95 protein-coding genes and 1 pseudogene (2 of these 96 running past the window's edge) are annotated in these 115,343 nt (G+C 57.5%); 54 read left to right on the plus strand and 42 right to left on the minus strand.

The features are described from left to right. On the plus strand, positions 1–475 hold the 3' end of the coding sequence (locus ACHQGU_RS12520; RefSeq protein ID WP_395495237.1) for a short-chain fatty acyl-CoA regulator family protein. It extends 944 nt beyond the left edge of the window; 475 of the gene's 1,419 nt are visible here — the last part of the coding sequence; its start codon lies off the left edge, out of view; the stop codon is at positions 473–475. A 98-nt stretch (positions 476–573) separates the two neighbouring features. On the opposite strand, the gene ACHQGU_RS12525 is transcribed toward ACHQGU_RS12520, so the two are convergent. Both ACHQGU_RS12525 and ACHQGU_RS12530 read right to left on the minus strand, forming a co-directional pair. Then, positions 574–2,094, minus strand: a complete 1,521-nt coding sequence (locus ACHQGU_RS12525) for an adenosine deaminase (protein WP_395495238.1) — start codon at positions 2,092–2,094, stop codon at positions 574–576. 268 nt (positions 2,095–2,362) lie between these two features. Continuing rightward, positions 2,363–3,487, minus strand: a complete 1,125-nt coding sequence (locus ACHQGU_RS12530; RefSeq protein ID WP_395495239.1) for an alpha/beta fold hydrolase — start codon at positions 3,485–3,487, stop codon at positions 2,363–2,365. Between the two features lie 158 nt (positions 3,488–3,645). On the opposite strand from ACHQGU_RS12530, the gene ACHQGU_RS12535 reads away from it, so the two are divergent. Both ACHQGU_RS12535 and ACHQGU_RS12540 read left to right on the plus strand, forming a co-directional pair. Continuing rightward, positions 3,646–3,861: a zinc-finger domain-containing protein gene (locus tag ACHQGU_RS12535; RefSeq protein ID WP_062247480.1), complete on the plus strand. Its 216-nt coding sequence runs from the start codon at positions 3,646–3,648 to the stop codon at positions 3,859–3,861. A 187-nt stretch (positions 3,862–4,048) separates the two neighbouring features. After that, positions 4,049–4,600, plus strand: a complete 552-nt coding sequence (locus ACHQGU_RS12540; protein ID WP_395495240.1) for a thioredoxin family protein — start codon at positions 4,049–4,051, stop codon at positions 4,598–4,600. 7 nt (positions 4,601–4,607) lie between these two features. Here the strand turns inward: ACHQGU_RS12540 and ACHQGU_RS12545 are convergent, their stop codons facing one another. Then, on the minus strand, positions 4,608–5,708 hold the full coding sequence (locus tag ACHQGU_RS12545; protein WP_395495241.1) for a glycosyltransferase family 61 protein: 1,101 nt from the start codon (positions 5,706–5,708) through the stop codon (positions 4,608–4,610). 298 nt (positions 5,709–6,006) lie between these two features. Here ACHQGU_RS12545 and ACHQGU_RS12550 point away from each other — a divergent pair, with 298 nt between their 5' ends. Then, a complete protein-coding gene (locus ACHQGU_RS12550) occupies positions 6,007–8,148 on the plus strand; it encodes a protein-disulfide reductase DsbD family protein (RefSeq protein WP_395496438.1) in 2,142 nt (713 codons plus the stop codon). Between the two features lie 107 nt (positions 8,149–8,255). On the opposite strand, the gene ACHQGU_RS12555 is transcribed toward ACHQGU_RS12550, so the two are convergent. Together ACHQGU_RS12555 and ACHQGU_RS12560 are read right to left on the minus strand one after the other, a co-directional pair. Then, positions 8,256–10,145, minus strand: coding sequence for a Hint domain-containing protein (locus tag ACHQGU_RS12555; RefSeq protein WP_395495242.1), 1,890 nt, complete (start codon positions 10,143–10,145; stop codon positions 8,256–8,258). A 403-nt stretch (positions 10,146–10,548) separates the two neighbouring features. Continuing rightward, complete coding sequence (locus ACHQGU_RS12560; protein ID WP_395495243.1) at positions 10,549–11,676, minus strand: DUF3034 family protein; 1,128 nt, start codon at positions 11,674–11,676, stop codon at positions 10,549–10,551. Positions 11,677–12,207: 531 nt separating this feature from the next. Between ACHQGU_RS12560 and polA the strand changes: the two genes are divergently transcribed. From polA to ACHQGU_RS12580, 4 genes are read left to right on the plus strand one after another with little or no spacing between them, the layout of a single operon-like run. Continuing rightward, positions 12,208–15,036: a DNA polymerase I gene (gene polA / locus ACHQGU_RS12565; RefSeq protein ID WP_395495244.1), complete on the plus strand. Its 2,829-nt coding sequence runs from the start codon at positions 12,208–12,210 to the stop codon at positions 15,034–15,036. 3 nt (positions 15,037–15,039) lie between these two features. Continuing rightward, positions 15,040–15,654, plus strand: a complete 615-nt coding sequence (locus ACHQGU_RS12570; RefSeq protein WP_215754481.1) for an SCO family protein — start codon at positions 15,040–15,042, stop codon at positions 15,652–15,654. A 28-nt stretch (positions 15,655–15,682) separates the two neighbouring features. Then, positions 15,683–16,627, plus strand: coding sequence for a glycosyltransferase family 2 protein (locus ACHQGU_RS12575; RefSeq protein WP_279183956.1), 945 nt, complete (start codon positions 15,683–15,685; stop codon positions 16,625–16,627). A 12-nt stretch (positions 16,628–16,639) separates the two neighbouring features. Then, positions 16,640–17,773, plus strand: coding sequence for an acyl-CoA dehydrogenase family protein (locus tag ACHQGU_RS12580; protein ID WP_395495245.1), 1,134 nt, complete (start codon positions 16,640–16,642; stop codon positions 17,771–17,773). Between the two features lie 118 nt (positions 17,774–17,891). Here the strand turns inward: ACHQGU_RS12580 and ACHQGU_RS12585 are convergent, their stop codons facing one another. Beyond that, positions 17,892–20,510, minus strand: a complete 2,619-nt coding sequence (locus ACHQGU_RS12585) for a TonB-dependent receptor plug domain-containing protein (RefSeq protein WP_395495246.1) — start codon at positions 20,508–20,510, stop codon at positions 17,892–17,894. 208 nt (positions 20,511–20,718) lie between these two features. Between ACHQGU_RS12585 and ACHQGU_RS12590 the strand changes: the two genes are divergently transcribed. The 9 genes from ACHQGU_RS12590 to ACHQGU_RS12630 all read left to right on the plus strand — a co-directional run bounded on the left by ACHQGU_RS12590 (position 20,719) and on the right by ACHQGU_RS12630 (position 33,534). After that, positions 20,719–21,828, plus strand: coding sequence for a pyridoxal phosphate-dependent aminotransferase (locus tag ACHQGU_RS12590; protein WP_395495247.1), 1,110 nt, complete (start codon positions 20,719–20,721; stop codon positions 21,826–21,828). A gap of 105 nt (positions 21,829–21,933) precedes the next feature. Continuing rightward, positions 21,934–23,658 carry an ABC transporter substrate-binding protein gene (locus tag ACHQGU_RS12595; protein WP_395495248.1) on the plus strand — a complete coding sequence of 575 codons (1,725 nt, stop codon included), beginning with the start codon at positions 21,934–21,936 and terminating at the stop codon, positions 23,656–23,658. After that, positions 23,655–24,656, plus strand: coding sequence for an ABC transporter permease (locus ACHQGU_RS12600; protein WP_395495249.1), 1,002 nt, complete (start codon positions 23,655–23,657; stop codon positions 24,654–24,656). The genes ACHQGU_RS12595 and ACHQGU_RS12600 overlap by 4 nt, the downstream gene beginning before the upstream one ends. Positions 24,657–24,669: 13 nt before the next feature. After that, on the plus strand, positions 24,670–25,644 hold the full coding sequence (locus tag ACHQGU_RS12605) for an ABC transporter permease (RefSeq protein ID WP_395495250.1): 975 nt from the start codon (positions 24,670–24,672) through the stop codon (positions 25,642–25,644). Continuing rightward, the gene (locus ACHQGU_RS12610) at positions 25,634–26,806 is read left to right on the plus strand and encodes an ABC transporter ATP-binding protein (protein ID WP_395495251.1); all 1,173 of its coding nucleotides are present in this window, start codon (positions 25,634–25,636) and stop codon (positions 26,804–26,806) included. Before ACHQGU_RS12605 ends, ACHQGU_RS12610 begins: the two co-directional genes overlap by 11 nt. After that, entirely contained in the window at positions 26,806–27,867 is a 1,062-nt protein-coding gene (locus ACHQGU_RS12615; RefSeq protein ID WP_395495252.1) for an ABC transporter ATP-binding protein, read from the plus strand. Before ACHQGU_RS12610 ends, ACHQGU_RS12615 begins: the two co-directional genes overlap by 1 nt. Before the next feature lie 68 nt (positions 27,868–27,935). Beyond that, positions 27,936–28,703 (plus strand): lysophospholipid acyltransferase family protein, encoded by a 768-nt coding sequence (locus ACHQGU_RS12620; protein ID WP_395495253.1) that lies wholly within the window; start codon positions 27,936–27,938, stop codon positions 28,701–28,703. Between the two features lie 111 nt (positions 28,704–28,814). Next, positions 28,815–30,233, plus strand: a complete 1,419-nt coding sequence (locus tag ACHQGU_RS12625) for an FAD-binding oxidoreductase (RefSeq protein WP_395495254.1) — start codon at positions 28,815–28,817, stop codon at positions 30,231–30,233. 271 nt (positions 30,234–30,504) lie between these two features. Further along, complete coding sequence (locus ACHQGU_RS12630; protein WP_395495255.1) at positions 30,505–33,534, plus strand: glycosyltransferase; 3,030 nt, start codon at positions 30,505–30,507, stop codon at positions 33,532–33,534. A gap of 38 nt (positions 33,535–33,572) precedes the next feature. On the opposite strand, the gene ACHQGU_RS12635 is transcribed toward ACHQGU_RS12630, so the two are convergent. After that, positions 33,573–34,175: a histidine phosphatase family protein gene (locus ACHQGU_RS12635; protein WP_062142142.1), complete on the minus strand. Its 603-nt coding sequence runs from the start codon at positions 34,173–34,175 to the stop codon at positions 33,573–33,575. A gap of 5 nt (positions 34,176–34,180) precedes the next feature. Further along, positions 34,181–35,113 (minus strand): ribose-phosphate pyrophosphokinase, encoded by a 933-nt coding sequence (locus ACHQGU_RS12640; RefSeq protein ID WP_062142141.1) that lies wholly within the window; start codon positions 35,111–35,113, stop codon positions 34,181–34,183. Between the two features lie 217 nt (positions 35,114–35,330). Between ACHQGU_RS12640 and ACHQGU_RS12645 the strand changes: the two genes are divergently transcribed. From ACHQGU_RS12645 to ACHQGU_RS12675, 7 genes are all read left to right on the plus strand, one after another. Beyond that, complete coding sequence (locus ACHQGU_RS12645; protein ID WP_395495256.1) at positions 35,331–36,197, plus strand: ABC transporter permease; 867 nt, start codon at positions 35,331–35,333, stop codon at positions 36,195–36,197. 3 nt (positions 36,198–36,200) lie between these two features. Beyond that, on the plus strand, positions 36,201–37,025 hold the full coding sequence (locus ACHQGU_RS12650) for an ABC transporter ATP-binding protein (RefSeq protein ID WP_395495257.1): 825 nt from the start codon (positions 36,201–36,203) through the stop codon (positions 37,023–37,025). Positions 37,026–37,177: 152 nt separating this feature from the next. Next, positions 37,178–38,674: an MATE family efflux transporter gene (locus ACHQGU_RS12655; protein WP_062249208.1), complete on the plus strand. Its 1,497-nt coding sequence runs from the start codon at positions 37,178–37,180 to the stop codon at positions 38,672–38,674. Continuing rightward, complete coding sequence (locus ACHQGU_RS12660; protein WP_395495258.1) at positions 38,655–38,867, plus strand: hypothetical protein; 213 nt, start codon at positions 38,655–38,657, stop codon at positions 38,865–38,867. Before ACHQGU_RS12655 ends, ACHQGU_RS12660 begins: the two co-directional genes overlap by 20 nt. 98 nt (positions 38,868–38,965) lie before the next feature. Continuing rightward, the gene (locus ACHQGU_RS12665; protein ID WP_395495259.1) at positions 38,966–39,544 is read left to right on the plus strand and encodes a YqaA family protein; all 579 of its coding nucleotides are present in this window, start codon (positions 38,966–38,968) and stop codon (positions 39,542–39,544) included. Positions 39,545–39,658: 114 nt separating this feature from the next. Continuing rightward, a complete protein-coding gene (locus tag ACHQGU_RS12670) occupies positions 39,659–40,663 on the plus strand; it encodes an SDR family oxidoreductase (protein ID WP_395495260.1) in 1,005 nt (334 codons plus the stop codon). 177 nt (positions 40,664–40,840) lie between these two features. Further along, entirely contained in the window at positions 40,841–41,701 is an 861-nt protein-coding gene (locus tag ACHQGU_RS12675) for a YbaY family lipoprotein (RefSeq protein ID WP_395495261.1), read from the plus strand. A 66-nt stretch (positions 41,702–41,767) separates the two neighbouring features. Here ACHQGU_RS12675 and ACHQGU_RS12680 read toward each other — a convergent pair whose 3' ends face one another. The 3 genes from ACHQGU_RS12680 to ACHQGU_RS12690 all read right to left on the minus strand — a co-directional run bounded on the left by ACHQGU_RS12680 (position 41,768) and on the right by ACHQGU_RS12690 (position 45,006). Then, positions 41,768–42,163: a hypothetical protein gene (locus tag ACHQGU_RS12680; protein ID WP_395495262.1), complete on the minus strand. Its 396-nt coding sequence runs from the start codon at positions 42,161–42,163 to the stop codon at positions 41,768–41,770. 75 nt (positions 42,164–42,238) lie between these two features. Next, complete coding sequence (locus ACHQGU_RS12685; RefSeq protein ID WP_395496439.1) at positions 42,239–43,126, minus strand: 4-(cytidine 5'-diphospho)-2-C-methyl-D-erythritol kinase; 888 nt, start codon at positions 43,124–43,126, stop codon at positions 42,239–42,241. Positions 43,127–43,137: 11 nt separating this feature from the next. Then, the gene (locus tag ACHQGU_RS12690; RefSeq protein WP_395495263.1) at positions 43,138–45,006 is read right to left on the minus strand and encodes a tetratricopeptide repeat protein; all 1,869 of its coding nucleotides are present in this window, start codon (positions 45,004–45,006) and stop codon (positions 43,138–43,140) included. A 143-nt stretch (positions 45,007–45,149) separates the two neighbouring features. Here ACHQGU_RS12690 and ACHQGU_RS12695 point away from each other — a divergent pair, with 143 nt between their 5' ends. Continuing rightward, entirely contained in the window at positions 45,150–46,046 is an 897-nt protein-coding gene (locus tag ACHQGU_RS12695; RefSeq protein ID WP_395495264.1) for a uracil-DNA glycosylase family protein, read from the plus strand. A 210-nt stretch (positions 46,047–46,256) separates the two neighbouring features. Next, positions 46,257–48,203 carry a transglycosylase SLT domain-containing protein gene (locus ACHQGU_RS12700; RefSeq protein WP_395495265.1) on the plus strand — a complete coding sequence of 649 codons (1,947 nt, stop codon included), beginning with the start codon at positions 46,257–46,259 and terminating at the stop codon, positions 48,201–48,203. 22 nt (positions 48,204–48,225) lie between these two features. Here ACHQGU_RS12700 and ACHQGU_RS12705 read toward each other — a convergent pair whose 3' ends face one another. Together ACHQGU_RS12705 and ACHQGU_RS12710 are read right to left on the minus strand one after the other, a co-directional pair. Further along, complete coding sequence (locus tag ACHQGU_RS12705) at positions 48,226–49,311, minus strand: putative zinc-binding metallopeptidase (RefSeq protein ID WP_062142134.1); 1,086 nt, start codon at positions 49,309–49,311, stop codon at positions 48,226–48,228. 50 nt (positions 49,312–49,361) lie between these two features. After that, a complete protein-coding gene (locus ACHQGU_RS12710; protein ID WP_279184812.1) occupies positions 49,362–50,381 on the minus strand; it encodes a transglutaminase family protein in 1,020 nt (339 codons plus the stop codon). A 293-nt stretch (positions 50,382–50,674) separates the two neighbouring features. Here ACHQGU_RS12710 and ACHQGU_RS12715 point away from each other — a divergent pair, with 293 nt between their 5' ends. Together ACHQGU_RS12715 and ACHQGU_RS12720 are read left to right on the plus strand one after the other, a co-directional pair. After that, a complete protein-coding gene (locus tag ACHQGU_RS12715) occupies positions 50,675–52,147 on the plus strand; it encodes a circularly permuted type 2 ATP-grasp protein (RefSeq protein WP_279184813.1) in 1,473 nt (490 codons plus the stop codon). Then, on the plus strand, positions 52,129–53,175 hold the full coding sequence (locus ACHQGU_RS12720) for an alpha-E domain-containing protein (protein ID WP_395495266.1): 1,047 nt from the start codon (positions 52,129–52,131) through the stop codon (positions 53,173–53,175). The genes ACHQGU_RS12715 and ACHQGU_RS12720 overlap by 19 nt, the downstream gene beginning before the upstream one ends. A gap of 89 nt (positions 53,176–53,264) precedes the next feature. Here the strand turns inward: ACHQGU_RS12720 and ACHQGU_RS12725 are convergent, their stop codons facing one another. Together ACHQGU_RS12725 and hpnH are read right to left on the minus strand one after the other, a co-directional pair. Continuing rightward, entirely contained in the window at positions 53,265–54,563 is a 1,299-nt protein-coding gene (locus ACHQGU_RS12725) for a hemolysin family protein (protein ID WP_062142131.1), read from the minus strand. A gap of 265 nt (positions 54,564–54,828) precedes the next feature. Continuing rightward, complete coding sequence (hpnH, locus tag ACHQGU_RS12730) at positions 54,829–56,043, minus strand: adenosyl-hopene transferase HpnH (RefSeq protein ID WP_395495267.1); 1,215 nt, start codon at positions 56,041–56,043, stop codon at positions 54,829–54,831. 407 nt (positions 56,044–56,450) lie between these two features. On the opposite strand from hpnH, the gene dxs reads away from it, so the two are divergent. The 10 genes from dxs (at position 56,451) to ACHQGU_RS12780 (ending at position 68,604) form a co-directional block, all read left to right on the plus strand. Continuing rightward, positions 56,451–58,478 (plus strand): 1-deoxy-D-xylulose-5-phosphate synthase, encoded by a 2,028-nt coding sequence (gene dxs, locus ACHQGU_RS12735; protein WP_395495268.1) that lies wholly within the window; start codon positions 56,451–56,453, stop codon positions 58,476–58,478. 2 nt (positions 58,479–58,480) lie between these two features. Further along, positions 58,481–59,134: an ABC transporter substrate-binding protein gene (locus tag ACHQGU_RS12740; protein ID WP_062141954.1), complete on the plus strand. Its 654-nt coding sequence runs from the start codon at positions 58,481–58,483 to the stop codon at positions 59,132–59,134. A gap of 73 nt (positions 59,135–59,207) precedes the next feature. Further along, positions 59,208–60,377 carry a bacteriohopanetetrol glucosamine biosynthesis glycosyltransferase HpnI gene (hpnI, locus tag ACHQGU_RS12745; protein WP_062141955.1) on the plus strand — a complete coding sequence of 390 codons (1,170 nt, stop codon included), beginning with the start codon at positions 59,208–59,210 and terminating at the stop codon, positions 60,375–60,377. Between the two features lie 91 nt (positions 60,378–60,468). Beyond that, positions 60,469–61,893 (plus strand): hopanoid biosynthesis associated radical SAM protein HpnJ, encoded by a 1,425-nt coding sequence (gene hpnJ, locus ACHQGU_RS12750; RefSeq protein ID WP_043550193.1) that lies wholly within the window; start codon positions 60,469–60,471, stop codon positions 61,891–61,893. 58 nt (positions 61,894–61,951) lie between these two features. Beyond that, positions 61,952–62,803, plus strand: a complete 852-nt coding sequence (gene hpnK, locus ACHQGU_RS12755) for a hopanoid biosynthesis-associated protein HpnK (protein ID WP_395495269.1) — start codon at positions 61,952–61,954, stop codon at positions 62,801–62,803. 506 nt (positions 62,804–63,309) lie between these two features. Next, positions 63,310–65,031, plus strand: coding sequence for a carbohydrate porin (locus tag ACHQGU_RS12760; protein WP_395495270.1), 1,722 nt, complete (start codon positions 63,310–63,312; stop codon positions 65,029–65,031). A 160-nt stretch (positions 65,032–65,191) separates the two neighbouring features. Further along, on the plus strand, positions 65,192–65,470 hold the full coding sequence (locus tag ACHQGU_RS12765; RefSeq protein ID WP_395495271.1) for a hypothetical protein: 279 nt from the start codon (positions 65,192–65,194) through the stop codon (positions 65,468–65,470). Continuing rightward, positions 65,461–66,015: a dCTP deaminase gene (gene dcd, locus ACHQGU_RS12770; protein ID WP_043550190.1), complete on the plus strand. Its 555-nt coding sequence runs from the start codon at positions 65,461–65,463 to the stop codon at positions 66,013–66,015. The genes ACHQGU_RS12765 and dcd overlap by 10 nt, the downstream gene beginning before the upstream one ends. Positions 66,016–66,019: 4 nt before the next feature. Next, positions 66,020–67,282 carry a UDP-N-acetylglucosamine 1-carboxyvinyltransferase gene (gene murA / locus ACHQGU_RS12775; RefSeq protein ID WP_062141957.1) on the plus strand — a complete coding sequence of 421 codons (1,263 nt, stop codon included), beginning with the start codon at positions 66,020–66,022 and terminating at the stop codon, positions 67,280–67,282. A gap of 251 nt (positions 67,283–67,533) precedes the next feature. Then, positions 67,534–68,604 carry a hypothetical protein gene (locus ACHQGU_RS12780; RefSeq protein ID WP_062248449.1) on the plus strand — a complete coding sequence of 357 codons (1,071 nt, stop codon included), beginning with the start codon at positions 67,534–67,536 and terminating at the stop codon, positions 68,602–68,604. 94 nt (positions 68,605–68,698) lie between these two features. Here the strand turns inward: ACHQGU_RS12780 and ACHQGU_RS12785 are convergent, their stop codons facing one another. The 6 genes from ACHQGU_RS12785 to budA form a co-directional block, all read right to left on the minus strand. After that, a complete protein-coding gene (locus ACHQGU_RS12785; protein ID WP_061506107.1) occupies positions 68,699–69,286 on the minus strand; it encodes an LUD domain-containing protein in 588 nt (195 codons plus the stop codon). Beyond that, positions 69,286–70,695 (minus strand): lactate utilization protein B, encoded by a 1,410-nt coding sequence (locus ACHQGU_RS12790; protein ID WP_395495272.1) that lies wholly within the window; start codon positions 70,693–70,695, stop codon positions 69,286–69,288. Before ACHQGU_RS12790 ends, ACHQGU_RS12785 begins: the two co-directional genes overlap by 1 nt. Further along, positions 70,692–71,435: a (Fe-S)-binding protein gene (locus ACHQGU_RS12795; RefSeq protein ID WP_043550183.1), complete on the minus strand. Its 744-nt coding sequence runs from the start codon at positions 71,433–71,435 to the stop codon at positions 70,692–70,694. The genes ACHQGU_RS12790 and ACHQGU_RS12795 overlap by 4 nt, the downstream gene beginning before the upstream one ends. A 27-nt stretch (positions 71,436–71,462) precedes the next feature. Further along, positions 71,463–73,160 (minus strand): thiamine pyrophosphate-binding protein, encoded by a 1,698-nt coding sequence (locus ACHQGU_RS12800; RefSeq protein ID WP_395495273.1) that lies wholly within the window; start codon positions 73,158–73,160, stop codon positions 71,463–71,465. 278 nt (positions 73,161–73,438) lie between these two features. Further along, on the minus strand, positions 73,439–75,127 hold the full coding sequence (alsS, locus tag ACHQGU_RS12805) for an acetolactate synthase AlsS (RefSeq protein ID WP_062141962.1): 1,689 nt from the start codon (positions 75,125–75,127) through the stop codon (positions 73,439–73,441). Positions 75,128–75,184: 57 nt separating this feature from the next. Next, a complete protein-coding gene (gene budA, locus ACHQGU_RS12810) occupies positions 75,185–75,967 on the minus strand; it encodes an acetolactate decarboxylase (protein ID WP_062141963.1) in 783 nt (260 codons plus the stop codon). 117 nt (positions 75,968–76,084) lie between these two features. On the opposite strand from budA, the gene ACHQGU_RS12815 reads away from it, so the two are divergent. After that, a complete protein-coding gene (locus tag ACHQGU_RS12815) occupies positions 76,085–77,020 on the plus strand; it encodes a LysR family transcriptional regulator (protein WP_062274845.1) in 936 nt (311 codons plus the stop codon). Positions 77,021–77,063: 43 nt separating this feature from the next. On the opposite strand, the gene ACHQGU_RS12820 is transcribed toward ACHQGU_RS12815, so the two are convergent. The 5 genes from ACHQGU_RS12820 to ACHQGU_RS12840 form a co-directional block, all read right to left on the minus strand. Beyond that, positions 77,064–79,259: a beta-N-acetylhexosaminidase gene (locus ACHQGU_RS12820; protein WP_395495274.1), complete on the minus strand. Its 2,196-nt coding sequence runs from the start codon at positions 79,257–79,259 to the stop codon at positions 77,064–77,066. Between the two features lie 65 nt (positions 79,260–79,324). Further along, a complete protein-coding gene (gene nagB, locus ACHQGU_RS12825; RefSeq protein ID WP_395495275.1) occupies positions 79,325–80,119 on the minus strand; it encodes a glucosamine-6-phosphate deaminase in 795 nt (264 codons plus the stop codon). A gap of 6 nt (positions 80,120–80,125) precedes the next feature. Continuing rightward, a complete protein-coding gene (gene gluP, locus ACHQGU_RS12830; protein ID WP_395495276.1) occupies positions 80,126–81,427 on the minus strand; it encodes a glucose/galactose MFS transporter in 1,302 nt (433 codons plus the stop codon). An 89-nt stretch (positions 81,428–81,516) separates the two neighbouring features. Continuing rightward, on the minus strand, positions 81,517–83,943 hold the full coding sequence (locus tag ACHQGU_RS12835) for a TonB-dependent receptor (RefSeq protein WP_395495277.1): 2,427 nt from the start codon (positions 83,941–83,943) through the stop codon (positions 81,517–81,519). A 197-nt stretch (positions 83,944–84,140) separates the two neighbouring features. Continuing rightward, entirely contained in the window at positions 84,141–85,280 is a 1,140-nt protein-coding gene (locus ACHQGU_RS12840; protein ID WP_395495278.1) for an ROK family protein, read from the minus strand. Positions 85,281–85,463: 183 nt separating this feature from the next. On the opposite strand from ACHQGU_RS12840, the gene ACHQGU_RS12845 reads away from it, so the two are divergent. The 5 genes from ACHQGU_RS12845 to ACHQGU_RS12865 are packed head-to-tail and all read left to right on the plus strand — an operon-like array spanning position 85,464 to position 90,826. Beyond that, positions 85,464–86,390, plus strand: coding sequence for an ROK family protein (locus ACHQGU_RS12845; protein ID WP_395495279.1), 927 nt, complete (start codon positions 85,464–85,466; stop codon positions 86,388–86,390). Further along, positions 86,377–87,108 carry a copper homeostasis protein CutC gene (locus tag ACHQGU_RS12850; RefSeq protein ID WP_395495280.1) on the plus strand — a complete coding sequence of 244 codons (732 nt, stop codon included), beginning with the start codon at positions 86,377–86,379 and terminating at the stop codon, positions 87,106–87,108. Before ACHQGU_RS12845 ends, ACHQGU_RS12850 begins: the two co-directional genes overlap by 14 nt. Beyond that, positions 87,105–88,592 (plus strand): sodium:solute symporter, encoded by a 1,488-nt coding sequence (locus ACHQGU_RS12855; RefSeq protein WP_395495281.1) that lies wholly within the window; start codon positions 87,105–87,107, stop codon positions 88,590–88,592. The genes ACHQGU_RS12850 and ACHQGU_RS12855 overlap by 4 nt, the downstream gene beginning before the upstream one ends. After that, complete coding sequence (locus ACHQGU_RS12860) at positions 88,589–89,893, plus strand: exo-beta-N-acetylmuramidase NamZ domain-containing protein (protein ID WP_395495282.1); 1,305 nt, start codon at positions 88,589–88,591, stop codon at positions 89,891–89,893. Before ACHQGU_RS12855 ends, ACHQGU_RS12860 begins: the two co-directional genes overlap by 4 nt. A gap of 18 nt (positions 89,894–89,911) precedes the next feature. After that, positions 89,912–90,826: an N-acetylmuramic acid 6-phosphate etherase gene (locus tag ACHQGU_RS12865; RefSeq protein ID WP_395495283.1), complete on the plus strand. Its 915-nt coding sequence runs from the start codon at positions 89,912–89,914 to the stop codon at positions 90,824–90,826. 24 nt (positions 90,827–90,850) lie between these two features. Here ACHQGU_RS12865 and ACHQGU_RS12870 read toward each other — a convergent pair whose 3' ends face one another. The 7 genes from ACHQGU_RS12870 to ACHQGU_RS12900 form a co-directional block, all read right to left on the minus strand. Beyond that, complete coding sequence (locus ACHQGU_RS12870) at positions 90,851–91,306, minus strand: 23S rRNA (pseudouridine(1915)-N(3))-methyltransferase RlmH (RefSeq protein WP_061491445.1); 456 nt, start codon at positions 91,304–91,306, stop codon at positions 90,851–90,853. A gap of 86 nt (positions 91,307–91,392) precedes the next feature. Further along, positions 91,393–91,845, minus strand: a complete 453-nt coding sequence (gene rsfS, locus ACHQGU_RS12875; protein WP_043550215.1) for a ribosome silencing factor — start codon at positions 91,843–91,845, stop codon at positions 91,393–91,395. Between the two features lie 89 nt (positions 91,846–91,934). Then, positions 91,935–92,597: a nicotinate-nucleotide adenylyltransferase gene (locus tag ACHQGU_RS12880; protein ID WP_395495284.1), complete on the minus strand. Its 663-nt coding sequence runs from the start codon at positions 92,595–92,597 to the stop codon at positions 91,935–91,937. An 8-nt stretch (positions 92,598–92,605) separates the two neighbouring features. After that, positions 92,606–93,835, minus strand: coding sequence for a glutamate-5-semialdehyde dehydrogenase (locus ACHQGU_RS12885; protein WP_395496440.1), 1,230 nt, complete (start codon positions 93,833–93,835; stop codon positions 92,606–92,608). 124 nt (positions 93,836–93,959) lie between these two features. Beyond that, positions 93,960–95,054, minus strand: a complete 1,095-nt coding sequence (ychF, locus tag ACHQGU_RS12890) for a redox-regulated ATPase YchF (RefSeq protein WP_395495285.1) — start codon at positions 95,052–95,054, stop codon at positions 93,960–93,962. Beyond that, the gene (gene pth / locus ACHQGU_RS12895) at positions 95,054–95,635 is read right to left on the minus strand and encodes an aminoacyl-tRNA hydrolase (RefSeq protein WP_395495286.1); all 582 of its coding nucleotides are present in this window, start codon (positions 95,633–95,635) and stop codon (positions 95,054–95,056) included. The genes ychF and pth overlap by 1 nt, the downstream gene beginning before the upstream one ends. An 84-nt stretch (positions 95,636–95,719) precedes the next feature. Continuing rightward, positions 95,720–96,370, minus strand: a complete 651-nt coding sequence (locus ACHQGU_RS12900) for a 50S ribosomal protein L25/general stress protein Ctc (RefSeq protein WP_252353949.1) — start codon at positions 96,368–96,370, stop codon at positions 95,720–95,722. Between the two features lie 169 nt (positions 96,371–96,539). Between ACHQGU_RS12900 and ACHQGU_RS12905 the strand changes: the two genes are divergently transcribed. The 5 genes from ACHQGU_RS12905 to shc all read left to right on the plus strand — a co-directional run bounded on the left by ACHQGU_RS12905 (position 96,540) and on the right by shc (position 103,279). Beyond that, positions 96,540–97,598, plus strand: a complete 1,059-nt coding sequence (locus tag ACHQGU_RS12905) for a threonine aldolase family protein (protein ID WP_395495287.1) — start codon at positions 96,540–96,542, stop codon at positions 97,596–97,598. A gap of 71 nt (positions 97,599–97,669) precedes the next feature. Beyond that, positions 97,670–99,466, plus strand: coding sequence for an aspartate--tRNA ligase (aspS, locus tag ACHQGU_RS12910; RefSeq protein ID WP_395495288.1), 1,797 nt, complete (start codon positions 97,670–97,672; stop codon positions 99,464–99,466). A gap of 64 nt (positions 99,467–99,530) precedes the next feature. Continuing rightward, on the plus strand, positions 99,531–100,445 hold the full coding sequence (locus ACHQGU_RS12915) for an EipB family protein (protein ID WP_395495289.1): 915 nt from the start codon (positions 99,531–99,533) through the stop codon (positions 100,443–100,445). A 142-nt stretch (positions 100,446–100,587) separates the two neighbouring features. Further along, a complete protein-coding gene (locus ACHQGU_RS12920; protein WP_062248417.1) occupies positions 100,588–101,154 on the plus strand; it encodes a TetR/AcrR family transcriptional regulator in 567 nt (188 codons plus the stop codon). A 43-nt stretch (positions 101,155–101,197) separates the two neighbouring features. Continuing rightward, positions 101,198–103,279, plus strand: coding sequence for a squalene--hopene cyclase (gene shc / locus ACHQGU_RS12925; protein ID WP_395495290.1), 2,082 nt, complete (start codon positions 101,198–101,200; stop codon positions 103,277–103,279). A gap of 75 nt (positions 103,280–103,354) precedes the next feature. Here the strand turns inward: shc and ACHQGU_RS12930 are convergent, their stop codons facing one another. From ACHQGU_RS12930 to ACHQGU_RS12950, 5 genes are all read right to left on the minus strand, one after another. After that, positions 103,355–103,906 carry a hypothetical protein gene (locus ACHQGU_RS12930; RefSeq protein WP_395495291.1) on the minus strand — a complete coding sequence of 184 codons (552 nt, stop codon included), beginning with the start codon at positions 103,904–103,906 and terminating at the stop codon, positions 103,355–103,357. Between the two features lie 22 nt (positions 103,907–103,928). Continuing rightward, positions 103,929–105,206, minus strand: coding sequence for an aminopeptidase (locus ACHQGU_RS12935; protein WP_395495292.1), 1,278 nt, complete (start codon positions 105,204–105,206; stop codon positions 103,929–103,931). Further along, positions 105,203–105,346 (minus strand): hypothetical protein, encoded by a 144-nt coding sequence (locus ACHQGU_RS12940; RefSeq protein WP_395495293.1) that lies wholly within the window; start codon positions 105,344–105,346, stop codon positions 105,203–105,205. The genes ACHQGU_RS12935 and ACHQGU_RS12940 overlap by 4 nt, the downstream gene beginning before the upstream one ends. Before the next feature lie 10 nt (positions 105,347–105,356). Continuing rightward, on the minus strand, positions 105,357–105,911 hold the full coding sequence (locus ACHQGU_RS12945) for a DUF1643 domain-containing protein (protein ID WP_395495294.1): 555 nt from the start codon (positions 105,909–105,911) through the stop codon (positions 105,357–105,359). A 288-nt stretch (positions 105,912–106,199) separates the two neighbouring features. Continuing rightward, positions 106,200–106,331 carry a hypothetical protein gene (locus ACHQGU_RS12950; RefSeq protein ID WP_264820949.1) on the minus strand — a complete coding sequence of 44 codons (132 nt, stop codon included), beginning with the start codon at positions 106,329–106,331 and terminating at the stop codon, positions 106,200–106,202. A 477-nt stretch (positions 106,332–106,808) separates the two neighbouring features. Here ACHQGU_RS12950 and ACHQGU_RS12955 point away from each other — a divergent pair, with 477 nt between their 5' ends. Then, positions 106,809–107,744, plus strand: coding sequence for a LysR substrate-binding domain-containing protein (locus ACHQGU_RS12955; protein WP_395496441.1), 936 nt, complete (start codon positions 106,809–106,811; stop codon positions 107,742–107,744). 147 nt (positions 107,745–107,891) lie between these two features. Next, the gene (gabT, locus tag ACHQGU_RS12960) at positions 107,892–109,178 is read left to right on the plus strand and encodes a 4-aminobutyrate--2-oxoglutarate transaminase (RefSeq protein WP_395495295.1); all 1,287 of its coding nucleotides are present in this window, start codon (positions 107,892–107,894) and stop codon (positions 109,176–109,178) included. Positions 109,179–109,284: 106 nt separating this feature from the next. On the opposite strand, the gene ACHQGU_RS12965 is transcribed toward gabT, so the two are convergent. Beyond that, positions 109,285–109,794 (minus strand): RcnB family protein, encoded by a 510-nt coding sequence (locus ACHQGU_RS12965; protein WP_395495296.1) that lies wholly within the window; start codon positions 109,792–109,794, stop codon positions 109,285–109,287. Between the two features lie 187 nt (positions 109,795–109,981). On the opposite strand from ACHQGU_RS12965, the gene ACHQGU_RS12970 reads away from it, so the two are divergent. Continuing rightward, complete coding sequence (locus tag ACHQGU_RS12970) at positions 109,982–110,383, plus strand: hypothetical protein (protein WP_156470017.1); 402 nt, start codon at positions 109,982–109,984, stop codon at positions 110,381–110,383. Between the two features lie 51 nt (positions 110,384–110,434). On the opposite strand, the gene ACHQGU_RS12975 is transcribed toward ACHQGU_RS12970, so the two are convergent. Then, positions 110,435–110,758 (minus strand): hypothetical protein, encoded by a 324-nt coding sequence (locus ACHQGU_RS12975; protein ID WP_062141987.1) that lies wholly within the window; start codon positions 110,756–110,758, stop codon positions 110,435–110,437. Positions 110,759–111,109: 351 nt separating this feature from the next. Here ACHQGU_RS12975 and ACHQGU_RS12980 point away from each other — a divergent pair, with 351 nt between their 5' ends. Further along, the gene (locus ACHQGU_RS12980; RefSeq protein ID WP_167347324.1) at positions 111,110–111,688 is read left to right on the plus strand and encodes an acyl-homoserine-lactone synthase; all 579 of its coding nucleotides are present in this window, start codon (positions 111,110–111,112) and stop codon (positions 111,686–111,688) included. Between the two features lie 63 nt (positions 111,689–111,751). Further along, a complete protein-coding gene (locus ACHQGU_RS12985; protein WP_062272121.1) occupies positions 111,752–112,492 on the plus strand; it encodes a LuxR family transcriptional regulator in 741 nt (246 codons plus the stop codon). 55 nt (positions 112,493–112,547) lie between these two features. Here ACHQGU_RS12985 and ACHQGU_RS12990 read toward each other — a convergent pair. Both ACHQGU_RS12990 and ACHQGU_RS12995 read right to left on the minus strand, forming a co-directional pair. After that, a pseudogene (locus tag ACHQGU_RS12990) lies at positions 112,548–113,448 on the minus strand (IS5 family transposase); the annotation flags it as partial. Beyond that, on the minus strand, positions 113,438–115,343 hold the 3' portion of the coding sequence (locus ACHQGU_RS12995) for a hypothetical protein (protein ID WP_395495297.1). It continues 17 nt past the right edge of the window; the window shows 1,906 of its 1,923 coding nt (coding positions 18–1,923); the start codon falls outside the window, past its right edge; the stop codon is at positions 113,438–113,440. The pseudogene ACHQGU_RS12990 and the gene ACHQGU_RS12995, both read right to left, overlap by 11 nt.

The following is a 115,343-nucleotide window of genomic DNA, read 5'->3' on the forward strand; positions in this document are numbered from 1 at the left end:
CGCAGAAGGAATTCCTTTCTATTTCCTCAAATTGGACATTGCAGGAAATATTCTCAAAAGTTTTTCTGCTAATCGTTTTTCTCAAGCCCGGTTTGGTGGCCCATGTCCTTTATGGAACGTCTTTCGGGCCTTTGCGACACCCGGCCAGATTCAGGTCCAACTTTCCCAAACAACGGATGATGCTATCTATCTGAATGTGGCCCGTACCGTCGGTCATGAAGGATCAAGCTATGCAGATCGTCCACGGCAAATCGCTATGGTTCTGGGTTGTTCAATAGCGGATGCCACTAAGACCGTGTATGCAGCAGGCCTTAATCTGGAAGACCACACTATGGTTGTTCCCATTGGCCCCGGATGCCGGGCCTGCCTGCGCGACCAGTGCAGGCATCGTTCTCTCCCGGTATCAGGACGCATGCTGGATACGGGTAGTCACGCGCGCGGTGTTGTTCCCTACCGGGCATTGCCTGAAGGATAACGTGTCAGGTAAACGAAAGGTCCGTTATGGGGGAAGCTGTACCGCACCATGACCCATTTATAGAGGTATTCATGATGCGGTATTGGCGCTTAGGGCTTTTACTCAGCAAGCAACGGATTATGGGCAACGGCGGTTTCAAACCGGGTGAAGTTCTGCTCAAGATCAAGCTGGGTTCGGGCTTTTTCGCTTTGTGCTGTGAAGTCCTGACAGGTTTTGCTTGTTATGTCCTGACAGGCTGATACCAGATGCCCGTCCGCCCAGAGGCTTTCTCCCGGTATGAAAGAATAGATCAGGCCATTCCGGGAGAGCTCTTTCATTTCCTGATAGCTCAGCGGCCATGTTGTCGCGGCGCGCAGATATTCCTGTGTCAGGTTTCCTCGGGATACGCCCTCATCATCGGTAGACAGCGCAACAGGCACACCGGCCCGTCTATACAGTGCGAAGGGATGGGATTTACCCTTAACATTCAGAATAACGTCATTACTCGTCAGGTTGATTTCAACCATGACCTTTTTCTGAGCCATCTCTGCTAGCAGCCCTGTGGCATCCTGTTCCCACGCAATATCAATGCCGTGCCCGATACGGCGTGCGTTCGCAACTTCCACTGCGGAGCGAATGTGATGGGCCAGCCCTTCTGGCGGAACAAGACCAGGGGTGAGCTCACCCGCATGCAGGCTCAGTTTTACATCAGGATATTGAGCGTTGAGCGCCTGAAACATGCGCATATGCTGGTCATAATCCCGCATGGCTATCACGTTATCTTCCGGAGCAACGATATTCACTCCGACAAAACGCGCATCCGCCCGCACAACCTCATACCCTGCATAAAGCTGAGCAAACACGACAGAAGGCTGAAAAGTGCGTACCGTCTGATATAAATAGCGCACTTTTACGCCACAACCCGGATGCGCCTGAGGGGTGCCGCACTGTAAAACATGTTGGGCCTGCTGCTCCATTTCATCGGTCTCATGCCGAACGTCTGTCACAAGTTTGGGCAGCAAAGGCTTGAGCGCCTGTTCTGCCTGCGCGTAGTCTTCGCCCTTGAGGGGATGCGTCATCCCGGCAGCAATCATTCCGCCCAGACCAGGCGAGATCATCAGTTCAACATACTGCACATGGTCTTGCGCTGCCCGGTCTTTTACTTCTGCCAGACTGTCTCCTGCATGTTTTTGCGTGATGGGGAAAAAGCGACTGAAAGTTGCAAAGAAATGGTCATGCCCTGAGCGGTCATGCGCTGTGGGCACGAAATCACGCATGGAAAGGGCATCAATCATGTTATTTTCCGCATCCGGGTTACCAGCCAAAGCCGCCGCCGGCATTTCCCCTTTATCATGCCCCGTGCAGGCATGAGACAAAATCTGCCCATGATCCAACGCCACACATTCGCCATCCTGCGCAGCCCATTTCAAATAGCTTTCCGCATAAATGGCCCCCACCATGTGGTTATGAAGATCGGCCCCTTTGGGGAATTGACGCAGAAAGAGCGCAAGACGAGCCGGGTCTGATTGCAGTGTTGTAAAAATATGTGCCGTTTTCTGCTCATCTGTCGTTTGCGCCAGGCAAATATGAGCAGAAACCGGCAGAACTGCGCAGGCAAGAAGTAAAGAGCGGAAAAGCATGAAGCACCATTGATGAAAAAATTGACAGGTTTGAGAAAGAGGCCAGAAAAGCCCGATAGAGCGTTCTTAGAGTATAATGATAAAATTGCCTCTTGTCGCAACCGTAACTAATGCCACAGTCATTTTTCTGCGTTGCCAGTCGCTTCGTACCAGAGCCATTTACACCATCTACACAAAGAGGTTCAACAGGCGGCTTCATACGCCTCCAAAATCCGAGTTTTTTTGGATGACCGAATTGAAGCACTTGTAAAGGGGTTTTGAAAATAGCTCATGGCCCTTCTTGCTGCATGAGCCGATCCAGCGTTGAGGGCAGAATGGGCAGCGGTGCATCCTGTTTTTCAGCACCGGACTCCCCTACTCCGGTCGCCAGCCATGCGGCAACGGCACTGTCTCCACCAGACGGAAGCCAGTGTTCCGGCGTGTTTATCCAGCTCAGCATATCCTGCATCACACGGGCGCCCTGCCGATCGCGCAAGAGCAGATGGTGCCCACCGGGGATAAGATCCAGCCGGGTTCCTTCAGGCATGTTTTTCCAGACGGGTACCATAGCAGTGGGCGGGACAAGCTGGTCATGGTCACCATAAATACACAACACAGATCCATGCAGACGTGGGGCTGCTGTTGCAGCCTGCTTCATCAAAGTCACAAGGCCTTGCAGGGCTTTCAGTCGCGTTGCGCGCAGAGTCAGCGGATCATAATACAGACGGGCCAGCGCCATTATGTTGTCACTGGCGACAACATGCACGGGGAGTTCCCTACCGGTAACAAGAGAGTCTGGAAACAGGCGTGCCAGAACACGCAATGGTAAATCTGTCGCCCAGCCAAAATTCCACACAGCCGGAGCAAGCAGGATCGTGCCTGCCACATGCGGGGCATCCGGCTGCGCCATCAGTTGCATCAGCACAGCACCCCCCATACTTTCCCCCACCAGATAAAGGGGCGTCTGGGGATAAGCCTGCTGAAGCTGTGCGGCTTCCTCCCGAACATCCTCCACCATCCGTGTGGTTCCGGCCCAGCCGCCCCGCTGGGGAGCCTGCCCGAACCCCCGTTGATCGGGCGCTATAACCGTGACCCCATGAGCAGCGAAAAACGGTGCTGAGGCCTCCCATGCATCCCGGCTGTCATTAAACCCATGCAGGGCCAGCAGAATGGCGTGCGGCTGCGCAGAAGCCAGCCAGAGACAAGCCGGGATTTTCGCCCCATCAGAAAGCGTAAAAATCTTTTGTGGCGGCACCAGCAGCCCAAGCTGTGCAAAACGCGCCGGCGGCTTTGGCACAGGAGGCATTGTGGTGCTGCATGCTGGAAGCGCCAGCATGCCACAGGCTGCCAGCCACGACCGCCCTGCCTTTTGGACCGCAGGAAACAGTGATCTGTTCAGCACCGACCGCAGCATTCTGCTCACGCGGATGGGAAGGAAGAAAGCATGGAAAAGCACATTTCAACCCGCTATCATTCCTCACAGATCCGCGCCAGTCAGGACTGATCCGGACTGTAAGCATGACGCACCTTTGCGGACACTGCGTCCTGCGTCACCCTTAAGGATATGCCTGCATGCTTCTTCAAATTGCCAACCCTGTTCCCCGCCCCCAGCTGGGGCATGTTGAGACGATTGTGGTCGATCATCGTAAAGTAGCGTGTGATGGTGGTCTGGGCGCGCTCGGGCACCCGCGTGTGTGGCTGGCTATTGGCGGGCATCAGACTGTTTGCCCCTACTGCTCCCGCCTGTTTGTTTTGCAGCCCGGTGCATCAGACGCGGGCCAGCATTAAAGAGCAACCACCGCGCTTTCTATTCCACCGTTAATTTATGTGGATTTAATTTTGCACGTATTTAATTGACATTTATCCTGTCCGCTCACTAGATAGGCTTCAGCACATTCGCAGCCTGACGGGCTGTGTGTCGCGCGTCTTCTGGCCGGAAAAGCGGCTTATAGATATTCAGCAAGGATCATTCTGCATGCGTTCTACCGCTTTTTTCCGCACTCTGCTGCTGGCAACCGCTCTGACTGCCCCGGCAGTTATTGGCATGGGGCAGTCTGCTGCGGCACAAAGCACGGTCTCCGGCGCTGCAACCGTGCCTGTGCCTCAGATTGGCACGGCACCGATTACAGCAGTCGCACATCCTTATGCAGAACCGGATGGCGCGCAGGCCGCGGTCGATGCCGCCTTTGCAGAAGCCCGCAAGACAGGCCGAAAAGTGCTAATTGATTTTGGGGCCAACTGGTGCCCGGACTGTCGCGTTCTGGCAGGGGTTCTGACGCACCCGGCTGTCAGCCCATGGGTTGATCAGACCTTTTCCGTCGTGTCCGTCAATGTCGACCATTTCAACAAGAACATGGACATCGCCAAAAAATTTGGCATTACCATTAAGGCCATTCCGGTCGCTCTGATCGTCACACCGGACGGTAAAGTGCTGAACGGCGATGAAACACTGGCTCTGGGCGATGCCCGCCGCATGTCTGGTCAGGCTGTGGTGGACAAACTGGCGGCGTGGGCCCAACGCTCCTAAGCGGTAATCAGACAGGCGGCAGATACTGCTCAATCTGGTCCAGTTCACGCAAAACTGAGGCAATATCCAGAGGCTGTTCAGACTGAGCGATATGGTCGTCATCCTGCTGGCCTGTGGGCATGAGTTTACCCCAATAGGGTAGCCCTGCCTGCATGCCCATCAGAAGATTGCATGGGTTCTGATGATGTTCAGCAACCAGTTCAAACATCACAGTTCCCGGCTGGCACCAGACACAATTGGCCATTCCAGACCCCAGCTGCCCCATAATCAATCTGGCGCGTTTGAAAGTCTGAATTTGTTCAGCCGCCGTCAACTTTTCTGCCCGAACACACAAAAAGCCCCGCGCCTGCAAAGCCGCTGTCAGCTCGGCTTCATTCGGAATTCTGCGGTTACTGGCAGGACCGCGCTCAATGAAAATACGCAGGTCTCTGGGACCGGTTGTGGGCTGCGTGGCAGCCAGACTCTCATACGCCGCCCGGGACAGGGGCGAGACCGAAAAATCAGCCGCTCCGCGCACATAATCCGCATAAAGCACCCGGCGGAACGCATATTGCTTACCATGCTCTGTCGGGATGCCTTTTTGGGCCTCAAATCCGGACAGGGCCAGCGTATCAACCTGCCAGGGACGCATGCTGGCAGGCAGCATGAGCCGGGCCTCCTGATGCCCGGTAATACGTAAAGCATGCAGGGTGGGCAGCGTATGGGAGAGCCAATGGTAATAATTGCTGTTCCAGTGGTCACAACACACGGCCGCAGGGGCAGCGTGGTCCGGTACCGTCACCAGATCGTCCGGCCGCACTGTCAGCGCCGCAACGGCAGCAGGGTCCTGCACATAGGCTGTTTCAAGCAACGGTTTCCCATCCTTGAGAAACACCATCAGGGAACGATCCAGCACAACATCCCGCAGTTCATACAGGCACAGAGTTGCCGGCTCGGAAACCCAGCCCTGGAACACAGAGGTTTTCCCCGCCCCCAGAACGCCTCCACTCACCAGAGACACAGGTACCGCCGGAACAGTTTCCAAAACCGTCACACTGCTGGCAACGTCTTTCAGGCTCACAGGGTCCGTGTCGGCTGTCCGCCTGAAGAATTTTCTGAAAAAGCCCATTGGTCCCTACTCTTCCTTCTGCCTGTTCGTCGTGCGTGATCACATTTTCTGTGCGCTTTACCGTATTCTGGTCCGGCTCCGGACACAAACTCCCGCAGTCCTGTTGCAGTGCTGCATTCTACCCCGCCAACGGACCATGCTATGGTGCGTTACCGTCCTGTCCTGTTGCTCTTTTTATCTGAGATCCTGCATGCCCCGTTTGTATTCTCCCCCTCCGGTTGTTTCTGCCACAGCCGCCACCCGCTCCCCGCGTGCCCTGACGCACCGCATGGTGCGCTGCCTGTGGGGGCTCGCCCTGATGTTTGCGGTGGGGGCCACCCTGAGTGGGGCCGATCTGGCAAGCGGATGGCAGCAGGCAAATGCAGCAGAAAGCGCGCCGGTTTCCACCACCGGCCACAGCGTTGCCACGCTGATCACGGATACAGACACCACAGACGGAAAGACGCCGCTGCATGTTGCCCTTCGGCTGAAATTACAGGACGGCTGGCACACTTACTGGCGCAACCCCGGTGATGCCGGAGAAGCACCTGACGTGACCGTGACGGCAGACGGTGCCTTCAGCGGGAAAGCCTCTCCTATTGTATGGCCAACGCCGCATCGCATCCCCGATGCCTCGCTGATGTCCTATGCTTATACGGGCGACGTTGTACTGCCCATGGAGTTGCCTCTCCATCCGGCGGGCGCTCAGGCGTCCGGGCCAACAACACTCAAGGCCCACGCAACCTGGCTGGTGTGTGAAAATGTCTGCGTGCCGGAAGAAGCTGATCTGGCCGTGACTTTACAACCCGGCCCGGCTCATCCCTCCGCAGAGGCGCCCCTGTTTGCCGCCACGGCAGAGGCCACACCTGTTCCGTCCCCTTATGCGGCCACCGTCTCGGCAGATGGCGTATTGACCATAAAGGGTTCCGATCTTTCGGCCCGTTCCGTGCAGGATGCATGGTTCATGCCAGATCAGCCGGGGCTGATTGATCAGGCTGCCGCGCAGAAGTTTACGGTGCAGGATGGGAATGTCGCCCTGACCCTGAAGCGCTTGCCGGAATTTGCAGCGACGCAGCCGCTCAGTGGCTTGCTGGTGCTGAAAGATGCAGCGGGAAGTGAGCGTGCCTTATCCCTCACGGCCAAACCTGTTCCTGCTCTGGCGGGTGCGCCGTCAGCAAGCGCACAGAACGCGACCTCTTCCCCACTCACCAGCACACTGACGCAGGCCGGATTTTTGCAACAGGTGGTGTTTGCCTTTCTGGGCGGCGTGATCCTGAATCTGATGCCATGCGTCTTCCCCATTCTGGCCATGAAGGCTCTTTCTCTGGCACGACTGGGCAAAGCGGAACGCCGCACGCAGGTCACAAGTGCCGCCTGTTACAGTCTCGGTGTCATGATGACGTTTCTTGCACTTGGCGGCGTGATGATGGGCCTGCGCGTGGCTGGCGCTGCGGCAGATTGGGGCTTTCAGTTTCAGTCCCCCCTGTTTGTCACGCTGGTGACCTGGCTGCTGTTTGCCATGGCGCTTAACTTGCTGGGAGTGTTTGAATTCATGCCTGTCTCGGCAGGCAGTTCCCTGACGAGTCATGCCCATGGCCACTGGCATGATGTCGTCACGGGTATTCTGGCGGTGGTAGTTGCCACGCCCTGCACGGCCCCGTTCATGGGTGTCGCCATTGCCGGGGCCCTCTCCGGTCCGCCTGCCATGGGGCTGATTGTTTTTGCCGCCATGGGGCTGGGCCTTGCCGCCCCCTATCTGCTGCTGACCACCGTGCCAGGACTGGCCGCGCGCCTGCCAAAACCCGGCGCATGGATGCAGTATCTTCGCCAGTTTCTGGCCTTCCCGCTGCTGGGCTCCTGCGTGTGGCTGCTATGGGTGGCATCATTAGAAGGTGGCGCGTCCGTTGTGCTGCTGCTGGCGACAGGGCTGGTGCTGCTTGGCTTTGCTGCGTGGATTTATGGCGTGGCGCAGGTGCGGCTTATTCAGCAAGGTCATACGCGCACCAGCACCGCTTTGCATGGGCTGGCTCTGCTGGGGTTGTTGGGAGCGCTGGCGCTGGTTCCGGCCCTTCGTCACCAGAGTGCCGCACCGACTACCGGCGGCAGCCTGACCTCCGGGCTACCCAAAGGAACGGAACCCTTTTCTGAAGCGCGACTGAAAGAACTCCACGCGGCAGGAAAACCCGTTTTTGTGGATATGACCGCAGCATGGTGCATCACCTGTCTGGTCAATGAGCGGGTGGCACTGGATATTCCCAGCACGCAGGCAGCGTTTGCAGCCCATGGTGTTACGGTGTTGCGGGGAGACTGGACCAATCATGATCCTACCATCAGCGCGTTTCTGAAAGCACATGGGCGAGACGGCGTGCCGTTCTACCTCTATGTGCCCGCCAACGGGCCGGAGATTGTGCTGCCACAAATCCTGACACCGGGACTGGTTGCAAGCACGGTCGCACAATAGCGTCGTTATCCGGGACGGAAAGCTCCGCCCGGAACGCCTGCCAAACACACGTTATCAGGCCCCCATCAAGAATGGGGGCCTGACCAAAAAGCCTTCTCTCTGAAAAATCAGGCTGACTGTGACAAACGAACGTCTGCCTGGGGGTAGCTCAGCAGATAAGGGCCGCCTGCCCGCACCTCCAGAAGCAGAAGGCCCATCCTGCCCTGCGTCATATGTTCACACAACGGCAGGGCAGCATTGCCATTTGTCCAGGCGCATGCTTCGCCTTCTGCACCATACCATCCGTCCAGCGTTTCAGTCTGCACATGAGAGGTTATCTCGTAGCTCTGGCTGTCTGAAACAAAGACGATTTTAGCAACCAGCACCCCAAGATAACGACGGTCATCCACAAAGGGACCAATCACATCTGAAGGCCGGCTGGCACGGGAGACCACACGCACGGACTTTGTATGCGGTGGCAGCATGAAGCTGTAATGCGTGCCATCATACCGCAGTGGGCGCACAGTTCTCCCTGCCTCAATCACCAGATGTAAATCCGGATCACCTGTCTGCTCAGCCATTTCAGACACCGGCTGCCCCTTAGCCAGTGTTTTTGCGCGCTGCTCCAGTTGGCGGAACAACGGCTCCACAACGGCCCGATCCACACAAAGCGGAGCGGCTGCATCTTTTTCCCAGGTGCGGGAAATGCCATAGAGACGCGTCACCTTACCGGTCTGCTGGAAAGACGGTCCGGAGCGGGTATCAAGATAGCTTTCCGTCAGCACATTATCGGCCATGATGACAGAATGCTGCTCCGTTTCCACGTGATAATACGTGTAGGACGTGATGGACTTGTCATAGAAAACAGAGCTTCCGTTGACCAGCATCCGCACGGGCACAAAGTTTCCCTCAAAGAACAGGCAATGTTCTGGCGTAATCAGCAGATCCTTAGACGGAACGCCTTCTGCAATGGCATTCTGGCACACGCGCACCGGGTAACCCGCCCTATCGTCCGGCAGCGCGCTGTTCACCATAACAAACTGCCGTCCTGCCCAGATAACAGGCCGCGTTACAGTCTGCCCTTCGACATGAGCGACAAGAACATCCCCAACCTGGATATCTTCTACAGCCACGGCCCCCTTGCTCGTCTCAATCATAGCCCCTGCAAGGAAGCAGGCGCCCGTATCACTCTGCTCACCAAACAGAATATAGCCGTCTCGATAAAGAGCTGTGGGAATTGCATTGCCATTCGTGTTCGTAACGAAGTTTTTCAGAGTGACAAGTGTGGTTGTATTCCCATTGACCGTCCCCTGAATAAGCAGATCATTCCCGCTTATGCTGGTTGATAGCGTATTCGAGCTATAATCAGTATAAGACTGAATTTTGATCTGATCCCCGTAGACGAAATTCTGTACATGCAGATCCAGATTGGACAAGCTGGAAAGAGACGTATTTTCAATCTTCAGAAGGCCGCCGGGGGTATTATGAAAGTCAATTTTTGCAGTCCCACTGATGTCATCAATGAGATTGTAAAAATAGACAGACCCGCCCCTGATGTTGATCTTGGGCGACATCAGGTTTGAGCATTCCAGACCAGCAACAAAAACGCCGCCGCTGTTTACGTTATAAACCCCCTCAAACCCTGTGAAAACATGGTTCACCACCAGCTTACCATTGGTGATATTGTAAACACCCGTACGACCGTTAAAGTCGTTACTGATCGAGAGTGTTCCGTTATTGATATTGATTGTGCCGCCAGCAGCATCCTGCAGGATACCAGCAGTATCTGAGTCGTCTCTTACAACCTGAACCGTTGCGCCCTCAGTAATATTGACGGTGCCCGCATTCAGATTGAGATAGCCTTTGATGGTGAGGGTGGCCCCGTTATTGACATTCAGAATGTCACCATTTGTGCCCTGCCCTTCCGTGGCATCGGCAGGGGGAGCCACCCAGCTTAGGTTACCATTGCCAGCCCAACTTCCCATGGACTGATCTGTCGTAATGTTCGTGATAGACATTTTGATATCTTTCTTGTTTGGAAAATATCAATTTCCTGCATGCGGGCTCGACAGCGCTCTTCCATAAAGGAAGTCCTGTGGAAGGAGGGAAGACGTAAAGATATATGCAGAATGTTGATATTATCTCTTTATTTTGGACATCAATCCCCTACCGTAGATGAACTGAAAAGAATACATCAATAAATGTAAAATTCTCGTGAATTTGTTTGTTTTTATATTACTAAAAACATAGATATTTGATACTTCTTTACAGTATTTTCTGTACTCAATATTTCAAAATCACAATGAAGTAGTGTGGAGCTTCTGGCGCCAAAGCAGTTTCAACAGGCATAGCGCCTACGCTTTACGCATGCATCAAATATTTTTTCTAAACATCAAAAAACCTCATATCTATAAACACTTTTTAAAAACCAGTTTGAAGAGAAACATAAGCCCCGGTCTGATTTCGGTAGGTCGCAATGGTTCCAAGAGAGACGTACGCTGCTGTAATGTTCAGATGCTTATTCACAAAATAGCTGGCATACACATCAAACCAGTTACTTTCAGGCGTAAAATTCTGGTTACGTGGTTTGGTCCGATATTCCACCCCAACAACCAGCCCGGGAATGAAGGATGGCAAATAACCAAGTGAGCCTTCAAACTGCGGATAGTAATTGTCGTTCCGATCACCACCAAAGCCGAGAATGCCCCACTGGTTGCCTTTCGTCAGGCGCATGGTGGTATCGACCAGCAGGCCGAGTTTGGGAAACAGTTTGGTGGCGGCAATATAAACGTCTGCGCCATCGGTATGCTTGGAGCCCACGGCGTGAATGACCTTTGCATCCCCATCATGCTTGTACATGGCCCCCACAGCGACCTGCGGCAAAAGGGTTTTGTCCAGCACATGGCCAAACAGGCGGACCTTGATACCCCCCGTATCCAGATCGAACTGATAACCGTGGCCAATACCCAGCTTGCGCCCTGTCGAGCCAGTGCGGAAGAAGTTATGGGCGTAGGAAATTTCCACGCGGTCATAAAATCCCATAACGGCGCCAACATTCTGGTCCGTATAGTTAGTCAGGCTGACATAGCTGTAATGGAAAGCCATCCCCATGCTTTTCTTGCTGCCATAGCCCCCAATCGTGGCCCAGCTGGCAATACCGCCGCCGCTTGAACCTTCCAGAGAACTCAGGCCACTGGTGCCCAGCGTGCGCTGACCGTCAAAAATCTTGTCAAACGTGAGTCCGGCATCCGGTTCATCAGGGGCTTCTCCAGACGCCCCCTGCACTGCACCCGCGCTGGAAGACGTCGCCTGCGCCCTCCCCGGCGCAAGTGTGACACGCGGGGTGCTGCCCGGGGCTGCGCCCGCAGACGAGACTGTGGAAGACCGCGTTTGCGCTCCGGCATTCTGGGCAGACACAACAAGTGCTGAAGCGGCTAGTGCGGGGGCGAACACCTCACGCAAGGTCTTCAGTCTGAGCAGAAATGCTGCGGCTCGTTTCTGCAGAATGGGCAGGAGCTGTTTGGCTCGTTGCGTACGCTGAAAACCCATGTGACCAACCCTGTTTCTCAGCATAGTGCTCCCCTGAATGCTGCTGCCCTGACATCTCTGACCATCGAGACACTCCACACTGGTCTTGAAATGCCTTATGAAAATTTCAAATTTTTGCGATGATTTTCGAAAACCTTTTTTTGGGTCTGCTATTCCGTTCTTCACCGCCCCGTACGGCAACGGACATGCTGGCTATGCATTTTCTGACAAACCCTAAAATCATCCCGCCTTTACAGGACGGTATCCCTGTCTATATTCGTACGGATATAGATATGTAAACAGAACAAGGCCGCTCTTTTCGTGCTGATTTCAGACTATAAGTTATTCATACTCTGCATATTTCAGACGGGTCAGGTCTGATGTCCGAGGAGCACAAGACTCGCCGGGATCAGACTAAAGAGGTGACACAACACGCCACTCGTCTTGCAGGCCCCTTCCCCACCCCTGTATGCTAGACAGACAGAGAAGGGGCGCATATGCCCAGACCTTCCATCCGTCTCACCTTTTCCGGCCCTGTCCTGCAAGAGTTTCATGACCAACACAGATACACCCCACCTGGTACTGGTAGATGGCAGCGGTTTTATTTTCCGCGCCTTTCATGCCCTGCCTCCCATGACCAGCCCGGACGGGGTGCCCGTAAACGCGGTTTACGGGTTTACAAACATGCTGGCCCGCCTGCTGCGCGAGCATGTGGGCACACATCTGGCAGTCATTTTTGATGCAGGACGGCAAACATTCCGGACGGAAATTTACCCACAATATAAAGCGCACCGGCCCGAACCGCCGGAAGATCTGCGCCCCCAGTTTTCCCTGATCCGCGATGCCACGCGGGCCTTCAACGTGCCCGCCATTGAACTGGCCGGATGGGAAGCGGATGACCTGATTGCCTCCTACGCCACCGCCGTACGGAAGACAGGGGGCACGTGTACCATTGTCTCATCCGACAAGGATCTGATGCAGCTGATTGGCCCCGGCATATGCATGCTGGAACCCATGAAGCAGACCGCCATCAGCACGCCGGAAGTGGAAGCCAAGTTTGGCGTCACACCTGATAAGGTGGTGGACGTGCAGGCGCTGATGGGCGACCCAACCGACAATGTGCCCGGTGTGCCCGGCATTGGCCCCAAAACGGCCTCCGCCCTTGTGAAGGAATACGGCACGCTGGAAGCCGTGCTGGCTGCCGCGCCTGAAATGAAAAAATCCAAGCGCCGCGATATGCTGATTGAGCATGCAGACGCCGCGCGCATTTCCCGCCAACTGGTGGAACTGGCACGGGATGTGCCGCTGCCTGTGCCGGTCGAGGAACTGGGCGTTCGGGAGCTCGACAAGCTGGTGGTGGCCGACTGGCTGGAGAGCATGGGCTTCCGCTCCGTGTTAAGCCGTCTGGGCGTTGGTCATCCCTCTGGCGCGCATGCTCATCGCACCGCGCGCGCTGCCGCGCATGCGTCCGTTACCGGAGCCACCGCTCCCACCGGAACAGAAACGCCCACCGCTGAGGCTGGTCAGTCCGCCGAAGCCGCGGCCTCCCTCACCGCCGAATACGGCCCATATGAAACCGTACGCACGGCAGAAGAGCTTCAGAAATGGGTCAGTGCCGCGCAGGAAGCCGGCATCTGCGCAGTCGATACAGAAACCGACGGGCTGGACCCGCTGCATGCCAACATGGTCGGCATCTCTCTGTCCCCCGCCCCCGGCAAAGCCTGCTACATCCCCCTGCGACATGAAGGCACGCTGGAAGAACCAGCCGGTGAGCAGCTCCAGCCTGCCGCAGCACTTGATATTCTACGCCCCCTGCTGACAGACCCGGCAGTTCTGAAAATTTTCCAGAACGCCAAGTTTGATCTGCTGGTGTTTGACCACGCCGGGCTGGATTTCTCCACCATCGCGCCGGTTGATGACACCATGCTGATTTCCTACGCGCAGTCCGCCGGGCAGCATGGGCAGGGGATGGATGAACTCTCCACCCTGCATCTGGGCCACACCCCCATCAGCTATGACAGTGTAACCGGCACCGGGCGTAACCGCATTCCGTTCACACACGTCCCGGTCGCGCGCGCCACACCGTATGCGGCAGAAGATGCCGATGTCACGCTGCGGTTGTGGTACGTGCTCCACCCTACCCTGCGCACCAATCAGGCGCTGGCGCTGTATGAACAGCTGGAGCGCCCGCTTTCCCCGGTTCTGGCTGGCATGGAAAAAGCTGGCATCGCGGTGGATCGCGCTGAACTGGGTCGTCTTTCTGAAGATTTTGCCAGCCGCATGGCCGTCATGGAAAAAGAAATTCATGCGGCTGCCGGACGCGACTTCAATGTCGGCTCCCCGCGCCAGCTTGGGGAAATCCTGTTTGATGAAATGGGCCTGAAGGGCGGCAAGCGCGGTAAGGCAGGCGCATGGAGCACGGATTCTTCCGTGTTGCAGGATCTGGCAGATCAGGGGCATGACCTCCCGGCCCGCGTGCTGGCATGGCGGCAGCTGGCCAAGCTGAAAAGTACCTACACGGATGCCCTGCTGCGTCAGGCCACGGTGGATGATCGGGTGCATACATCCTTCCAGATGGCCATTACCTCAACCGGACGCCTCTCTTCTAACGACCCGAATTTACAGAACATCCCCATCCGCACGGAAGAAGGTGGTCGTATCCGGCAGGCCTTTATTGCGCCGCCCGGTAAAAAGCTGATTTCTGCTGACTATTCCCAGATTGAGCTGCGCCTGCTGGCCGATGTGGCCAATATTCCGGCCCTGCGGGAAGCCTTTGCTCTGGGGCAGGATATTCATGCCCGTACCGCCTCAGAAGTGTTCAATATCCCGCTGGAAGGAATGGACAGCCTGACCCGTCGCCGGGCCAAAGCCATCAACTTCGGGATTATTTACGGTATTTCCGCTTTTGGGCTGGGGCGACAGCTTGGCATTCCCGCAGGAGAAGCACGGGCTTACATCGACGCCTATTTTGCCCGCTACCCCGGTATCCGCGACTACATGGAGCGCATGCGTGAACAGGCCAAAGCCAACGGCTATGTGCTCACGCCCTTCGGGCGGCGCTGCTATGTGCCGGGTATTCATGAAAAGAGCGCGGCGCGCAGACAGTATGCGGAACGGCAGGCCATTAACGCTCCCTTGCAGGGTGGGGCGGCTGACATCATCAAACGCGCCATGGTCAAGTTGCCACGCGCCCTGAAAGATGCGGGGCTTTCCGCCCGCATGCTGCTACAGGTGCATGATGAATTACTGTTTGAAGCCGACGCTGCAGAGGCCGAGGCTGTCGCCGCTCTGGCGCGCAAGGTGATGGAAGCCGCGGCAACACTGTCCGTGCCGCTGGTGGTTGAGACAGGCATTGGCGGAAACTGGGCAGAGGCACATTAAGTCATGACACCAAGTGAAAAACGATTTGCATTGATTGCGGCTGGCGTTCTGGTTGTTGCCAGCGTGACCGGCTATGTGGGCACACGTGTTGCCCTGCGCTATGGTCCGACGCTGGATACGTATGGCAATGAGGTTGGCGGGTCCTTCCGCCTGATGGACGCAACCACCGGCACCATGACGGACCAGACCTTCCGGGGCCGCTGGATGATGGTGCTGTTTGGCGCGACCCATTGTGCAGACGATGCCTGCACTCCGGCACTGACCAACATGTCCGCAGCGCTGGACAAGACTGACCCCGGCAAGCGGAAGGCCGTGATTATTTTTGTCAGCCTTGACCCGGACCGTGATGATGCCGAACGCCTGCGCCTGTATGGTCAGAGCATCAGCCCGCGTGTGGTCGCCGGCACCGCCGCCCCCGGCCCGCTGGCGGATCTGGCGAAGGAATACCACACCACAGTTGAAAAACTGCCCGACCCGGAATGGACATATGCCATGCGCATGTCCCCCCGTTTTGTGGTGATGGACCCCAACGCCCGCTACGTTGGCACGGTTGACGCCAATCTGAGCGCTGACGCCATGACGGATGCTCTGAAGAAACTCATGAACCCGGGCCAGTAATCTCTCCTATCCAAGAAAGACTGACACCATGAGTGACCATCCAGTTCTGACCGGCCTTCCTGATGACATGAGCGAACAGGCCGCTACAGCGTTCAACACCCTGCGGGGCGGTCCGGACTGGCAGATTTCCTCACACGTTACCGTGCCAGCCCTGAGCAAGGCAGCACTTTTCATTCTGGTTAAAGACGAAGCCGATATGATCGGCCAGAATTTACGCCACCATTACCAACTGGGTTTCCGGCGCTTTTTTATTCTCGACAATAACAGCACAGACGGCACAACAGACATCATCATGCAGTTCCGGAAAGATCACCCGGATGCTGGTGTCTTCTGCGCGCTTGATTATCAGGTCGCCTATTATCAGGCATCAAAAATGAAGGCTCTGGAGCAGTTTATGCTGCTCTATCTGGAACATGACGAAATACCTGTTGAGTGGGTATTTTTTGTTGATGCGGATGAATTAATAACCTGCTGCACCCGGAATGCAGACCAGAGCGCTGAAACATTCAACGCCATGCTGGAAGACCCTACTATTTCCATGCTTGTTTTCCATTGGGCGCAGGCTGCGCTTGTGTCTCCAGAGGGCCACCCTGTTCCGTTTGGCCCGACATTGGCCGACACGCAGGTCGCCGTTTGGCCAACAATGAAAGTGCGGGTCACCAAAGTTGCTTACCGGTTACGGCAAGGGTTAAGTCCGGTTACTGGCAACCACTTTGTGGAACAGTTCAACCAACCTGCCTCTGCAATCCGCATCATGGTTGAAGCTGGCTTTTGTATTCTGCATTTCCCTATGCGGTCCAAAGAACAGATTCAGAAAAAAATTGTAAATGGCTTTAATGCTTTACAAGCTAGTAAACAGCCTGATTACGTTGGAGAACACTGGCGCACCTACCACTCCTGGTACAAGCAAGGCGGAGATAATGTCTTGATGGGCCTTCTCCGTGATCATATCCGATCCTGCATCCGCCCTTGAAACAGAGACAGCATGCCACAGTCCCTTTCCATCTTATCTGACCTAGTAAGTCGTTTTTCCAGTCGGGCAGCCGCCTCTGACCAATCTGGCGAGATTGCTACGGATAATCTGGCAGACTTACACAAAGCCGGCCTACTGGCACTGACCGTTTCCCCCCGTTATGGCGGCGGAGGGAAAGGGCTGGGAGACATACTGCCCCTTATCGGCACACTGGCGCAGGGAGACCCATCCACCACCCTTATTCTGGCCATGCAGTGCCTGCACCATGCCAGCATTGCGGCAGACCCGCGCTGGCCGGAAGACGTGCGCCGCATGGTCTCGGAAGCCGCTGTGCAGGACGGCGCTCTTCTCAACGCCCTGCGCGTGGAGCCGGACCTTGGCACACCCTCGCGCGGCGGGATTCCGGCCACACGTGTCAGCCAGAAAGACGGGCCGTGGGTGCTGAATGGCTGTAAGATCTACTCCACAGGCTCCACGGCTCTGCGCTGGGGTATTGTGTGGGCCGCGACCGATGAGGAAACCCCGCGCACAGGCCATGTTCTGGTGCCACTGGATGCTCCGGGAGTGCGGATAGAGCGCACATGGGACCAGCTCGGCATGCGGGCCACGGGCAGCCACACCATTCATTTTGAGAATGTGGTGCTGCCGGAAGCGTTTCTTGTCGATTTACGACAGCCAGAAGACTGGCGTGGTGCCGGACAGGACCTGACGCTCTGGCATGCGCTGCTGATTGCCGCCCTGTATGATGGTGTGGCGCGATCTGCGCGGGACTGGCTTGTCACCTTCCTGCATGCCCGTGTGCCAGCCAATCTGGGTAAGCCCCTTGCCTCCCTGCCCCGTTTTCAAATTCTGATGGGTGAGATTGAAGCCTTGCTGTTGTCCAACCGGGCTCTCCTGGCAGACGGGCTGGCACGGTATGAGCAGGGACAATGCAGCGCGACAGACGCCAATCTGATCAAACATGTGGTGACAGACAACGCCATTCGCAGTGTGGAAAAAGGCGTGGCTGCTATCGGTAATCCAGCTCTGAGCCGTTCCAATCCGCTGGAACGGCACTTACGCGACGTTCTCTGCGCCCGCATTCACACACCACAGGCTGATACCGCCCTGAGTGCTGCCGGGCGCGTCAGGCTGGAACAGCCATAAAAAGACTACGGACTCTGAAAAGATCGCAGGACCATCTCAAACAAAAAACCTGCCATAGACAAATCGTTTATGGCAGGTTTTTTTGAACTCTTTTCTAATATGAATAAATCACTTCACCTTAGAAGTGCGCATCAATACGGCCATAATAATATCCGCCGGTCATCGGAACCTGTGCTGAGTTTGCATCATATATACGCGCGCCATAGTTGTTGTTCAGCGGGTTTACCTTACGCGGACGAATATTGAAAATATTGTTGGCACCCACAGCAAAATGCCAGTGCGGGTTGACGCTATATCCTACCTCAAGATCAGTTAGCCAACGCGGCGTATTTTTGAACTGAGCAAAGCAACTGTTGGAATAGCGAAGGGCTTTGCCATTATTTTGGCAAATTGCATTACCGGGCGTCCAGTCCTGATAGCCCAGCATGGTCGTGGTTTCACCATAACGCGTCTGACGCAGGTTTACGTCCCATTTTCCAACGGTCCAGAATGCATTCAGGATCAGTTTGCTGCGCGGATACGCCGTAGTGATGTAACTGGCTGTTGCCGCCGTGAGCAGGGACGTCGGAACACCGTTAACCATGGTCGAGGCCACATGGCTCAAACGCGTGCGGTTCAGGTCCAGCGACGCAGAGAGATTAAGATTGCCGTAGCGATTCATCCTCACCAGATAATCCGCTTTCAGGTCAAAACCCTGCGTACGGGTGCTGGCCCCATTGGCAAAATAGTAGGTGCTGACAGCATTAGGGTCGAGACCGGAAGGCAGCACAAAGCCAAGCTGTTGCAGTGCTGCAATCGCTGTTGAGCCATTGGTAGAGCCACCGGCAATAATACGATCACGAATATTAATCTGATAGACATCTGCCTCAACATGCAGACCTTTCAGAGGTTCTACAACCAGACCACCACTGGCATTGGTGGAACGTTCCGGCTTAAGGGGCGCCGCCCCGAGCAGGCGGGCCGCGGAAGAACTGACAGGCAACAAACCCGCCACCGTCGTCGCCCCCACGTTAATCGAACTAAAATGCTGTTCTGCAAGCGTTGGTGCACGGAAACCGTTGCTGATGGTACCCCGGATTGCAATGCGTGGCGTAATTTCATACCGAGTGGAGACTTTTCCGTTTTCAGTGTTTCCAACATCCGTATAATGCTCGAACCGGCCAGCAAAATCGACATCCCAGTTCTTCAGAGGATGGAAATCGCCATCCAGATATCCGGCCCAGATATCGCGGCTCCAGTTGCCGGCATTCTGTGGGCTAAGACCAACATAACCAGCCATACCCCCTGCCTCATAAGACGGTGGCGTGCCGGCCTTGATCTGATACGTTTCCAGACGATGCTCGGCTCCAAAGGCAATCGTAGTAGGCGTTGCAAACCCGGTCTTGAAATTCCTTCTGAAATCCAGCGTATTTGTCCACTGCGCCATGCGATAGCTTTCCGCACGTGTGGTGGTGGGAGACCAGCCACATCCGTCTGTCGAGACATAAGCGCTGGTACTGGAGGGATTAGTGCTGCGCGGAATACATTTGCTGCTTAGCATACCGGCGTTAACACTGTTCTTATCCCCAATTGCATCTTCATCCGCGCCATAGGTCGTGCTGAGATCCCAGGAAAAACCGAAGAAATTATCCCCTTTCAGGCCCAGCGTTGCGGCGTAGTCATTTTCCTCAATCGTTTCGAGCGGCGAAAATCCGGACGGATAAATCGTTGGCATCGTATTAGGGGTGCGATAGTTCTGATACGATTCAGCATGCCGGTGGGCATAGGTAATCAATCCGTATCCCTGCACACCTTCTGTTAGCGTTTTACCAAAGGCAATGCTCAGGTTTTCACGAGTTTCTTCTGGTGTACTCATCACTTTATTGGAGTTTTTTGGAACAGAAACCGGCCCGGTATAAAGTGCCGTGCCAGCCCCGGCGGGAGCAGACCCCATCAGACGGTGGTCTTCCGTATAGGGCACCATGTGGTCTGTGTGGTAAACCTGCCCGCTCAGGTGCAGATAACCATCCCCGCCCAGAGACAGACCGCCATCAATACTGGTCTGATACTGCCATCCATCGCCATTGTACGCATTCGCTCCGGTCTGCGCACTCATGTTCAGACCATGATTGGTTTTGCGCGTGATAATATTAACCACACCTGCAATCGCATCAGAACCGTAAAGAGCTGCGGCACCATCTTCCAGCACTTCAATATGGTCGATAGACGCAGCAGGAATCATGTTCAGATCTACTGGCGTGGCACCAAATGACGGACCGGCATCCGCATAAATATTGGCGGTCGTATGCCGACGCTTCCCATCGACCAGAACCAGAACCTGATTGGGATTTAGACCACGCATGCGGATTGCAGAGGTCAGAGCTCCAGCATCATTCCCCATGGCGCTGACATTGATAGACGCATAGGTGCGTGTCAGCGCATCTGCCAGATTCATTTGCCCGGACCTGCGCAACGTAGCAGCGGACAGCACGCTGACGGGAGAGGTGCTCTGCCTTGCCTTCCGATTGACCGCATGCGTCCCGGTTACAATCAGAGTTTCTCCGCTATTGGCCCCGGAAGCCTTTTCAGATGCTTGATGATTCGCCGCTTTGGGTCGCTTTGCTGCAACTTTTTTCGCATGCTCGCTGCCCACTGGTTTCTGCTTATCAGCAGCCGTCGCGGCGTTGGAAACTGGCTCCTCAGCCATCAGACCAAACGTCAGAATAGTTGAAACCAGAAACGCTTTTCTGAGTGTCATGCGTGTATCCAGAACATTATCAAAAATGGAAAAATCACGCGTCTGTTATCAAGAGCACCCACTCGAAAAAAGTGAAACTATTATGACATCATCAAACTTATATATTTTCTATACTTCTTTTAATTTATAGATATAAAAATATACGCTAAGAAATATTACAAACAGAAAACATTAAATGTAAATCATAATTCATTATTAAAGGGTAACCATGTTCCATCTTCACAGACGCTCTCTGATACAGGGCGGCAGCCTTCTGGTACCGGCTCTCTGGGCTGGGCGCGCAAGTCAGCTTCTTACTGCACAAACAGCCCCGGTAACCCGTGCGCGCCTGAACGTGACAGAAAACCCGTTTGGTCCCTCTCCTGCTGCGCGCAAAGCCATTATGGCCTGCGTACCAGAGGCACCTTATTATGTGGAAGATGAACACACTCTCCGTGATAAAATTGGTCAGAATGAAAATCTTGAGAAAGAAAAAGTCGCTCTATCAAATGGCTCTCTGGATGCGCTCTCCCTTCTTTCCAGCGATATTGGCCGCAAAGGACACCTTCTGGCGCCGCAGCCAACCTACGCCACACATCTGAATTACGCTCAGCGCCGGGGTGTGACTGTGCGATATGTGCCTCTCGTCAATCATGCGATTGATCTGGACGCCCTCCGGCAGGCTATCACGCCCGAGACGGCAATGGTTTACCTGTGCAACCCCAACAACCCAACCGGGAACATGCTAGACCATGATAAACTTCTTTCATTTTGCAAAGATGTTTCCAAAAAAGTTCCAGTTGTTGTGGATGAGGCCTATTTTGAACTTTTGCCGTCTGCGGAGCTAATGACCGCCTCATCTCTGGTGCATTCGGGGTATGATGTGATTATTGCCCGCACATTTTCCAAAGTTTATGGGCTGGCCGGGCTCAGAATTGGCTATATCCTGGCGCAACCCAACCGTGTGAAACAGCTTTACAGCCTTACGACAACGTCTCGTAATCAGGCTGGCTATGCCGCAGCCATGGCATCTCTCGGAGATAAGGCCTATCTGAACGGGGCCATCGCCTACCTCAAATCCTGCCGCAACATGATTTATGATATCGGCCAGAAAAATGGTTTATCTTTCCTGCAAAGTCATGGAACTTTTGTTTACGTCAATACACAGAGACCAGCAGAAAAAATGAAAACAGCTCTGGCACAACGAGGCGTCGATATCCGTGTGTTTGATGCCCCAGCCTATCAGACATGGATCCGTGTTGGGACGGCGACACCTGCAGAGCTGGAGCTGTTCGGACGTGCGCTACCAGCCGCCTTGCAGGATGTTCCCAAAGCCTGAACGAACGGACTGGTATAAATCAGCTTTTATAAGCCATTCGGCTTTCTGCATTGTGTGACACATCTCGCCCTTTTAAGGTCTCTCCCCAGTGCGTGGGGGTGAAACATGGTGCAGAAGCGGTCCTTTTATACGGTGTGCGTGCTGGCTGCTCTGTGCGCAGCTTCTGGTTCACCCTCATTTGCACAAGTCACCCTCACCACAGCGCCAGAGCCGCACTCAGCCGCCCCACCCTCTAATGCCCACACAGGCGGCACCTTGCGGCTGGCGGCGCAAAATTCCGGGGGCACGCTGGACCCGCAGGTCTCTTATATTTCTCTCATCAAGGAGCTCGAAACACCTGTTTATGATGGGCTCCTCGCATTCCCCAAATTTGCAGGCTCTACAGCACAACCCGTCATCGCCAATCTGGCAGAAGCGGTTCCACAGCCGGAAGATGGAGGCCGAACCTATCGGTTTACGCTCCGTCCCAATCTGCATTTTTCCAATGGGCAGGTTGTGCGTGTGGACGATGTTGCTGCCTCTTTCCGGCGCCTCTTTAAAGTGGGTAGCCCCACTGCAGGGCCGTATTACAGTCATATCGTTGGGGCGGAGGCCTGCCTGCATGACCCCGCGCACTGCACACTGGCTGGCGGCATAGAGACTGATCCGGCGACGCGCACCATCACCTTTCATCTGACGCAACCGGATGCCGAATTTCTGGACCGTCTGGCCTGGTTTCATGCTGCCATTCTTCCGGCCAGCACACCGCCGCATGATACCGGGAACACGGCCCCTCCGGGCACCGGACCATATCGGGTGACACGCTATGATCCTGCCACCGGCATGGTGCTGAAACGCAACCCGTATTTCCGGGAATGGGCGCATGATGCGCAGCCCGCTGGATATGTGGACGCCATACAGATTACGTTCGGGCTGGACCCGGAAGGCGAAGTGACCGCCATTGAAAATGGCCAGTATGACTGGATGTATGAAGATGTGCCGCTGGACCGGCTGGGCGAAGTCGGTAGCCGCTATGCCGGACAAGTGCAGATTTATACGCTGCTGCTCTACTATTACGCCGCCCTGAATGTGCGGATGCCGCCCTTCAATTCGCTCAAGGCACGGCAGGCGCTGAACTATGCCATCAACCGGCATGCCATGGTGATCTACCATGGGGGTGCTGCCGTTGCGACGCCCCTCTGCCAGCTTCTGCCGCAGGGTGCACCAGGTTATGAGCCCAGCTGCGCTTACACCAAAGGGGCCTCACCTGCGCATCCGCTCCCACAGTGGCAGGCACCCGACCTTGAAGAAGCCCGCAAACTGGTGCGGGAAAGTGGCACGGCGGGGCAGAACGTCACGATCATCGCGCCACTGGAAGGGCGCTATGCCGCCATGGCCATGGAATTACGCAGCACACTGGCCAGTCTGGGTTATGAGGCCTCTGTGCGCAGCATGACGCAGGCTGTGCAATTTCCTTACGTGCAGAACAGTGACAACCATGTGCAGCTTGCCCTGACAGGATGGAATGCAGACTACCCCTCCGCCTCCACGTTCCTGCAAACCTTGTTTGCGTGCGCCAGTTTCCGCCCGCATTCCGACAATTCCCCAAACATGTCGGCCTTTTGTAACCCGGACATAGATGCGCTGATGAACAAGGCTTCCGCCGCTGCCCTGACCAGCCCGACTGAGAGCATGCAGCGCTGGGCTGAGGCAGACCGCGCCCTCATGACGCAGGCTCCCGCCGTGCCACTGGTGCAGATCAAACGCGTCAGCCTGTTGTCAAAACGCACGCGTAACGCCATCGTAACACTTAATGATGAAATCCTGCTTTCCCAGCTTCAGGTCCGATGACAGCTGAAGCGCCTCCCCCACCCGGCCCATGGCGGCAGGCGATGCGCGGCCTTGCACGCAACCGCGCGGCCATGGCGGCCCTTGCCGTTCTGGTGCTCATCACCCTAAGTTGCGTGCTGGCTCCGCTTTATGCGCGTGACATTGCACGGACTGACCCGTTCACCTCCAACGTCGCCGGCAGCATCACGCTGAACAGGCACGAGGTGGATATCATGCAGCCGAACGATAATCCGCTGCATCTCGGCCTCAGCCCCATCGGGCCGACCGGCCATGCGGCCTATCTGCTGGGTGCGGACAGTCAGGGGCGGGATGTTGCGGCCCGCATGCTGTATGGCGGGCGGAACTCACTGCTGATTTCCTCCTGCGCCGCCGTGCTGTGCCTGATACTGGCCGCTGCCGCTGGCATTGCCGCCGGTTTTTTTGGTGGGCTGGTGGATGCTGTTCTGTCCCGCCTGATGGATATCATGTGGGCCGTGCCGGTCTACCTGTTTGCGATTTCGCTTTCCATTGTTACCGTCAGTCAGGGGTTAAAGCTGGGGCCGTTTGTGGTGGAAGCGGATAGTCTGCTGATCCCGATTGTCATTATTGCGCTGGTCTATGTTCCGTATGCAGCACGGCCCATCCGGGGGCGGGTTCTGACCTTGCGGCAGGCGGAGTTTGTCACCGCAGCCCGATGCCTTGGCGTGCCGCGCTGGCGGATTGTGCTGTTTGATATTCTGCCCAATGTGACCACCACGCTCGTGGTGCTGGGGCCGTTGCTCATGGCGCTTTCCCTGCTGGCGGAAAGTGCTCTTTCTTTCCTCTCCATCGGCGTGCAGGCTCCGGCGGCATCATGGGGCACCATTATTCAGGATGGCGAGGGGCTGATTTACACGCGCCCGATGGTCGCCATTGCTCCCGGCCTCGCCATTGTGCTGGTCGTGCTGGCACTGAATATTCTGGGCGACGGCCTGCGGGATGCGCTTGATGTGCGTGATGCCGCACGGCGGTCTTCATGAGGAGGGCTGACGCATGATGATGGTCCTCCTCCGCCGACTTGGGCAGACCGTGTTTGTTCTGTTCGGAATTTCTGCGCTGGTGTTTCTGGTGTTTTTCGCCACACCAGGGGCAGACCCCACAGCCCGTATTGCCGGACGCAACGCCTCCCCCCAGACCATGGAAAAAGTACGGCAGGAATACGGGTTCGACCGCCCTCTGCCTGTGCAATACGCCACCATGATGAAGAAGCTGTTCATCACGCAGGACCTCGCCTCCTATGTGGACCGGGGTGAACTGGTGGTGCCGGAAATTGCACGGGCTGCTCCCGTAACGGTTTCTCTTGTGTGTGGAGCGGCTCTTATCTGGGTGGTGCTGTCCATTGCCATGGGCACCATCGCTGCGGCCCTAAAAGGCACATGGATTGATCGTGGGCTGATGATGCTGGGGCTGATCGGCATTTCCATGCCGGTGTTCTGGCTGGGGCAGGTGGCCAACCTCATCACGCAAAGCCGGTATCATGACACATGGCTGTTCTCGTGGGTGCCGGGGCTGGGCTATGTGCCGCTGACGGAAAACCCGTGGGGATGGTTCAAGGCGCTGGTCATTCCGTGGATTGTTCTGGCCGTTATGTTCATCGGCATTTACAGCCGCGTCTTAAGGGCGGATCTGGTCGCGCTTTCTGGTGAGGACTTCATGCGCACAGCACGGGCCAAGGGGCTTTCCCCTACCCGTATTCTGCTGCGCCACGGCCTGCGCACCTCTATGGTAACCTTTGTCTCCCTGTTCGGGCTGGATTTTGCGCAGCTTGTGGGCGGCGGCGCTTTGTTGACGGAAGTGGTGTTCGGGCTGCCCGGTGTGGGGCGGCTAACCTATCAGGCACTCACCAATCTGGACCTGCCGCTGATTATGGCCACCGTGATGTATTCCGCCGTATTTGTGGTGCTGGCCAATGCGGTGGTGGACATCCTCTACCTTTTTCTGGACCCGAGGGTGCGTGATGCCCGCTGAGACCGCCCCTCCCATGACCACTCCGTTACTGGATGTGCGAGACCTGTGCGTCAGCTTTCCCTCCCGTGGGCGCATGATCCCGATTGTGGAGCATGTGTCCTTCACGCTGGGTGAGCGGGATATTCTCGGGCTGGTGGGGGAATCCGGCTCAGGCAAATCCGTCACCGCCATGGCGCTGATGGGGTTGATTGACAGCCCCGGTGTGCAGATTACCGGCTCCGCCCTGTTCCGGGGGCAGGAATTGGTCGGGCTGCCGCAAAAGCAACTCCGTCGCCTGCGTGGGCGCGAGATTGCCATGATCTTTCAGGACCCGATGACGGCCTTTACGCCAGTTTACACAATCGGCTGGCAGATTGACGAGCAGATCCGCGCGCATGAGCGCCTCTCCCGCAAACAGGCCCGCGCCCGCACGGTTGAACTGTTGGCTGAGATGGGCGTGCCTGACCCGGCCCGTACGGCTGATCGCTACCCGCATCAGCTTTCCGGGGGCCTGCGGCAACGCGCCATGATTGCCATGGCGCTCTCCTGCAATCCGTCCCTGCTGATTGCCGATGAACCCACCACAGCGCTGGACGTAACGGTGCAGGCGCAAATTCTGGACCTGATCCGCTCCCTGCGCAGCACCTACGGTTCCTCCGTGCTGCTGATTACGCATGACATGGGCGTTGTGGCCGAAACCTGTGACACGACACTGGTGCTGTATTCAGGTCGGGTGGCGGAAACAGGCCCGACAGAGGCCCTGTTTGCCCACCCCGGCCATCCTTATACGGCAGCTCTTCTGGCTTCTATCCCGCCGCTGGATGGCCCACGCCCCCACCGACTGCCTGCTATTGCCGGAGCACCACCAGCACCGCTGGAGCGCCCGGCTGGCTGTGCCTTCGCGCCGCGCTGCACCTATGTGCACGACACCTGCCTGCCCGCTCCACCGCCGCCACTGGTGCCGACGGGGTATGATCCCCTCGCTGCTCCGCAGGACGACGCAACCGCACAGGTCTCTGCGGCCGCCCCATCGACCCAACCTGTCCAGTTTGCCGCCTGTGTTCTCCCGGCAGAAGGCACACCTTTGCCTCCACGACTAACGTACAGCGAGCTTTCGGCTGGCGATGAGGCGGATGCGACAGGTTTTCCCCCTTCCTCATTTGCTGCCGGGGAACCTCACTAATGACCACGTCAGCCACTTTCTCCGCGACTAGCGCGCCCTCCAGTGCCAGTGCCAGTGCCAGTGCCAGTGCCAGTGCCAGTGCCAGTGCCAGTGCCAGACCGCTGCTGGAGGTCCGGGACGTGCGCAAGACCTATCACCTGCCGCGCGGGCAAACCCTGAAGGCTGTTGATGGGATTTCGCTCTCTGTCATGCCGGGAGAAGTGCTGGGGCTGGTTGGAGAATCCGGCTGCGGCAAGTCCACGCTGGGCCGGTGCCTGCTGCGTCTGACGGATGTTTCGTCCGGGCAGATCCTGTTTGAAGGGCAGGACATCACCCATCTGAGTGAACGCGCTTTGCGCCCGCTCCGCCAGCAGATGCAGATGGTGTTTCAGGATTCCTATGCTTCGCTCAATCCACGCCGTCGTATTGGGGATCTGCTGGCCGAACCGCTGAAGGTTCATCCCGGCCCGGACGGTCGGAAACGCTCGCGCGCGACCATCGCAGCCCGTCTGCACGAACTGATGGATCTGGTCAGTCTGCCCGCTGCGGCACTGGACCGTTATGCGCACGAATTTTCCGGCGGCCAGAGGCAGCGTATAAATATTGCCCGTGCGCTGGCGCTCTCGCCTCGGCTGGTGGTGGCGGATGAGCCCGTGTCCGCGCTGGATGTGTCCGTGCAGGCGCAGATTGTTAATCTGTTTGCAGACCTTCAGGCCCGGCTGGGGCTGACCTACGTATTTGTTGCGCATGATCTCGCGGTGGTGCGGCAGATTTCTACCCGCGTGGCCGTCATGTATCTCGGCGCCGTAGTGGAACTGGGCGAGACAGATGCCGTACTGCACCGCCCCGCGCACCCTTATTCTGCCGCGCTGACTGCTGCGGTGCCCCGCCCTGTGGTGGGTGCTGTCCGCGCTGCACCGCTGGGCGGCGACATTCCCAGCCCGGTGGCACGGCCTGCAGGCTGCCGCTTTCATACCCGCTGCCCGTTTGTGCAGGGCCGCTGCCGGACGGAAGAGCCAGCCCTGCGCCGGATCGGACCGAGCCATTCTGTCGCGTGTCATTTTCCACTGGCAGAAGGGTGAGCTGGCCAGTATGCAGAAAAGCCCTCACCTTGCAGGGCATCACTCTGACGGATAAAGCCTGAGCCCGCATGTTCCGCCTCTCTGCTTTAAGCGCCTGTGTGCGTTTTTATGCCTCCCTTTTGGGAATTGCCGTGATTTTTCTGGCACTGGATGCCGGAGCTTTTGTGCTGCGAAACCTGCTGCCAGAAGGACCTCGGCGGCGCAAACTCGGCCGCTTCTGGCTCTATCATGTCGCCCATTTTTCCGTGCGCTTTCTCCACGCCATGGGCATTCTGGACTGTGACCTGCGTGAGCTTGCTGCCATCCGGCAGGAAAGCGGGCTGGTGCTGGTTGCCAACCACCCCTCCCGTCTGGACAGCCTCATTCTGGCTGCGGCCCTGCCACGGCTGGTATGTGTGACCAAAGCGTCCATCTGGGAACGCCCCACACTCGGTAGCACCCTCCGCACGGCAGGCTATATCCGGCATGATAGTTTGTTAAAGCTCATTGCCCCTGCAACGGACAGCCTGAAAGAAGGCTGTCAGCTTCTGCTATTTCCCGAAGGAACACGCTCCCGTGCAGGCGCAGAACCGGGACCGTTTCAGCCGGGCTTTGCCGCCATTGCGCAACGCACCCACTCCACCGTGCAACCCATTCTGATTGAAACGGACTCCCCCTATCTGTCTCAGGGCTGGCCCTTCCTGCGCCGGCCACCACTCCCCATGCGCTACAAGATCCGTCTTGCTCCACGCCTCCCCGCACCTGCCCGCGACGAAGCCAGTGGGCGCATACTGGTGGAAACAACAGAAACCCTGCTGAAACAGGGGTTAACACAAACAACGTTACGAGACGCGTAACAACTTCCAGATCGAACATGAGTGTGCGGAAGCAGAAAATTTTACCAAACCACCATTCTGCTTTATGAAAGTGGCCTCTGATAGCCTATTTTTCTTTCTGGATATTTCGTGATGCCTGAAAACGCCGCTTCCGCCGCAGAGCGCCTGCACGCTGTTCTGACCACACTGCGGACCACCCTGGATACGCAGATCAGCACCGCGCCTTCCGTGCGGGAAGAGCATAGCCATGGCGAGGCGATGAATGCCTCCTGCCTGCCAGCAGCGGTGGTTTTTGCAGAAAGCACGGAGGATGTTTCCGCTGTTCTCCGTGCCTGCCACGCCCAGCGCGTGCCGGTGGTAGCGTTTGGGGCTGGCACATCGGTTGAAGGACACGTGGTGCCGCCGGAACATGCGATTAGTCTCGACCTATCCCGCATGACGGGCATTCTTGCAGTTAATACGGAAGATCTTGATTGCCGCGTGCAGGCTGGCCTGACACGCCAGAGCCTGAACGCGCAGATCCGCGACACCGGATTGTTCTTTCCGGTAGACCCCGGTGGCGAGGCCACGTTGGGCGGTATGTGCGCAACCCGTGCTTCTGGCACCGCCGCTGTGCGCTACGGCACCATGAAGGAAAACGTGCTGGGTCTAACGGTCGTTCTGGCAACGGGTGAGATTATCCAGACAGGTGGACGTGTACGAAAATCTTCGACAGGGTATGACCTGACCTCTCTGTTTGTTGGATCAGAGGGCACACTAGGCATTATCACGGAAGTCCAGCTGAAATTGCATGGACGCCCTGAAACATTATCAGCCGCAGTCTGTCAGTTTGAAAATCTGCATGATGCTGTGCAGACCGCCATGGAAATCATTCAGTGCGGTATTCCCATCAACCGCGTGGAACTGATGGACCCTGTGCAGATGCAGGCTTCCATTCAGTTTTCCAAGCTGGAAGGGTATCGCCCCCTTACCACGCTGTTTTTTGAATTTGCCGGTGCCCCCGCCGCAGTGGAAGAACAGGTGAGCGCAACCGAAGCCTTGGTAGAAGCCAATAATGGTCTGGGGTTTGCATGGGCTGAAAGCGCGGAAGACCGTTCCCGCCTCTGGAAAGCCCGGCATGATGCGTTCTGGGCTGCCAAAGCGCTGGACCCACAGGCACGCGTCATTTCCACCGACTGCATTGTGCCCATCTCCCGCCTCGGCACTCTGATTGATGGCGTGTATGAGGATATCAAAGCCTCTGGCCTGCGTGCCCCGCTGCTGGGCCATGTGGGGGATGGGAATTTCCATACCCTGATTATTACGGAAGACACGCCGGAAGGGCACGCTCAGGCATGGGAGCTGGACAAGAAGATTGTTGCCCGTGCCTTGGCTTTGGAAGGCTCCTGCAGTGGGGAACATGGCGTTGGCATGGGTAAGCTCGATTTTCTGGAAACTGAGCATGGTGCCGGCGCACTGAGCGTTATGCGTGCTCTGAAAAACACCATGGACCCGCACCACATTCTCAATCCGGGCAAGCTCCTGCCCACAGGACCAGTCTATCAGGGTTAAGGCGGTTCTCGGCCCGCATGGAGAGGGGCTGGAGTCACATAACGCCTCCCTTCTCCTCTCTGCGACCCGGCGAAATACGTTCAAAATGGGACGATATTGCTCCATGCTTTAATCTGAGGAAGAGCCTATCCCCTGCGTTAACGAATGCAATTCCTGCAAAATATATGGAAAAATCTATTTCCATATAATTGGAAAAGTTCTACAAATCAGCACTATTAAGATCATATGTTCCTTTTACGATTTTGAAGATATTGAAAAATAAGGACGCCTAATGATTACAGAAAATACGATTTTTCGTAAATTCTTGATCAAAATCCTTTTGACTATCGAATATTCTCTCAAAAAAGAAAAATTCCCTTCTTTCGATTTTGCGTCCCTTCCGAAGCTTCTGGAAAACTGGGAATATTTACAAAGAGTTCAGCCAGATAATGGGCTGATTACAATAGGAATCGGGATCATACGCCTGCTTCTTGGCATTCCAACAGCCTCTGAACCCTTTGAGTTCATCAAATCAAAATCACAGTCCCGCATCTGCCGTATTTTACTCATTGCAACCCGCCTGCGGTTTTCTCACTACACTCTGGCTTATGAGGATTTTCAGTCTCTCCTCACCAGCTATACAGACCTTGATCTCCCCGCTTTTCAAGTGCTGGCCGATGCGGTGTGTTTTGCCACGACCAAGGCGGGATGGTGCACATTTTCAGGGTCAGGCAAGATCCATCTGACTTTTCGCAGGTCTGTTGATCTGGAAGATATCAGTGTTGTGATGGATGGCATCAGTTATCCTGCCTCCTCCTTTGAAATTCTCTCAAATTATAAAAGAATTTCTATTTTTCTTCTGGAAGACTGGAAGCTTTTAAAACAAGTCCATGTCACTATTCGGCAAGACACCTTGCTGGGTGGTCTGTTTGAAATCCCACATTTTCTCAAAACAGAAGGATTTGTTTCCGCTGGTCCAGGGGGTCTTTCTGGCTGGGCCCGTTACCCAGCCAACCCGGAGGCGGCGGTAAAACTGGTCCTTACGCCCCATGACCCCATTCAGAAGCCCATCCATCTTTTTACCGATACGGTCAAATTCTTTACCCCAGCGAACATTGCCGGAGATACAATCAAACATGCTTTTTCGATAAAAAAAGAAAAACTTGCATCAAAAGCAACTTTGTTCAGTGTTTGCTCTGAGCATGGGAAACCTTTGTATGGAAGCCCCCTCGCTCTTGATCCCTTTGCAGAAAGCGCCAGACAGTATGCGCTGGATATCTCTCGCCGCTTCCCGGCTACCTCCTTAGAAGAAGGCACCTTTCCTCCGATATCTTTATCAGAAAAACCAACAAAAAAACAAAAATTCCCTTCTGTTGCGATCATTATTCCGGTTTACGATGGTTTTCTAGCCACCAAAAATTGTATTACTCTGTGCCTTAAACACAAAGCACCTCATGCCCGGCTTATTATCGTGAATGATGCCTCTCCAAACCCAGATATTCTAAAATACCTTTCTCACATTAAGAATAAACCTGACGTTTTTATCCTCAACAATGAGAAAAACCTTGGCTTTCCAAAATCTGTTAACCGGGGGCTGCGTCAGAGAAGACCGTATGAAGATGTTGTTTTGCTCAACAGTGATACACTTGTATGTCGTAACTGGCTGACACAACTCCAGAGGGCTGCCTATGCGCAGACCGACATTGGCACAGCAACGCCTCTTTCAAATAACGCCACTATTTTCAGCTATCCTTCAGCAAACGGGATCAACCCCATTCCTGACGCCAGAGCCTGTCAGGACCTTAGCGCGATTATGAGCAGGATATGGCACGGAGAAACAGTTGATGTTCCGACAGCTCATGGATTTTGCATGTATGTCAAATCTGCCTGCCTGCAACAAACAGGTTTGCTACGAGAAGATATTTTTGCGCAAGGGTATGGGGAGGAAAATGATTTTTCTTGCCGCGCCACAGCATTAGGGTGGCGTCACGTCGCCTGTCTGGGAACGTTTGTGGGGCACGCAGAAAGCCAGTCTTTCAGTCCCGTCAAGTCGGATCTGATTGCCAGAAACCTCGACATTATGAATGGGCTGCATCCGGGTTACGACCAGCTTATAGCACGCTGGCAGGACCGAGACCCGCTCGCCCCTTACAGAAAGAAACTGGACCTCGCACGACTGCACAACAGCAGAGCATTTTTGAAATCTGTTATCCTTATCATGCATGATCGGGAGGGCGGCATTCTGCGCCATGTCGGGCATCGGGCATCGTTTTATGAACAAGCCGGTATTGCTGCATTCGTCATGGTGCCTGAAATTCATCGTTCCGGCCGCCCGCTCTGGAGACTGAAATCCCTCCGGGACAAGGATTATCCAAACCTGACCATTCCCCGCAATGCCTTTAGTTTCAGAGCACTTTATAAAGACCTCAACTGTGAAAAATTTGAAATCCACAGCTATATTGGCAGCTCAATTGAAAAGATTTTCAGTCTTTCAGAGCTTGGCTTGCCGTATGACATTTATATTCATGATTATTCCTGGTTTTGCCCGCGTATCACGCTGGTGGCTGATGAAAACCATTATTGTGGCGAGCCCGACCTTAAAACCTGCCAGAACTGCGTAAATACCTTTGGCAGCCGGACTGACGATCCTGCACCTTTACAAAAACTCCGATACTGGAGCCGAAGCCTTCTGGACAATGCACAGCACGTCATCTGCCCTTCCCAGGATGCGGCCAATCGTATCCAAAGACAGTTTCCCACCATTCAGGCTGACGTTACGCCGTGGGAGCATATTCTGAATGTTGATACGCTTTTCTTTCCTCAAAAAGCACCCCATGAAAAACGCATTATCGGGATTCTGGGCGCAATCAGTATTGAAAAAGGCTATGATATTGTTCTTGATTTAGCGCAGTTCATCAAAACACATCATATTCCCATTCAGCTGGTTATTATTGGCTATAGCTGCAATGACGCGCCACTTCTGGAAACCGGCGTTGTCACCATGACCGGCCGTTATCAGGAATATGAAATACAGCCCCTGACCGAAAAATATGCGATCGACTGGTTTTTTCTACCGTCGCTCTGGCCCGAAACATGGTCGTATGTGTTGACGCATATCTGGACGAGTAACAGAGCCGCTATTGTGTATGATATTGGAGCACCGGCAGAAAGAATAAAGCAATCCGGGGGTGGGCTGGTGATCCCACTGCACACCTCCCTGCCTTCTCTTATTGCCATTCTCATGGCCCCATATGCCTATCTTGGTGCGTTCAGGACACAGGGAGATGCGCTTGCCGGCCTGTCGGATCCGATAGCTGGATGACTCATAAAGCCGAATAAAACGATACTGTGGAGAGGAACTCAGTCCGCCATCACGGTCAGTTGCCAGGCCGGGCTGATCTGTTCTTCCGGGGGCTGAATCCATAGCGGGGTGGCGTTAGGCAGCCGGACATTCGCTGGCAGGCTCATAGCGGAGCGGAGCGCCCGGAACAGCGCGCCGTGTGCGACAATCAGAGGAATCCCCCCTGCTTCGGTCGCCCGGTTGACCGCGGCCACAGCCCGCGCCCGCAGGTCTGCAAACGGTTCGGCACCGTTGGGGGTGTAATCTCCGGCAATCCAGCTATCGTACCAGTCGCCCATCGGCTGGCCTTCCTGCTCACCAAAGCAGACTTCTTCCAGCCCGATATCGGTCGTCAGCGGCAGTGGGGCACATCCCTCCGCCACCAATCCCTGTTGCACAATGGTGGCCGTTTTCAACGCCCGGTCGAGCGGGGAGCTGACAATGTGCGTGATGGGCGCATGGGTTTGAATACCATCCTGAAACAGCTTCGCCGCCGCATCGGCCTGCGCAATCCCCGTCGCGTTCAGGGGCACGTTGGTGCGCCCCTGAGACAGACCTTCACGGTTCCAGTCGGTCTGGCCGTGACGAAGATACCAGTAAGAGCGGGGGTGAAGCTGTGTCATGGATCTCAATCAAACAGGGAGGAGACGGAACTCTCATCAGCAACGGCCCGCATGGCCTGCGCCAGCAGGTTGGAAATGGTCACCTGCCGGATGTTGTGCGCTGCTGTCACACTTTCAGTGGCCATGATGCTATCCGTCAAGGTCAGCATTTCAATCGGGGAGTTTGCGACACGTTCCACAGCCTGCCCGGTCAGCACGCCATGCGTCACGTAGGCACCGACAGACGCTGCACCGTTATTGGCAATGGCCCGTGCTGCGTTGCACAGAGAGCCACCACTATCAACAATATCGTCCACCAGCAGGCAGTGGCGGCCACGCACGTCACCAATCACGTTCATCACTTCAGACACACCAGCGCGTTCACGCCGTTTGTCGATGATAGCGAGGTCGGTATTCAGGCGCTGCGCCAGCTGCCGCGCACGCACCACACCGCCTACGTCCGGGGAGACGATCATCAGGTCACGATCGCCGTAACGGCTGAGGATGTCACGGGTAAACAGCGGGGCGGCATACAGGTTATCCACCGGAATGTCGAAGAAGCCCTGAATCTGCATGGCATGCAGGTCCAGCGTCAGCACGCGGTTGGCGCCAGCTTCCACCAGCAGGTTGGCAACCAGCTTGGCGCTGATAGGCGTGCGGGGGCCGGATTTACGATCCTGCCGCGCATAACCAAAATACGGGATGACCGCGGTGATTCGCCGGGCTGACCCACGCCGCAGCGCGTCCAGCATAATCAGCAGTTCCATCAGGTTATCATTTGTCGGGGTGCAGGTGCTCTGGATGACGAACACATCCTCACCACGCACATTTTCATGAATTTCGACAAAGACTTCCATATCCGCAAAGCGGCGGACAGTCACATTACACAGAGGCAGGGACAGTTCCGCGGCAACGGCCTTGGCCAGCGGCAGATTGCTGTTACAGGCGACAATCTTCATGATAAGGAGGGTTCCCGGCTTTTCTACGTTAAGGTGAGACGGCTACAGCGGGGCCGGGTTTAGCAACCACAACGGCTGTTGTCATCCATGAGAGACGCTCGACAGGGCAGACACACACGCAGCGTGGCAAAAAAGCACAATCCAAGCGCGCCCCTCTTACCCGTGCTCTTGCACACAGGCACTCTGTTCTCTATCGCCATGGAGTATCATGGACAGCATGCAGACCACCCCCGCAACCGGATATACGCCCTCTCCCAACACACCGGAGCCGGTGCTTACTCTTCTGCCGGAAAAAGGCGCGTCCTACCTTCGCCATGCCTGGCAGGATCTCCTCTCCGGCATGAAACTGGCGCGGCTTGGGGCTACGCTGGGCTGGCTGGATATCAAGCTGCGCTACCGTGGTTCCATCCTCGGTCCGTTCTGGCTGACAGCCTCAACCGCCGTCATGGTGGCGGCCATGGGGGTGCTGTATGCCTATCTGATGAACATGGATGTGCATAAATACCTGCCCTTCCTGACCCTCTCCCTTGTCCTCTGGGGGTTTGTGGGTAGCACTCTGCAGGATGGCTGCACCACGTTCACCTCTGCTGCGGGGCTGATCCATTCTGCCCGAATGCCCTACAGCCTGCATGTACTGCGCGCCACGGTGCGCAACCTTCTGACGCTGGCGCACAACATCCCTGTGGTTGTGGTGGTTTTCCTGTGGTTCCGGGTGGCCCCATCGTGGTCCTGGAGCATGGGGGCTGCGTGTGCGCTGTGGATTTTTGACAGCTTCATGGCCACGCTGCTGCTCGGCATTCTGGGGGCACGCTTCCGCGATGTGCCGCCCATTGTGGCAAGCACCCTGCAAATCCTGTTTTTTGTAACCCCTATTCTGTGGGCTCCGGAACTGATGAAAACCGGGCAGGACTGGCTGCTGCTGGACCCGTTTTTTCCGCTGATGGAAATTGTGCGAACACCGTTTACCGGGGACATTGTCAACACCGCCATCTGGCCCGCAGCTCTGGCCTGGTCGGCGGGACTGACGGTGTTCACTTTCGCACTGTTTGCCCGCATGCGGGCCCGTCTGGCTTATTGGGTGTAACGCATGGTCGGTATTACGGTCCGGGATCTGGAAATCTCCTTCCCGCTTTATCACGGCAACGCCCGCAGCCTGAAAAAGACCATCCGCAACTCTCTGAGTGGCCGGTTTACGCATGATGAGCGCGACCGTGTGGTGGTGCAGGCCCTGCGGGATGTCAGCTTTACGCTCAACCCCGGTGACAGGCTGGGCCTGGTCGGCGGCAATGGCGCCGGCAAGACCACGCTTTTGCGCGCACTGGCCGGTATTTATGAGCCTGTAAATGGCAGCGTGACCGTCAGCGGGCATATTGGCACGCTGCTGGACCCCTCGCTGGGGATGAACATGGAACTGACGGGACGCGAGAATATCCGCCTGCGCGGCATGTTCGCCGGACTTTCCCCATCAGACATCCGCACGGTGGAAGAAGACGTGGAAGCCTTTGCCGGGCTTGGCTCCTTTCTGGACCTGCCGGTACAGACCTATAGCTCCGGTATGACCGTACGGCTCTCCTTCGGTCTCGCCACCGCCATCATGCCCGATGTGCTGCTGATGGATGAATGGTTTATGGCGGGAGATGCCTCCTTCCGCCAGCGCGCCCGCAAACGGCTGGAAACGCTGGTGTCCAAAGCGGATATTCTGGTGCTGTCCAGCCATATGGCGGACGTCATGGCCGACTGGTGCAACAGGCTGATCTGGATGGAGGAAGGCCGTGTCCGTATGGATGGCCCGACCCGCGAGGTTCTGGAAGCCTATCTGGGGCACCCGCTGGAAAATATGGAGGAAAAGGAGGCGGTTCCTGATCCCATTCTTCCCGCAGAAAATGCTGCCGAGCCCCTCATCATCCCCTGAACCTCATACCCTCCTGCCTTCTGCCGTGCGCTCCCGGCAGACAGGGCATTCAGCTTTCCCCATTCGCGCCGGGTAGCAGGCATGACATACTTCCCCGCATCGCGCCGGATTGACACGATACGGCACCCGCACGGTACCAGAACGGAGCATATATGACCCGGCAACCTCCGCCCGGCAGACAGAAGGCCTGTTTTACAACCGGCAGCATCATGCGGCACGTGATTGTCATGGCAGGCACCGGGGCCATTGGCCTGATGGCCGTTTTTGCGGTGGACATGCTCAACATGGTCTATATCGGCCATCTGAATGACCCGGCCCTGACAGCGGCCATCGGGTTTGCCGGTGCCGTGCTTGGCCTGCAGATTGCCGTCTCTATTGGTATGACCATTGGCCTGAGTGCCGCCACCGCGCGGGAGATTGGCGCAGGGCGGCATGAAGAAGCCCGGCATATTGCCTCCTCATCCCTGATTGTCACGCTGGTCGTCGCGTTGCTGCTCGGGCTTATCACCTCGCTTGCTGCGCATCCTGTGCTGCATCTGTTTGGTGCACAGGGCGATGCGCTGGAACATGCCACGGCCTATCTGCACGTTGTCAGCCCTTTTCTGCCACTGATCTGCGTCGGCATGGCGGCATCCTCTCTGATGAGGGTCGTAGGCGACGCCAAAGGCTCCATGCACATTACGCTGCTGGGGGCCGTGGTTGCCGCGGTGCTGGACCCGCTAATGATTTTCGGGCTGCATGAAGGGCTGACCGGGGCAGCTATCAGCACCGTGCTGTCCCGCCTTGTGGTGGCGGCTGCCGGTCTGCGCGGGGCCTTGCGGCATGACATGATTGCCCGCCCTGACCTCTCCCGCATTCTGCCGGATGCCCGGCATGTGGCCGGTGTAGCAATGCCTGCCATTCTGACCAATCTGGCCACGCCGGTGGCGGGTGCGTATGTAACCGGGGCCATGGCAAGCTTCGGGCTGGAAGCCGTGGGCGGACAGGCCTCCATCGAGCGTATGGTGCCGGTGCTGTTCTCTCTGGTCTTTGCCCTGACAGGCTCGGTCGGCCCTATCATGGCGCAGAATCTGGGAGCCGGGCAGTATGACCGGGTGCGCGAGACGCTGACGGCAGCCCTCAAGCTCGTCATGCTCAGCGTTGGCTCCACATGGGTCCTGCTGGCGGCCTTGCAGGATTACGTGGTGGCCGGGTTCCATGCACAGGGCAATGCTGCTCTGCTCATTCATCTGTTCTGCTCATGGACTATTGGTGCCTTCCTGTTTGTCGGCATGTTGTTTGTAGCCAACGCGGCGTTCAATAATCTGGGCTTCCCGCTCTATTCCACCGCTTTCAACTGGGGGCGGGCCACACTGGGCACCGTTCCTTTTGTCTGGTTTGGCAGCCGTTTCGGTCCGGCCGGGGTACAGCTGGGGCACGCGGCAGGCGGTATTGTTTTTGGATCTCTTGCCGTGATTACCGCGTTCAGAGTCACGCGCACACTCAGCAGCCCATGCCCCGCCCATGTTCCGGCGGGACCGGGAGAAGTGCCGGTTTCAGACGTCCCGACCGTGAGTGCGGAAGCCGCCATGGCGGAACTGGACGAACTGGAAGCCCCGGCCTTTCGTGAGACGGACAGGAGTGAAGACCATGTCAAAACTGACCACTGAAGAACGTAATGCACTGCCGGACGATGCCTTTGCCCTCCCCGGCCGCCGCTACCCCATTCCGGATGCTACCCACGCGCGGGATGCGCTGGCCCGCGCCAGCGAAATGCTGCACCGGGGCAGCCTGACGCAGGATGAATACGACACCATTCACGCCAAGGCCGAAGAAATTCTGCGCCGCGAGCGCAGCATGTAACAGGCCGCCTGAAGGCCTGAGATAGCCTCTGGCCTGAGACCCAAACGCGTGGCATCAAGGCCGGATGACTTTCATTTTAGCATCCGGCCCGTCTTTTCATGCTTAATCGCCTGTATGTCCGCGTGTTACGGCACGCAGCCAGCCCCAATGCCCCCTGGTGGCTGGTGGCTCTGGCCTTTGCGGAAGCCAGCTTTTTCCCGCTTCCGCCGGAAACGCTGCTGGTGCCCATGGTTCTTTCCCGCAGGGATAAGGCATGGGTTTATGCCTCCCTCTGCACGGTTGCGAGTGTGATCGGTGGCATTCTGGGCTGGGCAATCGGTGCTTTTCTGCTGGAGCATCTGGCTCTGCCGATTGTGCATTTTTACCATGCCGAACATACGCTGACAGCCCTGCAGGACAAATTCCGCCAGTGGGGTGTGTGGATTATCCTGCTCAAGGGGCTAACACCTATTCCTTACAAATTTGTCACCATTGCCAGCGGCATGGCTCATTTTTCCCTGCTGCCTTTTATTGTGGCCAGTCTGGTGACCCGTGGCGTGCGGTTTTTTCTGGTCGCCGGACTTTTGTGGAAATTTGGCGCACCGATTCAGGATTTTCTGGAACGCCGCCTGCCACTGGTAATGGGCGTTTTTGCCGTCCTGCTGGTAGGCGGACTGCTCGCTCTGCGGTATCTGTGACGCCAGATCTCTGCACGGCTGCCGCGCTGCCTCCTGCCTTGCAGGGCAGGCGGTTCCGGCGCAAGACAGCATAAAGAGCAACCTCTACATACAGATTGCAGGGAGACGATGAGCATGCCAACGCAGATCGCTGTCATTACCGGTGCCGGAGCAGGCATTGGCCGGGCTGCCGCCCGGGCGCTGGGCCGTGCAGGCTTTGACATCGCCCTGCTGGGCCGGAATGAAGACCGGCTGAAAGACGCAGCGGAAGAACTGGCTGCCCATTCCATCCGCACGCTGGTGATCCCGGTAGATGTGGCGGACGCGGATGCGGTTGAGCAGGCTGCCATCCAGATTGAAGCCGAGCTTGGCCCCATTACCGTCTGGGCCAACTGCGCCGGCGCAACGGTGGTTGGGCAAGTTGCCGTGCTGTCCGCCAAGGACATTCAGCGCGCAACGGAAGTCACCTATCTGGGCAGCGTAAACGGCACGCTGTCGGCTTTGAAGCATATGCGTCGCCGTGGGCATGGGGCCATTATCAATCTGGATCTGGCGCCTTCTCTGCGTGGCCTGCCGTTGCAGGCCGCTGAGAATGGGGCCCGCTCCGCCCTGCGTGGTTTTTGTGAAAGCCTGCGCCCGGAATTGCTGCATGACGCGGACCGGATTCGAGTTGTCATGGTGGACCTGCCCGCCATCAACACCCCCCGCTATGGCTGGACCCGTAACCTGACTGGCAAGCGCCTGAAGCCCGTTGGCCCGGTTTATGAGCCGGAAGTCGCGGCAGAAGCCATTTGCCGGGCCGCCTTTACCACCAGCCGCTCCATCTCCATTGGCCCCAGCACAACACTGGCCGCCATCTGGCGCATTCTGGGTCCGGGCTGCCGGGAAGCCCGCATGGCGGAGCATGGCTATAAGGCCCAGCTGGAAAAAACCTGCGCAGACAGCACCGCTGCGGATGATCTGTTCAAATCCGCCCCCGGCGCATTTGCCGCGCATGGTGCGTTTGATGAAAAAGCGCGGCGCGTGGACAGCCCCCTGTCCTTCTTTGTGACGTCCAGCGTTCGAGCTGGCCTGTTTGGCGCGGCATTGGCTGCGGGGCTCACAGGCCTGATCACCCACATCCGTAACGGTCGCCGTTAAGGCGACCACGGAGCGCGAGACCTTAGAGGCGCCGCGCTGGTGCCACAAAATGCAGGACAATTCTTACTCGTAAAACGTGCAACCAGCTTTTCGGAGGCCCTGCTGCCAATCAATCTGGGCCCGAAGGCTGGTTTTCGCGTGACTTTTTTCTGGCCTTAAAACAGGAGGCTCCCTAGCGTGATCCCGTCTTTTCTGCGTCGCTCCCTGCTTGTTGCGACCATTTGCGGCGTAAGTGCTGCTGTTCTCTCACCGCTGTCCGCTGAGGCTGCGACCACCACTCTGCGGGGCAACGTGACGTATCGGGAGCGGATGGCTCTTCCCCCGTCTGTTGTGGAAGTCCGCCTGCTTGATATTTCTTTAGCGGATGCGAAAGCCCCCGTTCTGGCCAGAACATCCCTGCGCGCCACGCGGCAGGTGCCTATTCCCTTCACGCTGAAGTTCAACCGCACCCTGCTGAAAGCCGGCCACAGCTACGCGCTGGAAGCCACCATTTTTGTGGAAGGCCGGCCGTGGTTTACCACCACCACACAGACGCCGGTGCCAGAAGGCAACACGTCTGGCATCACGCTGGTTCTCAGCCGGGCGTCCGCCAGTGCGACAGCCAGCCCGATCGGCACATGGAAAGCCGAACGGCTGGGCGATGCGCCGGTGACGGAAAGCGGCAAAGCGCCCACGGTGAGCATTGCGGAAGACGGCACGGTATCCGGCTTTAGCGGCTGCAACCGGGTGCGCAGCAAAGCCACGCTGGATGGCGCAAACATCACCTTCGGCCCGATGCTGACAACGCGCATGGCGTGTCTGCCTCAGGCCATGGCGACGGAGCAACTTTTCCTGAAGAATATGGACGCCACGCGCGGCTGGCATCTGGCCCCAACCGGCGATGTGCTGGCGCTGGTCGATGCGCAGGACAAACCGACTGTTGTATTCCGCCGCCAGTCTGATGACACAAGCGAGGGTACCTCTAACACGGCAGCGACAACTTCGGGCACTCCTGCGACCGACACACACCCTGCACAGATCACCCCGACACCGCGCTGACGGCTGTTATCTGGCGTGGGCCAAAGCAGCCCACGCCAGACAGGCCGGTGAAAGTCTCAGATCATTTTAGTTGAGTTTGCCGCGGCTGGCTTTCTGGTCACGCCGCATCTGCTCGTGCAGTTGCAGAGCTTTCCCCAGACGGTCCGCATCCTGCGGCGCCAGCACCAGCCCGACCGGACCGTACGCCGGATGCTGGAAAGCCAGCAAGGAACCATCCGTCCGTGCTTCGGGCTGCAAAGCCCAGCGGGTGCGGGTTACGGGTGTAAAGGTTGCCCCTTCAATCGGCGGGATTTCATGGTCCGCCATCATGGTCTGGCGCAACCGCCCCAGCACCGTAATCAGGCTGGTCACTTCATCCAGTGAAAGTGGCACTTCAACCGTCGGCTCGTCACCCTGCCCCGGCAGAGTCATCTGAACAGTGGTGTTGTCTTCAGAGAGAGACAGGTCAATTTTAGAAGACATAAGGCCCCCCTTTATTATGGACTTCACTTTATCAGAGTTCTGAGCAAAGCGCTTACGGTTCTTTTTTGGCCAGATTTAGACCAGGCCACCACCCCAGACCCACCAGCCGGGTTCCGCCTGCGCCAGACGCGCTGCCGCGGCCTGTGCACTCTGCACGGAGGGGAACAGGCCAAAGCAGGTCGCGCCCGATCCACTCATGCGGGACAGCAGGCACTCAGGCAGTCCCTCAATAGCCGACAAAACGGTTTTGACTGGCGGACACACCACGCAGGCCGGGGCTTCAAGACTGTTATCCAGCCGAGTCAGATCCGCCACCATACTCGCGGCATCCGTCCAGCGGGCGGGCAACGCCGCACGCGGTAAGAACGCGCCGTCACGCTTGCGGAACACATCCGGGGTGGAGACAGCCTGACCGCAATTCACCAGCACCATGCCGCAGGCCGGCAGAACCGGGGCAGCACTCAATTCCTCGCCAATGCCTTCCATACGGGCACTCTGGCTGTCCAGACAGACCGGCACATCCGCGCCCAGATTTTCCGCCAGCCGCAGCAGCGTGGCGTGATCCACCTGCGCATTCCATGCACGGTTCAGAAGGCGCAGTGCCGCAGCGGCATCCGCCGAGCCACCGCCAATGCCGGACGCCACAGGCAGATCTTTCTCCAGCACCAGACGACCGCCGCGCACCTGCGCATCAGGGCCGCACGCAGCTTCCAGCGCCGCAGCGGCTTTCATCACCAGATTATCCGGTCCTGCTGCATCGCTCAGTGCTGTCCCAAAGCGCCCCGCCAGCACAAGATGCAGGGCTTCCGGCCCCGGCTCATACCGCAGGCGGTCCCCGGCTCCTGCAAACACCACCAGACTGTCCAGCAGATGGTAGCCGTCAGACCGCTTGCCAGTGACATGCAGATAAAGGTTGATCTTGGCCGACGCGGCTTCGGTCAGGGTTTTGGTGGTGGGGTCCATCGTGGCTGACGTCACGGCGTGTGCTTTCCTCCGCTTTTGGCAGGGCCGCTCTCTGCCGGAGGGGCGCTCTGCTGCTGTGTGGCTTTATTAATCCCGGCTGCCGAGGCACGTGCCAGTGCGGCTCGGATCAGGGCTTCATCCGTTGGTTCGGGGTGCAGACCAAGAGCGACGTTCCACTGGTCCACTGCCTCGCTTTGCCGCCCGGCGCGCCAGTAGGCCTCCCCCAGATGGTAATTAACCTCCGGGTCTTCCGGCGTCTGCTCGGCAGCGCGTTCCAGCAGAGCGGTGCCGCCCGCCAGATCCCCCTGCTCTACCTTAACCCACCCCAGACTGTCCCGAATGGCGGCATCCTGCGGGTCGAGATCAGCGGCCTTGCGCAGCAGGGCTTCGGCCTCACCCAGATTCTCTTTGCGCTCCACCATCGAATAGCCGAGGAAATTGAGCAGCAGCGGTTCATCCGGGGCCATTTTCAAGGCCTGTTGCAGGTCTGCCTTCGCACGGGGCCAGTCACCTGCTTCATGATACGCTACGGCCCGCAGGAACAGGAGCGACCAGTCCAGCGTCTTGCTGGCTGTCGCCTGCGTTACGGCCTGATTGTAGGCCGTAATGGCGCCCTTCCAGTCCTTCTGAGCAGACAAGGTATTGCCTAAGGCCCGCACGGCCAGTCCTTGCCCGCCCGTATCCTGCGCAAGGTGCGCCAGAATCGTGCGCGCTTCATCCAGATGCCCGGTCGAGCCATCCACCAGCGCCAGACGGAAAGCGGCAACGGGGTAGAGCGGGTCTGTTTGCGGGATACGCAGCAAGGTCTCACGCGCGGCAGTCTGATGGCCTTCATCATCCTGAATTTCCGCCAGCATCAGCCGGGCTTCCGCCAGATGCGGGTCCAGCCCCAACGCAAAACCCAGCATCAGGCGAGAGGCTTCATCAAACTGATGATCACTCGGGCCGGGATGCTGGCTCCGCCCCTGCTGGCGGCCTTGCTGACGCAGGAGAAACGCCGTCAGAACATACGCGCGGGCAATACCGCTCTGCGCGGACGTGACTGGGAAATGGCTGATAGTCGCCTGCAACTGGGCTCCGGCCAGCGCCAGCACCGGGTCCGCCTGAATCATGCCACGCATGAGCGTCCGCGCCTTGTCCTGCTGCCCCTCCGACCAGAGCCATGCGGCCTGAGACCGCGTGAGCAGAAGGTCATAACCCGGCATCATTTTGGCAGCCTGCGCAAACAGGTCTCCCGCACGCGCGGTCTGGCCAGCCGTCTGCGCGATCATAGCGGCGTGCAGCGTGTAAAACGGCACCAGCACAGAACCCTGAATGTGAGTGAGAGACGCAATCGCCTCATCCGCATGATGCTGCGCCTGCTGACACCATGCCTGAAGCAGCGGCATAATAAGGTGCGCCATAGGGTCTGCGCCGGCTTGCTGGTAGAAACGGGCTGCTTCCGTCCAGTCACCCCGTGCTGTGGCATCGTTCCCCAGCACCAGCGAGGAAATGATGCTCTGCCCTTCCGGGAGCTTCGCTGTCACGCGAGCCAGCGGCACGGCCTCAGGGTCTCCGGCCAGCACGCTGCGGATAAAGGCCTGTTTCAGAAGGTCCTGATTGGTGGGGTCTGCGGCGGCTGCGGCCCGAAAGGCCCGGGCTGCGTCCAGATCATCCCCCTGATGCGTGGCCACCACGGCAGTGAGGAACGCCCCCGAATCGATGTGACCGGCCGCTGGCTGGGCGTCGCTTTTGGTTTGAAGCGGTGTGCCCGGGGCTTTTTCCGGTGGGGCTGTCTGGCTGGTTTCTGCCCCTTTGGGAGCGGCAGCAGACGCGCAGGGGGTCAGAACCGAAGCCGATAGCAGCAGGAAAACCGTAGGCAGAAGGCGACAAAACAGCATAATGACCCTATCCAGGAGCGGCAGAGGCCCTAACAGGCCATTGGATACGCCCCGTTCCGTCAAAGACTGGGGAGACATGACATGAACGGCGGATACTTCTCTACCCTGCCCGCAGCCAACCGCCAAACCGGCCCCTCCTTTTTGTGGCAGTTTATCTGATGGACGCCGCTCTGTCTCTTCTGCGCCTGTACGGGGAATGGGGCGTGGATACCGTGGTGGGCGACTCCCCCGTGGACCAGCGCCTCGCCCGCTTAGGAAAAATGCGTTTCCCCGGTGAAGAGCCCGCGATGCGGCGCGCACCGGATGGTCGTCTGACCGGTGCTCCGGGTCGCGCTGCGCCGCCTGCCCCCTCCGTTTCTGGCCAGACACCCCCACCTTCCCCAGAGACCGCACGCCCTCGGGGTTCGGCGGCACAAAGTGGCCCTGCTCTGCTGGCGCAAACGCTGGCGCACGCGCGGGCTCTGGCAGCGGCGGCCACCACGCCGGAGGCCTTGCGCTCGGCTGTCGATGGTTTTTCCGCATGCGCTTTGCGCACAACTGCCATGCATACCCTCTTCCCAACCGGCCCCCTTCAGGCCCCGCTGATGATTATCGGGGAAGCCCCGGATGCGGATGAAGACCGGAGCGGTGCAGTCTTCTCCGGCCTGTGTGGTGACCTGCTGGCCCGCATGCTCACCCCATTGGGGCTGGACCGCCAGACCTTGCTGCTGGCAACGGCCCTGCCCTGGCGGCCACCGGGCGGACGCGCCCCGACTGAAGCCGAACTAAAGCTGTGTCGTCCCTTCCTGGAACGAGCCATTGCCCTGTTTGCTCCCCAGCGGCTGCTGCTGTGCGGGCGGCTTCCGGCCCGGATGCTGCTGGACGCCAAAATGCCCCTGCCCCGCAAAAGCTGGGGGCCTGCGGCTATCCCCGGTCTGGCCTCGCCCCTCCCCACCCTTGTCATGCGTCACCCGCTCCAGCTGCGGGCCAGCGCCACCGCCCGCAAGGAAATCTGGCAGGACCTGATGCTTGTTGCACAAACGCTACGGGGTAGTGGCTGAATCCACGCCAGAGCCGGAGGAACATCCTGAAGTCATAACAATAAAGCCGACTCTATTCAGACGACAATTTCCTTATTAAACACAAGTAGTTCCTCTCCTATTCGCCAGCTATTCACACCTGCGTTTTCCCGTTTTCTCAAGCACTCCTCCTGAGTGCTTACAGAGAGTAAACTTGCTTTTTGGCGCAGAACCTCATAGACCCCGCCAGCCATGCGAGCGATAGGACAGATCCCTCATCAAATCGCGGCAAAGGCCTTTATGGCCGGAGCCGCCCTTTTGGCCGGTGCTTCCGTCGTAGCGACGAAAGCCTATGCCAAGCTCCCCGGGACGGGGCAGGACACGCACAGCGAAGAGCTTGCGATGGTCATGCCACGACAGGCGTTTCCGGAGGGGGATGACATTCCCCTGCCAAAGCCGCTCTCCCCGGAAGTCAGCACACAGATCAAGTCCATCTTCCGCCTCCAGCGACAGGGGGCCTTTGCCGAAGCCATTACCAGCACGACCCGGCTTACAGACGCCACGCTGCTGGGTGATATTGAGGCCGACCGCTATCTCAACCCCTCCTACCATCCCGGTGCGACGGAACTGCGGGCCTGGCTGAAGAAATATGTCTCCTATGCCGACGGTGCCGCCATCTGGGCCCGTCTGGCCGCCCTGCCCCAGCATGGGGGGCCGTTGCCGCCCGTGCCGGTCTCCACCCATCTGGCGCCGGACCACACCAGCATCCCGGCTGACCCGCTAACGCTGGACTTTACCCGTAACCCGCTGCTGGACCGCACCCTGCGCGAACGCACCGGCTGGGGCCTGAAGGGCGTGCACAGCGCCCTGCATCTGATTACCGCCACACCGGGCATGACGCCCGCCTACGCCGCCCAGCTTCAGGCAGAAACCGCTCAGGCGATGCTCAATGCCGGGGAAACGGATGTGGCGCTGGAGATCAGCCAGACCGCAGTTGAAGGCTCCCGGAACAAAAATGCTCTGGCAGGCTATGTGGCCGGACTGGCCCTGTGGCAGCAGGGGGATTATGAGCAGGCTGCACCTTTCTTTGAAAAAGCCTCTCACGCCGCAACCGCTACGCCGGAAATGCGCGCCGCGTGTGCCTTCTGGGCCGCTCGCACGCACGAAAAGCTCGGGCAGGACCATGCCCGCCATACCTGGCTCCAGCACGCGGAGGCTTTTCCAACAACCTTTTACGGGCTTCTGGCCACCCGCATTCTGCATCATGCAAGCGCCAGCCATGAGCATGAGCACGACCATGTGCGGAAAGTCAGCTTCTCCCCGCTGGAACCTTCAGGCAAAGCGCCCTCGGCACAGGTTCTGACAGAAATTGATATTGAAGCCGTAGGGGCGACCGATATCGGGCGGCGGGTGTTTGCGCTGCTGCAGGTCGGGGAGCAGGAACGGGCGGAAAACACCATCCGCCGGGCCTGGCCGGACCTGCATGACGTAACACTTGCCCGGTCCTTCCAGCTGGTGGCGGATGCCGCAGGCCTGCATGACCTCTCTGCCGAGATGTCAGACGCCCTGCAGGCCCACTCCTCGGCACAGGGGCCGGAGCAGCAAAATCTGCCGCTCCCCCTGCTCAAGCCACGCCACGGGTTTATTATGGATCCGGCGCTAGTCTACGCGCTGACCCGGCTGGAATCGAACTTTGACCCACAGGCCGTATCCGGTGCCGGGGCGCATGGCCTGATGCAGATCCGCCCGTTGACGGCTGATTTTGTGACAAGCCCGCCCAATACCCTGAACCACCGGTTTGAAAACGCGACCAGTGACTTGCATGACCCCAGCCTGAATCTGGAAATCGGGCAGCGGTATGTGCAGTATCTGGCGGACCTGACGCGCCATAACGCCCACACGTCTCTGCGTGGTGGCGATATGATCCGCCTGCTGGCCAGCTACAATGCTGGCCCCACGGCGCTGGCCCGGTGGGAAAAAGCGGCTTCTTCCTCAGATGATCCGCTGCTGTTCATGGAACTGATTCCCAACACGGAAACACGGGATTACGTCCATCGGGCGCTCTCCTATCTGTGGATCTATGCCGCCAAGCTGAAACTGCCGACCCCCTCCCTCACCGCACTGGCACGGAATGAGTGGCCGGATTTTGCGGACGAGCAGGCTCTGGCCCACACCATTAATACGCGGGTTCTGCACTAATCAGACAATGCAGGACTGGGGTTTAGCAGGACCGCAAAGCCTGCGTTTCCCGAATGAGGGTGTGGATAAATGAGAGTTTGTTCACCACACCCTGCGTCAGCACAAACGGGTAAAAATCAGGCAACCCCATGGAGCGGTTCAGGCTGTTGACGGCATAAGTCAGCGGCAGCCATGCCTGCATAATCTCATCAAAAGAGGCCTCGGTATAAGGGTCTCCATGCTGCGGAGACGATGAGGGCTGCGCCCCGGCCAGAGCCGGATTGATCGAGACTCCATAGGCCCATGCTGTCTCAAGAGTTGAGACAATATGCAGATAATGTGCCCATGTTTCCGCAAAATCTTCCCACGGGTGAGACGTGGCGTAAATGCTGACGTGATGCGTCTGCCAGTCCGTCGGGCGCGGGCTGTCATAATAGGTTTGCAGAGCCTGCTGATAATCGGCCCGGTCATCCCCAAACACCGCACGGCAGGCGTCCAGCCGCCCGGCGTCCCGCACCAGCACATTCCAGTAATAATGCCCGACTTCATGCCGAAAATGCCCCAGAAGCGTGCGGTAATATTCTCCCATTTCCACACGCATCCGCTCACGGCAGGCATCATCCGCCTCACGCAGAGCAATGGTGATCACACCGTTATTATGGCCGGTCATCACCGCCGAAGAGCCGTCTGGCGGGTCATCCAGAAAGTCAAACACCAGACCGCCCAATGGGTCTTCCAGCCGGGTTTTCATGGGCAGTTTCAGGCGCAACAGCGTGTAGAACAAACGGTGCTTTGCGACTTCCAGCTTGTGCCAGCGTTCCAGATTTTCCGGCTTATCCAGATTGGGGATGATGCGATTAAACCGGCAGGCAAAACAGAAAGACGGATGCCCGGATTCATTAGGCATCGTCATCCAGTTGCACACGTCATGCGCATGGTTGGCACAATAGGCCAGCTCCGCCTGACGGATACGCGGCTCTAAGGGCCGCCACAGGCCGCCCTCAACAGGCTCCAGTGCAGACAACACTGAGAGCCCCGGCAGATACCCAAGCTGATGTTTGCAATGCTCACAGACTGTGTTTTCAAAAAACAGAATCTGCTCACAGGACTGACAGGTAAAAAGCCTCATGCTGATCACTCTCTTGCGTCCGGGATCGTAACGCAAGGAAAACCAGTCAATCAGACGCTGTCTGGCATCACCAGACGATCAGTTTGCATGGAGACATCAAACGTGGCTTTGCACTGGTCCAGCAGGCCCGTAACCGGAGCAGCCTGCTCCGGGGCGGGTGTGGCTGCCAGCGGCAGGTGGCCCTGTGCTGTCAGCAGCCCGGAAGTGGTATCAAACCCCACCCAGCCGGCACCAGGCAGAAAGGCTTCAGCCCATGCGTGCAGGTCACAGGTCAGGGCCTCTTCGCCCTCCGCCGTCTGGCTGGACTGGATCAGATATCCCGAGACAAACCGGGCGGCAAAACCCAGATGCCGCAACAGGGCGATCATCAGCCAGGCACTGTCCCGACAGGAGCCAACCCCTCGGGCCAGCGTTTCTTCCGGGCTCCAGACGCCGGGTTCAAGGCGCAACTGATACCCAATGCGCGCGGCCAGAGCGCGATTGAGTGCCACCAGCATATCCAGCGTATCGCGCGGAGCTTTTTCCACCCAGTCCGTCAGAAACGCGTGCAGGTGCGGTCCGGCGGGAGGTGTTGCGCGATACAGGGCCAGTTTGGCCTGTTCTTCCGGTGTGTAAAACTGGTGCGGGCAGGCGGGCAGATCTGTCTCAGCCTGCTGAGACCCCGCGATCGCACACGCCTGCTGCTGTTGCTGCATGGCTTGTTGTTGGTGCTGCGCTGGTGCGCTTTCTTCACTCAAGGTCGTGGCAAAAGCGACAGGCGGCGTCCAGCGGCGCGCCGCTGGAGCAAGCGTGAAATCAAACGGATTTCTGGGTGTCAGATCGGCTTCAAGTCGCACAGTGATATCAAAATGCGTCACGCGTTCCGCAAACACGACTTCCGCAACATTATTGCCGAAGCCATCCTGATGCCAACTCTGTTTGCTCGCGACCGGATCAACCCGCAAAGCATAGGACCGCACCGGTGTTCTGGCCGTGCCGGAAGGGCGCAGGCGGATAGTCTGTGGTCCCAGAAAAACAGGCCGGTCATACCGATACCGGGTCGTGTGGGTCAGCATGACGTGTGAACTCATGGTGGTACGGCCCTGAACACCCTGCTCATGCTGAAACGCCCTGTTCCTCTCCTGCCACAGGACGGGAGAAACCGCTTATGGCGTATGAATGCGTATACGGTATCAGCATTAATCCATGGCAGACCAGCCCCCTGCGCATGATATTCCGTTAAAAGAACAATTTTCTGTTTTGCGGCTTGGCAAACGCCTGAAATCCTGCTCGTCTTAAGTAATTAACCGTAACGAAACGGCATGCAGAGGCGCAGGTTTCCGGACCCGCCAGAAGTGTCGGACCTCATATCGGGAGTCAGGGTATGAATGACACGCCACTCCATGCACCCGTTCAGGCGGCTGGTATTTTTGCCGCGTATGATGTTCCGGATTTCTTCTGTGAACTCATGAACCGCAAGGATGGCATTCCCCCTGCTCTGCAGGCTGTAAAAAACCGTCTGGCCCATTTTACGCTGGCGGACCTGCGGCACCGCACAACAGCGGCAGAGGCCCAGCTGTACCGGCTGGGCATTACCTTCACCGTCTATTCAGACCGCGAGGCGATAGACCGTGTGCTGCCGTTTGATGTCATTCCCCGCGTCATCACCGCTGCGGAATGGGACCATATTGAGCGCGGCGTGCAGCAGCGCGTTCAGGCCATTAATCTGTTCCTGCACGATATCTATCATGACCGTGCCATTCTGCGGGACGGGGTTATCCCGGCAGACCTCGTGCTGAACAATCCGAATTACTGTGAGGCCATGGTCGGGCTGAACGTGCCCGGTGGCGTGTATGTGCATATTAACGGTACAGACTTAATCCGTGACCAGAACGGGCGTTTTCTGATTCTGGAAGATAACGCGCGCACCCCCTCCGGCGTCTCTTACGTTATTGAAAACCGGCATATGATGCTGCGGCTTATGCCGGATCTGGTCGCTGGTCTTCCGCTCCGCTCCGTAGATGAATATGGGCTAAAACTGCACCAGAGCCTGTGCGAAGTCTCGCCGGAAGGTGTGCTGGACCCGCAGGTCGTTCTGCTTTCTCCCGGTATTTATAATTCCGCGTATTTTGAGCATGTTTTTCTGGCGCGCGAGATGGGCGTGCCACTGGTGGAAGGTAAGGATCTGGTGGTGGAAAACCACCGTGTGTTCATGCGCACCGTAGCGGGACTGCGGCCTGTCCATGCTATTTATCGCCGCCTGAATGATGAGTTTCTGGACCCTCTGGCTTTCAATCCGGACAGCATGCTGGGCGTGCCGGGACTGGTCGAAGCCTATCGCCGCGGAAATGTCACCATTGCCAATGCGCTGGGCACAGGGGTCGCGGATGATAAAGCCGTTTATGCCTATATGCCGCGCATTATCCGCTATTATCTCGATCAGGACCCCATTCTGGACAGTGTCGATACCCATATCTGCGCAGAACCGGAAGGGCTCGCCTACACACTGGCCAATATAGACAAGCTGGTGATCAAACCCGTTGGTGAGTCCGGTGGCTATGGCCTGCTGATTGGCCCGCATGCCACGCAGGACGAACTGGATGAGTTCCGCCGCAGGCTGAAAGAGAACCCCGGCAATTACATCAGCCAGCCGGTGGTCAATCTTTCCGTCTCCCCCACCCTTTGCCCCAACGGTGTGGAAGCACGCCACGTGGACCTGCGCCCCTTTGCACTGACGGGCCGCTCCACATGGGTTCTGCCGGGAGGCCTTTCCCGCGTGGCGCTGCGGAAAGGCTCACTCGTCGTCAATTCGTCACAGGGAGGTGGCTCCAAAGATACGTGGGTGCTGGCATCATGAGTGAAATTTCCACAGGCCTTTTCCATATGCAGCCGGGGCTGAACAATCTGCTCTCGCGCTACGGCGAGTGCATGATGTGGCTGGCACGCTATATGGAGCGTATTGAAAATCTGGCCCGGCTTCTGGAAGTTACGGAAAGCTTTGTGCGCGGGCCGGATGGTCAGCCGGGGTGGGATACCATTCTGCAGATCCATTCTGATGAGGATTGTTTTTACGCCCGCCATCAGACTGTCACGGAACAGGATGTGATCGCCTTTTACGTGACGGAAAAGGAAAACCCGAACTCCATCAAGGCCATGGCGCATTCCGTGCGGGAAAATGCGCGTGCTGTCCGTCCGTTGATTTCAACGGAGATGTGGATGCAGCTCAACGTCTTTACCCGCTGGGTGCTGGACCTGCAGCCCTCCGATATCCGGATGAACAGCCTTTCCGGCCTGTGCAACCGACTGAAACAGGAATGCCAGACCCATTTTGGCGTCACCGAAGGTACCTTGTATCGGGATCAGGCGTGGCTGTTCTATCTGCTGGGCAAACATCTGGAGCGTAGTGACCAGATTACCCGCCTGATTGATATCCGCTACCATACGCTTCTGCCGGGCCATGAGGCAGTCGGGTCTGAAATTGACATTACCCAATGGGCGTCCATCCTGCGCTCCGCTGCAGCGTATCATGCCTTCCGGCGTTTACAGCCGGTGATGACAACGCCCGCCAATGTTGTGGGCTTCTTGCTGAAAAACGATGCCTTTCCGCGTTCTCTGACAACAAGCCTGCGTCTGCTGGACAGCACCCTCAGCACCCTTGCCGGGCATGGCAGTCTGCGCCGCCTCTGCTCTCCTATTCAGGAACGGGTGGCAGAACTGCGCGTCACACTGGCAGACCAGACGGTGGATGACATCATCATCCGTGGGCTGCACGAATATATGCAATGGATTCAAACCCAGATTTCAAAAGTGCAGCAGGAAACCGCGCAGGCCTTCTGGCCTGTTACACCCCATTGCGGCACGCCCCCTGTGCAGGTCCAGCAATAGTCCCGCATGTCTGACCGCCACTTGCCTCACATAAAAACGGCCTGACAGATCCCTCTGTTCAGGCCGTTTGTTCGATAGATTTTTGGTTCTCAGTTTTCGGCCAGAACCTGTCGGCTGGCCCGCACGCGGGAGACGCGGCGGCCTTCCATTTCCAGCACTTCAAACAGCCAGCCGGAATAGACCACCTTATCCCCAATGGCGGGCACGCGACGGAGCAGAGCCAGAATCAGGCCGCCCAGCGTATGGTAACTGCCCTCATCCGGCAGGCTCCGCAGGCCGAGGCGGTCTTTCACTTCATCAGCAGACTCCGTGCCGTCCATCAGCAGGACATCATCCTGTGTGGGCGCGTGATGGGCTGCGGTGGTCTGAGAGGCGTCATGACCGCCCTCACCCACAATGGCATCAAACAGGTCAGACGCTGTCACGACCCCTTCAAACGAGCCGTATTCGTCAAACACAAACGCCATGCCCAGAGAAATACTGCGCATCCGCTCCAGCATATCCAGCGCTGAAATGCTGTCAGGCACCACCACCATCTGCCGCAGGCCAGCTTCTATAGAGACAGGCATGCCATCCAGCATACGGTCCAGCATGTCCTTTGCCAGCACGACCCCGACCGGGTTATCCACGCCGCCTTCACACACCACCAGACGGGCATAGGTTGTCTGTTTGAGCGCCTTGATCAGCGCGTCACGCCCGGCATGGCGATCAATCCAGTACAGCTCATTACGCGGCGTCATGATGGCGCGCACCGGCCTGTCTGCCAGACGTAGCAAGCGCTCGATCATGGTGCGCTCTTCATGCTCCAGCACACCGGAGCGAGCCCCTTCTGCGATATAGGCCTTGAGTTCTTCTTCCGTCAGCGTCTGGCTCACGGCATCGCCAGCCCCCATCAGCTTGAGCACGATGTTGGAAGACTGTCGCAGCACCCACACCACCGGGCGCGTGGCGTGCGCCAGAATTTCCAGCGGCATAGCCAGACGGGCCGCCATTTTTTCGGGCTCACGCAACGCCAGCTGTTTGGGCACCAGTTCACCCAGCACCAGCATGAGAGCCGTAATGGCGATAACCACCAGCACCATGGAGACCTGAGCCGCCACAGGCCGGAGAAAATCGATCTTTTCCAACAGAGGCGTGAGATGCGCTTCAACCTGCACCCCACCGAACGTCCCTTCCAGAATGGACACCAGCGTCATGCCGACCTGCACTGTGGGCAGGAAAATCTGCGGGTCTTCCGCCAGACGCATGGCGCGGTCTGCGCCCCGCATGCCCTGCTCCCGCAAAATGGCCAGACGCGGCATTCTGACCGAAATCAGAGCCAGTTCCCCCATGGCAAAAACGGCGTTCAGAATAACCAGTAAAAAAATGATAAGAATGGAAGCAGTCATGAAATGCGGTGGCCCTGCGTGACGAAGGAAAATGCACGATAGGGGATGATGGCCCCTGAGGCCAGTACGCGCTGGCCATGCCTGCCAGCGCACATCCCTATGCGGAAAACGAGCTTACACCCCACCTCTTATGCAGGCAGCGTATGCCAGCCAGAGAGACAAAACAGAGGAAAAACAGCCTCAACACGCCGGAGCACCGTACAAAAAAAGAGCAGCCCCTGTGCGGGAGCCGCTCCTTTCATGGAGTCGCAAACTGAGGAAAGGCTCAGTCGGCAGCAGTTGCTTCCACCGGCGCTGCTTTGGTCGGAGCCGCATCGGCATTGGCGGCATCGGTGCGGATCACCTTCACACGCGGAGCCTTGGCAGGCTTGCGGGCAGCAATTTCTTCCATCTGCTCTTCCACCTGCTTGGAGAAGACGTACTGAGCAGGCCGCTGGTTGGCGAGGGAGATTTCCGGAGCCATCGGCTTTTCGGTTTCCGGGCCGAACAGAGCGACTTTTGCAATGTGCCAGGGGCGGCGCACGGCATCCATCACAGCGGTGGATTCGTAACCGGAGTGCACCATGCAGTCAGCGCACTTTTCATAGTTACCGGTGCCGTAATCGTCCCACTTGGTGTCTTCCATCAGCTCATTAAAAGACTTGGCATAACCTTCACCCAGCAGATAGCACGGACGCTGCCAGCCAAAGACGTTACGCAGCGGCTTGCCCCAGGGGGTGCAGTGATACTGCTCATTGCCCGCCAGGAAGTTCAGGAACAGCGGAGACTGCGTAAACCGCCATTTCTTACCCTTGCCCAGACGGAAGATGTCACGGAAGAGCTGCTTGGTTTTCTGACGGTTGAGGAAGTGTTCCTGGTCAGGCGCACGTTCATACGCATAACCCGGAGCCGTCATGATTCCATCCACGCCCATCGCCATCACTTCATCAAAGAAGGATGCCACGCGCTTGGGGTCTGCCCCGTCAAACAGGGTGCAGTTGATGGAGAGACGGAAGCCGCGTGCCTTGGCCTTTTTGATGGCCGCCACAGCGCGTTCATACACCCCGTCCTGACAGACGGAGGAATCGTGCATGGACTTGTCGCCATCCAGATGCACGTCCCATGAGAAGAACGGAGAGGGTTCGTACTCATCCATCTTCTTTTCAAGCAGAAGGGCGTTCGTGCACAGATAGACGTATTTTTTCCGGGCGATCAGGCCACGGACAATCTCCGGCATCTCCTTGTGCAGCAGGGGTTCACCCCCGGCCACGGCGATGACGGGTGCACCTGCTTCCGCATCCGCATCCAGACATTCCTGCACGGTCATGCGCTGGTTGAGAATGGCTGCGGGATAATCGATCTTACCACACCCGGCACATGCCAGATTGCAGCGGAAAAGCGGTTCAAGCATCAGAACCAGCGGATAGCGCTTGCGCCCGGTGATGTGCTGTTTGACGACATAACTGCCGACCCTGACGGCCTGCATTATAGGTACGGCCATAAACCCCCGCTTTGGCGCATCTGAGACGCCTGCATCATAACTGAGTGAGACACTTCATAATCTGTCAAAACGTGACCATGCCGGGCAACCAGCCCCTGCATACCGTGTAACGGCCACCACAGGTGCTGCGCACATAATCACGTATGGAACTGTTCGCCTGCATATAGGTTGGCTCGTTTGTCAAGCTCAAGCCTTTTTCAAAACATGTGGCAAAAAAGACACAATATGCACTTACTTTTAATTGCAGGCTTGCGTTCAGGCCAGAAACATTAAACCAAAACGGCTGATATCGCGATGTGTGAAAATATTTCGCGCGACGTTAAGACACACTGACGGCAACGAAATCCCGCCCAGCCTCCCCGGACGGCATTCCGCTTCCTACAAGAAAAGAAGATGGAAACGATCGCATGGACAGTTCTCACGACAAAAATGCAAAGCCTCGGATCCCCACCCTTGGCCGTTTTCCTGCTCTGGACCGGGTGACCTACCCGTCTGACATGCGGAACCTTTCGGTCGAGCAGCTCAAGCAGATTGCGGACGAGCTGCGGGCCGAGACCATTGACGCCGTCTCCACCACCGGTGGCCATCTGGGCGCCTCTCTGGGCGTGGTGGAACTGACTGTGGCCCTGCATGCGGTGTTCGATACCCCGGCCGACAAGGTGATCTGGGATGTGGGCCATCAGGCCTACCCGCACAAGATCCTCACCGGTCGCCGTGACCGTATCCGCACCCTGCGCCAGCCGGGTGGCCTCTCCGGCTTCACCCGCCGGTCCGAGAGTGAGTATGACCCGTTCGGGGCCGCGCACTCCTCCACCTCCATCTCTGCCGGTCTGGGCATGGCCGTGGCGCACCATCTGCGCGCGGAAGAAGACCCGTCCTACCATGAGCGCAGCGTCATCGCCGTGATCGGGGATGGCTCCATCTCCGCCGGTATGGCGTATGAGGCCATGAACAACGCCGCCGTGGCTGGCCCGGGCGCTGAACGGCTGATCGTCATCCTCAACGATAACGAGATGTCCATCGCCCCGCCGGTCGGCGCGATGTCCAACTATCTCTCCCGCCTGATGTCCTCCCGCAAGTTCATGGGCCTGCGTGAACTGGCCGGCAAAGTCGTCAAGAAGCTGCCTGCCCCGGTGGAACGCACCGCCCGCAAGGCGGACGAGTATGCCCGCGGCATGATTACCGGCGGCACGCTGTTTGAAGAGCTGGGCTTCTATTACGTCGGCCCCGTGGACGGGCATGACCTGCCGCAGCTGGTCGCCATCCTGCGCAACCTGCGCGATACGGATAACGGCCCCATCCTGCTGCATGTGATGACCGAAAAAGGTCACGGCTATCAGCCCGCCGAGAAGGCCGGGGACAAGTATCACGCCGTCGCCAAGTTCAACGTCGTCACCGGTGAGCAGAAAAAAGGCCCTGCCGGACCGCCGTCCTACACCTCCGTGTTTGCACGGGAGCTGGTGCGCCGGGCTGCAACCGACAACAAGATTGCCGCCATCACCGCCGCCATGCCGTCCGGCACCGGGCTGGATGCGTTCGCAAAAAACTATCCCGACCGCTTCTTTGATGTCGGCATTGCCGAGCAGCATGCCGTGACCTTTGCCGCAGGTATGGCGACCGAAGGCCTGCGCCCCTTCTGCGCCATCTACTCCTCCTTCCTGCAGCGCGCCTATGATCAGGTCATGCATGACGTGGTGCTGCAGAAGCTGCCGGTCCGCTTCGCCATTGACCGCGCCGGTCTGGTCGGGGCCGACGGGGCGACCCATGCCGGCTCCTTCGACATCGCCTATCTGGGCTGCCTGCCGGGCATGAGCATCATGGCCCCGTCTGACGAGGTCGAACTGCTGCACATGACGGCGACCGCCACCGAGTTTGATGAAGGCCCGATTGCCCTGCGCTATCCGCGTGGTGGCGGCTTGGGTCTGGAGCTGCCGGCAGAAGGTCAGGTTCTGGAAATCGGCAAGGGTCGGATCATCCGTGAGATGGGCCGTCAGGCTGGCGGCGAGAAAGGCGGCATTGCCATCCTCTCGCTCGGCCCAAGGCTGAAGGAAGCCCTGAAAGCGGCCGATCTGCTCACGGCGCAGGGCCTGCCGCCCACCGTGGCCGATGCCCGCTTTGCCAAGCCGATTGATACCGCTCTGGTGGAAAATCTGGCCCGCAACCATGCGGTGCTGATCACGCTGGAAGAAGGCGCGATTGGCGGGTTTGGCGCGCAGGTGGGCCAGCATCTGGCCAATACCGGCCTGCTGGACCATGTCCGCTTCCGCCCCATGACCCTGCCCGATATCTTCATCGACCATAACTCGCAGGACGCTCAGTACGAGCAGGCCGGTCTCACCGCCCCGCACATCGTCAAAACCGCTCTCAGCGCGCTGGGCATCGGAGACATGCTTTCAATGAACTTGCCAAACCGTGCTACGGGAACAAAATCATGAGCATGAAAACGATTTCTCTTCGCGCAGGGCTTGTGCTCGGTCTGGGCATGACACTGCTTCCCGCCGCGGGCCTCGCCCCGTTTGCTCCCGTTGCACACGCACAGTCGGCTCCGGCCACGGCTGAGAGTGCTCCTGTTCAGGCGCTGTATGCTGCTCTTGATAAAGCGCAGCATATGCACAGCAGCTTTGCAGAGCGCAGCCAGGTCGTCGGCGCTGGCGTGGATCAGGCTTTTGATCTGGATGCCGTGCTGCATGCCTCCATTGGCGTGCGCTATCAGGCTCTTGCTCCGGCGGACAAAGCCAAGCTGCTGGCAGCCTTCCGGGACTTTACCATTGCGCGGTATGTGTCCAGCTTCAAACCGGGGACTGACGCCCGATTCACCATGAAGCCGGGCCTTGAAAACTCCCCCGTTGGTGGTAACAAGATCGTGAACACCTATATCGGAGCGGATGACAGCATGCCCGGCACCCCGCTGAGCTACATCATGCACAGCACGCCGTCCGGCTGGAAAATTGTTGATGTTCTGCTGGGCGATTCCCGCATCAGTCAGGCTGCCGCCCAGCGTTCCGACTTCAGCTCCACACTCACCTCTGGTGGCGTGTCGGGCCTGATCAATGTCTTGGAACGTAAAGTTAAAACTTTCTCCAACGACTGAGCAGGATAACGAGCGTGATGCGTAGCGGACATACAAACTGCCCGGTCATGGGCCGCACAGTGGCTGGTTTGTAATGTCCGCTTTCTCCATTCTGGCGCTGGCCAGCAGTGGTCTGGCTGCGGCGGGCTGCCTTCAGTCCATTGCCGGGGCTTCCCTGCTGGCGCGCTTCCGCCGCACGGAGCGCCGGCCCGTTACCCTTAAACCCCTGCCGCCTGTAACCGTCCTCAAACCTCTTTACGGGGATGAGCCGTTACTGGAAGAAGCGCTGGAAAGCTTCTGTACGCAGGACTATCCCGAATTCCAGATTCTGTTTGGCGTGCGGGACCATGATGATCCCGCCATCGACATCGTTCATCGCCTGCAGGCGCGGCATCCGCATCTGGACATGCAGCTGATCGTGGACCCGACTGTTCATGGTCTGAACCGCAAGATCAGCAATCTGATGAACATCCTGCCGTATGCCCGGCATGATCTGCTCATCATTTCCGATTCTGACATTCATGTCAGCCCGGATTACATGCTGCATATCGTCAGCGCCCTGCACAAACCCAATACCGGTCTGGTCACCACGCTTTATGCTGGTCTGCCTGCGCATAACACCATTGTGCAGATGCTGGCCGCTTGCCAGATCAATCATAATTTTCTGCCCGGCGTGCTGCTCTCCCGTTATCTGGGCCGGCAGGACTGTCTGGGCGCCACCATGGCGCTGCGGCGCGATGTGCTGGAGGCTGTCGGCGGTCTTGAGGCGCTGCTGCCGCATGTGGCGGATGATGCCCTGCTGGGGCGGCTGGTCCGCCTGCTGGGCAAAGATATCACCATTGCCGACTGCCTGACCTGGACCACCATCGGTGAGCCCAACTTTGCAGAACTGCTCTCCCATGAACTGCGCTGGGGCCGCACGGTCTGTACGCTGGCTCCGGCTGGCTATGGAGCCTCCTCCATTCAGCTCCCGCTGTTCTGGGCCACACTGGCTATCCTGTTTCAGCCCCACGCCCTGTGGCCACTGGTGCTGTTTGGGTGCGTCTGGGCCATCCGGGTTGTTACGGGGCTGGTCATTAACCGCGCCGTAGGCTCGCGCCCTCTCTGGCCGCTGCTGTTGCTGCCGGCGCGGGACTGGCTTTCCGCCGCGATTATGGTGGGCAGCGCCAGTGGTACCCGGGTGGACTGGCGGGGGCAGACCATGCACGTTGCTCCCCACCCGGTCGGGCCTCCTCCGGCCAGCCAATTATCACCGGAAGGCTGAGACGGGTTGTCTCGCCTCTTCCGCAAGAGTAAATCCCTACCCATATTCCTCTGATTAACTCAGATCACATGCCTTGGCAGGACACAGAACAATGATGAGAACCCTCTTTCTCCAGCCTCCGTCCTTTGATGGCTTCGATGGCGGAGCTGGTTCGCGCTATCAGGCAAAGCGCGAAATCAAATCGTTCTGGTATCCGACATGGCTGGCCCAGCCGGCCGCCATGGTGGAAGGTAGCCGCCTGATTGACGCTCCCCCGGCCCGCATGGGCATGGAGCCGATTCTGGAAGACGTGAAGAACCGCGATCTGGTGATTCTGCACACCTCCACCCCGTCCTTCGCCAAGGACGTGCAGGTCGCCCAGATGCTCAAGGACGCCAACCCGAACCTGAAAATCGGGATGGTTGGGGCCAAGGTTGCTGTGCAGCCGGATGAAAGCCTGCTGAAGGGTGCGCCGATCGACTTCGTGGCGCGCAATGAATTCGACTACACCATCAAGGAAATTGCTGAAGGCCGTGACCTGAAGGATGTAGACGGCATTACCTGGCGGAACGAGAAGGGTGAGATCATCACCAACCGTGACCGCGCCATGATTGAAGACATGGACAGCCTGCCCTTCGTGACCGAAGTGTACAAGCGTGATCTGAAGATTGAAGATTACTTCATCGGCTATCTGATGCACCCGTACATTTCCATCTATACGGGCCGTGGCTGTAAATCCCGCTGCACCTTCTGCCTGTGGCCACAGACGGTGGGTGGCCATCGCTACCGCACACGCAGCCCGGAACATGTGGCTGCGGAAATCCGTCTGGCGAAGCAGTATTTCCCGCAGGTCAAAGAATTCTTCTTTGACGATGACACCTTCACCGATGACCTGCCCCGTGCAGAAGCCATTGCGCGTGAGCTGGGCAAGCTGGGTGTGACATGGTCCTGTAACGCCAAGGCCAATGTGCCGCGTGAGACGCTGAAAGTCCTGCGGGACAACGGCCTGCGCCTGCTGCTGGTTGGCTATGAAAGCGGGAACCAGCAGATCCTGCACAACATCAAAAAAGGCATGCGTGTTGAAGTCGCGCGGGAGTTCACCAAGAACTGCCACGAGCTCGGCATCAAAATTCACGGCACCTTCATTCTGGGTCTGCCGGGCGAAACGAAGGAAACCATTCAGGAAACCATCAACTTCGCCAAGGAAATCAACCCGCATACGTTGCAGGTTTCTCTGGCCGCACCCTACCCCGGCACAGCCCTGCACAAGCAGGCGACGGAAAACGGGTGGCTTGACGAAAGCAATGCGGAACTGATTGACGAAAACGGCGTGCAGATGGCTCCGCTGCACTACCCGCATCTGTCCCACACGGAAATCTTCAACAGCGTGGAAGAATTCTACAAGAAGTTCTACTTCCGCGCACCGAAGATTGCCTCCATCGTGAGCGAAATGGTCCGTTCCCCGCAGATGATGAAACGTCGCCTGCGTGAAGGTGTGGAGTTCTTCCACTTCCTGCGCGACCGTAACGCCGCCTGATTTCACACATCATGCCCCCGCCCGGCCTTAGCTGCGCGGGGGCAGAGTTTTTTAGCCTATGAAGCGCGCCATAATTTCTGCCGATGATTTCGGCTTGTCGGTTGAAGTCAACGAGGCGATTGAAATCGCTCATCGTGATGGCCTGCTTTCCACAGCCAGCCTGATGGTGGCTGGCCCGGCGGCGAACGACGCCATTGAGCGTGCCAAACGCCTGCCCACTCTGGGCGTCGGCCTGCATCTTGTGGTGATTGAGGGCGCATCCGTGCTCCCCCACAAGCGCCTCCCGCTTGTCACCGGCCCGAATGGCTGGTTTTCCTCCTCACAACTTGGGCTGGGTGTCGACTATTTCTTCCGCCCGGAAGGCCGCAAGGAACTGGCGGCGGAAATTACTGCGCAGTTTGAAGCCTTTGCCCGCACGGGCCTGCGGCTGGATCATGCCAACGCCCACAAGCACATGCATCTGCACCCCACTGTGGGCCGCATGATGATTGATATTGGCCGCCGCTACGGGCTGCGCGCCGTGCGTGTGCCGCTGGAACCGCCAGAACCGCTATACGCGGCAGGCACCTATACCGATACCCTGGGCGATGCCGCCCTCCGCCGCTGGACAAAACTGCTCCGCTATCAGGCGCGCTCGGCTGGCATGGCGACCAATGACTGGTGCTTTGGTCTGGCATGGAGCGGCCATATGACGCCGGATCGCGTTGCGGCTTTAGCCGCCCATCTGCCCGAAGGTGTTTCGGAAATCTATTTCCACCCCGCCACCCACAAGAATGCTTTGCTGCAAAAACTGATGCCCACCTATGAGCATGAGGCAGAATTTGAGGCCCTCTGTTCCAGCGGATTCCGCACCGGGCTGGAACAAGCCCATGCCACGCCTTGCGGATGGCAGGACATTTTACCTGTCTGAACACGCCATCTGTTATAACAACTTGTTATAATATGATATATTTACCACAATTTTCGCAATTTACCGCTCTTCCAGACTCAAGATCCTGTCATAACTGACAGAGCGCGTTGACCGGTCCTCGGCTTTCTGATTGTAATTCTGACTGACCAGTTAAATAACAATAAAGAAACGGTCTCCTTATCATGTCAGAATGCCTCTTCCCGCATTCGTTCTGCCAGACGGCATCGTATGCTGTCTTACGGGAAGAACGGATTAAAGGACTGCCCTCTTTTTCTGCCCGCACTCCAGTCGGGCTGACTGCTGGTCTTGCCGACCGTCAGCTATGGTCTGCAAAAATGGCGTGTGTACAGGTGCCTGCCGGGCACGTATTCCTACGCCAGCCATAAGGCAACGGCAGGCTTGGATGCCTGCGTGCCTGAATGGCTCAGATGCCCGGACATCCTCGGTTTTAGCCGTTTTTGTCCGGTCCATATCCCCCATAAAAATCAAAAAGACTGCATGCGGATATGATCTCACACAGACCACGCTGCCCTACGCCGCGCCGTGCCTCACTGCGTGCCCGGTTCTGTTTTGCCTCAACACTGGTGGGTCTGCTGGGCCTGAAGGCAGGCGCTCCTCTGGCGTATGCTGCCCCCCTTGCCACGCAAACGCCGGTCGCTCCCGTCTCGGACGTCATCATCAGCCCGAACAGCAAGGCGCGCGCCAATCCACCGATGTCAGACCGTCCTGTGGATGCGGAAGCCATGGGGCCGGAACTCTCGGCAATCCGACGGCCGCCCAATACGCCTATTCCGCCCAGTGGTGTGCCGCTGCTGCCAACCCCCGGCTTTGCAACCATGAGCTTCACGCCTCTGATGCCGTCGGAAGACAAGAACTCCGCCCATCAGATTGAGCTGGACGCACTGCTGCCGAGCGAAGGCCCCTCTGCCCTGCTCCCGCCTCGTCTCGACGCACTGCGCGACTCTGATCTGAATGACCCGTACTACGTGCCAACGGCGGGCTCCGGGCACCTGTTGCGGGCCATTGACCCCATGCGGGAATGGTTACGCAAGCGCGGCTTTACCTTCTCCTTCTCCTACAAAGGGGAAGCGATGGGGCTGATGAACGGCGGCATCGAAAAAGGCATGAGCTACGTGCATGAGCTGACGTTGCAGGCCATTTTCGATCTCCAGAAAATGGCCGGGCTGAACGGCTGGTCCGTGCATACACTGGTCATGGAACGCGCCGGGAAGGCCATCCAGAACGGGCGCGTGGGTGAATATTATGTCGCTCTGCAGGAGGTCTATAGCCTGTCCGGCAACGTGGCCGCGCATCTGGTGGATTTCTATGCCGAGAAGAAAATGATGCAGAACCGGCTGGACCTCACCTTTGGTCGTATGTCGCTCACCCATGTGTTCGCAACGTCGCCGCTGCTCTGCTCCTTCATGGTCACCTGCTCAGCCCCCGTCGGGCTCAAGCAGAATCCGGCCATGAGCGTGTATCCCAAAGCCACATGGGGTGGGCGCCTGCGCTTCCGCCCTACGCGTGATACTGCCTTACAGGTCGGGGCCTATTCCGTCAGTGCGCTGACGGACAACCCCAGCGGCTGGGCATGGGGGGCGGAAAACACAACCGGGCTTTCTCTGCCCATCGAATTCACCTGGCAGCCGTTTTTGACCCGCAACCGGATGCCTGGCCATTACGTGATTGGTTATGCGCATGACACCACGCGCTATGCCGACAAGATCAGCTCGGTTTATCCCGCCAAACTAGCGGATGTCCGGCGCGGCACACGTTCTGCCCCGGCCGACATGATGTGGGTGGAAGCGGACCAGATGGTGTATCGTCTGGGCGGGCGTAACATGATGGCCGGTGGCTATCTGATGGCGGGCTATGTCCACACCACACCCCACGTTGCGAACATTTCCGATCAGGCTTATGGCGGTTTTTCCATGGTCGGTATGATCCCTGGCCGCCTGACGGACCGGTTTGGCGTGCTCTACTCGTGGTATCATGTCAGCCACCGGCGGCGACTCAGCCAGCAACTGGCGCAGGATGCCGGTCTGCCACTGGGGTCCAGCATTCATGGTGTGCAGAACAGTTCTCACATTATCGAGGCCTATTACGGCATTGATGCCTTCCCCGGCATTCTGATCCAGCCGGAATTTCAATACATGATCCACCCCGGCGAAACGCACCGTATCCCCAACGCCGCCATGGCGGGGCTGAAGCTGATCGCCAACCTCTGATGAACCACAAAGACTGAGACCAGAAGCAGGATGCGGGCCTGATACAGACTGCATCCTGCCAGAATACCAGTTTGTGCCGGGAATGCTCCGGCAGGACCCTAGGCATGGCAGCATCGCTCTGCTACTCAGCAGGACGAACGTTCATTTCTGCGATCCTGGCATGACTGATACGCCTTCTTCCTCCTCGTCCGGCACCCGACTGTCTCCCAAAGCGGAGACGGCGCGTGCAGAGCGCGCGGCCCGTCAGGCTGCCGCCCTGCGAGCCAACCTGCGCAGACGCAAACAGCAGGCGCGCAGCAGAGAAGAGATGGAAGCCGAGGCCCCCATCAGCCAGCCGGACGCCACTTCCTCACCTTCCGGGCCGGATGAACGTACGGCCCGACAGACCTCATCCGCTCAAAACGACCCGGATAATGGAGATATGCCACCATGCCAGTGATGCCCGATACATGGATCCGCCGTATGGCGCAGGATCACGGCATGATCGAACCGTTTGTGGAATCCCAGAAGCGCGAAGGCGTGATTTCCTACGGCCTGTCCTCCTACGGCTATGATGCCCGCGTGGCGGATGACTTCCGTATTTTTACGGATGTGAACAACGCCATTGTGGACCCCAAGAACTTCAGCCCCGATGGTTTTGTGTCCCGCAAGGCAGATGAGTGCATCATCCCGCCCAACAGCTTTGTGCTGGCTCACACCATTGAATATTTCCGCATCCCACGGGATGTGCTGGTGGTCTGCCTTGGCAAATCCACCTATGCACGCTGCGGTATTATTGTGAACGTGACCCCGCTGGAACCGGAATGGGAAGGCCAGGTCACCATCGAGATCAGCAACACCACACCGCTGCCGGCCCGCATTTATGCGAACGAGGGCATCTGCCAGTTCCTGTTCTTCAAGGGTGAAACCCCGTGTGAGACCAGCTACGCAGACCGCTCCGGCAAATATATGGGCCAGCGTGGCGTTGCCACGCCGCGTATGTAAGCCCATGGATCGGTTTATTATTCGGGGTGGTCGCCCCCTCCATGGCGAAATTACCATTGGTGGCGCGAAAAACGCTGGTCTGAAACTGCTGGTTGCTGGTCTGCTGACCTCCGAACGGCTGGTGCTGACCAACGTGCCGCATATTGCTGATATCGCCACCATGCAGGCCCTGCTGCGCCAGCATGGCCTGACCGTGGAAACGGTGGACGGTGACAAGACAAAGCTTTCTGTTGGTGGTGAGATTACCAGCACGGAAGCGCCTTACGATATCGTCTCCAAAATGCGTGCCTCCATTCTGGTGCTCGGCCCCCTGCTGGCCCGCTGCCGGGAAGCCCGCGTCTCCCTGCCCGGTGGCTGCGCCATTGGCACCCGCCCGGTGGATCTGCACCTCAAGGGGCTGGAAACACTCGGCGCCAAGATCACGCTGGAAAACGGCTACATCAACGCCCGCGCACCCAACGGCCTGACGGGTGACCGGATTGTGCTGCCATTTGCCTCCGTGGGGGCCACCGAAAACCTGATGATGGCTGCCACGCTGGCCCATGGCCGCACGGAAATTGTCAACGCTGCGCGCGAGCCGGAAATGGTGGATCTGGCAGACTGCCTGAACGCCATGGGCGCGCGCATTACCGGCGCTGGCACCGGGCACATCATTATTGATGGTGTCGAAGCTCTGCACGGCGCGGAACACCGGATCATGCCGGACCGAATTGAATGCGGCACCTATGCCTGCGCCGCGGCCATTACCGGCGGAGATCTCCGCCTTGTAGGCGGCAGCGTGGACCATCTGGGCGCTGTGGTCCGGGCGTTTGAAGAAGCCGGGGTGGAAGTCACGCAGGAAGGTGATGCCATGCGGGTGCGCCGCACCGGTGCGCTGCGCGGCATTGATATCATGACGGAACCCTATCCGGGCTTCCCCACTGATATGCAGGCCCAGTTCATGGCGCTACTCTCCGTGGCCGAAGGTGCGTCCATGATCACGGAAACCATTTTTGAAAACCGGTTCATGCACGTGCCGGAACTCAACCGGATGGGTGCCCGCATTAACGTCCATGGCTCTTCCGCCATTATCCGCGGCGTGCATAGCCTGTCTGGCGCGCCGGTGATGGCGACGGACCTGCGGGCCTCCTTCTCCCTCATTCTGGCAGGCCTTGCCGCACATGGGGAAACCATCCTCAGCCGCGTCTATCATCTGGACCGGGGCTATGAAGCTGTGGAACGCAAGCTGGCCGCCTGTGGCGCCCAGATTGAACGCGTCAAAGGCTAACTGTCTTTCTGCGAGGCTGGTTGGCATTCTGCCTACAGCCTCGCAGCAGAATTTTCCCTTTCCCGACAAAACACCACCGCACGCACGCATGCCACGCACCCTTTTTGTCATGGTGTCAGACCGGACAAGACTACGCTGCCCAGCATATCCGAGGCACTTTTGCCCCGCAGGGATACACCACCAAAGGTTATGCCCCACTCCACGCCTCTCTGAAACAAAGACCCGACTCCCTCCATCCGGATCTCTGCTCCATGTTTAAAGCCGCTCCCAAATTCCTGCTTGGCGCCCTGCTGCTTTTAACCGGCTGTTACAATATCGGGTCCCGGCGGCTGGATCAGGATCAGAGTGATTATTCCTTCGCGCTTATCACCGCAGGTAAACGCCAGACGCTGCTGAATATTGTGCGCCTGCGCTATGCCGATACACCGGGCTTTCTGGACACTACACAGCTTATTTCCGGCTATCAGCTACAACGGAGTTTTGCTGTGGGCGTTGGTACAGCAAGCCCCGTCAGGCCGAGCGGCAATGCCGGGATTCAGTTTCAGGAAAGCCCGACCTTTACCTTCCAGCCTGTCACTGGGGATGCCTATGCGCAAAGCTTCCTGCGCCCCATGCCGATTGGCAGCCTGCTCCCGCTGGCCATGGGTGGCCTGCCGATTGATGTGCTGTTCCGGCTGGCAGTGCAGTCGGTCAATCTCATCAGCAATGCGGGGTCCATTGGCGGCGATGTTGGGCGCGGCTCCCCGGAATTTTTTGAACTCATTCATGACCTGCGCGTGTTGCAGGTTGCCGGGCTGCTCGGCATTCAGCTTGAGCATAGCGCCGAAATTCCTGGAAAAACGCCTTCTTTTGACCGGGTTTTCCTAAACGTTTCCTCTACAGACAATCCCATTCTGGCAGAAACGGTTTACGAAACACGCCGCTTTTTCCAGATGAAGCCCAAAGACGAGCGTGTGGAAGTGGTCTATGGCGCAGGCCAGCCGCGCCCGGGGCAGATCCGCATTCTGACCCGCACCATGCTGGGCGCGCTGGGGCAGATTGCCTATCAGATTGACGTGCCGCAGGATGATATTACGTCCGGACGCACCCAGCCCAGAATTCAGCTCATTGGGCGTGAGACAAAACCGATTGTGGTTGTGCATGTTGGTAAAACGGTGCCGGACAACACTTTCACCTCTGTCCAGTATGATAAGAAATATTACTATATTTCTGAAAATGACTTTGACAGCAAACTGGCTTTTACAATGCTGCAAATTCTTCTGGAACTTTCCAAAACAACCAAGAGCCCGGGAACGATTGTCACAATTCCCGTCAATGGGTGAGCCAAACAGTGCCCTCTCTCTGAAAAACATAGCATAAAAAAAAGCCGGATCAGGGTTCCCCCCGATCCGGCTTTTTCAGAGCGTTAGGCTAGTGTTATTCCCACCAGACTGACAGGGAACGCACACCCTGCGCACCACGGATCAGCACACCCTGAATATCTGCCGTGGCAGACGGGCCAGTCATCAGCACACCGTAGTTTGCCGTATGGAATTCCGGCCGCTCGACATAGGCTGTGTGCATATTGGCTGTCAGATTTTTCTCGGACAGAATAACTACAATATGCTGCGTCAGATGAGCCGCAGAATTCAGGCTGTTCAGCTGGGCTTCACTCAAAAAGATAGAGCCCATTTCTGAAATCCCGAACGGGCTGCGCACCACCAGCACATCCGTCGCAGCTGCCTGCTGCGGAGACGTCACATCTTCCAGACGAATGGTGCCTTCAAAATCCGGCACAGCGGAGCAGATGATTTTGGCATCTGGAAAGCGCCGGGCAATGGCCGTTGCCAGCGTATCGCCTTCCTGCGGCAGCAGAATCTGCCCGCCCAGAAGCTGAAGCGCATCTTCAAAACGCGCTTTACCGGCATCCATATCACCCAGCACGGCAACGGGGGGCAGTTCATGCGCAGCAGGGTCCGGGCGGTTGGCCCGGAGCGTTGCCAGAATTGTGTCGCGGGAACTCATCAGGATTTCCCTCCCTGTGACTCTTTTTTGTCTTTAAGGCGGTTTTTCTTATACCAGCTATGGAAGGTCTGCTTGACCGGATGCGGCAGCTCGCGATGTTTGCCCCACGGGTTCAGCCAGTTATACAGCACAAAGCGCGGCAGGGTGCTCAGAGCGACTTCCGTGCCGTTAATAGCCGTGCGGTACAGGGTCGGCTGGCCCATCAGCTTACCGGCCATATGCATGATTTCCCGTTTCACAAACGGCAGTTCATGATGTTCGGCCAGCACACGACGCCATTTATAGAGCTGCTCGTGAATGTTGATCTTAACCGGACAGACGTTTGTGCAGCTCCCGTTCATGGTGGAAGCAAACGGAAGCGTGCTGTATTTCCGCTCGTTAAAGGTCGGGTCGATAATCGCGCCAATCGGGCCGGAATAAACGGCACCGTAGGACAGACCACCGGAACGACGATACACCGGGCAGGTGTTCATGCAGGCGCCACAACGAATGCATTTAAGCGACGTCCAGAACTCTTCCATCCCCAGACGCGCAGACCGCCCGTTATCCACCAGCACGATATGCATTTCGCCGCCCTTCTGCGGGCCACGGAAATGCGTGGTGTACTGTGTGATGGGAGACCCCAGAGCACTACGGGACAGCAGACGGATAAACACGCCCATATCCGCCATGCGGGGCACAATGCGCTCAATCCCCAGTGTGGCAATATGCAGGTTGGGAACGGTAGCGCTCAGATCCGCATTGCCCTCGTTGGTGCAAACCACGAAGGTGCCGGTTTCCGCCACCAGGAAGTTACCACCCGTCATCCCGGCATCGGCTGTCAGAATAACCGGGCGGGCCGCCATACGCTGGGATTCCGCCAGAGATTGCGGGCTGTCGTCGTTCGGGTCGGTATTGTAATTTTTGGCAAAAATCTTCGCCACATCTGGTACCAGCTTATGCACGGCGGGCACCACAATATGGCTCGGCATCTGGCCATCAAGCTGCTGAATACGCTCGCCCAGATCTGTCTCCGTCACGGTCACGCCGCGCGGTTCCAGATAAGCACGCATGTCGCACTCTTCCGTGACCATGGATTTGCTTTTGATCAGCGATTTTGCGCCATGCTTTTCCAGAATTTCGCCAACAATGCGGTTATGTTCCGCACCATCCGCCGCCCAGTGAACATGAATGCCGTTCTTTTTGGCATTAGCTTCAAACTGCTCCAGATATTCGGGCAGATTGGCCAGCGTGTGCTCTTTAATGGCGGAGGCCCGACTGCGCAGTTCCTGCCACTCCGGCAACAGATGCATCTGCTGGTCGCGCTTCTGGCGCATGTCCCACAGCCGCTCATCATGGAAGGTCAGATGCGGGGCATCGTCCAGAAACTCTTCCGCCGCCCTAGCGTGATTGACGGGTTTGACCTTCATGACCGCGCTCCGTTCAGAATTTCAGCGATATGAATAAAGCGGATAGGCACACCGCCACGTTCTGCACAACCCTGCTGATGCATGGTGCAGGAGGTATCCGCCGAGACAATATATTCCGCACCGGCCTGATAATGATCCTTCACCTTATCCAGCCCCATACGGGCAGACACAGCCTCTTCCGTTACCGAGAACGTGCCGCCAAAGCCGCAGCATTCATCAGGGCGTTTAGGGGTTGCGAAGGAAATACCCTTAACCTTGGTGAGCAAATCCATAGGCTTGGAGAAATACGGCTCACCCAGTTCGGACATGCTGGCCGTGCGCAGGGCACGCAGGGTGCCGCAGCTGTTATGCAGGCCGACCTTGTGCGGGAATTCGGCCCAGGGAAACTCTTCAACCTTCAGAATATCGTGCAGAAATTCGACCAGCTCAAAGGTGTTTTTACGAACGTGCTTGACCTCTTCCGTCTGGGGGATGGCGTCAAAATTATCCCGCACATGGTGTGTGCAGCTGCCGGACGGCATGACAATGGCATCATACTTGGCAAAGTTGCGCACAAAGAGGGCTTCTGCTGCGGCGGCGTCCGAATTACAGCCCGAGTTGGCCATGGGCTGCCCACAGCAGGTCTGATCCATCGGGTATTCCACGTCCTGCCCCAGCTTTTCCAGCAGTTCCAGCGTGGCAATACCCGCGTTTGGATAAAACGCATCAATATAACACGGAATAAAAAGACCTATTTTCATGCAAACCCCCGACGGTAGAACAGGTTTTCAGCCTGTTGTAATCATGATCTCAACAAGAGAGGGGCCATCGGAAGCCAGCGAAGCCTCAATGGCGGGTGCGATATCAGAAGCGCGTGTCACCCGGCAGGATGGCACACCCATGGATTTCGCCATGGCCTGATAGTCGATACTCGGATTAACAATATCCATGGCCGGATATGTTCCCTCACGTGCAGAAAGGTAATCTTTCTGTTGTCTCATGAAGTTTTTGAGAACGTTATATTCCTGATTGTTCATCACCACGAACGTGACAGGAAGTTTTTCATGCGCGGCGGTCCAGATGGCCTGCGGGGAATAGAGCGCAGCCCCATCCCCCACCAGAGAGACCACACGGTCCCGCCCTAACCCCAGAGAAGCCCCAACGGCTGCGGGCATCCCCCAGCCAAGAGCACCACCGCGCAAAAAAGAATACTGGCCAGCCCATGAGCTTTCCAGAAACAGCCGGACGTCGGAGGACGTAGCAATCGCCTCATCCACAATCGCGACATCCGGACCAATAGCACGCACAGCCTCCCATGCCGCCACACGCGGCGGGATAGCGGCCTCGTTCCGCCGGGCCTTGGCTTCCGCCACAGCTTCGGCCCGCTGGGCACGCCGTGCCTGCGCCACCTGCTCGGCCTGTGCGGCATAATCTGCCTGATGCGGCGTTGCAGCTTTCCGGAGCAACGGCAGCAACGCCTGCAGGGAGGCCTTGATATCCCCCACAACAGAGAGCGGCGTGTTAAAGGTGCGGCCAAGGTCACGCACATCGGATGACATCTGATACACAGAGCAGCCCGGCGGCAGAGCGGGGCCTTCCGTGTAGAGAATGGTGATGAGCGATTTGCCACCGAGTGCGAAAATCGCATCATAGGCGCTTAGACGTTCAGAAATAGCTGTGGCCTGCGTTGGCAGATTTCCACACCAGAGCGGATGCGCCGTAGGAAACGGCACACGAGACGGCCAGGATGACCCAAAGACCGGGGCTCCCAGACATTCCGCAACGGCAGCCACTTCTGCTGCGGCATCGGACGCATAGACTTCATCGCCCGCAATCAAGGCAATACGACCCGGCGCGATGCTCGTCAGAGCTTTAGCCAGATCGTCCAGCCCGCCTGCCACAGAGGAGCGGTTGATAACGGACGGGGTACCGATATCCACCCCGCTCATTTCTTCCATCACATCCATGGGCAGGGAGAGAAAGACCGGTCCGGCTGGTGCAGCCATGGAGTCGTGAAAAGCGCGACGCAGCAGAACAGGCAACTGGTCCGCATGGGCCACTTCCTGCGCCCATTTTACGGCGGGACGGGCAATCTGCACCAGATCCCCAAACAGGAGCGGATCGGAAATAGTATGGCGGGAATCCTGCTGACCAGCGGTGACAACCAGCGGCGTCTGGGAAACACTGGCATTCAGCAAATTGCCCATACCATGCCCCAGCCCACCGGCGGTGTGCAGGTTCAGGAAGCCGGGTTTGCGAGCCGCCTGTGCATAGCCATCTGCCATGGCCACCACACTGGCTTCCTGCAGGCCCAGAATATAGGAGACGTTCGGGATTTCCAGCAGGGCATCCATCAGTGGCAATTCGGTTGTGCCCGGATTGCCAAAAATATAGTCAACACCCTCACTGCGCAGAATTTCGAGCAACACAGCTGCCCCGCGCCGCATGCCACTCTGCCCGGCTGCATCAAGCGATGAAATCTGCATTCCGATTATCCTTCTGTTGTGCCCTGCAAAGACCTGTCTGCCTGAACGCTCAGGCAGCATCGCCCTTTATGGCACCCCATCTGTCATCTGGTAACTGCCCCTCAACACCAGAGGGAACAGCGCAGACTCTCTCTGCCAACGGGCACTCACGCCCGGAAGTCCGGCAAAGATGATGATCTTCCTGCATAATCAGCCCTTAATCTGCATATGGCGCTTTCTGTTATAACAGAAAGCGCCACATTAAAACAGTTAGAAACAGATTTCTGCTCTGAAAGTTATCAGGCTGCTGCGGAAGTTTCCCCAAGCTGAGCCAGCGGCTTCATCAGCAGGTGGTTCTGGGAGTAATCAACCGGCACAGCAATCACGACCGGGCCTTCAATATCCATGGCGGCCTTCAGAGCCTTACCAACGCCATCAGCGGATGTGACGGTAATCCCCTTGGCGCCACAGGCTTCTGCATACATGGCGAAGTCGATCGGCCCGAAGTCCACACCGGACCCACGGCCATATTTCTTCTTCTCCTGCATTTCCACCATGTTGTAGGCCTGATCAATCCAGACCATGTGGATCAGGTTACATTTCAGGCGCACAGCTGTTTCCAGCTCCATGCTGGACATCATGAACCCACCATCACCCGAGATGGAAATGACCTTCTGAGCCGGGTTTACCAGACTGGCAGCAATGCCCCACGGCAGGCCGACACCCATGGTCTGCTGACCATTGCTGATCAGAACCTGACGCGCACGGAAGGACAGCAGATACCGCGCCAGCCAGATATGGAACGTGCCCATATCAAGACACAGCGTGACATCCGGTGTGACAATCTGTTCCAGCTCCCGCACAATCTGCAGCGGATGCACCGCCGTGTTGCTCGTGCTGCGGGCATCACGCAGCGCACCGGAGCGGGCAGCCTTGTAGCCTTCCAGAATGGCTTCCAGTTCCGGCGCACGGGCCAGCTTGCCTGCTTCCTTCGCAAGGGCTTTGACCGTCGGGGGGATTTCACCCACCAGTTCAACAACCGGGACGAAAGCGTTATCGAGTTCAGCCGCAACAATATCAATATTGATGATCTTGCGGGCGTCATTCACGTTCCACAGCCAGGGATCATATTCCACCGGGTTGTAGCCCACGGTCACAACCACATCGGCTTCATGCAGAAGCTGATCACCATGCTGGTTGCGGAACAGCCCAACGCGGCCACCAAAACGGTCCACCAGTTCATGCGAGACCGCACCAGCAGCCTGATAGGTGCCCACAACCGGCACGCCCGTGGTTGCCACAAAAGCACGCACAGCTTCCGCCACATCCGGACGGCTGGCCAGCAGGCCCAGCAGAACTACCGGACGCCTGGCGTTTTTCAGCAGTTTAGCAGCTTCTGCAATCGCCTCCGCTGCAGCGGTACCACTTTTTGGCACAGCACGGTCCGCCAGCACAGGCGCATCAGCCGGCATGGACAGCACATCCATCGGCGTGCTGACAAAAGACGCACCCGGACGGCCACTTTCTGCAAAGCGGAAAGCGTTGGCCATAACTTCAGAAATCGCCAGCGGGTTGGTAATTTCCACGCTGTATTTGGTGATCGGCTTGAACAGGCTGACGGTATCCATGGTCTGATGCGTCAGCTTCAGCCGGTCAGCCAGCTTCACCGCACCACCAATGGCCAGAACCGGGTCCCCTTCTGAATTTGCCGTTGCCAGACCTGTCACAAAATTGGACGCACCCGGGCCGGACGTTGCAATTGCCACACCCGCCTTACCTGTCAGACGGCCAAGGCCACCGGCAATAAAGGCTGCGTTCTGTTCGTGCCGTGTCACCACCGTTTCAATGGGGGAATCAACCAGCGCGTCAAACAGACGGTCAACTTTGGCACCGGGAATCCCGAAAACATGGGTTACGCCATGTGCCACAAGATTTTTGACAATAAGCTCCGCACCGCATTGTGCGGCGTGATCAGAAGGCTTGGTCATTTCTTTAAGTCCTGCAAAAAGACCACTGCACACGGGGCGCAGTGGTCAAAAAAAGCTTCAGCCGCCTTCGGCAATCCGAATAGCTTCACTCAGATGCTCAGGATTAAGGTTTGCTTTTGCAAACTGTTCTGTGCGCGGCAGCTGAATTTCAAGATCGGAGATCACGGCAACCTCAAGCTGGCCACGCACCAGCCGGTATTCCGTCACGTGACCACCGCGTTTCTGGTCTTCCGTCAGGAAGTGCAGATGGTAGCCCGCCACGTTCACACCCTGCATATAAACCGGGGTGCGGAAGCCGATCATGGTGCCGGTCACGGATTCCATGGTCAGGGTGGGCTGTTTTTTCACAACATCCAGCATGTGCGGATAGGGCTTGCACTGGCAGAACACCGTGCGCGTATCGACCCGCTCAAACTGGCCCGTAAAGCGAACGGCACCAAACAGGTTGGGATTACCCACCAACTGGTCGACCAGTGCTTCAAACGTTTCTTTTGTCTGCGGTGTGTCGATATTGAGCGTTTTTTCCGGCTCAAAATATGTCACGCAGGCAAAAGGTGTTTTGAGAGAACCGGGAACCTCAGCAGCCTGCCCTTCCGCACGGAACTGACGTGCGACACCATCGGTCACAATCATTTCGCCATCCAGCGCGTTGAACGTGCCAAGGCCGAAATTGCCGTGATGCAGCACTTCGTCCAGCGTAGTTTCGCCATCGTACACGGCATCCAGCAGAGCGGCCATGGTGGAGGTCTGATAAAGACGGTTGGCGACGGGTTTCTTACCCACACCGTTTCCGAGTGCAGAAGACCGAACGTCCATGTCTGCCACCGGGCTGTTCTTCATGCTGCGCACTGTTCCAAACTCATTGTTGCTGATCTCAATGACACAGACGTTATTACAGCGGGATCTAGTCTTCCAATATATATTGAACGCATTATCCATATCCTATAAATATGGCATATGGATATCAGACACCTGCGTTACTTTGTAACCGTGGCAGACCACGGCAGTATTACCCGGGCTGCGGAAGAGCTGGGGATGGAACAGCCGCCCCTCAGCCAGCAGATCAAGCAGCTGGAGCAAAAACTGGGCGTCGCCCTGTTTGAACGGCAGACGCGCGGTGTGAAGCTGACCGAAATTGGCGCGACCCTCCTGCCCCGCGCCCGCACCATTCTGGACCTGCAGGCCCAGTTTCTGGTGACCGCACACGGGCTGGCCCGGGGTGAGCTGGGACATATCCGGCTGGGGCTGGCGGGGGCTGTGCCGCTTCTGCCGCTTATTCCGCTGGCCATCCGCCGCTTTCGGGAAAGTGCGCCGGACGTGACGCTCTCTCTGGAAGAAAGCAATACGCCTGCTTTATGTGCCGCATTGCACGACCACAGCACAGATCTCGCCATTATCCGCCCACCCGTGCCGGACCCGACTCGTCTTTCCGTTTTTCATCTGCTGGATGAACCCACCGTGATCGCCCTGCCACGCGGGCACCGGCTTGCGCATCATCCTGTTATCAGTCTGGATATGGTCGCCAAGGACCCGCTGATTATCTTCCCGCGTGAACTGGGTCCGGGGTTTCATGACGCCATTCTTTCCGCCTACCAGCTGGCAGGGGTCACGCCCCCCATGGGGCAGCAGGCCCCACAGATTGCTGGCACAGTGCCACTGGTTGCAGCGGGCCTAGGCGTGTCTGTTGTGCCCCGCTCGCTCAGCCAGATTCATGCGGGGGGTGTGACATTCCACACCCTGAGCGAACCTGCGCCACGCGCCACACTAGCCGTTGCCATTCGCTCCGGCCAGAACATGCCGCTGGTATCGCGCTTTGTAAAAATTCTTCGCACAGCCTGCCGCAAGTGGGAAAATATGAGCCTTGAAGACCAGTTCCCCGCAGCTGACGTATAATATCTCCGGACCTTGCCATCCAGCAAAGCCCGAAAAACAGACCTTACAGACCGATAAGTTTCCTGAGAGCCGGCTCCGCCACAATCATCAGTCCACCCGGCGGGAAGCTGGTGCCGGAGAAAGACCCGGAGACATCGGCCGAGCTGTTGATGAGTGTGTCTTCCTGATCAAAAATTGTCTTGTCAGCAGAGGAAAGTTTCTTCTTATGCCCATTGAGAGCATTCAGCCCTGCTCCGGCCATAACTGCAAGGTTATGAGAGGTCGGGATTGCTTCTGAGAGGCCACGCGCCGTCGCCACCTGCTGGAAGGCAGCATCATTATCCCGCCAGACCTGCATCTGGGCTTTCAAAGCCGGTGCCACGGAATGATCCCCGGCAACATACTGATCAACCAGCATGCTGAACCGCACAGCCGGGAATGGATCGGGAGATGTGACTTCCCCAATTTCATCCAGTGCATTGTCACGATGGCTGACATAGCGATTCATGACATAATTGCGCAAAGGCACCGTCGCACTCGCCAGACACTCCACCGGGTCAGCATTGCCGGGTGAGAGCCGCAGCGCCATCCGGTGCGTGTTGGCTTTTGCCTGCAGGCCGGTAATCTGCAATTCCGTGTCCACCAATGCAAGACGACGATACATATCGTTCACATCCCGCACAGAGGCCGGAGACCAGAACCGCTCGGCAATGGCAGCAGCACGCGGCCAGTAACGGGCATCCAGCATCTCGTCCGTGACCAGTTCAGACCACAGAGGCGCTTCCCCGCCCAGAATATACTGCTTCTGCTCGTCTGTCAGAGGAGCCGGAGCGGGTTCTTTGAGGAAGGCATTGACCAGATCAGGCCGGCCACCTTTAGCCAGAAGCTTGTCCGCCTGCTCACGCGTGATGCCGTTTGCGGCCGGGTCATACGGGTCCACCAGATAGTGCTGGGCCGCAGGCTGAAGCAGATCAAGATAATAGCCAGCCGAGACAATCACCGGGTGATGATCAGCGGAAGCAGATGCCAGGAATTTTGAACTTCTCCAGACATCCACAACAACGTCCTTGGGAATAGGTGCTTCACTCACCTCATCCCAGCCGACCATGACTTTACCCTGATCGGCAAGAACCTTCTGAACCTCTGCCGTAAAGTGCGCCTGCAAAGCCTGTGGCGTGGCGAAGCCATTGTCCTTCATATAGGCAACAATTTTCGGATTTTTCATCCACTCTCTGGGGTCCACTTCATCCCCGCCGGAATGGAAGTAGGCATCCGGGAACAGTTTACCCATTTCTGCATACAGCTTGCGGACAAAGCGCAGCGTGCCGGGTATCGTCGGGTCCAGCGCGGCATTGTTCTTGTTTTTAGGCTCAGGATTAACCGGGCTTTGCGCCGCCAGTTCAGGGTGTGCCAGCAGGAATGCCAGTGCATGCCCCGGCACGTCAAACTCCGGCACAATACGAATCCCGCGATCAGCCGCGTAAGCCACAAGATCTTTCAACTCTCGCTGCGTGTAATACTGGCCGTGCGAGCCTTTTTCCGTCAACTCCGGGAATTTCTTACTCTCAACCCGGAACCCGGTGCCATCACTCAGATGCAGATGCAGCACGTTCATCTTGAGCAGTTCCATCGCGTCCAGCTGCCGCTGAAGCGTTGAAACCGCCATAAAATGCCGGGATGTATCAATCATGATGCCGCGCCAGGGGAAGCGCGGACTATCGGTAATTTCAGCAAACGCCAGCTGCGGCCCGTTCTCGCCGCGTGTCACAAGCTGCGCCAGCGTTGCCAGCCCATGCAGGACCCCATCCGGGCCTTCTGCCGTTAGCGTTACGCCGGACGCATTCACTTGCAGGCTATAATTTTCCTTAGCATGGACCGTCAGCGCATCCCGGTCTTCACCCACCTGAATATGCACGGGAATACTGGCAACAGGTCCAGCCAGATCCTTCTGCTGCGGGAGAACACGCCCGGCAAGTGCATCAATCCGATGTGTAAAACGATCCGCAGCACGGCTGAGCAGGACTGACGGTTTCTGGTCCCACAGGATGGTCATGCCGCCATTCAGCGGCAACGCGCCAGTAGGTAAAGAGACAGACGCCGGAACTGGCATAAGAGCGGGTGTCGCCGTCGCAACACCGGCAGAGAATGCCACCGGCGCGACACCTTGCGTGGCGGCGTAGGCCGGAGCCACTGCCAGCGTCAGAACAGCGGCGCTGCCCAAAAGCACGCGACGAAATTTTGAAAAACTCTGTTTTGTCATGCTGCGTCCTATTCTTTTGAACAACGGTGCTGCGTTAGCTGGCCGTGCGTCTCTTGTGTTCTGCTTTAAGCAGAAAGAAATGTGCGCAGCTCGGGATCATGCTGCATCTGCCAGAGAATGGCGTCTCGCTGTGTCAGGCGTGAAGCGGCGGCCTCATCCAGCAGCACCAGGCAATGCGGATGGAGTTGCAAAGCAGACCCCGGCACCAACGCACTGACGGGCCCTTCAATCACCCGCGCCACGATATCGGCTTTTGCCTCCCCCGTGACCACCAGAAGGGCTTCCCGTGCGTCCAGAATGGTGCCGGTTCCCATGGTCAGCGCCCGTGCTGGCACCTGCTCCATATCGCTATTAAACATCCCGGCATTCTGTCTAAGGGTGGCCTGCGCCAGTGTCACCACATGGGTGCGGCTGTTCAGAGCGGAAAGTGGTTCATTAAACCCGATATGGCCGTTCTCCCCCAGCCCCAGCAGCTGGAGGTCTATGCCACCTGCCTGAGAAATCCGGCCTTCGTAAGACTGTGCTTCAGCTTCCACATCCACAGCAGCACCGTCCGGAACATGTGTGTTAACCACTGGAATATTGATCAGCTGGAACAGATGGGTCTGCATATAATAGCGGTAAGACTGGGGGTGATCCGCCGTCAGACCGATATACTCATCCAGATTGAAGGTTGTGACACGGCTGAAATCCAAAGTCTGCTGCTGCGCCGTTTCCGCCAGCTGGGCATAAATAGCTTCCATGGTGCGACCTGTTGCCAGCCCCAGAACGGATGTCGGTTTGCTTTTAACCTGTTGTGCAAGAACCTGTGCCGCCAGCCGCCTTGTTTGAGCTGCATCGGAACATATGACGATTTTCATAAAAAATCAGTCTCCAACCGAAGTAATCAATGATTTTGGAGCAGACGCGCCTGTTTTGGCACGCAGGGCAAGGGCCCATCCGGCGATAAACAGATACGCCGGAATGACCAGCGCCATAAAGGCATGCAAATTCCCCAGTATGGGGGCAATGTGGACAAAAATCTGCGGCAGCACAGCACCACCGGAATAGGCCATAACCAGAAAAGCAGTTGCCTTTGCGCCATCAGACCCGGCCTCTGCCAGCACAATGGGGAAAAGGGCTGGCAAAATCATGGCGTTGGCAAAACCCAGCAGGGCAACACAGAAAACCGGGATGAGACCGGGCGCCACAAGAGCCACAAGGCAGATGAGAATACCCAGAACACAGCAGGTGAGCATATACGCATCCTGACTGATGAAGCGCGGCACAATGAGCATGCCCGCCAGATATCCCAGCATCATGGAGGCCAGCGTAAGCGCTGTCAGATATTTGGTAATGTCCAGAGATAACCCAAAAGCATGACCAAACAGGCCAATGGCATCCCCGGCCATCACCTCGACCCCGACATAGAGGAACATGGCGAACACACCGGTGATCAGCCAGCCCGGCTTTGCCTTACGTGTTGGCGCATCCTGCGGGCCCTCGGCATCAAGAGTAATCTCCGGCAACGGTGCGCGCGCTACAAGAATGGCAAGTAGCACCAGTAACCCTGCCATGACCTGGTAGGGCACGTGCACCGCGTGCGTAAACTGCGTGAGAACGGCATCACGCACCGGGCCTGCGGGCGTGTTGCTGATATTGGCCACCACCTGCCCCACATCCGGCATGACAATCAGCGCGAACAGAACCGGAGCGACAATCCCGGCAAATTTGTTGGCAATCCCCATGATGGCAATGCGTTGCGCAGCACGGTCATGGTCACCCAGCAGACTGACGTAAGGATTAACCGTAATTTGCAGGAGAGAAAGACCTGCACCGATGACACTCAGCCCACTCAGAGCCCCGGCATACCAGCGGCCATTAACACATTCCCCAAACAGCAAGGTGCCAGCGGCCATGATCGCAAGCGCGACCACCAGACCGCGCCGCAAGCCAATCCGCCGCGCCAATAGCGTGGCAGGCAGCGGGAACACAAGATAGGCCAGATAAAAGCAGACAGGCACCAGAAAGGACGCCACGTCACTCAGATTGAAAGCAATCTGGACAAAGGTGATCAGCGGTCCGTTCAACCAGGTCACAAAACCGATACTGAAAAACAGGGCTGCCATAATCAGCACGGGCCGCCAGCCATAAGCACCTGCCGGACTTGCAATCGGAAACCTCAGCACGCCGCACTCCTTCAGCAACGGGCCGGAGACAAACTCCGGCCCCAATCGACCTGTTTCTCAGGCAAAGCGTTCTGCCCTGCCGCGCCTCTTCAGAACCCGGAAGAGACCGAGACCATAGCGGCAAAAACCCCACCCACATAATAGACCGGCGCACTCCCCGCAGCGATAGCCCCTGTGGAGGTCACCTGCGGATGCGCATTTGCCGTGTAGCTTGACCCGGACCGATAGTGGTTATCACCAATATTGGTCAGATTGAGCTGAATCTGCGGATGTTTCAAATAACTAAATGACTTCATGCGATAACCCAGCGTCAGGTTCGAGGTGACATAGGCAGGCATTTTTTCATCATTCATGAAGGTAGTATACTGGGTATCCACATAACGCAGATCAAAGTTCCCAAAGAACCGGCCATCATCATAGCTCAGACCAATAGCACCGGTAAATTTAGGAGCCTGTACCGCAATTTTCCCGGCCGTTGGCAAATAACCACTCCCGGTATTGAAGTTGTTATCAAACGTGGAATGCAGGAACTGGCCGGACAGATAGGGGCTGAAGTGATGCCAGCGTGCCAGCCCGAATTCCGCCTGCACGCCGCGGGATGTCTGGCCACCAATGTTAATCGGGGATGCCACCATCATATTCGTGTTGGGAATATACCCGGTAGACGTCACCTGATGGTTGGTCAGGTTGATATTAAACAGAGACATTGAGAAATTATAGAATTTCCCCTGATGCCGATAACCAATTTCCTCACTGATGGAATATTCCGGCTTCAGGCTCTGCGGCTGCATGGTGGCGTGGGCAGAATTTGGATCAAAAATCTGCGAATAGGCTTCCACGGATTCCGGTGCACGGAAAGAGGTCGTGCCGTTGATATAAATCTGATCTTTAGGCGTGATCATATAGCTCGCAGAAAACTGCGGGAGTGGTTCAAAATAGTTTCCCTGCATTTTATAGGGATCCGCACCGGGTACGAGGTTTGTGCCCTGACGGGACACCATAGCAACACGGAAACCTGCGCTCAGGGTTAGCTTGTCATTCAAAAGCTTCTGCGTATCCGCAATAAAGAGCGTATTGACCTGCTGCATGAAGTTCAGGTCATACCCGGTAAGGATTTTACCGCCCACACGGATGACATCCCCAGACCAGCCGCTGCCATCGGCATAGACCGGGCGGAAGTCAGAGAGTTCCTCATGCGTGGTATAGGCATACCACCAGCCGAAAGAGAGCGTATTGCTCTTGGAAAGACGCCAGTCGGCGGACACATTCACACCGCCGGTTTTCTGATTCCACGGGTCACGGCTGGAGGTAAGAATGCTGCCGTTGACCGGCGTGCCGACATTCAGATCCCCATATTGCTGCGTGCCAAAATATCCACCGGAGGCCGGAATATTTTCGCCGCCCAGAGACGGGCCAAACTGATGCACATAATAGGGCGAAACATGCAGATGCAGGTTATCCGCCAGCGTAAAGTGCATTGGCAGAACAACAAGCTGCTGATTCAGGTTCTGCTGGTTCAACTTGTAGTATGTGGACTCGCCCGGAGCAAAATGTTTGTCGTAGGAGAAGCCAACACCATACTGGTCCCACTGTGCTTTTGTGGGGGAACGCCAGGACGTCGCGGATTGTTTGTTATAAGAGAAGATTGCGGAAATGCTGTTGCCATCACCCCATTCTTTCACAAATTTTGAATCCACATGATACCGGAGCAGCCCACCCGGCCCACGCGCCCCATTGTCATACCCTGTGTGCGAGAAAGAGACATAGCCACGCACGCCGGAATTGCCGATATCCCCGGTATCCAGACGGATAAATTCCTTATTATAGCTGTAAGACCCGCCACCGAGGTCAACAAACCCACCCGCCCGATGCGACGGGTTGAGCGCTGTAGCGGTAATCTGCCCACCCACAGCGTTATAAAACGGCGCATTCAGATCCGGGGCGCCCTGTGAGACCGTGACCGAACCAAGGTTTTCAGAATCAACAAGCGTTGAGGTGTAAGGAGCGTAGTTGATGGGGTCCGCCAGCGGCGCACCTTCAAACAGATAGCCCATCTGTGTTTCATTCAGCCCGCGGACCTGAAGATGATCCCCCGTCATCCCGAACGGGTCCTGACTGGTGACGGTAACCCCCGGTAAATCTGCAACCAGAGACGTTATGTTTGAAGAGGGAGCCTGCTTGGCAATGAAATCCCGCGTCACACCACTTTGTGAGCGTGGCGCCGTCTGGTGAGGCATCAATCCGCCACCGGGCGTACGATTGGTCACACCGGTTGAAGAGACGGAATGGCTGGTTACAGAAATTTCTTCTGTGCCACCTGTATATTGCCCCAGAACGGAAGAGCTTAACCCATTACCCGAAGAGGATTTTTTCCGTGCCTGAGCAGACGGTTTGGAAACTTTTTTAACCTGACTGCCAGATGACGATGCTGGTGCTGACTGTGCATGCGCTGAGGTGGCCAGAAGCCCCGTCAGCGCAACACAAGAGACTGAAAGCTGACGTAGTGAAAGACGCATGATAACAATCCCCTCCCCGGATCCTGGGAATGCTCACTTCATTCCCAAACAGAAACATAATCCTGCAAACTCCGTTGTTAGTATGCAATGGGGGTTCAAGGAGAACGATTTAATTCATATTGAAAACAAAGCTTTTACAGCATGTTCTCGTTTTTCGTTGCATAAATGACACATTCCGAAGGCGGTCTGACTCGATTTCAAACGCCACCATGCCCAAATATAAAGTAACGGGCGGCAAGGCTTGCCGCCCCCCGCGCAAAACTATCTGGCTCAAAATCGCGAAAATTGATCATGGTATGGGCATTTGTCCAATGCAGGATGTGAGATTCGGCCTCATATTGCAGGGCATTCCCGTACACGCCGTCTTTCAAAGCCGGGTCAAGCATCACAACCACATGGCTGGGATCGAGCATCTGAATCAGCTGGGCTGTTGCTATCCCCATGGCAGACCCCGCCCTGTGCAGAATACTCAGGGCATCTGAGTGCCCCTCCGCCGCCAGACGCGTCAGATCCATCGTATTGGTGGGCAAACCCGCCTGCCTCGCTGCATTCCCAATCGCGAGAAGCGACGCCACAGTTTCCAGACACCCGCGATTCCCACAGCGGCACGGCAAGGCTTTCTGAGCATCTACTGCGATAGGCGCATGAGAAATTTCACCAGCACCACCCGCATTTCCCCATAACAGGCGACCATTCACAATATGGGCGCACCCAATGCCATGACTGACAAAAATCATGCTGAAATCCGGGCTACCTTTAAGGGGGCCAAAAAGCTGCTCCCCAAGAATCAGCGCCTTGGCATCATTTTCCACCCAGACAGGCAGGCCCGCGCGCTCCGCCAGCATTGCCCCTATCTTGATATTCCGCCACCCCAACGCCGTACAGGCCAGACAGGTCTGCCGGTCTCTGGCGACAAAGCCGGGAAGAGCGAGACCAATGCCAGACAGTGTCCCGCGCTCTTTCCCCAGAGACGCCCGTAAAGTTTTGATCGTTTTGACCAGAAGGGCCACGCAGGCCTCCGGGTCTGCAAGGCGCGGCACTTCAATCCTATTCAGCGTTGTTCCATGCAGGTCCGTCAGCACAACAACAGCCGGGTCATCCTGCAGGGAAATTCCTATGAACGATGCCGCATTGGCCCGCACAACCAGCGGTACAGAAGGGCGACCCGCTCCATAAACAGGGTCCTCTTCACTCAGGATCTCCTGATCCAGCAAGTCACGAACCAGTGCCGAAATGGCCGCCTTACTCAGCCCGAGTTCTGCTGCAAGTTCGGTTCGGCTTTTTGCCCCGCTACGGCTGAGAACGCTGAGAATCTGATAATGGCCTGAAGACAGCATGGTCTGCCCTTTACCTGCAAAAACGAGCGGAAAGATAATTTATGACATGAAACAAGTCCCGCAAACAGGTGGAATGTTATTTACAAACTCCTTTTGAAACATTAACCCGGAAGACTATAGGCTTAACGGGGCGCTCTTTTTGCGCATCGTGTTCTCCAGCGCGTTACAATCACGGATGTCCTTATGCTTCTTTGTGCAGACATCGGCGGATCGTTTATCGATTTTGCTCTCGTCCATCCTGATGGCAGAGTGGAACAGCGCCACGCCGTGCCAACGCCGACTGACGATGCCAAGACCTTCATCACCGCTCTGCAAACACTCTGCGCACCTTATTCGGGCGTGCCGCTGCATATCGCCATTGCCGGCGTGGAAAACCCACAAACTGGCCATGTGCACGCCGCCAATATTCCCGGCATTTGCACCATACCGCTCAGAGAGCAACTCAGCCTGCACACACATCGCCCCGTTCGGATCGGGAATGATGCGGACTGTTTCGCTTTGGCCGAAGCACGCTTTGGCGCAGCCAAAGGACACCGTAATGTATTCGGCCTTATTCTGGGCACCGGCATTGGGGGCGGGTTTGTGCTTGACGGGCAGATTGTGCCAGGGCTGGGCGGCATAACCGGAGAGCTTGGCCATGCGCCAGTTGTTATTGCGCCGCCGCTCCTGAAAGACCCGGATGAGATCCGCGCAACCGTGCCACTGTTCCCCTGTGGATGTGGCCAGTCAGGCTGCCTGGATACCATTGCCGGGGCCCGCTCTCTTGAACGCCTGCATCTCTGGGCTGGCGGGCAGGCTGAAACAAGCCATACCATTCTCAAACTTTGGGAAATGGGTGATGTGCAGGCCACAAAAACCATGTCCGTCTGGATGACCTATACCAGTGCGGCACTGGCCCATATCCTTAACGTGATTGGCAGCACAGTTGTCCCTGTTGCGGGTGGGCTGAGTAACTCCACTTTGCTTGTTCAGACGCTGGACCGCGCAGTGCGGGACCGTATCCTCTCTCCTACCACTCAGCCCCTCCTCCGGCGCGCCATTCTTGGAAAAGATGCCGGAATTCTTGGTGCCGCCTGCCTTGGGCCGGAGCTTTGTTATGATCCGTGTTGAAATCTGCATAGAAACACCGCAAGGCATTGAAGCCGCCCATTCCGCCGGAGCGGACAGACTGGAACTCTGCGCCTCTCTGGATGTTGGCGGCCTGACCCCCAGCATGGGCCTGATGCAGTATGCCGCCCAGCGCCCTCTGCCTGCCCTCGCCATGATCCGCCCACGGGCGGGGAGCTTCATTTTTGACGCAGATGAAGCCGTCGTCATGCGGGATGATATCCGTGCGGCACGCCAGGCCGGTCTGGCGGGCGTTGTTCTGGGTGCACTCCGGCCAGACCGGCATCTGGATCATGAACTGCTTCTACGCCTTTCCGAGGCATGTGGAGACATGGAGCGCACGCTGCACCGGGCGTTTGATCTGACGCAAGATCCTTTTGCTGAGCTGGAATTTGCAATTTCCGCAGGCTTTACACGTATTCTGACATCCGGCCAGAAGCCCTCAGCACCGGAAGGTGCCGACTGTCTCGCCCGTTTGCAGCAGCAGGCGCGGGGCCGGATTATCATTCTGGCAGGAAGCGGCGTGAAGGCGGACAATGTCGCCCCCCTGATAAGCCAGACGGGTGTTACGGAAGTGCATGCTTCGTGCCGAAAACCTGCTGTTCCCATCGCAGAGGATGCGGCCTTTGGTTTTGGCTCGCAACCAGTTGTAACGGACCCGGACGCCATTCGCGCCCTGATTGCCGCAACACGGCAGACTGAACGGAGCCGCCCCGTATGAACTTGCTCGACCTGACTGTCATGCTGGCCTATCTGGCAGGGATGCCTCTGCTGGCCGTCATGCTGTCCGGTCGGCAATCCTCCACCACCGCTTATCTGGAAGGTGGGCATGATCTGCCATGGTGGGCGCTCTGCCTGTCCATGGTGGCAACAGAAACCTCAACCCTGACGGTTATCAGCGTGCCCGGCGTCGCGTTTGGCAATGGGATGGTGTTTGTCGGGCTGGCGCTGGGCTATCTGTTGGGCCGGGCGATTGTGGCGTGGAAATTTCTCCCACTTTACTGCTCGGGGCGCATGCTGAGCGCTTATGATTATCTGGGCCAGCGCTTTGGTTCCCGCATGCAGCGTGTGGCCTCCGCCACCTTTCTGGGCACACGCGTTCTGGCGGAAGCCGTCCGGTTGTTTGCTGGCATGCTACCTCTGACGGCCATGCTTGCTGCCACGCATATGGCAGTGCCGCATCTGGTACTTCTGACAGGTGTTGTTGGCATCACGCTATTTTATACTTTATGCGGCGGCCTGCGCGCTGTGGTTTGGTCAGACGCCATTCAGTTCTGCCTGTATCTGGGGGGCTCGGCTATTTGTGCGGCCCTGCTGATGCACGGCCTGCCAGCAGGCAGCTTCAGCGCCTTGCAGCATGCCGGAAAATTCGCCCTGTTTGCCCACGCCAGTTCCCCTTTCAGCAGCGCCTTTACCCCTATTGCCGCCATTGGGGGCGGGACGCTGATGACTCTGGCTTCCCACGGCACAGACCAGTTGATGGTGCAACGTGTGCTGGCAGCCCGCAGTTTGAAAGAAGCCCGCATGGCTCTGATGGGCAGTGCTGCTGGGGTCACGGCTCTGTTCTTTTTGCTGTCTGGGGTTGGTATTTTGCTGTGGCTATATCATGGTCAGGTGCCGTTACAGGCAACAGGGCTGTCTTCCCTCGACGCCATTTTTCCTGACTACATTGTGCACGGATTGCCTGCTGGCCTGCGCGGCCTGATGGTTGCGGCCATTCTGGCGGCTACCATGGGGTCCCTTTCCTCAACCCTGTCCGCCATGACCGCCGCCACTGTTGGAGATTTCTCTTCTCTCTGTGCGTGGCTGGGCCGCAAACTTTCCCTGAGCCAACTGGGGTTGGCACGTGCCTTTACGGTATTCTGGAGCGTCATTCTTGTTGGCTGCTCCTTGCTGTTTGCGCAGGGGAGCCAGTCTGCTGTGCTGCTGGGATTCTCCATCGCAGCTTGCGGCTACGGCCCGATGCTGGGCACGTTTCTGGCTGGCATGGCGATCCCGTCTGCCCGTGCGACGGAACTGATCCCGGCCTTCTGCCTGACCGTGCCGCTCGTGCTGCTGGCCATGGTCAGCCTGCATCCGGGTGGCCACCCTCTGGCCTTTCCCTGGCTGATTCTGACAGGCATTTGTCTGCTGTTTTTCTTTGCGGCCAGCCTGCGTCTGGCACGCAGTCTCCTGCCCCGTTTTGCACGGAAACCTGACGCATGACCCAACTGCCCCGTCGCACTCTGGCTCGCCACAGCGGCAAGGCCCTGCTTGGGCTTGGTGGTGCCCTGCTTGCCACCCGCATTCCGGCACAGGCAGCCACTCCGCAGACAGTCACGCCATGCCAGAAGCCGCCAGCAGGCCGTGTTAAAATTGGATTTGAGAAACTGCGAGACGGAGGCTACGCGCCGCTTCTGGGCCACAAGGTGGGTGTGATTGCCAATGTGGCCAGCGTGGATAACAGCCTGACATCCATTGTGGATTGTCTGCATCAGGCTCCTTCCGTGCAGTTACAGGCCATTTTTGGGCCGGAGCATGGGTTTCGGGGTTCCATGCGGGAAGGCTTTTCAGAACCGGAAACGCAGGACCCGGATACAGGCTGCACGGTGTATGATATTTACACAAAAACCGGCGACGCTCTGAAAAATATTCTGAAAAAATCAGGCATAACCCTGATCGTTTTTGATATTCAGGATACCGGGTCCCGCTTCTACACCTATATCTGGACCCTGTTTGATTGCATGATGGCCTGCGCAGAGCTTGGACTACCCCTGCTGGTGCTGGACCGCCCCAATCCCATTTCCGGCCTGGACGCATCCGGCCCGGTTCTGGACCCTCGGCTGGCGTCTTTTGTGGGCCGCGCACCTATTGCCCTGCGCCACGGCATGACGGTGGCGGAACTCGCGCGTCTGTTCAACGCTGCGTTTGTGAAGAAGCAGACCGGCCGAACAGCCGCTCTCGACATCATCCCGATGGACGGCTGGCAGCGGGACATGTTTTTTGAGGACACCGGCCTGACATGGTGCCCGCCCAGCCCCAACATGCCCACCCCTTTAACGGCATTGGTCTATCCGGGAACCTGCCTGTTTGAAGGCACCAGTTTTTCGGTAGGACGAGGTACCACCATGCCTTTTCTCTATCTGGGGAGTGCCGCCGTGGATGGTCGAACCTGGGCAGAGGCTGCTACAAAAGCCGGATGCGCAGGCACGGCCTTTCGGGATGTGTGGTTCACCTCCCTTGTTGATCCGTTTAAAAACACGCTGCTCCACGGGCTGCACTGCGCAGTGACGGACCGTGCCAGCTTTGACCCGATTGCCACCGGCATGACGCTGCTCAGCACGGGGCGTCATCTGGCCGGCTCCTCCTTCTGGCGAGGCACTGGAAAAACCTTTGACCAGCTCAGCGGGAATACGCAAATCCGCACCCTGCTGGATAAGGGGGCTGAGGCTCCTGCTCTGGCAGCACTGTGGGAGAAAGACCTCGCATCTTTCCGCGCCCTGCGCCAGACATTCCTTTTGTATTAATCACAGGATTTTTGTTGCATGACTCAGCAGGTTCCATCTTCCGCCGGTGTTCCGGCCAAAACCGAAACATATGATTCCCGGTATGAAGCGCTGGACCTCTGGCCGACCGGCACGCTGCTGGACGCCCTGCTGGAAAGCCAGCTTGGGGCCGTGGCCTCCGTCAAAGCCGCACTTCCCGGTATGGAAGAGGCCATTACGGCGGCCCTGCCCCGCCTGCAGCGTGGCGGACGGTTGTTTTACGTGGGTGCCGGCACGTCTGGCCGCATTGGCTTGCAGGACGGCGTAGAACTCATCCCGACCTATGGCTGGCCGGAAGACCGTCTGGTTCTGCTACTGGCAGGTGGCGATGCGGCCCTGTTCCAGCCGGTAGAAGGGGCTGAGGATGATGAAGAGGCCGCCCGCACCGCCATCACAACGCATAAGGCTGGCCCGAATGACGTGGTCATTGGCGTCGCCGCCAGTGGTGGCACACCTTACACCTGCGCGGCCCTGACCTGTGCGCGTGCTGCAGGCAGCCTGACTATTGGTCTGTCATGCAGTCCGAACACCCGCCTCCTGCGTGATGCGGAACTCGGCCTGCTGATTGAAACCGGGCCGGAAGTGGTCGCCGGTTCCACCCGCATGAAGGCTGGCACCGCGCAGAAAGTGGCGCTCAACATGCTCTCCACAGCGCTGATGATCCGGCTTGGCCATACATGGCGCGGGCAGATGGTTGATATGAAGATCGTCAACGCCAAGCTCGTGCGCCGCGCCCACCGCATGGTGCAGCAGTTGACGGACTGCACGGAAGCCGAAGCAAAAGATGCTCTGGAAAAAGCCGAAGGCAGCATCAAGCTTGCCGTTCTGGTCTGTTTTGGTTTTGCCCCGGACGAAGGTCGTGCTCTTTTAAAACAACACGCAGGCAATCTGCGGACTGTGCTGAAAAACCGCTAAACGACGCTTTGGACTAGCCGCTTTTTAAGGTCGCCCGGCCCGATGGTACGGGTGGCCTGCGGCAATCGCCTGTGCGCGGTAAATCTGCTCAACCAGCATGATCCGCACGAGCATATGCGGCCATGTAAGCGTGCCAAAAGTGAGTTTGGCGTCGGCCCGCTGAATGACAGATGCATCCAGCCCCTCCGCGCCCCCAATTACAAAGCAGAGCGGGCGTCCAAGAGCGGACCAGTCCGCAATGGCTGCGGAAAACGCCAGACTGTCAAAGGCGCGTCCGGCTTCATCAAGTGCCACCAGAAAAGCCTGATCCGGACAGGCGGCCAGAATGGCCTGAGCTTCCCGCCGCTTGATTTCATCCGGGCTGCCGCGACCATCCGCCAGCTCTACAATATCGAGCTTTGGGCGCAGGCGTTTGAGATAGCGTGCAACAAGCGCCTGTTCGGATTTGTCCTTCATGCGCCCGACAGCAATCAGCTTCATCCCGCACTTTCCCCTGATGTAAAAAAATTGGGGAAGCAAAGCTGCTTCCCCATTGCATAAGCGCAAATCTTAAACCTGATACGGGATCAGACAGGCGTCACAGCCTCTTCGTTCCCGTCATCAAGCTCAGCGCCCCACATTTTTTCCAGACCGTAGAGCTCGCGCGCTTCCGGCTTGAAAATGTGGACCACGATATCGCCCGTATCCAGCAGCACCCAGTCGGACCCGTTTGCGCCTTCAACCAGAACGCGCTTGATGCCGATATCTTTCAGCTTGCGCTCAATATGCTGGGCCATGGCGGAAATCTGACGGTCCGCCACACCGGTGGCAATCACCATGCGGTCCGCAAAGGAGGCACGGCCTGTCAGGTCGATAACAACGATGTTCTCGCCCTTATCATCTTCCAGGCTGCTGACGATGATGTCGAGCGACTGTGCGATGATATCCGGAGAGGCGGCCTCACGCTTGACCTTGCCCTTCGGCCCGGCTGCGGCGGCTTTTTTACGGACAGACCCCGTGACCTTGGCGGCCCCGGCCAGAGCCGGTTTGGGGGATGCTGTCTTTTTGGTGGCGGCCGTGGAGGACCTGCTGCGCGCAGATGCTTCGGCGGGTGGCTTGCTGGTTATGATCATTCTCCTGAATTTAACGTATTGGGCACGGTGGCATGGCCCGCACCATCCCCAAAGCCGCCCCGCTGACGAATTGATGTTGCAGATATACCGTTTTGTCGCCCCGGAAGAAAAGTCCATACTGGGGGTGAAAGATCGGGCAGCAGACGTGCCTGCCGCGAGGGCAGGCGATAATGCGCCAGATAATGCGCCGCAGCCCCCCGTAAAGCCTGCATATTCTGCCCCGGGCGCGGCATGACGGCCACTGGCACACGATGCAGCAGACGCTTCCAGCCTTTCCATTTTGGCAGGGTGACAAAGCCATCCGCCCCGGTCAGCCAGACAAAATGCACATTTGGGAAGCGCATTTGCAGCTTACCCAGCGTATCAAACGTGTAGCGCGTGCCGAGTCGGGCTTCGATATCCGTGGCAATCAGCCTGCGTCCATCGGCCAGAGTCGCCGCCGAGGCCAGACGTCTGCCAAAAGGTGCCATCCCCGCCGCCGGCTTGAGCGGATTACCCGGTGAGACCATGAGCCAGACCTGATCCAGCCCCAGCGCCCCCAACGCACGGCGCGCAATGGTCTGATGCCCCAGATGCGCGGGATTGAAAGACCCACCCAGCAGACCAATCCGCGCACAGCGACGGTCTCCCCAGGTGGGAATCGTATCCCGGCAGACCATGCCGGGTTTCAGGTCCGCACCTGCCCTGTGCCGATCACCTCGTAACGGAAGGTTGTCAGTTGCTCCACGCCCACTGGCCCCCGGGCATGGAAGCGGCCCGTCGCAATGCCGATTTCCGCACCAAAGCCGAACTCGCCACCATCACAGAACTGGGTGGAAGCATTCCACATCACCACCGCACTATCCGTCCCGTTCAGAAAACGGGTTGCGACGGCTTCATCAGACGTGACGATGGCTTCTGTATGGGAGGAACCGTATTTCTGGATATGGTCCAGTGCTTCATCCACACCATCCACCACGGCGATGTTCAGCACGGCATCCAGCCATTCCGTGGAAAAATCCTGCTCTGTCGCGGCAGGCAGATCCGGCATAATCGCCCGGGCTTCTGCATCTGCATGGAAGGTGCAGCCGAACTCCGCCAGATCACTTACAATCAGGGGCAGCAGAGAGGGCGCAATCGCAGCATCAATCAGCAGCGTTTCAGTCGCGCCACAAATGCCCACACGCCGCATTTTGGCATTCAGCACAATACGGCGGGCCATGCTCGGGTCCGCAGCAGAATGCACATAGGTGTGGCAGAGGCCATCCGCATGAGCCAGAACCGGTACACGCGCTTCCCGCTGCACACGTTCCACCAGAGAACGGCCACCACGGGGAATGAGCAGATCCACCAGACCAGCAGCCCCCAGCATATCCGCCACATGGATACGGTCTGCGTCCGGGGCAATCAGCACGGCGTCTTCCGGCAGATCAGCCGCGCGCAGGCCAGCCTGAATCGCAGCATGAATCGCCCGCGCACTGTGCAGGCTTTCCGACCCACCGCGCAGCAGCACGGCGTTGCCGGACTTGATGCACAGACCCGCGGCGTCCGCACCCACATTGGGCCGGCTTTCATAAATAACGCCAATCACGCCAACGGGTGTTGCCACACGGCGGAAGCGCAGGCCGTTGGGGCGCGTCCATTCTTCCAGAATTCGGCCAACAGGGTCCGGCAAGTCCGCCATTTCCTCAAGCCCAACCGCCATAGCTTCCACCCGCTCGGGGGTAAGGGTCAGGCGGTCACGGAACGCATCGCGCGCCGTAGAGGCTTCCAGATCCTTCGCGTTGGCGTCCAGAATAGCCGGACTGGCCTCACGAATAGCAGCAGCAGCAGCCCACAAGGCCCGGTCCCGCGCGGAGGACGGAGTTTGTGCCAGAGTGCGGGACGCCAGTCTGGCCCGACGCGCCAGGGCTACCATTGGGCCTGGCACAGCCCCGGAAACCGTCTGCTGTGCCACACCCTGTTGCCCGTCTTCCTGCGCCTTCATGATGGCGTCCTTCATCCCCGTTTCTCTGTTGTCCAAACGCTCTGTGCGGTCTCGCTCAGACGTTAAAGCGGAACAGTAGGACGTCCCCGTCCTTCACCACGTAATCCCGCCCTTCAATCCGTAGGCGACCGGCTTCTTTCGCACCGGCCTCACCCCCGAACTGAATGTAATCATCATAGGCTACTGTTTCACATGCAATGAAGCCACGTTCAAAATCATTGTGAATTACGGCAGCGGCCTGCGGTGCCTTGGTGCCTTCAGTAATGGTCCAGGCACGGGTTTCCTTCGGCCCCACCGTAAAGTAGGTGCGCAGGCCCAGCAGGCCGTAACCTGCTGCAATCACACGATCCAGACCGCTATCGCTCAGGCCCAGACCTTCCAGAAACTCGCGGCGTTCTTCATCCGCCAGCTGGCTGACTTCGGCTTCAATCGCGGCGGAAACAATCACCACGGCAGCGCCTTCTTCTGCCGCCTTGGCCTGCACTTTTTTGGAGAAATCATTCCCGGTGGCTGCGGAGTCTTCATCCACATTGCACACATACAGAACCGGCTTGGTGGTCATCAGCTGCAAGCGACGCACAGCCTCTTCCGCCCCGGCCGGAATGGCGGTGCGGGCCGGACGGCCTTCCTTGAGCGCTTCGATCAGCGGTTCCACCACGTCAACCTGCGCCATGGCTTCGGCATCACGGTTCTTGGCGCGTTTTTGCAGGGCAGGCAGACGCTTTTCCAGCGAATCCAGATCCGCCAGCATCAGTTCCGTTTCGATGATTTCCGCATCACGCACGGGGTCCACGCCCCCTTCAACATGCGTAATGTCATCATCTTCAAAGCAACGCAGCACGTGGATAATGGCGTCCACTTCACGGATATTAGCCAGAAACTGGTTGCCCAGCCCTTCCCCGCGGGACGCGCCCCGCACGAGGCCGGCAATATCCACGAATTCCAGACTGGTGGGCACTTCTTTCTGGGATTTACCAACCGTTGCCAGCTTTTCCAGCCGGGGGTCCGGCACGGCTACGCGGCCCACGTTGGGCTCAATGGTGCAGAACGGATAGTTAGCCGCCTGCGCTGTGGCTGTTGCTGTCAGCGCATTGAACAGGGTGGACTTGCCCACATTGGGAAGACCGACAATACCGCAATTAAACCCCATCAGCCTTTACTCCCATCTGGCAACGCAACCTGCGTCATGAATTGATCCGACCGGCCTTCAGCCAGCAGAGGCGCTGCATCTGCCATTTTATCCAGCAGAGGCTCCAGCCAGGTCTGTCGGTCCGTGTCTGTAAAATTTCCAAGCACCCAGCCATGCACGCGCTCCCTGGCACCGGGGTGTCCGATACCAATCCGCACACGCCAGTAGTCCGGAGTGCCAAGCATCTTGTCCATGGAACGCAGGCCGTTATGCCCTGCAGCCCCGCCACCGCGCTTGACCCGCACCTTACCCGGCGCAAGATCCAGCTCGTCATGAAAAGCGGTAATATGGTCGGGCGTAATCTTATAAAACGCCGCGGCTTCCTGCACACTTGTTCCGGAAAGATTCATGTACGTCATGGGGCGCAGCAGCAGCACGCGATGCGTGCCAATCCGGCCTTCCGAAACGAGTCCCTTAAAACGGGTCCGCCATGGAGAAAATCCGTAGCGGCTGGCAATGGCTTCCACTGCCATGAAACCGACATTGTGCCTGTGTCGGCTCATCGAAGACTCGGGATTACCGAGTCCGGCCCAGAGCAACATCACTGGTCCTGCATCTTGGTGAGTTGGGGGCACGTGCTGTGCACATGCCCCCATCCTCTAATTTTCAGAACGTCAGTCTGGCGTTCAGGCAGAAGGAGCTTCTGCTGCTTCGCCTTCTTCAGCTTCGTCAGCTGCATCAACGCTCGGTGCGGCGATCGTGGCGATCACGAAGTTGGGGATATGCACCAGCGGGGTCACGTTTTCCGTGCCCTTCAGGTCTTCCCAACGCACGTTGTCGTTGATGTCCAGTTCGGACAGGTCAACCGTGAAGAATTCAGGGATGTGTTCTGCATCCGCTTCAACTTCAACCGTGTGACGCACGATGTTCAGAACGCCGCCGCGCTTGATGCCCGGAGCTTTTTCTTCACCAGAGAAGTGAACGGAGACTTCAACGGTCACTTTCTGACCAGCTGCCAGACGCATGAAGTCGATATGTTCCGGAGAGTCTTTCACCGGGTGCAGCTGGATGTCACGAATCAGGGCGCGTTCGGTGCCACCACCGGCAACCTTGATTTCGTAAACGCGTGAGCGCCAGCCGGAAGCCTGAATCCCTTTAACAACAATGCGGGGATCAAGAGCGATCAGAGTCGGTTCTTTTTTACCGCCATAAATCACGCCCGGTACCAGACCAGCACGTCTCGTTGCACGCGCTGCCCCCTTACCAGCCTTCGCGCGCGCCGAAACTTCGATAGATGTAATCTTGGACACGTTGAATTCTCCTAAAAACCAAAACATGCAGGCCTCCAGGGGTGCCTGCACGGTGCGGTCGCCATACCGGAAAGGGGTGAGAAAAGCAATGCTTCCGACCATTGGGCGGCAGAAAACCCCGCAATAAGGCTATGACGGACAGAGCCGGAGGCGGTATAGAAGCCCCTCCCCGCGCCCGCCAACCCGGACCATGCCGATGTCAGACACGCCGCAGCAATTTGCCAGTGACAATTATGCGGGCATCTGCCCGGAAGCACTGGAGGCCATCACCCGCGCTTCCTCTACCGTCTCCGCCCCCGCCTATGGGGATGATGCCTGGACCCGTCTGGCGGCCGACGCCATCTGCACCCTGTTCGGCACGCAGGCCTCGGTCTTTTTTGTTCTGACGGGCACGGCGGCCAATGCGCTGGCGCTGGCCACGCTCTGCCCGCCGTATTGCAGCGTGATTGCGTCTGACATTGCCCATATCGAAACATCGGAACGCGGTGCGGCCGAATTCTTTTCCGGCGGCAGCAAGCTGCTCACACCCCCCTGCCCGGATGGCAAGCTGACGCCAGACGCCATCCGCCTGTGCCGCCGCAAGGCCAGCAGCCCCCATGCCTCGGAACCTGCTGTGGTCAGCATCACGCAGCCGACGGAAAACGGTCTGCTTTACACGCTGGAAGAAATCCGTGCGCTGGCCGAAGTCTGCAAGGAATGTGGGCTAAAACTGCATATGGACGGGGCCCGGTTCGCCAACGCTGTTGCAGCACTAGGCTGCACACCAGCCGCCATGACGTGGGAAGCAGGCGTGGATGCGCTGAGCTTTGGTGGCACCAAGAACGGTCTGGCCGTGGGCGATGCCGTAGTGTTTTTTGACCGCTCTCTGGCCCGCGGCTTTGCCGAACGCGCCAAGCAGGCCGGGCAACTGGCCTCCAAGATGCGGTTCATCACAGCTCCCTGGCTGAGCATGATCAAAAGCGGTGCGTGGCTGCGGAATGCGGAGCATGCCAATGCCAGCGCCCGCCAGTTCGCACAGGCCATAGAGACTATTCCCGGCGTGCAGCTGGCCTGGCCCGCGCAGTCCAATGCCGTGTTTCTGCTCATGCCCGAGCAGGCCATGAACAGCCTGCGTGCCAGAGGCTGGCGATTCCATACCTTCTTTGGCGCAGCGGCCCGCTTCCTGTTTGCATGGGATGCGCAAAGTGCCGCCATTGAGGCGCTTGCAGCCGATATCCGCGCCTGCATGACACGGCATCCCACGTCTTTCCCTTGACATCTGCGCGGCTCCCCGGCTTCCTCCCGCGCAGTTATAGAAACACAGGCCCTCAATTTCAGGACGAGAGAATGCACCCTTACCGTACCCATAGCTGTTCGGCTCTTCGCGCACAGGATGCCGGCACCACAGCGCGCCTGTCCGGCTGGGTCCACAGCAAACGGGACCACGGCGGCCTGCTGTTTATCGATCTGCGCGACGAAACCGGCATCACCCAGATTGTGATCCCCGCGGGTGACCCGGCCATGGAGCTGGCTGAAAACACCCGTGTTGAAAGCGTGATTACGGTCACGGGTGAGGTGGTCCGCCGTGAGGAAGCCACCCGCAACCCGGATCTGGCCACCGGCGATATTGAAGTGCGCGCCCGTGAGTTTGTGGTGCAGTCTTCCGCCGCTGTTCTGCCCCTGCAGGTCGCTGGCCACGAGAACTACCCGGAAGACCTCCGCCTGCGCTATCGCTACATCGACCTGCGCCGCGAGAGCGTGCACCACAACATGCTGCTGCGCGCCCGCGTGATCCAGAGCATGCGCAAACGGATGACGGATCTGAACTTCATTGAGCTTCAGACCCCCATCCTGACCGCATCCTCTCCGGAAGGCGCACGCGACTTCCTCGTTCCGGCCCGCATGCACCCCGGCAAGTTCTACGCCCTGCCGCAGGCCCCGCAGCAGTTCAAACAGCTGGCCATGGTTGCCGGATTTGACCGCTACTTCCAGATTGCCCCCTGCTTCCGTGATGAAGCCTCCCGCGCGGATCGCTCTCCGGGTGAGTTCTACCAGCTCGATTTCGAGATGGCCTTCGCCACGCAGGATGAAGTGTTCGCGACACTGGAAGACGTGATGTCCGGCCTGTTTACCGAGTTCGGTAATGGCCGCACCGTCAGTCAGGCCCCGTTTGAACGGATCCCCTACGCCCGCGCCATGAAGGTTTATGGCTCTGACAAGCCGGACCTGCGGAATCCGCTGCTGATTTCTGATGTGACGGAAGAATTCGCTGGCTCCGGCTTTGGTCTGTTTGCCCGCATTGCGGCAGGTGGCGGCGAAATTCGCGCCATTCCGGCCCCCGGTGCTGGAGACAAGCCGCGCGCGTTCTTTGACAAACTGAATAACTGGGCCCGCGAGTCCGGTGCCGGTGGTCTGGGCTACATCATTTTTGAGGCAGAAGGCGGCAAAGGCCCGATTGCCAAAAATCTGGAAGCGGACCGCGTTGAAGCCATTCGCACCAAGCTGGGCCTGAACGCGGGTGATGCCGTGTTCTTTGCCGCTGGCAAAGGTGATGAAGTGGCCAAATTCTCTGGTCTGGTCCGCACCCGCATTGCGGAAGAGCTGAACCTGATTGAGAAGAACGCCTTCCGCTTCTGCTGGATTACCGACTTCCCGATGTATGAAATGAACGAGGAAACGGGACGCATCGACTTCTCGCACAACCCGTTCTCCATGCCGCAGGGTGGTCTGGAAGCGCTGAACACCAAGGACCCGCTGGAAATCAACGCTTACCAGTATGACATTGTGTGTAACGGCATTGAGCTGTCCTCCGGCGCAATCCGTAACCATCTGCCAGAAGTGATGATCCGCGCCTTCGAGATTGCCGGTTATCCGGAAAGCGAAGTGGAAGCCCGGTTTGGCGGCATGCTGAACGCCTTCCGTTACGGTGCGCCGCCGCATGGTGGGTCTGCTCCGGGTGTGGACCGTATTGTCATGCTGCTGGCGGATGAGCCGAACATTCGTGAAGTCATCCTGTTCCCGCTCAACCAGCAGGGCGAAGACCTGATGATGGGCGCTCCGGCTACCGTGCCGCCGGAACGGCTGAAAGAGCTTTCTCTGGCTCTGGACCTGCCCAAGCCGAAACCGACCGTTAAAAAAGACTGACGCACGTCAGATGCCGCATCCGGGGTGGTTGCGCTCCCGCCCCGGATGCTCTTTTCTCGCAGGCATGACTGCATTCCTCCGCCGCCATGCCCGTCGGGCGTTCAGCCACATTAGCCCGACACCCCGACCAGACGGGGGCCGCCCCTTCCGGGCCTATCTGGCCTCGGCGTTTCTTTTAAGCGCCCTGCCCTCTGCCTGCCTTGCAGCAGCACACCCTTCTTCCCCCACTCCGGCATCCGCCCCAGCGACCGCCACCAGCGCACTGGTTGGCCAGCGGGCGCTCTATGACCTCAGTCTGGCGGAATCCGGCGGTAACACGCTTTCCGCCACGGGCAGCATGACCTATGTGGTGCGCGATACCTGCTCGGCATGGTCCACCCAGCAACATCTGGACATTCAAAGCGCGACCCGAAACGGGGGCGCCGTCAATATGGTGTCCGACTACACCACGCTGGAAAGTAAGGATGGTCGGCATCTGGTGTTTCGCACTGTGCAGAAATCCAATGACGCCGTGCTGCAGGTTGTCAGCGGAGAAGCCAATGTCGATGCGCAGGGGCACGGCGTGGTGCAGTATGACAAGCCGATCAAGAAAACGCTAAAGCTGCCTGAGGGCACGCTGTTCCCCATGGCGCACACCGCCGCCATTCTTGCCGCAGCCCAGCGTGGCGCACCGAATATTGCCCCCTTGCTGTTTGACGGCACCGGCCCCGATGGCGCGCAGGAGACATACATCACGCTTCTGGGCTGGGGACCGCCGAAAGACCCGGTCACGTCCCCCACTCTGACCAATCAGCCTGCCGGGCGCGTGCATGTGGCGTTCTTCAGCCGCACGCCGGACAGCATCTTGCCAGACTACGAGATTGGCATGCGCTATTTTGCAAATGGTGTTTCGGACATGCTGGATATGGATTTTGGCGATTTCCGCATGCGCGGCACCCTCCATAGTTTGACCCTTCCGCCGCGCGCCGCCCACTGCTGACGCCGCGAACCGTGCATAAGGCGCGGAAGCACCGCACCACTGGGCCACGCAACGGGCATGGCTGTATGCCCAAAACAGGCTTGTAAGGGAAAAATATCTCGTTTAATTCCGATTGGACGGAAACAACGAGCAAGAGAAGGTTATGGCACGCCCCAGAACCATCAACCGGGAACGGGTCATGGAGTGTGCGGAGCAGCTAGTCCAGAGAGACGGCGCAATTGCCCTCACACTCGACGCTGTCGCCCGGGAGGCCGGAATTACCAAAGGCGGGTTGCAATACTGTTTTGGCAGTAAGGACGACCTGATTACGGCCCTGATTGACCGCTGGATTACAGCTTTCGATTCAGAAGTGCAGAAACACACGCCGCCGGACGCCAGTCCTGCTGATAAGGCACGGGCATATGTTCAGGCCTGTGGCCAGCTTGATGATGCAACCCGCACCCGGATTGCCGGCACGCTCATCACCCTTCTGCAATCTCCAGATCATCTCAAAAAAATACGAGACTGGTATGCCAGCTGGCTGACAAACGATGTCTGCCATTCTGATGAAGCACGGCAGATCCGCACAATGATTTTTGCTGCAGAAGGTGCTTTTTTTCTCCGCAGCTTTGGTTTTATCACCATGCCAGACGCAGAGTGGCATGCGGCCTTTGCGGATATTCAAAAACTGATGTTGCCGAAAGAGGCAGCCAGACCATCAAAAACCTGAATCGTCCAGACAAGATCTTCTATTTTTTGTAGGTGTTTATAGAATGAATATGCCACTATTCAAAAGTATGGGAAACAGCCTGACCCATACTGTCTCTTCCGCCTGTGAGTGGTTGATCAGCCAGCAAAAGCCCGATGGCCACTGGGTTGGGCCAGTTGGGTCCAATGCCTCCATGGAGGCAGAATGGTGTCTGGCACTGTGGTTTCTTGGTCTGGACGACCATCCGCTGCGCCCGCGTCTGGGCAATGCGCTGCTGCAAACGCAGCGGGACGATGGCTCATGGGGGATTTATCTGGGTGCAGGCAACGGGGATATCAACGCGACGGTTGAAGCCTATGCGGCCTTACGCTCACTCGGCTATGCGGAAGACCATCCCGCTCTGCACAAGGCCAGCACATGGATTGCGCAAAAAGGCGGCCTGAGAAACATCCGGGTTTTCACGCGCTACTGGCTGGCGCTCATCGGGGAATGGCCGTGGGAGAAAACCCCCAACCTACCGCCGGAAATTATCTGGTTCCCCAACAAGTTTGTTTTCTCCATCTATAATTTTGCGCAGTGGGCGCGGGCCACGCTGGTTCCGCTAGCCGTGATATCCGCGCGCCGCCCCAGCCGCCCCCTGCGCCCGCAGGACCGCCTGAATGCGCTCTTCCCTGAAGGGCGTGTGAATTTTGACTATACGCTCCCCAAGAAGGAAGGTCGGGATCTCTGGTCAGATTTCTTCCGCACGACGGATAAAGGCCTGCACTGGCTCCAGTCCAAATTTCTCAAGCGCAATACAATACGTGAAGCCGCCATCCGCCATATGCTGGAATGGATCATTCGCCATCAGGATGCGGATGGGGGCTGGGGCGGTATTCAGCCACCGTGGGTTTATGGCCTGATGGCTCTGCATGGAGAAGGGTTCCAGTTCCATCACCCCGTCATGGCCAAGGCGCTTGATGCGCTGAATGATCCCGGCTGGCGTCATGATAAAGGCGATGCCTCCTGGATTCAGGCCACGAACAGCCCGGTGTGGGATACCATGCTGGCCATTATGGCTCTGCATGACGCCAAAGCAGAAGAACGCTTCACACCACAGATGGACAAAGCTCTGGGCTGGCTGCTGGACCGGCAGGTCCGCGTGAAGGGCGACTGGTCCATCAAACTGCCCAATGTGGAACCGGGCGGCTGGGCCTTTGAATATGCCAATGACTTCTACCCGGATACGGATGATACCGCCGTCGCGCTGATCGCCCTCGCCTCCTGCCGCCACAGACCGGAATGGAAAGAACGCGGCGTTGAAGAGGCCATTGCGCGGGCCGTACGGTGGCTGGTCGGCATGCAGAGCTCCTGCGGCGGCTGGGGGGCTTTTGATAAAGACAATAACAAGACCCTTCTTTCCAAAATCCCGTTCTGTGATTTTGGGGAAGCGCTTGACCCGCCCTCTGTGGATGTGACGGCGCATATTCTGGAAGCCTTCGGGATTCTTGGCCTCCCGCGTGACCTGCCGTGCATTCAACGCGCGCTGGCGTATGTCCGGGCTGAACAGGACCCGCTGGGGCCGTGGTTTGGCCGCTGGGGCGTGAATTATGTCTATGGCACCGGGGCTGTTCTGCCTGCTCTGGCTGCCATTGGGGAGGACATGACGCAGCCCTACATCACCAAAGCCTGTGACTGGCTGGTCGCCTACCAGCAGGAAGATGGAGGCTGGGGTGAAAGCTGTGCGTCCTATATGGAGGTTTCCTCCATTGGACGCGGTAAAACCACACCGTCTCAGACAGCGTGGGCGTTGATGGGGCTGATTGCCGCTGGCCGCCCGCAGGATTATGCCGCGATTGAAAAAGGCTGCCGCTATCTGATTGACCGGCAGGAGCCGGATGGCAGCTGGACGGAAGAAGAATATACCGGCACCGGCTTCCCAGGATACGGCGTTGGTCAGACCATCAAGCTGGATGATCCGGCTTTGTCAAAACGTCTGCTTCAGGGCGCAGAACTCTCAAGAGCGTTCATGCTGCGTTATGACCTGTACCGGCAGTTTTTCCCCATCATGGCGCTTAGTCGGGCAAGCCGCCTGATAACGCCAAACGTCACCACGGAAAAGGCGATTAACGCTGCCAAAAAAAACCTGGCAGAAGCCGTCGCTTAAACTTTCCACAAACAAAAACGGGCAGCATTTTTACAATGCTGCCCGCTTGCAAAGAGCGAATGATCGTTCCGCGTCTTACTGCGCAGCAGGCTGATGCTCCGCCCGTAAAACAGTAATCAGCTCCTGCATTTCCTGCGGATTGCTCTTCAGAATTGCAACATTGGCCGCCTCCGGTGTCGGGACACCGCCCGTCGCCTGCCCCGGCGGCACATTCATCAGGCTGCCGGTCAGACCCACACAGGTCAGACTCATAACAAATTCGCGTGCCGTGAAACCGTTTGTTTTCAAAATCGGTTCCAGACCCGGCACTTTTCCGACCATAGCAATCTGCTCTTCCAGGGACATGCCAAACCGCCCCGGCGGCTGAATATGGGCTGCCTGAATGGATTTAAGCGTAGACGTCAAACGCGGCACCACATTGGACGCCAGTTTGTAGTGCAGCGCGGTCGTCATATCCCGCTGCAAAGTGGTGATCTGCTCCGGGGTCAGGTTGGGGCGGGCAGCCAGTGCGCCCTGCGTCTGGGCGGGTGCCTGAGCCGGCGCTGCGGTCTGCGCCAGAGCAGGCTGAGCCAGCACGCTTCCTGCCATCAGAACTGCGACCAGAGCGGCCTTCTTCATTCCATGCATAAAAAGACAATCCTTCTTCATATCAGGCTGAAATAGCCCATTCACCTTTGCGCATCAGGGGCACGGCGGTCCCATTTGCATCAATGCCATCGACGTCAATTTCACCAGAGCCGATCATCCAGTCGATATGGATCATGCTGCTATTGGCGCCACGCGCGGCCAGAGCGGCTTCATCCTGCCCGGCCGTATCCAGCATGCATTTGGTGTAAGCCTGACCCAGTGCGATGTGGCTGGCAGCGTTTTCATCAAACAGCGTGTTCTGGAACAGGATTCCACTCTGCGAGATGGGCGAGGAATGCGGCACGAGGGCCACTTCACCCAGCCTGCGTGCGCCTTCATCCGTATCCAGCACGCGGGCCAGAACCTCTTCTCCTTTTGCGGCGTGCATCTCAACAATCTTGCCGCCTTCAAACCGCACGCGGATTTCATCAATCAGCGTGCCCTGATGAGAAAGCGGCTTGGTGCTGGACACATGCCCATCCACCTTCAGGCGGTGCGGAGTGGTGAAGACTTCTTCCGTCGGGATATTCGGGTTGCAGATAATGCCATTGCCTGCTTTTTCAGACCCGCCAGCCCAGTCGTGCCCATCGGCCAGACCGACCTTCAGGTCCGTCCCCGGTCCGGTAAAATGCAGTGCGGCGTAACGGGCGGCGTTCAGAAACTTAGCGCGACGATGCAGGTTGGCGTTATGCTCCGCCCAGTCTGCCACAGGGTCAGCTCCTGTCAGACGAGAGGCTGCAAAAATAGCCTGCCACAGACGCGCGACAGCCTGATCTTCCGGCAGATCAGGAAACACCACTTTGGCCCATGCGGGCGTGGCGGTTGCGACGATATTCCAGTTCACATCAAAATTGGTGATGATCTCCATGGCGGGTCGGTTCACGCGGGAGGCGGCCCGGCTGGCGCGGGAAATATGCTCCGGGTTCTGCCCTGCCAGAAGGGCCGGGTTGCTCCCGGTAATAGCCAGACGCGCGGCCCCAGCACGGAAACCCTCCGTCATGCCGCGCGCCATCCAGTCGGCTGCGGTGTCAAACGTGTCCTCATGCCCAAAGCGGTAGCGGGCCAGAGTGGTTTCTTCATCCGCGTAAAAGGTGGTGACGAGCGACGCCCCGGCCTTATAAGCGTGTTCTGTCACGCGCCGCACCAGCGGCACGGCATCCAGCGGCGCGGTGATAATCACCTGCTGCCCTGGTGCCACATTCAGGCCGGTGCGTACTGCCACTTCTCCCAGCCGGTCCAGCATGCGGGCCTGCGTGTTCTCTTCCGGTGCGGCGTTCTGCGCCTGTGACGAACCAGTCATTCCAATCCTTCCCCTACAGGAGCGAGGCATGCATCCCCGCCGTATTCCCGGCCCTGCCGCAGGGACTGTGCTGCGGCCTGACCCTGTTCCTGCTGATCGGATACTGAAGGCAGGCTTTCGTCAACCGTCTGAGCCGCCACGCAACCCTGATCAGGACGCAGGCAGCAGCACAGGCTTGAGAGCAGATGGCAGATAAAGCGGGTGACAGGGGCGGCCATTAACCCCCACTTTCATGGCATACACAGGAATGCCGTGCTGCTGGAGCGTGTGTACAACGGCTGGACCACGATCGCGCAGGGCCTTGTGCTGGGGGGAGCCATAGGCAGCGATCACCAGATCCGCCTCGCGCGCCATTTCCAGAAGAGCGGCATCATTCTCCGGCCCGACCGGGTCCGGCGTTTCCAGCAGGCGCTTCTGGTCGGTGCAGCGATAGGCAAAGGTATTACCCACCAGAATGCCGCCATACCCCCATGCGCGGGCATAGCGCTGGCATTTGGCCACGGTGCGGTCATCCCCCACTTCCGTCGCAACGGAAGGGTTCATCATCAGCCACATCACGACAGGGCGCGACGCATCCCACACACGTTTAAGCGTGTAACGATAGCACTGGTCCGGGCCGCCATAGGTTGCGGTGCTGACAACATCGTCAGACAAACCAAGCGGGCGGGAATTCCCGACATGATGCGCGTTAAAAAGATCCTGCATGTGCAGCCCCGAACAGTGATGAACAACACGCCTTAATCAAAAGACGGATCACCCGGTTTTAAACAGAAACATCTGTCAGGGAAGATGGAGCCGCACGGTAAGTCAGCATAAAGGGGGAAAAGGCTGCGTGAAGCAGCAAGGTCGGGCTCTGCTCTGGCAGGCGGCCCGCCCCGGACTGACGTCATTCCTCAGGAATGACGGTCCGGACACCTGTGTTCGCCTTAGTGGTGTGGCACAACGCCACAACAGGCTGACACAGGGAAAACAGACTGAAACGTGTAAAAACGCTCAGGCTGTGCGGTCAGAAAACGCGGTAGCCAGCATCAGCATGGCAACAATCGGCAGGAAGGCGAGCATTGGAGCCATCGGGGCAACCTGCATGGCGGCGGACATGGCGTCATTAACAACATGAATAAGCATTATTTATTTTCCTCTGGATTTATCGTGTGGACGGCTAAAACCACACCTCGCTTCCCTTCCGCAACAGGAAAATAAAAGCACCCAGATATTCAGAAAATGCAGAGTTAATCAGTCTGCTTCATACCTAATCTTCCAGTAATCACCCTAAAAAACACTGTATTTTATCAGCATATCCCGATAATATTTGTAGTATAAAAAACAGGCAGTCGTGATACGGGGAGGCGTCCCACCCACAGGAGTGGATCATTTTCAAAGCATTTGATTAAATTTCAGGCATAACGATTTCGTGATAAAAATTTGGCAGTTTTCCGGGATTTTTGCTCTTTTTTCGCAAAAAAAATTGTCTTCGCTCTTCCTGTGCCGTGCTTACCCTCAGGAAACACGGGGAGTCGCGCCGCATTGCGGTCCGCGCCGTATCCCTTGCGTACAACCCATTTTGCGCCCAAGTAGCAGGCTCAACAGTTGTCTTGCGCCCCTATGGACCAGCGATACCGCATCCCCCCTCTGGCTGCCCTGAATGCCTTTGCTGCCTTTGCCCGCACCGGGGGAATTCGGCGTGCAGCTGCGGAACTGCGCGTGGATCACGCTGCCATTAGCCGACATGTGCGCGACCTTGAGCAAATGCTCGGCACACCGCTCCGCAACCGCACCACAGGCGGCCTCACACCAGCAGGACAGACTTATTATAATCAGATCCTTCCTCATCTGGAGGGATTGGTTCGCGCAACCGCAGAAATCCGGCAGCAGACACCCAGCCTGACCGTGACCTGCGTGCACGGCTTTGCATATCACTGGCTGCTTCCACGCCTTGCTGCCTTTCGCCGGACTTATCCGGGGATCGATTTTATGCTGCGGCCGATTGATGCGAACACGGCCTTCCACGCCACCGGCATTGCGGCCGAGACCCATGCAGACATTTGCTATGTACGAGATACCGCCGCAGCCCTCACCCTGCGCGGCCTGTGCAGCGTGGACATTGCGCGGCCTCCCGTTTTTCCGGTGATCTCCCCGGAAGGACTGACCGCACTCGGCGGCCAACCGGAAACAGTGGCGGATCTGCTCCACGCCCCTCTGCTGCAGGAAGAAGATGATGCAGAATGGCGTTTGTGGTTTCAGACCCAACATGTGCCGACCAAAACCATTCCCAGCGCAGGCCGCCTCTGGCAGGCCCATATTACGCTGGCTGCCGCCCGTGCGGGGGAAGGCATTGCCCTGAGCAACCCGTTCCTGCTGGGGGATGATCTGGAAACAGGACGCCTGATCCGCATCCAGCCCACCCGAACGCCCATCCAAAACACGCCCCTCGGCTCCTACGTGCTGCGGACCACAGACAGGGGTTGGGAAAACCGGGGCCTGAGCCTTTTCCGGGACTGGCTGCTGGAGCAAATCTCAACAGAGAGACTGGCGTCCTGAACACATCGCCAGACATGGTGATAATTCGTCACCACCTCAGCAAGAAAAAATCGCCTCCCGTGCAGCCTGAAAACCACTTACGACATTGAAACAATTCTGTTCGGGCAGCCGCTTCCGCGCAGCCTTCTTTTTCAGGAGCCAGACGGCATGAGCACAACAAACAAGGACCTTCTGACGCGCCGGGCCAATGCCGTGCCCCGTGGCGTGGCCTCCTCCACTCCCATTTTTGCAGACCGTGCCGAAAATGCGGAACTGTGGGACGTGGAAGGTCGCCGTTATGTTGATTTCGGCGGCGGCATTGCGGTGCTGAATGTCGGGCACCGTCACCCGAAGGTTATGGCCGCCGTCAAAGCCCAGCTTGAACGCTTCACGCATACGGCTTTTCAGGTTTCTCCCTACGAGTCCTATATTGAACTTGCTGAAAAACTGAACGAACGCGCCCCGTTCTCCGGCCCGGCCAAGACCATTTTCTTCTCCACGGGTGGGGAAGCAACGGAAAACGCCGTAAAAATTGCCCGTGCTGCAACAGGCCGGAATGCCGTCATTGCATTTTGTGGCGGCTTTCATGGCCGCACCCTGCTGGCCTCTGCCATGACGGGAAAAGTGCTGCCTTACAAGGCTCCTTTCGGAACGCTTCCCGGTCAGGTCTATCACATTCCCTTCCCCGACAGCGATGTGAGCGTGGAAGACAGTCTGAAAATGCTGCACTTCCTGTTTGCAGCGGATATTGCCCCTACGCAGGTCGCGGCCATTATTATTGAACCTGTGCAGGGTGAAGGCGGGTTCCGCGTCGCTCCGACGGCTTTGCTGAAAGAACTGCGCCACCTGTGCGATGAACACGGCATCAAACTGATTGCTGATGAAGTGCAGAGTGGCTTTGCCCGTACCGGTAAGATGTTCGGCATTGAACATTCCGGCGTTGAGCCGGATCTGGTCTCGGTTGCGAAATCTCTTGGCGGTGGCCTGCCAATTTCCGGCGTAATTGGCCGTGCAGACCTGATGGATGCAGTCCCGCCCGGCGGCCTTGGTGGCACGTACGCAGGCGCACCACTGGCCTGTGCCGCCGCACTTGCCGTGCTGGACGTGATTGAAGAAGAAAAGCTTCTGGACCGCGCCAATGCCATGGGTGAGCGCCTGCGCACCCGTATTGAAAGCTGGCACAAGCGCTCCGACCTCCTGCCCGTCAGTATGCCTCGTGGTCTGGGGGCAATGGTGGCGTTTGATATTCTGGAAACCCATGGGAGCACCGAACAGCGGGCGGGTGCCGCGGGCAAACTCTGCGCTCAGGCCTGTGAAAAAGGGCTGATCCTGCTGGCGTGTGGCGTGAAAGGGGCGACAATCCGTATCCTCACCCCTCTGACCGCCTCTGATGCCCTGCTGGATGAAGGTCTGGACCTGATCGAACAGACGCTGGCAGACGCAGCGAAAGCCTAACGTCGGACAGATCCGCTCAGGTTACAAAAAAGGGGATGCGCCAGACCTGGCTGCATCCCCTTTTTTATTGATATCCAAATGGCGTTTTTTCAGAAAAGCCTTTGAATTAGTACGGGCTGCCATAGTTGCCGGTCGGATAGCCCTGCGTTGCCGGGTAACCCGGTGCAACCGGCACCATCGGAGTTGCGGGAACAACGGGAACAGCCGGTGTGACCGCCGTCATGCCTGCATTTACAACACCAGCGATAATGCCCGTGGTGAGCGCTGTCAGAAGGAACTGGTTGCCGTAACGCATCCACTGATACCCACTAGGCGGAGCCCACAGGCCCGGCTGACGCCGCCAGTCATTCACCATCCAGCGGGATTCACGCGGGCCATCATACCGTTCGCCACGCGTCCAGCGGCGGTTCATATCGTAAGCCTGCTGCGGGCCACCACGGCCATTGCCCATGTTAGGACCACGGTTGCCGTGCTGACCGCCACCACCGGGGCCGCTTGCGCCACCGGGCCCGCCATGACCGCCCGGCCCACCCTGACCACGCGGATCAGCATAGGACTGGGGTGCTGCTACGGCAAAACACCCGAGAGCCAGAGCAAGGATAAATTTTGTCTTCATAAGAGACCTCATCTGTAACATGACCACTGTTCCGCCGGGGGTGTGGCAAAAGTTTGTCCGGGCTGCATTCTTTTCATTTTTGAAATAATGATAAACCCCTCTTTCCAAACCAGAAATCATCACCTTTATGGAAAAAGCTCATACACGCATGGCCTGTATGAAACGATCCTGATGATAAAGGTTTCCCATGATCAGCCGTTTACGTATTGGCCTTGTCGTGCTCAGCCTCAGCATAGCTGGGTGTGCCTCCCATAAAGAAAAAACGGCTGAAACAACTTGCCAGAATACGGCCCCGGCTCACCATCGCGCCTTCCACGGCAGGATAGAGGTTGGAAATGCCATGCAAACAATGTTGCCGGCTGCCCTGGGAGCCATTCCCGGAGCCGGAAATATGGCTGGCGGGTTAGCAGGAATGGGCATGCGGCAGGCCATGAATGGTTTTGGCCCTCACCCTCATCAGCCGCCTCCAGAGAAAACCGATCAGGAAGAACAGCCTGAGGCAACGCGTCCCTCTTTTCCCTGTCAGCCAGAAAAAGACGTCGTCCCAGACCTGAAGGCTGACGATATTAAAATGGAAGAAGCCCGTTAACTAAAAATCGCGTTAAGCTGGCAAACTGAGCTGGCCGCATGCCGAGCCTTTTTATAAATGCGGCAGCCCCATCCAATGAGGCCGTTTGGCTTCAACCCACGCCAACGCTTTATTGGTCAGGCGCTGTAATGGCGGAACATCATCGGACAACAGTAAAAAGCCGAGTGGCAGCATCCACACCCCAAACACCGGCAGAATAGCCAGACACCCACCCAGAATAAAGAACGCGCCCGCCGGCATACGCACCCAACGCGCCTGAGGCCGCCGCAGCCAGTGAACAGCATTCTGCATGCGCGCAGGCAACCGTTTGACCAGCAGTTCTATCCGCCTTTCGCGGTCCTCAATGTCCTGAGCTATCGCGTGTTCTGTTCGCATGCCTATACTCCCTCATCCTTCAAAAGAGTGAGCTTTTAGAACACACCCTCTCCATTCAAAAAAACAATCTAGCCGCTTCCCTACGGTGCCCTTTAACGCCTGGCAAAGCGCTTCGTTTTCTCTCACGCCCCAAATCTGCAAACGACTGCCAGAACCCAGCCCCCAGCAGGATGAAGGTGTTCAAATATTCACTTCGACACAAATATGTAAAATAGTTAATAAACAAGAGCGAAGCAGAAAGCCTGCCAGAATACAAAACAACTACGCACAAATAAATATATTATAATCGATATATTTTTATTTATCCGTGGAAAGTTAATTTTCATTATCCGCAACCAAATGGATAGTGACATGATTAAAGTATTCACATTCTCAGAAAGAATGAAAAATTACAGAACGTATGAAAATATGGTCCGTGCACGGGCTGATGTTTTTCACACACGCATGCATTGGGATGTGAAAGTTGAGCATGAGAGAGAAGAAGATGAATATGACCGGCAATATAACCCGCTTTATATTGTCGTAGAACGTCCTGATGGGTCCCATGCCACATCCATCAGACTATTACCGACAACTGGCCCGACAATGCTGCGGAACGTTTTCCATCGCTTTTTTCCTAACTGCCCCGATATCTACGGCGCAAACATTTGGGAAGTAACAAGGTATTGCGCAACATACCGGAAAGGAGATCCTGCATCCTATACTGGAGAACTTTTTGTAAAGCTTTCTGAAATATGTCTGGATGCAGGAATTGATATTGTCACTGGTGTCTTTTTTAAACCAATGTATCGTATCCTGATGCGCTCAGGATGGGATCCTATCCCGGTTACAACATCTGAATGGGATGGCAAACCTATCGTGCTGGGAACGTTTGAGATGTCAGAACCCCGTATGCATGACATCGCGCATCGATACGCCCTCGCCGCATAATAGACACCCCTCGCCCCCGCTCATACAGTATCAGACCCATCCTCTGAATGGTGTCTGTGCTGTATGACGAACTCAGAATTTGACCCGCAGATCATCACCATCAACGATAGTCTTTTTGATGATATAAACGAGTCTGATACACAAAACGACATTTTGAAAATTATTGAAGAAATCAAAAAATCTTCAGGTATTGAAAACCTGACTTACGCCATGCTTTCTTCCATCCCGCAGCAAAGCAAAGCGCCACCTCTTATTACAACATATAATGAGAACTGGCAGGAACTCTATCTTTCCAAAGGTTTTCTAAAAGATGACCCGACCGTTAACAGACTCTTTGAAAGTGCCTTACCTTTTGAATGGTCTAAAATCGTCTGTCGCACCCCCCGCGAACAGCACGTGATGGATTTATCCCGGGAATATGGTGTGGGAGAATCTGGACTCACTATCCCCCTCCGGGGACTACGGGGAGAACTCGGCATCTTGACCATCACAGGTCCGAACGCCTTCAATCCGCCTCTCAAAAGTTGTTACGCAAGAACATTCAGCCAGGTTGGCCTTTATCTGCATGAATGGCACGCCCGCAAAGCCGGGCTACGATCAGAACAGGATATCCCGCGTTTATCGGCGCGCGAGAAAGATTGCCTTGCCCTTTGCGCGGCAGGCCTGATGGCCCAGAGAATAAGCGAAAAACTCGGCATTTCTGAAGCAGCGATACGCCTCTACCTGTCTTCAGCACGCACGAAATTACGCAGCCAGACAACCTGCGGCGCCGTCGCTAAAGCTATTCGTTTGGGAATTATATGAAGCAAGGAGATGGAGGCGTCGAAGAACCGTTGGTTGATGCGCTTGGCTCGTGATTTCAGGGGGGGGAGTATCGCCACCGGAAGGGGCACGCGCTCGCGTTCAACCTCTCAAGGAAGAGGAAGCGGCGCATGTTGTAGACAATATTGGCCAGCCCGATCCTCATTGTGGCCCGGGTGATACCCACTGTTCGGATAAACAGCCCGGTCTGTGACTTCTGGTCAGCAAAGACATGCTCGACCCGCAATCGGATGACCGATTTTCCAGCATTCGATTTCCGGATATGTCGGGGCATCGGTTTGAGATGCGGCTTTTTCCTGTGGACCTTCGAGACGAAACCCTCCTTGTCCATGAAGTCCTCATTGGCTTTCGAGCGATACGCGGTATCGGCCCAAACGGTTGAGGCCGTATTGGTTTTATCCAGCAGGCCCTCGCGCAGTCTGGCACCATCACTGGCAGCGGCATCCGTTGTCTTCCATTTCCGGATCAGTCGAAACTTTCGATTGATGGAAACATGCGATTTGTAGCCAAAGAACGGAAGGGCAAGGTCCGTGGCCGGGAGCGTCCCGTCCTCCTGCCGCTTTGCCTTCGTGAACTTCAGGCATGCCTGTCCTTGTGGGACAGCTTTACCGGCTTGTCTTCCCAGCCTTCGGGTATCCGGCCTTCCCAAAGATCAGTTTTCTTCGCGTTGGTATTGTGCTGCTTTGGTGCCGCCACCAGCGTGACATCCAGGATCTGGCCGGACGTCGGCAGATACCCAGCATTACGCAGGGTGGCGTCAAGCTCTCGAACAGCTTCTGGATGGTGCCTGCCTGGGTCAGACGCTCGCGAAACAGCCAGATGGTTTTGGCATCTGGCACCCGGTCCGACAGTCCCAGGCCGAGGAAACGCATGACGAACAGGCGGTCGTTGATCAGATATTCCGTTCGCTCGTCGGAGAGATTGGGCTCAGTTGGCAGGTAGGGCAGAAAGCGGCATCAGCTTCCAGCCTGCTGCGGTGTAGATGACCAGAGTGTCATCATCGCTGTCATAAATCTCCATCCCTTTGGCGGGAGACGGATAAGCTCGGATCTGCGCCCGCGTCATAACCGGCATCTGAGGCGGGGCAGACGAGATGATGGCGCCACTATCCTTCACGCTCAGGACGGGCACACCATTGACCTTGTAGGTCAGAGCTTTCTGGCTGCTGTCATAACCGAGCAAATGATTGTTCTGCCCAGCTGCAGTTCCGTCTGCTGTAAAATCGTCATATACGTCAGCCTGCTGACGACTGAACACATGGACCTCATTGCCGGGATCCCACTGCGCCTCAGACATATCAATGGCGGCATTGTAAATGTAATCAGTATTAGCCGTCAGATACGTGCCGACACGTTCGATCCAGCCATTGGCAGGATCATTACCACCCATAATGGAAATTACCGCTCCGATATCTAGATGATACGGGCCGAGACAGGTCCACTCAACGGTTCCATCTTCGATCTTATCCCCGTTGCCAAATGTCCATCTAGGTTGCGTGGAGCCAGACACACTGTCACCATTGGGCTGAAGCACCGTGTATCCTTTGGGGAGGGCACGGAACATATACGGCTTGTTGCGTGCATCATAGGTGATGATCATCTGGTAGCGGTGATAAGTTTTGCCCGCTTCCCACGTCACGCCAACGCCCGTCTTTGCGATAAGATGCCCTGTTCCCAGCCCCAGAATTGTTCCTCGGCGATGTGAGGGGGCATAGGCCGTGCGATCATCTTCAATAATCGTTCCAGTATAATCCATTTCATTCATGATATACTCTGAACAAAACGTGGTGTCTGCGCTGGCTGACGGTGGGCAGTCGTATGGGACAACCACCGCGTATTCCTGCAAATTATCCCATGCCCAGTTAGTGCCGTATACCTGCGTCCGGCTCCAGTGGTTTACGTCAAACCCCCCATAGTAATTCATGCCCATAGAAAACATCTTATTAAATTGTGCAGTCGCATAGCCTGTGCTGCTTGGTAGTGTGATCGTCGCGATATCAATCGTCTCATTACCCTGAGGATTTGACGATTTGCCACCTAAAATCTGTTTATATGAGATCATAGGCTCAAAAGATGTATCCATATCTCCTGTAGAAACACGAGAATACAGAATAGAGTTGGGGAAATATTGGCCTCCATGCGTTACTGATGTCACACCATTTCCAAAATTCATTGCGCCCTGATTTATTCCGTAATCTGTTACAGATGTATTGGGGGGATTGAGTAGATATCCTGGCACGTCAACAAATTTAGTGTTCCCAGTAACGGGTGGTCGCCATGTCTGTCCCGGCCATGCCCCTGACGATATTCTAATAGTGTTACTCTTATTATTAGAAAAAGCAGACGAAATGGCGGTCTGATCCGAACTGGAGCCGTCTAGCCTTGCGCCAAAATCTTTTACGCTTGGACTATCAGCGGCCCGGTCTGCCTGTGTCCGTGGCGTTGTGGTGGAGGCCGCAAGAACCGGAGATGCGGAACTGTCACCGCTAACGGGGGCACTCATCATTTTATGAGTGTCTAACGGGGCGACTGTTGCCCCAACATCAGTCTGCTGAACGGAACCATCCGCCATCCGGCCAATCTGCTCCAGCGTGCCGGACGATCCATCCGCATAGAGCGATGGCACCCGTGTATCTTTACGGAGACCACCGGGAGGCCAGAGCGCAGCGTAACCGCCTGCCACAGACGGCACAGCCATGCGCAGCATGCTACGTGATGCACCTGTGTTGCTGTTGGCCGCGGTAACGGCGCTATATTGCGGCAATGTATGATTAGGCCGCATCTGGACCGCCTGCCCGAAAGCCAGAGACGGTGCAGCCATAAAGGCGAGTAGG

It is taken from the genome of Acetobacter sp. KSO5, assembly GCF_044094635.1.
In the GTDB taxonomy this organism is placed as follows: domain Bacteria; phylum Pseudomonadota; class Alphaproteobacteria; order Acetobacterales; family Acetobacteraceae; genus Acetobacter; species Acetobacter cerevisiae.

Bases quoted from the DNA above. Each gene is read 5' to 3' on its own strand.
- hpnI (WP_062141955.1), top strand. From the start codon at position 59,208: ATGTCCGCTTTCTCCATTCTGGCGCTGGCCAGCAGTGGTCTGGCTGCG.
- ACHQGU_RS12870 (WP_061491445.1), bottom strand. From the start codon at position 91,306: ATGAAGCTGATTGCTGTCGGGCGCATGAAGGACAAATCCGAACAGGCG.
- ACHQGU_RS12765 (WP_395495271.1), top strand. From the start codon at position 65,192: ATGACTGATACGCCTTCTTCCTCCTCGTCCGGCACCCGACTGTCTCCC.
- ACHQGU_RS12970 (WP_156470017.1), top strand. From the start codon at position 109,982: ATGATCAGCCGTTTACGTATTGGCCTTGTCGTGCTCAGCCTCAGCATA.
- ACHQGU_RS12865 (WP_395495283.1), top strand. From the start codon at position 89,912: ATGACTCAGCAGGTTCCATCTTCCGCCGGTGTTCCGGCCAAAACCGAA.
- ACHQGU_RS12630 (WP_395495255.1), top strand. From the start codon at position 30,505: ATGATTACAGAAAATACGATTTTTCGTAAATTCTTGATCAAAATCCTT.
- murA (WP_062141957.1), top strand. From the start codon at position 66,020: ATGGATCGGTTTATTATTCGGGGTGGTCGCCCCCTCCATGGCGAAATT.
- nagB (WP_395495275.1), bottom strand. From the start codon at position 80,119: ATGAAAATCGTCATATGTTCCGATGCAGCTCAAACAAGGCGGCTGGCG.
- ACHQGU_RS12900 (WP_252353949.1), bottom strand. From the start codon at position 96,370: ATGTTTTGGTTTTTAGGAGAATTCAACGTGTCCAAGATTACATCTATC.
- pth (WP_395495286.1), bottom strand. From the start codon at position 95,635: ATGTTGCTCTGGGCCGGACTCGGTAATCCCGAGTCTTCGATGAGCCGA.
- ACHQGU_RS12615 (WP_395495252.1), top strand. From the start codon at position 26,806: ATGACCACGTCAGCCACTTTCTCCGCGACTAGCGCGCCCTCCAGTGCC.
- ACHQGU_RS12725 (WP_062142131.1), bottom strand. From the start codon at position 54,563: ATGACTGCTTCCATTCTTATCATTTTTTTACTGGTTATTCTGAACGCC.
- hpnH (WP_395495267.1), bottom strand. From the start codon at position 56,043: ATGGCCGTACCTATAATGCAGGCCGTCAGGGTCGGCAGTTATGTCGTC.
- ACHQGU_RS12760 (WP_395495270.1), top strand. From the start codon at position 63,310: ATGATCTCACACAGACCACGCTGCCCTACGCCGCGCCGTGCCTCACTG.
- hpnJ (WP_043550193.1), top strand. From the start codon at position 60,469: ATGATGAGAACCCTCTTTCTCCAGCCTCCGTCCTTTGATGGCTTCGAT.
- ACHQGU_RS12605 (WP_395495250.1), top strand. From the start codon at position 24,670: ATGATGATGGTCCTCCTCCGCCGACTTGGGCAGACCGTGTTTGTTCTG.
- ACHQGU_RS12930 (WP_395495291.1), bottom strand. From the start codon at position 103,906: ATGCATGGAATGAAGAAGGCCGCTCTGGTCGCAGTTCTGATGGCAGGA.
- ACHQGU_RS12705 (WP_062142134.1), bottom strand. From the start codon at position 49,311: ATGAGGCTTTTTACCTGTCAGTCCTGTGAGCAGATTCTGTTTTTTGAA.
- ACHQGU_RS12560 (WP_395495243.1), bottom strand. From the start codon at position 11,676: ATGGGTTTTCAGCGTACGCAACGAGCCAAACAGCTCCTGCCCATTCTG.
- ACHQGU_RS12670 (WP_395495260.1), top strand. From the start codon at position 39,659: ATGCCAACGCAGATCGCTGTCATTACCGGTGCCGGAGCAGGCATTGGC.
- ACHQGU_RS12660 (WP_395495258.1), top strand. From the start codon at position 38,655: ATGTCAAAACTGACCACTGAAGAACGTAATGCACTGCCGGACGATGCC.
- ACHQGU_RS12580 (WP_395495245.1), top strand. From the start codon at position 16,640: ATGCCACAGTCCCTTTCCATCTTATCTGACCTAGTAAGTCGTTTTTCC.
- ACHQGU_RS12920 (WP_062248417.1), top strand. From the start codon at position 100,588: ATGGCACGCCCCAGAACCATCAACCGGGAACGGGTCATGGAGTGTGCG.
- ACHQGU_RS12600 (WP_395495249.1), top strand. From the start codon at position 23,655: ATGACAGCTGAAGCGCCTCCCCCACCCGGCCCATGGCGGCAGGCGATG.
- ACHQGU_RS12590 (WP_395495247.1), top strand. From the start codon at position 20,719: ATGTTCCATCTTCACAGACGCTCTCTGATACAGGGCGGCAGCCTTCTG.
- ACHQGU_RS12885 (WP_395496440.1), bottom strand. From the start codon at position 93,835: ATGGTAGCCCTGGCGCGTCGGGCCAGACTGGCGTCCCGCACTCTGGCA.
- ACHQGU_RS12740 (WP_062141954.1), top strand. From the start codon at position 58,481: ATGAAAACGATTTCTCTTCGCGCAGGGCTTGTGCTCGGTCTGGGCATG.
- ACHQGU_RS12525 (WP_395495238.1), bottom strand. From the start codon at position 2,094: ATGCTTTTCCGCTCTTTACTTCTTGCCTGCGCAGTTCTGCCGGTTTCT.
- ACHQGU_RS12645 (WP_395495256.1), top strand. From the start codon at position 35,331: ATGCAGACCACCCCCGCAACCGGATATACGCCCTCTCCCAACACACCG.
- ACHQGU_RS12965 (WP_395495296.1), bottom strand. From the start codon at position 109,794: ATGAAGACAAAATTTATCCTTGCTCTGGCTCTCGGGTGTTTTGCCGTA.
- ACHQGU_RS12700 (WP_395495265.1), top strand. From the start codon at position 46,257: ATGCGAGCGATAGGACAGATCCCTCATCAAATCGCGGCAAAGGCCTTT.
- ACHQGU_RS12840 (WP_395495278.1), bottom strand. From the start codon at position 85,280: ATGCTGTCTTCAGGCCATTATCAGATTCTCAGCGTTCTCAGCCGTAGC.
- ACHQGU_RS12850 (WP_395495280.1), top strand. From the start codon at position 86,377: ATGATCCGTGTTGAAATCTGCATAGAAACACCGCAAGGCATTGAAGCC.
- ACHQGU_RS12985 (WP_062272121.1), top strand. From the start codon at position 111,752: ATGACGAACTCAGAATTTGACCCGCAGATCATCACCATCAACGATAGT.
- ACHQGU_RS12800 (WP_395495273.1), bottom strand. From the start codon at position 73,160: ATGCAGATTTCATCGCTTGATGCAGCCGGGCAGAGTGGCATGCGGCGC.
- ACHQGU_RS12595 (WP_395495248.1), top strand. From the start codon at position 21,934: ATGGTGCAGAAGCGGTCCTTTTATACGGTGTGCGTGCTGGCTGCTCTG.
- ACHQGU_RS12575 (WP_279183956.1), top strand. From the start codon at position 15,683: ATGAGTGACCATCCAGTTCTGACCGGCCTTCCTGATGACATGAGCGAA.
- ACHQGU_RS12905 (WP_395495287.1), top strand. From the start codon at position 96,540: ATGTCAGACACGCCGCAGCAATTTGCCAGTGACAATTATGCGGGCATC.
- ACHQGU_RS12545 (WP_395495241.1), bottom strand. From the start codon at position 5,708: ATGGGCTTTTTCAGAAAATTCTTCAGGCGGACAGCCGACACGGACCCT.
- aspS (WP_395495288.1), top strand. From the start codon at position 97,670: ATGCACCCTTACCGTACCCATAGCTGTTCGGCTCTTCGCGCACAGGAT.
- ACHQGU_RS12665 (WP_395495259.1), top strand. From the start codon at position 38,966: ATGCTTAATCGCCTGTATGTCCGCGTGTTACGGCACGCAGCCAGCCCC.
- ACHQGU_RS12915 (WP_395495289.1), top strand. From the start codon at position 99,531: ATGACTGCATTCCTCCGCCGCCATGCCCGTCGGGCGTTCAGCCACATT.
- ACHQGU_RS12625 (WP_395495254.1), top strand. From the start codon at position 28,815: ATGCCTGAAAACGCCGCTTCCGCCGCAGAGCGCCTGCACGCTGTTCTG.
- ACHQGU_RS12780 (WP_062248449.1), top strand. From the start codon at position 67,534: ATGTTTAAAGCCGCTCCCAAATTCCTGCTTGGCGCCCTGCTGCTTTTA.
- ACHQGU_RS12880 (WP_395495284.1), bottom strand. From the start codon at position 92,597: ATGGTCTGCCGGGATACGATTCCCACCTGGGGAGACCGTCGCTGTGCG.
- ACHQGU_RS12530 (WP_395495239.1), bottom strand. From the start codon at position 3,487: ATGCTGCGGTCGGTGCTGAACAGATCACTGTTTCCTGCGGTCCAAAAG.
- budA (WP_062141963.1), bottom strand. From the start codon at position 75,967: ATGAAGAACAGCCCGGTGGCAGACATGGACGTTCGGTCTTCTGCACTC.
- ACHQGU_RS12685 (WP_395496439.1), bottom strand. From the start codon at position 43,126: ATGGACCCCACCACCAAAACCCTGACCGAAGCCGCGTCGGCCAAGATC.
- ACHQGU_RS12635 (WP_062142142.1), bottom strand. From the start codon at position 34,175: ATGACACAGCTTCACCCCCGCTCTTACTGGTATCTTCGTCACGGCCAG.
- gabT (WP_395495295.1), top strand. From the start codon at position 107,892: ATGAGCACAACAAACAAGGACCTTCTGACGCGCCGGGCCAATGCCGTG.
- ACHQGU_RS12585 (WP_395495246.1), bottom strand. From the start codon at position 20,510: ATGACACTCAGAAAAGCGTTTCTGGTTTCAACTATTCTGACGTTTGGT.
- ACHQGU_RS12790 (WP_395495272.1), bottom strand. From the start codon at position 70,695: ATGAAGGTCAAACCCGTCAATCACGCTAGGGCGGCGGAAGAGTTTCTG.
- ACHQGU_RS12955 (WP_395496441.1), top strand. From the start codon at position 106,809: ATGGACCAGCGATACCGCATCCCCCCTCTGGCTGCCCTGAATGCCTTT.
- ACHQGU_RS12710 (WP_279184812.1), bottom strand. From the start codon at position 50,381: ATGAGTTCACACGTCATGCTGACCCACACGACCCGGTATCGGTATGAC.
- ACHQGU_RS12950 (WP_264820949.1), bottom strand. From the start codon at position 106,331: ATGCTTATTCATGTTGTTAATGACGCCATGTCCGCCGCCATGCAGGTT.
- ACHQGU_RS12535 (WP_062247480.1), top strand. From the start codon at position 3,646: ATGCTTCTTCAAATTGCCAACCCTGTTCCCCGCCCCCAGCTGGGGCAT.
- ACHQGU_RS12975 (WP_062141987.1), bottom strand. From the start codon at position 110,758: ATGCGAACAGAACACGCGATAGCTCAGGACATTGAGGACCGCGAAAGG.
- ACHQGU_RS12540 (WP_395495240.1), top strand. From the start codon at position 4,049: ATGCGTTCTACCGCTTTTTTCCGCACTCTGCTGCTGGCAACCGCTCTG.
- ACHQGU_RS12835 (WP_395495277.1), bottom strand. From the start codon at position 83,943: ATGCGTCTTTCACTACGTCAGCTTTCAGTCTCTTGTGTTGCGCTGACG.
- ACHQGU_RS12550 (WP_395496438.1), top strand. From the start codon at position 6,007: ATGTTTGCGGTGGGGGCCACCCTGAGTGGGGCCGATCTGGCAAGCGGA.
- ACHQGU_RS12690 (WP_395495263.1), bottom strand. From the start codon at position 45,006: ATGCTGTTTTGTCGCCTTCTGCCTACGGTTTTCCTGCTGCTATCGGCT.
- ACHQGU_RS12820 (WP_395495274.1), bottom strand. From the start codon at position 79,259: ATGACAAAACAGAGTTTTTCAAAATTTCGTCGCGTGCTTTTGGGCAGC.
- ACHQGU_RS12980 (WP_167347324.1), top strand. From the start codon at position 111,110: ATGATTAAAGTATTCACATTCTCAGAAAGAATGAAAAATTACAGAACG.
- ACHQGU_RS12655 (WP_062249208.1), top strand. From the start codon at position 37,178: ATGACCCGGCAACCTCCGCCCGGCAGACAGAAGGCCTGTTTTACAACC.
- ACHQGU_RS12860 (WP_395495282.1), top strand. From the start codon at position 88,589: ATGACCCAACTGCCCCGTCGCACTCTGGCTCGCCACAGCGGCAAGGCC.
- ACHQGU_RS12570 (WP_215754481.1), top strand. From the start codon at position 15,040: ATGACACCAAGTGAAAAACGATTTGCATTGATTGCGGCTGGCGTTCTG.
- dcd (WP_043550190.1), top strand. From the start codon at position 65,461: ATGCCAGTGATGCCCGATACATGGATCCGCCGTATGGCGCAGGATCAC.
- ACHQGU_RS12945 (WP_395495294.1), bottom strand. From the start codon at position 105,911: ATGCAGGATCTTTTTAACGCGCATCATGTCGGGAATTCCCGCCCGCTT.
- hpnK (WP_395495269.1), top strand. From the start codon at position 61,952: ATGAAGCGCGCCATAATTTCTGCCGATGATTTCGGCTTGTCGGTTGAA.
- ACHQGU_RS12650 (WP_395495257.1), top strand. From the start codon at position 36,201: ATGGTCGGTATTACGGTCCGGGATCTGGAAATCTCCTTCCCGCTTTAT.
- ACHQGU_RS12785 (WP_061506107.1), bottom strand. From the start codon at position 69,286: ATGAGTTCCCGCGACACAATTCTGGCAACGCTCCGGGCCAACCGCCCG.
- shc (WP_395495290.1), top strand. From the start codon at position 101,198: ATGAATATGCCACTATTCAAAAGTATGGGAAACAGCCTGACCCATACT.
- ACHQGU_RS12715 (WP_279184813.1), top strand. From the start codon at position 50,675: ATGAATGACACGCCACTCCATGCACCCGTTCAGGCGGCTGGTATTTTT.
- ACHQGU_RS12620 (WP_395495253.1), top strand. From the start codon at position 27,936: ATGTTCCGCCTCTCTGCTTTAAGCGCCTGTGTGCGTTTTTATGCCTCC.
- dxs (WP_395495268.1), top strand. From the start codon at position 56,451: ATGGACAGTTCTCACGACAAAAATGCAAAGCCTCGGATCCCCACCCTT.
- ychF (WP_395495285.1), bottom strand. From the start codon at position 95,054: ATGGGGTTTAATTGCGGTATTGTCGGTCTTCCCAATGTGGGCAAGTCC.
- ACHQGU_RS12815 (WP_062274845.1), top strand. From the start codon at position 76,085: ATGGATATCAGACACCTGCGTTACTTTGTAACCGTGGCAGACCACGGC.
- ACHQGU_RS12640 (WP_062142141.1), bottom strand. From the start codon at position 35,113: ATGAAGATTGTCGCCTGTAACAGCAATCTGCCGCTGGCCAAGGCCGTT.
- ACHQGU_RS12795 (WP_043550183.1), bottom strand. From the start codon at position 71,435: ATGAAAATAGGTCTTTTTATTCCGTGTTATATTGATGCGTTTTATCCA.
- ACHQGU_RS12610 (WP_395495251.1), top strand. From the start codon at position 25,634: ATGCCCGCTGAGACCGCCCCTCCCATGACCACTCCGTTACTGGATGTG.
- alsS (WP_062141962.1), bottom strand. From the start codon at position 75,127: ATGACCAAGCCTTCTGATCACGCCGCACAATGCGGTGCGGAGCTTATT.
- ACHQGU_RS12845 (WP_395495279.1), top strand. From the start codon at position 85,464: ATGCTTCTTTGTGCAGACATCGGCGGATCGTTTATCGATTTTGCTCTC.
- ACHQGU_RS12855 (WP_395495281.1), top strand. From the start codon at position 87,105: ATGAACTTGCTCGACCTGACTGTCATGCTGGCCTATCTGGCAGGGATG.
- ACHQGU_RS12680 (WP_395495262.1), bottom strand. From the start codon at position 42,163: ATGTCTTCTAAAATTGACCTGTCTCTCTCTGAAGACAACACCACTGTT.
- polA (WP_395495244.1), top strand. From the start codon at position 12,208: ATGACCAACACAGATACACCCCACCTGGTACTGGTAGATGGCAGCGGT.
- ACHQGU_RS12555 (WP_395495242.1), bottom strand. From the start codon at position 10,145: ATGTCTATCACGAACATTACGACAGATCAGTCCATGGGAAGTTGGGCT.
- ACHQGU_RS12935 (WP_395495292.1), bottom strand. From the start codon at position 105,206: ATGACTGGTTCGTCACAGGCGCAGAACGCCGCACCGGAAGAGAACACG.